Origin of the sequence: Huaxiibacter chinensis (genome assembly GCF_022171985.1) — a bacterium.
Lineage (GTDB): Bacteria > Pseudomonadota > Gammaproteobacteria > Enterobacterales > Enterobacteriaceae > Enterobacter > Enterobacter chinensis_A.
This window is the reverse complement of the sequence record NZ_JAJVHF010000015.1, coordinates 1-89026: the sequence shown is the minus strand read 5'-3', so window position 1 is coordinate 89026 and position 89026 is coordinate 1. Positions and strand designations below refer to the sequence as shown.

The window sequence follows — 89026 nt, the reverse complement described above, 5'->3', positions numbered from 1 at the left end:
TCCGGTGCATGGCCTTTTCCGATAATCACAAGGACGGACGGGTGATTATATCTGTGCATAGTATGTCTGAGCAGCATCAGAAGGCACTGTCAGCCACTGGCAGATTTAACCCCCTTAATCGCCAAACTGGCGTTCAGTCCTGATAGTGTCCTTCCGTCCTGGGCAGGGTTGCTAACACTTGCTCCCTTAATACGAAATGCGCCTGCTGATAAAGATTAAAGTCACATCACTGCATACCGGTCTGCCGACTCCGGTGCATGGCCTTTTCCGATAATCACAAGGACGGACGGGTGATTATATCTGTGCATAGTATGTCTGAGCAGCATCAGAAGGCACTGTCAGCCGCTGGCAGATTTAACCCCCTTAATCGCCAAACTGGGATCAGTCCTGATAGTGTCCTTCCGTCCTGGAGAGGGTTGCTAACACTTGTTCCCATGATACGAAATGCGCCAGCTGATACAGATTAACGTCTCATTGCCCATGCCGGTCTGCCGACACCGGTGCATGGCCTTTTCCGATATTCGCAAGCACAGATGCTTGATTTTTTCAGGGTGTAATATACCTGAGCAGCATCTGAAGGCACTTTCAGTCGCTGTCAGATTTAACACCCTTAATCGCCAATCTGGGATTTTATGATGTTAACCTCCAGTTCAAGACCCTTGCTCCCATGATGCGAACCTTGCCACCTGATAAAGATTTACGCCTCATTCCTGTATGCAGGTCTTACGACTCTAGTGCACGGACAATTTTCGGTCATAACAAGACCTGGCGGAAGATTTAATCAGGCGTGGTGTGACTGAGCAGAAGCTGGGGCAATGTCAGCCGCTGGCAGAAAAAACCCTTATTCGCCATCTCAAACCGTCATTATGGGTAGTCCTTTTAACTTTCTCAGGACCATTAAGCTTAAACTCCGTTTAGAGAATGACGTAAGATTTAGGCTAAGCAGGTTAAGTGATCCCTCTCCCGGGTTGAACACTATATTCATCGTACGAGCGGAAGATTGTCCTTCGGGAAATATTTCTTAAACACCGCTCGGGATCTTATTGCCACTGGCGGATTTAACCCCCTTAATCGCCATACTGGGGTTCTGTCCTGATGCTGGCCTTCAGTTCTGGGCTTGGGTTGCTATCGCTTGCTCCCATAATGCGAAATGTGCCTCCTGATACAGATTAACGTCATATTCCTGCGTGCCGGTCTGCCGACACCAGTGCACGGGCTTTTTTCGGTCATCACATTTCCGGGCAGGAGATTCTATCAGGGCGTGGTGTGACTGAGCAGCAACTGGGGCACTGTCAGCAGCTTGCAGATTTAACACCCTTAATCGCCAAACTGGGATTCTGTTCTGATGTTGACCTTCCGTTCTGGGCGGGCTTTGGTTTACTAACACTTACTTCCATAATACGAAATGTGCTTGATGATGCAGATTAAATTCACATTACTGCATACCGGTCTGCCGACACCGGTGCATGGGCGATTTCCGACGATCTCAAGAACATATGGGAGATTATATCAGGGAGAGTAGTATGCCTGAGCAGCATCTGAAGGCACTGTCAGCCGCTGTGAGATTTAACCCCCTTAATCGCCAAACTGGGGTTCTGTCCTCATGCTGGCCTTCAGTTCCGGGCTGGGTTGCTATCACTTGCTCACATAATGCGAAATGTACCTGCTGATACAGATTAACGTCATATTCCTATATGCCAGTCTGCCGACATCAGTGCTTGGGCTATTTTCGGTCAAAACAAGACCTGGCGAGAGATTTAATCAAGCGTGGTGTGACTGAGCAGCAGCTGGGGGCACTGTCATCCGCTTGCAAATTTAACCCCCTTAATCGCCAAACTTGGGTTCAGTCCTGATGTTGGCATTCCGTTCTGGGCGGCGTTGCTATCACTTGCTCCCATTATGCGAAAAGTGCCTGCTGATACAGATTAACGTCATATTCATGCATGCCGGTCTGCCGACACCAGTGCACGGGTTTTTTTCGGTCATTACAATACCGGGCAGGGGATTAAATCAGGGCGTGGTGTGACTGAGCAGCAGCTGGGACACTGTCAGCCGCTGGCAGATTTAACCCCCTTAATCTCCACACTGGGGTTGCCTCCTTAAGTTGGGTTTCATTTCGGGGTGAGGTTGCTAACTCTGCTCCCATAATTCGTAGTGTGCCTCCTCAAGAGATTAACACCTCATATCTTTAGACTGGACTGACGACAACGGTTCACAGTTAGGAAACGTATATCAGCACACCGGTGAGATAGATTTTAGGGTCTAAGCAAGAAATAGGGTAGGCGTGAAGATTCATTAATGGAGCTCTTAACTTCAAAGCGTAGAGAAGGAGACAAGAATCGTGGTTTAAACAGGTTGTGCATTAGGTATGGACTAGAGAGTCTGAGCTCACATCTGCAAGTTAAGCTCACAAAAAATCATAAAAAAGTAAACAAACATTAGCTTAAGATTGAAACTAAGGATAGAATTGTACGCATAACAAGGAAATGGACGCATTATACGTAAAGTTTACATATATGCGTAAAAGTCGGTTTTCAGTGCAAAAAGGTCATAACCATGAATTTACTTGAAAAGATCGCCCTCGTTGGTCAGCGCATGAAAAGCGAGCAGATTTCTCTAAAGGAATCTCTGATGGCTTCATCAAGAGTATCTGTTTCTGATGATAGTGTTGATGGTGTTGATAGACTGATCTATAACCACTGTTTGAATAAAAAAAATCTCTCTGATTTTTTTGGGAAGTCACGAGTAACGTTCAATAAAATACTTTCGGACTTAGAAGAAAAAGAACTTGTTGGTGCACCTATTTATCAAAACAAAAATCATCTTTACACCCGCTGGGATGTTCAAAAAATAATGGATGCCCTGGGTTATCCCAAGTACCGCGATCATTACTTTAGCAGAGCTATTGTTACTCAGAATCATAAAGGCGGTACAGGGAAAAGCACTACATCTGTAGCTTTAGCAGTAGCAGCTGCTTTAGATCTACAACTCAATGCACGTGTATTAATGATCGAATGGGACCCACAAGGTTCGATTGGAAGCAGCATGATTCAAAGTGTCTCAGAAGATGATGTCTTCCTTACAGCAATTGATGCAATCCTTGGAATTTATGAAGAAAATTCTGAGTATAAAAAATATTTAGATTCAGGATTCTCTGAAGAAGAAATCATCACTAATATGCCTTTTTCAACGCATCTGCCAAACTTGGACGTAATAACGGCTTTTCCGACAGATGCTCGTTTTAAAGATAAATACTGGCAATGTTCTAGAGAAGAACGTACGTCTTTGTTACTACGTTTCAAGGAAGTTATCTTACCGGTACTGAAGCAGAACTATGATTTGATTATTATAGACACTCCACCTGAAGATTCACCTTTGATCTGGGCTGCTGACGAAGCGGCCGATGGGATTCTTGTCGCAGTGTCACCACGTGAATATGATTACGCCTCTACTACAGACTTCATGCTTACAATAAGTGAAAGGTTTAAACAATCACCAAGTAAGGGCGACAATTTAAAATGGTTCAAAGTTCTTGCTGTCAATGTAGATGACAAAAGTCCATATGAAAGAATAGTTTTGGATAAATTAATCAGAACTGTTCAGGACCTTTTGATGTCCGCTAACATAAAAAATTCTGAAGCATTTAAGGCAGCTGCTTCCAAAGGGCGTACAGTGCTTGATATCAAAAAATCAGAGGAACTTTGTTCCGCAAAGCAGCTTGATGTCGCAGAAGAATCTGTATTACAGGTATATCAGCAATTTATAAATGAAATAAAAAGTTTTTCAGCTAAGCAAGGAGTTAACGCATGAGCGATGAGCAACATATCGGGAATGATAAATCTCGATATTTAAACGCACCAAAGCGGACAGAAGTCGGTCACCGTTCAGGTCTTGCGGGTTTGAAAACAGCACCTCGCATAAAAAAGTTATTCACTCTTCATAAGGGCCGGAGACTTGAAGCGGAACATGTGATTGTTCCAGCCCAGAGAGTGGAGAAGGAGACCTTAGTCCATCCAGCGAACCCACGAAATCAAGAAGCCCTTACAGATTATTCTGTTAGAGATATTCTTAAGCAGATTGAAGAAAGAGGGGTCGATACCGAAGGGATCGCTGTAAAAAGAGATGGGGTTTATTTATTAATAGAAGGAAGTCGCAGACGTTTCTGCTGTATAAAGGCAGAAAAGGATCTCCCCCTGTGGGTTCTTCCGGATGAACTAACCGAAGATGATATAAATTCAATTATATCCGCAGCACAAACATCTCGAAAATTTTCATATAGAGAAGTTGGGTTTCAATTTATCAAAAAAATGGAAGAAAAAGGATTTTCTACTAATGAAGAACTCGCAGCATATCTTGGGATTAGTCATGTATCGGTAGCCAAAAGAATCCAGGCGGCCCGTATTGACGAAACATTGATCTCTTTATTCCCGGATTATGAAGGAATCCCGAACTCCTATTATAGTCGCTTGTCTCGTTTACAGAAATATGTGCAAAAAAATCTATTTCCTTTAGATGAAGTAATAGATAATGTTAAAGAGGAAACAAAAGATTTAGACATTGGAGATCTCCAGGTTGCTCAAAAAGTTGTAATGGAAAAAATCACACAATCTGTGGAAAGTGTTTGTGAAAAAACTTATTCCACAAAATGGGAAACAAGTGATCTTATTACTTTTGATAACAAAGATAAGTATGCAAGAATCAGTAAAAACAATACTGGTAGAAAAATTCGCTTTGAATTCAATAGGATAAATGCGGGTTTTATTAAGGAACTAGAGGAGTTCATAAAAGAAAAATTAAAAGTATCAGAATAAATATTGAACTGCATCTTTATGATGCAGTTCATATGATTTATATTTTTAATTTCTTGTTATATTAATATGGGGTGTGCGCAGGTTCAGACATATAAGGTCTTAGTTCTATATGAACAGAAGCGCCATTCCCATCATTTACTACGTTTAAAGGTGCTTTTCCCGGCAATGACATAGTTGCAACGTCAGGTCCAGAAACAGCAAAATTATTTTCTGCTGAAGGCATTACTGTAAAAATCTTTATAGCAACATTTTCATGTCTAAATAATGAAATCCCAAAAGTAGAACCAGCTTCGGTATTGCTCACGTCCACAACCACAGGGGTTTTTCCTAGATATTCATTAGTTAGTATGTTTTTTACTAATGCCCCTTCCGGGACAGTATAGATACGGTATGGATATGCTAAAGCCGTGTGACAAAAACATATTAAAATAACAATTAATGTTTGTTTCATAGATTATCCTCATTCAAAAATAAAAGATATAACTCTTGAAAATCGTGGTTAGTAATTAGGTCCGCTTTTCCGGGAAAATCGTAACTAACAGAAAATAAAAGCGAAAGCGAATCTTTTCCTTTTGCTTTGGGAGAGATTCTGCTAAAAGCACGGTTAATAAACATAAGTTGATCTTCATTGTTGAAGCAAAGTCCAAGCATTCCAACCGTAGGAACTACGAATGTGCTTACGCTGCCTGGGGGCAAAAGTTGCTTACTACGGGCATTGTAAGCACAACGACTACCACCTAGCGTTAGGCCTGAAAGCTCAATAAAACTTCTGGTTCCATTCTTGGCGACAAGCCAAACATCAGTTCCTGAACTTTCGACACGTAAAGTAACTTTTCCGTCAGTAAAGGCCTCACTTTTATTGTATAGAATAGGGTCAAAACCAACTGTCGGGAGTTCTTCGATTTTACTTTCTACTGACTGACAACCAGTCAGTAATGCAAACAATAAAAGTGTGATAACTTTAATCATCCCGCTTCCTTAGATTGTTTTTGGCGCTCGTTATAAAAGATAATGATTCACCGGGGTAGAGAATTGTTTCTTTCGTCCAATAACCATAACCACCGAGGATATTTTTTCTTTTCTCAATATAAACGGGTTCAGAAAATACTAAATGTTGATATTTAGGAAGAGATAAGATTTCATATTTTCCTTGTCCAACTAAGAGGTAATTCTTCTCTTTAGGATTGATGGTTACTGGATTACCAACACTTTGAGGTATGTTAAGTTTTTTTATATTTAGGTCAGAATAGTCAGGAACGGACACTTGATCATTAGACGTATTTCCGGGAAGAGTAAACCCTTTACCCTGATCCGGTCCAAAGATGGCAATTATATCTTTGTTGTTTCTTGTGATCGAAACGATAGCCTGAAGGGGCGTATTAGCAAGGTCATTTATAAACGATATAGTTAGACTTGATTTTGGCTCGACCCAAACAATGCTTTTTCCGGATGTGCCTTCGCTTAATGCAATTTTTTCATTTAGTAAGATTTTATTTTTGGCAATGATATTATACTCAAGTTTTGGTATCACAATAAAAAGTGATTCTTTATTTGAAACATTCATGATTTCTAAGAAATTGGTTTTGGTCATGCTGGTCTTTAGAACAGGCCTATATTTACCATTTATAAACCACCTTCCGTTTATAAGCTCCGCTTTAGCAGATATAAGTGAATCACTTTTCTGTGCGGCAGAAGAAAAAGCATCTTTTCTATGCTCTTTCTCTTGATGTGGTGCAGCTGCTGCGTGAAGATGCAAAAGTAATGTTGAAATTGAGATAATCTTCCAATTTATCTTCATCTTGTTACCTCAATGTTGTTTTCAATCGAATCGAGTTCTAAAGGATAGGTTTTAAGTGAATAAAACTTGTTTGTTGTTTGTATTAGCTGATGACACAATAAAACTGGATTGTTCTTCATGATTATTTCTACTAATGTAAGTGCTGGTGAGTCAGTTTGCGGTATACCCGGAGCAACTATTACCTGGTCTTCTAATTTTGACATATAGAGTGATCCAGTATTTATATGCAAACAATTACCGATCAGTACTGGAAGATTGTTTTGAGTACGACCATGGGCTTTTCGAATGCTGTTTACAGGATTCCTACCTAGGACCATAAGGTTGACGTCATTTATCATCATTGGTATTACGGCATGGTCCATACCGAATAGAAACTGGCTCTGAAAAATATTCACATTGGCATAGTTGAATGCTTGAAGCGCATTATAAGTATCAGTGAATGATGTGCGGATAGGGGCGTAATCAGAAGGGCAAACCCCAATTTTTATATCGCCTTTTAGTAAAATCTGCATCATCGTACCAAGCTGGGTATTAAGAAGTTTTTTTACCTCTTCCTCTAAATAGTAACGATTCACAGCTTTATGCCACTTTCCGCCCATTACACACCATCTCTCATTGAGGTATGTGCTGGGGTAAAATGTTCTCCGGTCTTTGTTTAATGGTAACAATTTTTTTAACATTTCTTCTCCGGCTCCGGCAGCTGAGAAATGCCTCACAAAACGTCCATCGAAAAAGCCACTGTTTATCGCCTTCATCAATTCTATGGGTTCCGGCCCATAGTCAAACAAATTTCCAGTAGAGAAAATTACTATCTCTTCTTCTGGCTTTGTAACTGATTGGATCAAGTTGCACAGCGCAGAGTAATGTCCATGAGGATCTGCCAGAAAGAAAATCCTTCCGGAGAAGTTTGTAAGGTCTATAGTTTGGACGTGCTCAGCTGCCATAAATTCCTCTACGTATGTTTACATCGATGATACGGTATTTCGAACTATGATTTTTTTACAAAAAGGCGTCATTTTGGATTCTAAGCCTAAGGACCTTTGTTACTTACAGGTAAAGGCCCCAGTCCTGGCTCTCAAACAGTTCATACTTAGGATGCAAAGTAACTTTCTGATTATAATTGGCTCCTTTATAAACATGGTTAATACATGAATACAGGAAATTTAACGGTAAGGTATTTAAAATGGAAGGATGCTGAAATAACATAGACTTACGTATTTTTTTAATAGTGTTAATGTTGATAATAGGTCACCATTAATGTATAAAGTTAATATCTAATATGGTCCTATTAATAAAAGAGAGTTTTTATGGCTGAACTATTAAAATCTGAAAGTCCTGTTTCACCATCAGTGCAGGATATCACTGAAGCTTTAAAAATCGTTGTCGATGATGGAAGTAAAGCTGCAAAACTGGTTTGTCTTAATGAAAGAAACGAATTAGTTCCCTTGCTTACACAAAATAGTTTTGTTCCAGATTTCCGTGTTCGCCATGAGGGTCTCAATCCTTTTAACTATCTTATTGATGGGCTGGAAAGGTTTTCGCATCACAGCGAATCTAGTAACTCACTGGAATCGACTGATGTATCTCACCAATACGATGAAATTAGCCGGTTAAATGTTCACCATGCACTTCATGCTTCTGGTTTAGTTCCTCAGGATGTTCACCTCTTTGTTACTTTACCACTTAGCCAGTTCTATACTGCTTTAGGGGAAACGAATATTGAAAATATTCAGAGAAAAAAAGATAATCTGATGAAACCAGTAGAGCGTTATCTTGACGGTAAACGCTATTCTTTTAACGTTTTGTCTGTGACTGTTTTCCCTGAATCTTTACCAGCTGTGACCCGGGCAGATGAAATTGAGGATATTGCTTCATTTGAATCAAGTTTGGTAATTGATCTTGGTGGTACTACTCTTGATGTTGCAAGTATTACTGGGCAATTAGAACAGATTTCGAAAGTAAAAGGTTTTGACCGTATTGGTTGTTCTATTGTTTACGATGAGATCAGCAGGTATCTTGAATCTGAGAAACTGAATACGAGTAATGCTTACATTCATCATCTTGTTGATAATCGTCATGATAAATCAGCTTTGAAGGTTGCAGAGGACAAGCGTGACGGTGTTTTTGATGCGGTAAACTCTGCGGTACAGAAGTTGCAAAGTAAAGTAATCAGAGCGGTTACACAAGTCGAAGAGAGGCCTCATAATGTTTTCCTTGTTGGGGGAGGTTCATATCTCATCGAAACAGCTATTCGTAAACATTTTGAAACGGCTAAAGTTATCATGGTAGACAATCCGCAGTTCGCATTATCTTTGGCAATTGCTGATACTATTTATTCAGAATAATGAGCTAGAACATGGCTAAATACCCTATCTCAAATAAGGCAGATAACGACCGGATTCAGATCCGGTCTTTCTGGATATCCGAAAGAAAAGCACCCTATGTTTATAGTTTCTTGAAAAAAACAGAACTTTGTCATAGGGGTGACCAACTGGATTTAATTAGGTCGGCTATTAGTACCGGGTTGGTATTAAATAATTTATTTCCTGACTTGGCAAATTTTATAAATGGTTTAAACGAAAGATTAACACTTGCAGATCTTAATAGGTTTCTGAATGATGGAAATACTATAGATACTGAACCTAAGCCTCCTATTAATGTATTGCTAGAGAATGTCTTAGATCAAAAGTTTAAGGAGTATTTAACACCTCTACAATTAGATAATTCAAAGCAGGATTCTGTTTCTGTAAAAGAAACCTTCCTTGTACAAAAGGAACATGCCTGCTTTGGTGTGAAGATTGAAAATGAGGGAAGCGATACCTCTATACCATCTGAAAGCCCACTTTCTTCAGGTGCATCCAAAATTTCAAAAGAAAAGTCCATTTCCTCTGTGGTGCCAGTGCTAGAAAAAGTATCGGATGAAAATCAAACCGCCTCCATAAGCATAAAATCTAAAGCTAAGGCAAACAAGCGACTAGCGACTTTGGCAAGATAGGGCTTTGTTGAATAAATCAGATTTCGGGTAAGTCTCCCCCGTAGCGGGTTGTGTTTTCAGGCAATACGCACGCTTTCAGGCATACCTGCTTTCGTCATTTTGTTCAGCGCTCGTACCAGGGCCATAGCCTCCGCAACCTGACCATCGTAGTCACGCAGCGTCAGTGAACCCCCGAACAGCTGTTTTACCCGGTACATCGCCGTTTCCGCTATCGAGCGACGATTGTAATCTGTTGTCCATTTCCACCGCGCATTACTCCCGGTCATTCGCTGATTAGCCACTGCACGGTTACGGTCTGCATATTCACCGGGCCAGTAACCCGCACCTTTTCGGGGAGGGATAAGCGCGCTGATTTTCTTACGCCGCAGTTCATCGTGACATAGCCGGGTATCGTAAGCGCCATCGGCGGCGGCTGACCTGATTTTCCGGTGGGTTTGCCGGATTAACCCGGGGAAGGCCTCTGAGTCCGTAACGTTGTTCAGCGACAGGTCTGCACAGATGATTTCATGTGTGTTGCTGTCAACTGCCAGATGCAACTTTCGCCATATACGACGGCGTTCCTGGCCATGCTTTTTGACTTTCCACTCGCCTTCACCGAAGACCTTCAGCCCGGTGGAATCAATTACCAGGTGTGCGATTTCACCCCGGGTGGGCGTTTTGAAACTGACATTAACCGACTTTGCCCGCCTGCTGACACAGCTGTAATCCGGGCAGCGTAGCGGAACGTTCATCAGAGAAAAAATGGAATCAATAAAGCCCTGCGCAGCGCGCAGGGTCAGCCTGAATACGCGTTTAATGACCAGCACAGTCGTGATGGCAAGGTCAGAATAGCGCTGAGGTCTGCCTCGTGAAGAAGGTGTTGCTGACTCATACCAGGCCTGAATAGCTTCATCATCCAGCCAGAAAGTTATGGAGCCACGGTTGATGAGGGCTTTATTGTAGGTGGGCCAGTTGGTGATTTTGAACTTTTGCTTTGCCACGGAACGGTCTGCGTTGTCGGGAAGATGCGTGATCTGATCCTTCAACTCAGCAAAAGTTCGATTTATTCAACAAAGCCGCAAGATAGGTGAGAGACAGTACAATCGACTTCTGAGTTCAACTTGTCTTACCAGGAAAGCCAGCATACTTGCTGGCCTTTTTTTTGTTATAATAAACTCAGGCTTCAGCTGAATCTGTAAAATTACTGTTAATGAAACGGTATTTTAGGTTAATTTGGATGCTGTTACAGGAAGTGCGGATTTTTCCTAAATTTGTAAAAAACCTAAGAATTATCTTAATAAATCTGGTACTTAATTATTATTTTACGTAAAAAGTCTTTGTGGTTTAATGGTTATGTAAGGATTTTTTGATACCCTTATACCCGATGGACCTAAGGTCACTGACAACGATGTTCATGTAGAATCTTCGTTTCTGTAATCCCTTTTGTCCTTGTCCCAAATGATTGATTATTATAATAAAGGCTGATCGAATGCTATCTCGCAACTCACTAATACATGGTTTACGCCGAGACCAGTTAATCGGAGTTCTGACTATTTCAGAGTTTCCGGTAGTTATGGTAGAAAGCCACTTCATTCAGTCTGAGGTTATGGGAATAAAACCCGTAATTTTTAATATTGATGAGCTTCTTGTTTCTATATCCCCAATTTCCTCTCTTAAGTTCGATTGGGAGTGGGCCCCAGTTGATACAATACTCATTGAAGTTATCATTCCACCTGTAGAGTCAGACCTTGTAAGTGCAGAAAATGACTTCCTCCGTGATTCTGGTATTGGCCATATCCAGTGCGAGCCTGGCGGAGCATCAATACGACGTACAGTTACCTTCGTTGGTGGAATAACCGCTGATAACTTACTGTATCAGTTGAGGCTTATGTGCGTAAGCGCGTTAAAACTTTTAGGAGAGGAACTGGGGGATGAAGTCTAAGATTAGATATGTTTTATCTGGTTTTGTTGTGTTATGTGCATTTGCTGGAGTTTATAAAATCCTAAACAATGTTCCGGTTAAACCTGACCTTTTGGACTTCACTGGAAACACATTTAAAAAGACATCACTCTTCCTGCCATGTGATAAAAGCTCGCCTTCTTTAAACATTAAAATTGCTGATAACGAGAAAATCGTGATCAACGGCATCGCTTCAAAAGTAACTTTTGTTGAAAAGGCTGACCCCGTCAAAAGCCCTGGTTTTTGTGATGATCTTGATCTAAACAATTCTCGCCTTGTACATACGGCATCTTACAGCCTGGTGATTTCTGAAACCAAAACAGGATTTACACTATCAAATTTCAAGCATCTTGCCGATGATGAATCATTAGGCGGTATGTGGTTTTATCAAAAGTGACTTTTTATATGGCAACTTCAGACTTCGCTCTTAAAAACCATAATGTTAAAGCATTTGGTCAGGATGCAGCCCTTGTCATTGAGATGAACAATGAAGATGTTAGCTCATCAAAACCTTCACCTTTTTCAAATGAGATTGATAATTATTATCTTACATTGCACGTCGCTCCAAGGAACGCAAAAAAAGATTATGACTGGGGCTCAAACCGTTCTGTACTTCTAAAATTGTCGACGAATGAAGTTATGCAGATGGCATCTGTATTTCTTAGAATCATGCATACTTTAAAGATTGATAAGAGGAAAACCTCACATCATGGCCACGTCGTATACAAAAATATAAGCGTTACCCCAAACGAGAGGGGCGGTTTGTTGTTATCCGCAGGGATAGTTCCAGTCGATAAAGATGGCTTAAAACCCTTCATGCACATGGTCCCCGTCTCACAAATGGATTGCGTTAAAATTGGCCTCTACATACTTGGATATCTTGCTCAAAAAACGCCCTGGGTAAGCTCCGAGTCTATAATTACCGCGCTTCGCTTATCTGAAGCCAAGAATTCAAAATAGCGCATTAACATACGGAATATACGGAAAAATACAGGTTTTTTTAAATGTTATACGAACGGATATTTCTGTTTTTCATCGTAAAGTGAGTTTAATTTTGCTCAGAAAAACAGGTATTCGTCATGAGAAAATCAGGTTTAGGTTTAGCCCTGTTGTTTTCTTTAATTGCTCCGATTAAAGCGGTCTATGCTGAAGCGATTATGATTTCAGGAAAGCTACAGGCTGATTTGCCAGCCGTATCCTTTGACCCGGGGCCGGGCGACTTTGTTGCATACGTTAATTCTAACACTATCACTGCCTCAGGTGCAGGCACAGCCTGTAATGTAACGGTTGATGATCGAGCGACTTCCTCTGTTGATAACCTCGTTTGTTTTTTCGAGTGGTTACCCAATACCTTGGGATTAACTTCTAACGGCTTCACTCTTTCAGGCGTTCCCAACACCACCGGTGATTTAAAACTACCTTACAAGATTTCTTACTTCTCTGGTTCTGAACGGAAAAAAGTTGAAATAGTAAAAGGTGAATATTCAATCAAAAGTGTGGCACCGGTAAAACCAACTATCACCGGTCTTAAATCATCCCTGAACGGATTAGTCTATGACGGCTTTTCTTTCAAATCGTATTTAAAGGATGAAGCGATCAAAGATATCGCTGTTTCTGTTGAACCCCGCAATTATATTCAATACATCTCAATAGGTTCAGGCTCCGCCTGTGAAGTACCTATTGGCGGAACTTCCTGTACCATTGAAGTTGGAAGCATTAAGGCCAGTGATACAGATGAACTTTTGGGTTCACGTGATATCACAATTACAGCAAACTCTAAGAATAATTATTTCGCACCTCCTGAATCCAAAAAGCTTGTTGTTAACTGGGATTATCGGCCTCCTGTAGTAGACCATACACTTTGGAATTTTACCGATGAGGCTAAAACAATCAAAGTAGGTGGCCAGGACATCTATACCGGAGCCAAAACCGTTGCTGTGGCCGTTAAGGTACCCCAGCAAGAAACAGAAGGTGAATGGTGGCTCCCAACAGCTATGTCGCTCACTATGACTCCGGATGGCGTGTTTAAGCCGACGACTAAAGTGACTTTAGATGATGGCACTGAGATTGATTTCAAACAGTCCTGGGCAACCCCTTTACGTAGAACTTTACAGCCGGTAAGTGGACCTCAAAAAGTCGGTGATGAGTACCTCTATATCTTTGACTTAACGGATCTTATAAACGGGTCCTACGCAGCGACTTTTACAGTAGAAAATACGAGCAAAAACTCTTCTACGTACACTGAGCCTGAAAGCAAACTGATGCTGTCTGATAACCCAACGCTTATGGTTCTCAAAGATGGGCAGGTATTAACTAAACGAGCACCCGTATACTTCCTGAACGAGATTATCGTTGCAGCTTTCCAGGGGCAGGCTGGGGTTGCTGACATAAAATCAGTAACAATAGACAACAAAGTAGTTTCGTTAACACCTACAAATTATAAAGGTATTTACTACCTGCCGGTTGGAGACGATTTAGCAGTTAATTCGGATCACGAGATTACTGTGGTGGCTGAAAACCTTTATGGAAAAAACGTAAATTTCAGTACCGTGTTCACTTATCAACCTACTGGATTCACTCTTAAGAATCTGGAAAAAAACGTAACTCTTTACTCGCGCGTACGTCAGTATACGGACCTGCTTAGTCAAACAGCTGGTGATAAATGCACTCTGTTTACCACAGAGGAAAATGCGAATGCTTACCTCGCCTGGTATGGGGAAAAATCAGATGTTACAGCATGCTACCCTCAGTGGAACAATGTCCCTGATGGGTTGGAGTTCTATTTTAAAGGACGTACCCCGGGTCTAACTGGATTCTTTAATAAAACAGGTGAGAATCTGCTCGACTATCAAGTCTATATGATTAACGGGAAGGGCTCTAAAGCGGTTTCCGCAAGGAATCGCCGTACTCTGACCACACAATTACCATACAACCCGATCATCTCTTACAAAAAGAATAAAGTCATAGCAGGCATCAATCCGAACACTGCTCTGGCTTATACGACCGGGGGGGAGGCCGCTCGAATATTAGCGAAGGTGGTACCAGCTGACGTTACGATGATCGTCTCTCAAAACGGCTCTGAGGCTGTCAAAACGTCATTTAAAAATCGTTCCTCAAACAACGATGCAACGACCTTTGTACAAAGGGTCAAGGTTGCTGCTGCACCATTGTGGACAAAGAACGTCTTTGACATAGCTGTAGAATACTCAAAGGATCCAGAATTAAGAACTACAGACACCCTCAACGTATATACGGTGCCTGATTTCAATATTCGAGCATCGATGGAAGTGGATGACAAAAAAACAGCCACATCTCTTGAAGTGCCCTTAAAGGTAACAGTGGGGCGTTATAACAACTCCACACGTAAAAGTGCATTTGACCGTAAAACAATGGGAGAATGGGACGTCACGATATACTCTCAAAAAAGTGTATACGGCAAAGATCCAGAAACAGGCCGTTATAAAACTACATACGAAAGAACTGCGCTGACTGAAGCATTGCCGGTCAATGATGCGGGCATTGTCGAAACCAAGATTAAAATTGAAAATATGGATCTGGGTAATATGCGTCTGGTTGGTGTGGCTAAGGTCAGATCGCCATTCTCTGATTTTGAAATGAAACGTGAGACCAGTGCTGTAGGCATTCGAATCTATAAAGGTGAGGAACTGGAGGGTAACCTGTCGAAAAGCCTTATTATCGGAAGGATCCCACTTAGTACTCTGGTAAGCTTCAAATCTGCCAGTACGGCTAACTCTGATGCACTCGCCCCCACCGAATGGCAGCAGTCCTCTGATAATGGTCAAACCTGGACCATGCTTTCCGACATGACCGGAAAGAGAAGTGTAAGTATCAAAAAGACAGAAGTAGGAAAGTGGCTTTATAGGGCAAAAATGACTAATAAATTCACATCCAAGATTTCCTACACAGATGCCTTAACGGTAGTTACCTACAAGCAGCCTAAGCTCAGTATAGATGTTACAGACATTCTTCAGGGCTCAGATATACCTGTAACCCTGCTTGATAACGATGAACCTATACCAGCAGGCACCGCTGAGGTTCTCTGGTCAGAGGATAAAGTCAACTGGGTGCAGGGAGATACAACTTACACTGTGGCTTCAGCTGATACCCTACCGTCTACGATTTATGCCCGGATGCGTTACCTTGATTCCGATGAACTGGCAGAGGAGTCTTCATGGAAGGAAACGTCTGCTCGGTTGGCAGCCGCAAAACCCAAGCGCCTTTCTGTCTCGGTAACGGGGGTTTCAAAGGTAGAGGTTGGTCAAAAAGTTACTTTGGAAGGTAAGTTCACGAACCCTAACAGTAAGTACCAGAATGGTAATAACGTAGTTGAAGAATGGAAAACACCGGATGGCCAGACATTTAAGGGCTCTTCACTGTCTGTTACCCTTACTGAGCAAATGTTGGATAAACAGGGATATGCTGCTTTTGAATACAGTGCATGGTTAGCGGACAATAAGGAGAATACGGTTTCTACCCGTAGAGTTTCTGTCAAATCGTGGGTTTATAAATTTCCCGAGATGAAAATAAGCTCCAAACTTAAATACGACATGGCACCGACCACCCTACGCGTTGCGTTGAGCGGTATTAAGGATGGAGACTATCCTGGTGTTACTTATTCCCGTGAATGGATCTACGACAAAGAGAATCTGGTAATCACTAAAGATGAAGGTGACACCAAAGAATTTACAATTGAAAATCCTGGCAAATATACATTGATGGTTGTTTTCAAAGATAACCGAAACAATGAACAGCGTATCGAAAATACCTTTGTTGTCGATGAACAAACGCCAATGAACGTTGAGATGACACCCAAGTTCTCTAACAAATATATGAGAGCTCCACTCGATGTAACCTTAAGGTCAAACATCAAGCTATCTCATTCGGCGGACTCGATAGATACGGTCACATACAAGGTGAACGGTGAAGTAATACCCAGCGGCAAAAATTATTGGGCTCAACTGATCTCGGGTTTAAAAGAAAAGAAATACGAGATTACAATTGATGTTGTTAGTAAACTTGGACAGAGAGGTTCAGCATCTGTTGAGTTTGATGTCGTTAAAAACGCAGTGCCTAATTGTACATTGAGCTACACGGAAACCAACCTAAGCTGGAGCTTTACCAATAAATGTGATGATACTGATGGAAAAATGGTTAGATATGAATGGTTCATCAACGGCGAATTAAGGAACGTTTTCGGTAGTACGGCTACACTTTCTAAAAACCTTAACCGTGGTAAGCAGGACATAAAAGTAATTGCTTATGATGATAGTGGAGACTTTGCAACACAGCACGTGACAGTTTTCGGACCGGCTGAAGAGGCAAGTAAGTCTGAAAACACTGTATCAATACCAAGCAGTGAGTAGTTAATTTTTAAATATAAAGCCGGGACATTATGTCCCGGCTTTTTTATACCCAATAATTGGACCTTTGAAAAATTAATGTCGGAAAGTAACTTTGCTCCAAAGGCATCTTTCATGGCCGCTAACAAAGCTGCGTATACATGCTGAGGAATTAACATTCTTATAGGTGAATATTAGGTTGGTTTGCAGACTTCCGAGCGTTGAAAAACATGGATAATAATTACTTGGATAGAGGTGCATCTGCCTAGTAAAAATATTCTTCAGTGCCAGTGAGAAAAATATGAGCGACTACATACCTAAAAAGAGAGGGCTGCTTATACTGGATTGGTATGTCCCCCTTAATATTTTATTGCTGATTCTCGTTATGTGTGTCTTTTTCACCCGTTATACATTTGGATACGGTTTATTGAATGGGTGCCTGCCTGCTGATTTTTATATGATTGATCATTCGGATAAAAGTATTAAAACTGGTGAACTCATAGCATTTAACATGCCGAAATCGGTACGTTTTATCCCAGAAAATGAACGAGTCATAAAAATTGTTGCCGGTGTGGGCGGTGACAAACTTAAAGTAACAATGGATGGGGTTTATAACGGGGACAAATTTTTTGAAGCTAATGCACGTCGTATTTCGAAGAAATACAATATTCCGTCCATTTTGATTGAAAAAGAATTGATAATTCCTGAAGGCGAAGTTTTCCTAATTGGGCAAACCGATCACTCATGGGATTCCCGTTTTTGGGGAACAGTAAAGCTGAATTCAGTAATTGGGAAAACATATGCGATCTTTTAATGTAAATAAAAAATATTTACCAATACTTCCTGGACTTGCGTTATGTGCAGTTTTAAGTAATACAAATGCAAGCACTGAGTATCAACATGATGCTGACCTAATCGCTCAGCAAGCAAAAGGGCTTGGGGCACAGGCTAAAGGTGCACAGCAGCCAGATGGGGCTCTTAGCCTTGATGCTACGCTAAAATCACCAGATGTGCAGAAGTACATAGCGCAAGCTGAAGCACTCCAAAAAAACCAGGACCTGAGCAAGCAAATAAACCGTGGTTACGTCCCCGGTATGAATGCGGATAGTGTTCAAGCAGTTATAGACCATACCCAGGCTATCAGGGCCCAAAGTAATAACTCTGAAGCTGTCAACGATATAATTAGAAGACGTGATGAAATTCAAGAAAACGCCAGCCTTAATGAAGCGGCTCTGAAAGCTGTGGAAAATAAGCCGGAAGTCATGCGAGGACAATCTAAAAATATCGAAAAATTGTTTGGTTCCTCGGGCATCACAGCTGCTGACTTCGAAAGAAAAATGGATAGCACACGTGAAGAAGCACTATCAACTGAAAATGGAATAACGATCTTTGCTTCATTTAGCTTGCCGGATTATGTACTGGAAGACCTTCTACGTACGGCCTCAGAGCATAAAGCTCGTGTAGTTTTCAATGGTCTAAAGAAAGGAACTACTCGGCTACCAGAGACACAGGCAGCAATAAACCAAATGATTGTCAAAGGAAAATTTGAATCTCCTTTGATTACAATTGATCCTGATAGCTTCAGTCAGTATCAAGTAACTCAAGTACCGACAATTATTTCTAGGGAGCAAGCTCGTTTTGCAAAAATGGTAGGCTCCTTCAACGTTGAGTTTTTTCAGCGAGAACTTGCTAAAAAACCCGATCAGGATATTTTCCCGGTTGCTGGTACCACTTATCCCGTTGAAGAAAAGAGCATCATTAAAGAACTGGAAGAACGTGCACAAAAATATGACTGGGAAGGTGCAAAAAAAAGGGCCGTTTCTGACACATGGAAAAATCAATGGATGGTCGACCTCCCTCCTGCCCAGGAACACAAAGAATTTTTAATTGACCCTACAGTGAGGGTCACTCAGGACGTAAAAGATAAGCAGGGCCGTGTAATAGCTTCCGCCGGTGAGTTGATTAATCCACTTTCGAGATTTCCTCAAAACCTGACGATGATAATTTTCGATCCACTCAATCCGGGCCAGCTGGTATGGGCTGAGCAGCAGTATCGACAACGTCTGGGTAGTGGAAAAGTAATGCCAATGTTTACCCGTATCCAAAAAGATAATGGATGGGATCACCTAAATGATTTACGTGAAAAATTTAACGGTAAGGTGTTTAAAGTTAACGAACAGATCATCTCACGCTTTCAGATTAAAAACACACCTGCGCTTATAACTACTGACCAAGATAAATTCCGGATCACCCTGTTTAGCGAGGCAGAAGTCCGTGGTATCGGAGCCCCAAATCTTTCAGAGGAAAAATAAGATGAAACTCGGATTTATTATAGGCGCTCTCTTTGCAACATGGCTGACGCTAAATTATCCGGACCAGATGAGAAGTTATTTTACCAAAGCCGTCGACTATATCGAAAGTGTTGCAACATTTATTACATCCAAGTGAGCATGATGGTGAAAAAATTCAAAAAGTTACTTTTAGAGTTCATTGTAGCAGTTATGCTTTCGCTTTCTATACCGGGTATGGCTATGGCAGCAGATGCTGGAGTCCCTGGGGCTATGTGTCAGTCAGCTGGAGTGTGGCAGGGCTTGATTAAGAATATCTGTTGGAGCTGCATTTTTCCCATGAGGATAATGGGCATAGGGGCAGCTCCAGAAGGCGCTGCTCCTTCACGTCCGGGTTGCTACTGCACAGATCAGAACGGCGTACCGGAAATAGGTTGGCAATTGAGCTTCTTTCAGCCGGTGAAGATTGTAGAAGTTGTAAAGAGCCCCTGGTGCAGCCCCTTTCTTGAAGGCACGATGCTTCAAAAATCGCAGTTTGATATTGGTAAAAGCAACACAAATCAGCCAATGACAGCAACTGAAGCCGGATTTTACGATGTTCATCTTTGGGAGTTCCCAATCATGACAATGCTCAAATTACTGATTATTGGCGAGTGCACTGCTGAACCCTATATAGATGCCAGCCTGACCTATATAAGCGAAGTGGACCCTATGTGGGAAAGTGATCTGCTTACACTCGTCCTGAATCCAGAGGCAGTAGTTTTTGCAAACCCAATTGCCTCAATGGTGTGCGCTGCTGACTGTGTAGCAGTAACAGCAGGAAAGGATAATCTCGCTGCATACTTTTGTGCCGGATGCGATGGCAACCTTTATCCATTAACCGGCCACATTTACGCAAATGATGACGCTGTAAGGACGAGTTCACTGATAACCCAGCGTCTTCTGACTAAACTACATCGCCAGGGAATGCTGATGCGAACGATGGGAGCAGACGCAATGTGTGAGAAAACGTGGGAATACTTTACACCTCGTTCCCAGTATCGGCTTTCAATGCTTTTCCCAACTCCTGAGGCGAAAGGGCCGGATTGCTGTCATCGTCTTGGTGATTCGGTACATGACTGGTCAACCCTTAAAGGTGGGCGCAAAAAAATAGGCAATGATAATTATGTCTATATGTTGTGGCGTTACAATGACTGTTGCGTCAGATATATACCAGGCGCTTGATTTCTAAGGGTAAAAATAATGAAACTTAGAAAAACGATAGCTTCAACTATTATTGCATCAATGATTGCCAATACTATGAGTTGGGCTTTTTATATCTCTCTCATAAATATGGTAATGACTCCTCGTATTTATGCGGCAGACGCTATATTTGACCAGCTCGAAAGTAACTTTAATCTTGCTAATCCTAACGCAAATCGCAATGCGACAACCAGTGCTCAGGACATTGTTGAGAAGTACAAGAATGCGGATTCAGGCGAGAATGTCAGTGGGAAGATCACCGAGAAATACGTGGGTAAAGCCGAATCCGCTAATCTTAATCTCGGAAAGTATGGGGCAGGGAACTCAAATGAAAGTGTCATGAAAAATGCCGCATCCGATGGAAAGTCCATTGGTAGCGCCGTACAACTGCCGAGTATGTCTGGAGGGACAATCAATTCAAACTATACCAAGGAAGGGGCAAAGCTGCTCTCTCGGGATGCTAATGGCAACATTGGTATAAGCAGTAATCCCAATACTACTCCTGGAACCAAAACAAATACCGGAGAGATTTTCAGCTCAGAGCAAAAGCACAGCGATATTAAGTTCAATGCCGCAGATCGTTATGGGGATGAGGATGGCTTTGTAAACGATATAAAGAATCGGAAAAGCCAGTTATTTGATGCTCAAAGTTATGATGGCGTTGCCTACCGCACCCTCGTAAATGCTAACAAGGACAACCCGGCATCATCTATAAAGCCTAACGATCCCATGTTTACTGCGGGGAGAAATGAGATAACAAATGCTGTTGCTGGTACTGGAAACTGGCTTCAGAACTGTAATGTTGAGACCTCTAAAAAAACAGTAACCACACACTATCCTGATTACAAAGAGTTCTACTGTAACTCGCCTAAGCAAGATAACTTCAGCAGCTGCACGATAACCCGTGATTTTTCAGTCCCTGTTTACATTTCAGGCGGAAACGGAGACATGTCGATGTGCGGCGATAATTGTGTGCGTATATGGTTTGGTCGCCGTGATGACAACTACTGGAGTGACGGGGTATATGATAACGAACTGACATTAAAATTCCATCCGGATGCAAAATTGGCCTCAGCAAAGATTGTTAACGCGGAGTGGGATGACCACATGCGGGTAACACTTGATGGCACGCAGATTTTTGCTCACATAGATGGTGCATATCGAGAAAGTGACTATCCGGCTCCTAAGGGATCTTGGGAGTTAAAAAAATCGTGGAAACTCGACAAGGTTTACGATGTGACTGATAAGGTCAGAAAATCGGTGTATGAGGAGCCTGATCGAGAAGTGACAATGGCATCCAGAGTATGGGTTGGTGGGAAGGGTGAAGGGTATTTTGAGGTTGAGCTGACTTTTGAAAATATGAAGCTCGAAGATAAGCACGTCCAGGAACCAGCTGGTTGTTACGATGCTGTACAAGCTCCGAATACATTCTGCCGTTTCGATCGGTTTAAAGATATGGATGTTGGCACAAAACGGCTTCCGGAAAGCGTGCTTTCATTGGCAAAGCCTCTGTATGAAGGTGATAAAGGATTTCTTACCTGGAAGACAAACCTTGAAGGCTACTTTTGTGATCCATTGGCCAAAGACAAAATTTGCTCTTATGACGCTAGTGGAAAAATTATGAAAGACGCTAATGGAAAGGACCTCTGTTACAACTATGAAGAAATAAAGAGTATGCCTGATGCATGTAGTGCTTATAAAAATGATGCAGCATGTGTACTCGATAAACAAACATGTGCAGAGGGTTGGTTCGATGAGGGCACTAACAGTTGCTACATGTATGAACAGAAATACACCTGTGACAGAGGGAAGGATGTAGTTCGGGAGGTTGAATCTTCTACAAATGCCTGTGTTGGCATGATCCCATGTTCAGGTGGAACATGCGAAACTGGGCCAAAGGAAGAGAACAACGATTTTGGAAAAGTTGCGGCTTATTCAAACATGGTTCAGTACATGCAGGGCGAAGCCAAATGCGAAGACCCTAACGATGCCAATTCATGTTCCGTCTTTGAAGGAAAACCTGAATGGTGTGGTCGTTCAGTAGGCTTTGTAAATGGCCTGGCAAAGACGGACTGCTGCGAAGCACCACAGGGAACCGCAGGAGCACTTGAAGGTATCATGCTTGCCGGATCTATGATCAGAAACACAAACTGGACCAGAGTTAATGCTCAGCTAATAAAATGGACCGGCGGTGATACAGGTACATGGGCTTCTATGTCTAATGCGGTCGGAGAGTGGACTGCATCAGCTGGTAAAACAGTAGGGCAAATGTGGAACAACGTCACGAGCTCCTTAACGAGCGTATATGAAAACGTCGCTGGTAATCTAAGCAGGGCAGTTGGGTCTTCCGCAACTTCTGGAGGGGCAGGAGGTGCTGGCCAGTTGGCACAGGAAACAATGTCCAGCTTCGGTATAGGTCAGCTTAAGCAGATGGCAATGAAGAAAGCCTACGAATTGCTACCAGATACAGTTCGTGACTTTGTCTTTAAGAACGTTGCTACTACCGGAGGAGAGGTTGTCTTCTCGGCTGCGGTTCAAAACTTTATGCTTGCATTAAACGTGATCGGTTGGATTTATACAGCCTATCAGGTCACTAAAATGCTTTTAGAAATGTTGGTAGCATGCGACCAGAAAGAGATGGAAGCTTCTATTCATAAGAATCAAAAATCCTGTTTTACATTAGATACGGAACGATGCGTCAAATATCTGAATGTTGGTTTCACAAAGAAATGCGTTAAAAAAGCAACAGACATGTGCTGTTATAATTCCATGTTGTCACGCGTTATTATGCAACAAGCTTATCCGCAATTAGGAATAGACCCTGTCGCCTCTAATTGCGTGGGGCTATCAATAAAGCAAATACAGCAACTGGATTTCGATAAAATTGATCTGACGGAGTGGATTAATGATGCAGTTCAGGTAGGAGAAGTTCCTGATCAATATTCAAAATTCTCCGAAGAATCAATTGTGGAAAACTTACCATTCCAGAATGAGAACTATCAACTTCCATCAGAACGTACCAAGGAAGCAATGGGCGGTGAAGAAAATATGATAAAGGCCAGACAAGAAAATGCTCAGGCTATAAAAGAGGAAAATGTAGATTGTAGCTATTTACCTCGACCGGCCATATGTGAGGTAGGTTCAACTACGCTGGATCCGGTTACGGGCAAGCAGTTGCCGAAATATTGAAGAAGGGGCCGTTAGGCCCCTTTTTTAATTACTTGGCTTTCAATGTTTTTTCTGGGAAGCCTTTTTTACCGTATTCACCGGTAAAGAGGTAATAATCTTTTCCGTTGATGGAGGCTGCAACACCCCCTGGAGTTGTTGTATTTGGGCTATCAGAACGGAAAATGATACCCGAAAAATCAGCGCTTGTTTCGTTTCCTTTAAATGGGATGAACACATAACGAATTACAGCGTAATCACCAGCGGGAAGGTTTAGCTCAGGAATTTCGGTTCCTGTTGCGGGGCGAATCGCCTGAAAGCTGTACATTGAATCTGTAGGGAAAACATCAGCATCAGGCTTAGAGGGCAGATCACAGGTACTCCATTTATTGACGACTGCCATATCAATTTTACATGTGGCCAGAGCTGCTTTCTGTTTTTCAGGGTTGTATCCAAATGAGGCCTGAGTTGCTTTTGTATGCTCAAAAACATACTTAGCTCCCTCACGTACCAAACTTTCATCATTGTAAGGCAATTTTTTTGGATTGGGGACGAACACTAGGTATTGATTGACCTGGATGTATTCGGCGTCAGAAGAACTGTACAAAGAGCTGAGGCTCATGATCCCAAAACCTTTTAGACCGCCTGTTACGTAGCCCATCGAACTATTGATGAGATACTTAGAAAGAAAGTTGTCGGCATCCCCTCCAGGAGTAACCTCTTGCTCCTTAAAATTAACGTCGAAACCAGCAAACGAATAGGCATTCTTGGCGACAGAATCATTTGCATTAGCATGCCAGTACTGGCCGTGACTGTACGCATTCAGAGCGGTGCCTGGCGTAGTGCCGGTGTCACCGGCACAACCCGATAGGGAAAAACCAATGACGACAGAAGAGACCAGAGATACTAAACGTAAAAGTTTCATTTAAAGCCCTTTTTGTAATGTCTTTTGGAGATGGAACCATTATTCCATAGTCACGCGTTTCACAAACAACCTGATTGCATAAAAAAGGAAAAAAAGTGATTTCCAGTAGAACCAGCAGTACACAAGAAAAGCGCTTTTATAAAAATGTATAATTATTAAAACGAAGTAATGAGGTTGAAATGGGTAAGCCAACAGAAGAGCAAAGACCTGTTATCGAGAATGCTAGCGCAAACAATATGGTGATAGCAGCGCCTGGATCAGGCAAATCGTTCACCATGATAGAAGCGGTTATATCGATTCTCAAAAAGTATCCATATGCAAGAATCGGGATGGTGACCTTTACTCGCGCTGCAACAAACGCACTTGCAGCAAAGTTACAAAAGCGATTGAGCAAGAAGGATCTTGACCGGGTGCTGGTGGATACTTTTCACGGACTCGTTAAGAAGCAACTGGACATGATTCGCTGGCCGGGAAAGATGTTGATAGGGCCAGCACAGAGATCTGTCATTCACCGGGCTTTGAAAGAATCCGGTGTAACGATGAAGTTTGCTGAAGCTGAATTCGTTATTGATGCTATCGGCAGAGAAATGGATACGGATGTGATTTCAGTTCGGCATAACAGACAACAGATCCATTTGTTTAATACCTATCAGGCGTTATGCCAGAAAGACCATGTGGCGGACCTCAATGCTCTTTCAAAATTTGTTGTCGGTCAAATGCATTCGGGAAAAATGCGCACGTTAGATTTGACACATTTGATAGTAGACGAAGTTCAGGATACTGACTCTATACAATTCTCATGGATAGCATTGCATACAAGAGCTGGAGTCTATACGAGTATAGTTGGAGACGATGATCAGGCCATCTACTCCTTCAGATCCTCAGGAGGAGTCAAAATATTTCAACAGTTTGAAAAACACTTCAGACCTAACATATTTTACTTAAACACATGCTTTAGGTGTGAACCTGAAATTTTAGAGGTGGCCGGAGCACTGATAGGAAAGAATGTTTACCGTTATGCCAAAGAGTTACGCTCGGCAAAAAAGGGAGGGGGAAAGGTCACTTTTCGTTCATATGTAGATATGGAGGAACAGATACAGGGTATTTTAAGCCTTATAAATCAGGATCCACATGGATGGGCAATTCTAAGCCGCAATAATGCTCACTTGGATGAGCTAGAAAGTTTGATCGAACAGCCAGTAATTCGTTACGGAGGTAAATCATTCTGGGATGAAAAAGAAACAAGCGATGTGTTAAGCCTTATGGCCTTTTTCCGACAATCAAATGATCCTCGCTTAATGAAGAGAGTATTGGCATTGTTTGGAGAACAGGAATCAGTTTTGGATGAAGTGGCATTGAGTATGAGAGGAAGAAAAGTTACTTTTGGCGACCTTGCCATCCCGGAGGACAGTTCTCTCGAAACAAAAACATTACATTCAAACTTCGTGCGCTTTACCCAGGAAAGTTCTGATAAAGTTGAGATAGCAAAACGTTTCGCCAACCTTACGAAATGGATGGAATCGTCGTCAATCAAGATGAGGAGTAATAAAGGTACAGCAACCTTAACAAAAATTGCTTTAGACACTTGTAAACAGTGGGCAGAAAAGACTGGTTGGATGAATATGATAAATCGTGCTGCTGCAATGTCATTAGGCCCTAGGAAGAAGGACGAGGAATACAGCCCAGAGAAAGTAGTCCTATCAACCTTGCATGGTTCAAAGGGTCTTGAGTGGAATAAAGTAATAATAATGAGTTGTAATGCGGATCAGATACCAAGTAAAAGATCAGTTGGGGAGGAGGCAATAGAAGAAGAAAGACGTTTGCTTTATGTTGGATTTACGCGTGCAGAAAAGCAACTTTTTGTAATGTGGTATGGTGATCCTTCTTTCTTTTTAAGAGAATGCAGTGAAGAAAAGATAAAAGAAGCAGCTAATATTCGAATTTCTCCACTTTATACAGAATAATTCGATATGGGCATTTACTTATGCTTAAAGCTATAGTATAAAAACAATGAGCTTAAATATCAGCTCCCAAATTTGAGTAACTTTGCTTAAAGTTACTTTCGCGTTAAGCGTTGATTTAGCCGTGAAAAGCGGCCAGCTTAAACAAGCTGTAAGACACCACCGGCAAAATGTCACCTTTGTCGCTGGTGCACTTCCCATGCCTGCAAAAGGCAATCTGAATTTACCAAACCGTAACTAATTTAGCTCCTCCTGGGGCTATTTTTGTTGCGTACTTCTAATGCCAGATAGTATAAATCAGGCGGTTCATAGCTTACGGGAGATGAATGACAGGCTTTGCCTTCGTGTTGAAACAAAAATTTGTTTCTTCCTTCTTACTATATATAGGTGACCCCAAATGTCTAAAAATAAAGCTCGCAGTAAAGCCCTTCATCAAACCTTTAGTGAAATTATTCCAGAGATGGATAAGGCGCTAAACAAACAGCTCTTAGAAGTTCTGATGAAATATACAGAACGTGATAATGAACTGATTGTTATTTTGAATGAGGACGGCCCAAATATCATTGAACTTAAGTCTCTTAAGCCTGTGTCTTTGTTGGCCGAAAAGCTTTCTGCTTATTCAAGCTATTATCATGTGGATGTTGTGGAGCTCGTGGTCAAGAAAATTGATTTCGAAGGAGCTTATAAGCTTCTTAAAGCTTCCCCAGATGTACCACTTTTTAAAAGCTTAACTGAACTGGATAAATATCTTGTTGAGGAGTTTGAAAAATACGGATTAAATTCATTTCTTGACGTGGATAATCTGGATTACTCACTTGAAAAAGCCAGTGAACTCAAAAATGAGCAGTTAATAAATTGGGTTTCGGACATCATTTGCAAACGTGAAAAATTAACTTTACGTAAGCGTTTTGATGTCGCAGTAAAGGCCCACTACGAAAATGTAGAAAAAATGTATGATACCATTCGTCCGTTAATGAAAAAACTGGGTTTCCCAGAAGATCTCATGACGCACACCTTTAGTGAGTTAAGCGTTTTTGAAACTAAAGGATGGGACCATGCAATAAAATCGAAAATTGAGACTCTCGCTAAGCGTGAAACTCAATATTTAGATGATGCGGCTAAAGCAGAGAATCGACGTCTTGTAACAGAGAAGTTGGAGAACTCTTTAGCGATTGCACCAACTAAACCAACAAGAAATTGGTTACATATTGCCGGAATTGCCTGTTTGGTAGTCTGCACGTTCATGTATGTAACTAATAAATTTATTTAATCCTGTTAAGGGGGAACCCTAACGGGGCTTCTCTTTGAACAAATCGAGGAGCGGAAAATGTCATATCTTGAATATATCAATGAAGTAAAAGTGTCCGGGATAGTTATCAGTGCTGTGGAGAAAAAAATGACTGACCAGAGTATAGGTTTGTTAATAAAGCTCAAAAATAGGATGAAGACAGAAGTTGATGGTGAAATCACTGAGAGAGAATTTTCAGTTCAAATCAAGGTGTCGCCTGAAATGTATTCAACCTGTTTCACTGGTATAAATCAGGGTGATGAGTTGATGGTCTCCGGTTATATTGTTGTCGATACTATTATGATTGAAGGGAGAGAACATCCTCTTGACTACATGAGAGTGGTAGCAACAAGTAAGTTGGCTCACATACCTAAACCTCTAAAAGGTTTTGGACAAAGTAGCTTTAATCAGATCTGACATTAAACCCACCCTAAAGGGGAGAAATCCCTTCATGGGATTTCTCCTTTTGGAGTCCCCATGAAACAAAAATTTAGGGCTACTGCAATAAGTAGTAATCAACTTAGTTTTTTTTCTATATTCGATATAGATGAAGATGAAATAACGCAAATAGTTGATTCACCCAAAGAGCATTTAAATGATGCATACACGTCCGGATTAAACTTTAAATCAGATGAAAGTAACATTTCTGAGATAAATTATGATTCTGAAAGGCGTGAAAATCACCTTTATGAAAAATCCAAATTACTTAAAAATCAGATTTTGCATACAATTAATTTTGCAGCAGAAACAGATTATCTATATTCGGTTGAAGAATATAACCCAGATTTGGGTGGTCTGGTAATAGAATGGACCCCTGAGGATGTGTATGTTGTTTTTCTATCCGCTATGGAAGAGTCTTTGGAAATCATTAAAGAACTAGTGTTGAGGAGAAAGTTATTCTTCAAAGATGACAATGGTAATATCACAGTGAATCCACTTTTAGAAGCTGAAACACGGTGGTATATGTCAAAATCATTTGAATACACTTGTTTATCTCATGGACTTGATGCATGTGAATTTAGAGCGGAATTAAAATCATGGCTCTATTATCATTCGCATCGTTCGATTAGTGAAAACACGAAATTAGCTGAATGCAGGAATGATGATGAAATCATTTTGCATGATTGCAATGACGATATGGGCTGGGACATCTTCTTTGATCAGGATTATTTAATGTCAGAAAAAAAACTGGCTGTTAAATGGACTGACAGGGAAATTATGGATGTTTACATAAAAGCTTTTAAATCCACATTAGAGTTGTTTGACGAGCTTGTTTCATGTGATCTGTTAACTAAACGAAACGCTTTTGGCAAGTTAGAAATAAATCCAATATTCGAAAATCATTTTGAATGGATCATGTCTGAAGCTTTTGAAATAGTGGGAAATCATCTTGGTTATAATGTGCCTCAAATCAGGAAACTGATGGCAACTATTTGCCAAATGAATCTCAAATAAAATGCCACTGGCAAACATCTGCCAGAGGGCGGTGTTTGCATTTTACCGGAGTTAAAAATGTCTAATGCCGCTATGAAGTTAAATGAAACATCTTCTGATGCTTATGAAAAATTAGAAGCTCTTCTTTCCCCGGATGTTATAAAGTTAAAACATTATGTGGATAAAGGTGAGTATCTTTTAGTTCTAGCAAAGGACCTTTTTGGTATTCCAGAAATGGATCCAAAGATGGCTGTGCCTGTTTTCAAAACTAAAACCTCGTATCGAGCTCCGCTGAACAAAGACTACATACCAAATCCCCGAATACTTGAACAAGTGGTTAAACTGCTTATCAGTCCGGATATAGATTTAAGTGTGTGTCTTAAAGGTGAGTCCGGTTCTGGCAAGACTGAAATGGTAATGTACATTAGCCACATGATGAATTGGCCGCTGACAATTAAGCAGATCAACAGCAATATTCGAGTTGATGAGCTTGAAGGTGAGCGCAGTCTTAATGGTGGTAATACAGGTTTTGTACACAGCGATTTGGTAACGGGATTTCGTAATGGTCACCTCATTCTTCTGGATGAAGTGGACAAAATCGATCCTGATACGGCAGCAAAACTTCACATGCCCATTGAACGTAAGCCCTGGTCACTCAGTGCTAATGGTGGTGAGGTTATAACTGCTAATGGCTACACGCGATTTATTGGTACTGCAAACACAAACATGAGTGGAGGCGCTCGCCGGTTCGTTTCTTCTCAACGTCAAGATGCAGCTTTTATAAAGCGGTTCTTGATAGTTGAAATGGAGAAGCCCGACAAAGTTGCTTTAACCAATGTGCTTACTAAACGATATAGCTCTTTGCCTTTTCAGGTCATTGAGAAGTTCGTAAGAGTAGCGATTGCAGTAAATGACTCTGGTACAGAAGACAGTGTGATGGATATTCGTCAATTAGTAGCTTGGGTTGGCACGTCGATGACGTTAAAAACCTTTAGTCTTCTTGACACTTTCAAAATAGCTTTTGCTTCTGCTTTACCTTTACATGTGGTCGATCTTGTTCTTCAAGCTATAGATCTTTCTCTTGGCGAAGACAAGGATAAATCGCTGGAGTATTTCACAGCAAAAAAGTCGAGTTAGATGGGATTTGTTATGAAACCTCTGATATTTGTATCTCAGAGTTATCCCATCTTGAATTTAGTGCGTTTTTAAGTACGGATGGTGCTGCTACCATTGCTATAGCAAAAAACGGAACTAATTTTACTGGACTTATGCAACTGAATAACGACTATTCTTTATTGTTTTATCATGATGGTAAAATAAATATGGAAGGTCTAATTAAAGAAATGGAATTAAAAGGTTATATGTATCAGGGAGCAATGGGCAATGATGATGTTGCCGCTGAGTTTCCCGGTATTCTTTTAATTGCACCAGAGAAGCTTTAATATCAACCCTATCGGGAAATCTTTCCCGTTGGGGAGGGTTTCCCCTTTTTTTTGGAGAAACCCATGACTTTAAATACTTCAATGCTTAACAAAGTATCTGCAAAACAAATCTCTGAGAATTTTGCAAAATCATATCCAGATTTACTGGAAGGTGCAGTTATAACAAAAATTGAAATAAGTGGCTGTCAAGGATCGCGTCGAACCGATAAAATCGATTTGTCTTATGATGGAGATGATATTACGGATCAAAAAAGCGTATCTAAAAGCGAAGTACGTTGGATTGACATAAAAGCCCTTAGCTTCAAAAGTACGATTACCAGCAGAATATCAACCCTTTGCTCACGCTTGTGCATCCGCTATAGCAATATGTGGATTTTACCAGTTTCCAGTATGGAAGAGTTTCTGGAAGGGGCCCAAGAGATTGAACGAGAGTTTCAGGCAGGTATTCAAAACGTTGTAGACAATTATGAGATGCATATTGAGGCTGAAAAAAATAGAAGCCCAAGAATGTCTTCTTTGATTGATCAGTTGAAATTAACTAAAGATGATTTCATAAAATCCTTTAGATTTAATATTGCTCACTTTATTCCTTTTACGCCTATTAGCGTTGAAGGTGATGAAACCCAGGACTACTATCAGGAACAATTGATAACAGATCTGGCAGAAGAAGCAATGAGGGTTTATGAAAAAATTAGTAAAAATAATAATTTGCGCTCAAGTACTATTGACCGACTGAAGCAAATGCAAAATAAGATCATTAGCTTCATGTTTATACATAAAGAGGCGGCAGTACTTGCAGAAGCTATAAAACACATAATGAATAATTTACCTAAAGGTGCCATTTCTGAACCTCGCGACGTTGCGGTGTTACAGCAGTGGTTTTATTTCATGAGTGATGCTTCAATGTTAAAGCGTATTATTTCAGGAGAGCAAAAGGTTACTGACTGGTTGGAATCTATTACCAGATCATTTAATCAAAGCTCACAAACAGAACCGAACGCGCTACAGAACACAGGTATTGAAGCTATTTTAGATTCAACAAATGTGTTTCAGGTTGAACCTGTCGTAGAGAACGATATAAAAAACAGCACGTTTTCAAACACTGATTCTGTAGCTGAACCTGAGAAATCAGTTTCGCAACAGGAAGACAATGCTGAAAATGGTTTTGATATCGAGCTCAAAGGCTGGTAACTGTTTGCTTTATTAAAAACCCCAGATGGGTACTTCACCATCTGGGTGAGTACCCCTTTTTATAAAGAGGTATTCTATGAAATTAGATCTTAAATCATCGCCGCGCCATATTAAGCGTTTACAGAATATAGCAAAAGTCATTAGCGGCTTAGGCGATGTAAGAGTTGTAATAGACGACAATACCAAAGGACCGTATTTTGATCCTGTCAATAAAGTTTGTGTTTTACCAAACGGCGATTATAGCGATGATGACTTTGTCAGTCTGATTGAAGGTTTTACCTGTCATGAAGCTGGTCATGGTCGCTATACCGTCAGTGAGGTTTACAGTGACGCCTTTAATAGTGTTCTCATGTCATCTGAAGGGTTTACACGCTTCGATGACGGAATGAATGCAGAGTTTGAGAGCCTCGCTGAGAAACGTAAAGCTTATAGCAGGGCAAAACGTCTTACCGGGCTTATAAATCTGTTCGATGATGTACAGATGGAAGAGAAGGTTGGTAACGATTATCCGGATGCAAAGCGGCGGCTTGCAGCCACTTACGCACTGATGGTTAAAGCCGGAAGGATGACTCCTGATATATCTTCTCGTCCGGAAAATCCTGTCCTATTTATTGAGTGGTATCTGCTTAACTCATTGCGAGTAAAAGTCCTTCAGCAGGTAGGTCACAAAGAAACCCTCGATCCGTTTTTTGACTATGCCCAAAAGATACTTTCTCCAGTAATTTCTGATGTTGAGGAAATTTTTCATGATGCTCTTGGTTGTGAAAATACTCAGGGCTGTGAATCCCTTGCTCGTAAGACCCTGGCTCTTTTAGAGAGACTGCGGGATGAGGCAAAGGAACAACAGCAGCAGACAGAGCAGGAGGAGCAGGAGGCATATGATGAATCCGAGACCGATACCGATACCGAATCAGAAGATAAATCGCTTACGTCGACTGATAGTCGTGAGGATGATTCTGAGGACGATAGTGAAGGTCAGGCAGATACTTCCGATAACGCTGATCTTGCTCAAGAGGGATGTTCTGAGCCTTCAGAACTTGCTGAAGATAACGAGGGAAATAATGAACCCACCGGTGGCAATCCCACGGGTGATAACATTATTGAAGACGATACTGATGCGATTAACCCTTCCGAGAGTGAATCAGATGAAGCCAGTTCGACTAACGTTGAAGATGAAAGTAACTTTTCATCGGCTCAATGGGAGATACTGGCAGATTTGTTGGATGCCTTTCTTAGCAGTGATGAGGATAGCGAAGATTATCACGATGCTTTGGCTAAAGAGATTGAAGGTATTGCATCAAAAGTATCCGATGACGTGAAAGCCGAATTCGGTGCTTCTGAATGGGATATCCCTGATCTCCTTATCGATTTGAATGTTTACAATGAGGCTTTGTCTCTGAGTCATTCAATCGGTAGCGACTTGTCTGTTTTACAGCAGGTTAAAATGCGTGGCCGAAACAAAACTCATGAGCGTGGAATTACCTTCGATGGAAATCGATTAATTCTGTCACAAATGGGAGTTCGTGATGTCTTCAGAGCTCAAAGCGAATCTAAAAATAGAGGGCATGTTGGCCTCGTATTAGTTCGTGATATTTCAGCGTCAATGGCTAATGATGAAAGATATATTCATGCCATTAAGTCAGATCTTGCTTTATCGATGGCCGCTGAAAGTTTGTCAAAAATGCATGTCTCCAATATAGTTTTTCCCTTCAAGGAAAGTGAATTTGAGATTATCAAAACGTTTGATCAAAGCGTTGAGGAATCTCTATCGAAATTCACTCTTGGATGTAAGGGTTATTATACCCCTACGGGATCTGCTTTAATGGCAGCTGTTGATCTGTTACTTGACAGCCAATTCGATAGGAAAATAATTTTTCTTATAACTGATGGTTATCCGAATAAATCGGAATTTACTATCGTCGAAGTTATGGAAAAGGCTAAATGTAATGGAATAGAAATCGTTGGTGTTGGTATTAAGACTGATGAAATAATTGGTTTTGAAACGGACACTTTCGTAACAGTTGATGATACTTCTTTATTGTCTATTGAAGTCAGTAAGCTAGTTCATCAAATACTTTCTTAATAAACTCTACCCAATCGGGGCAAAAAGGCCCCGGTGGGTCTTTTTGCTCCATGAAGGAATAAGGAGCAAAATATGACTCAGATAAAAACTTACCGTGTAGAACATGAAAAAGTCGGTGCGATGCATAAAGTCCGTATTTTCGGACGTGTTGGTGAAGTTATAAGCAATGATAGCCCTCAGGAAAGAATCTTCCGCGAAGTCACTATAGCGGAGGGTAATAGCCAGCAGGCTGCGTTACTTGTAGATAACTACATACAGCGTCTTGAGAATAATGGCTTCACGACTGAAGCATAAATGTTGAGGGCCCCCGGGCCCTCTTTCTTAAATTCTGCGTTGTGGGTTTCTCCCTGTCTTCTGCACCGCAGAAGGCATTGAGAAACTCACAATGCCAGATAAGAGAGATCATCATGACTTATGCATCCCCGGCTCTTCGTCGTAAACCACAGGAAGTATCTGAACACTTTATTAAACTCGTTCATGCTCGAATTGCTGAAGTGTCTGGCTGGAAGTATATATTCGAAAGAATACCTGCTTTCAAAGACGCTTGTGCAAAAGCCCCGAGCCAGGTTCCTTGCCCGTTTACTGGCGCAGGGAAATCGAAGTTTCGTTTCCGACAAAAAGACCTTTATACCGGATGTGCGATCCATAATGACTTTCCGGTAAATGAGTTTTGCGACGGAATTGATGTTCTGGCGAAATATTATGAATTAAGTAAAACGCAGACTTGCAAAAAGATTCTCTCAGATTTTTTCGGGATGGATCTGCATGCTCCGTTAACTGACGCCGACATTGAAAATGAACGACGCTATAAATCAGCAGTTCGTGCCACAGAAACTCTTGACCGAGAGGAAGTGGCAAAGCGAATGCGAAAACTTGATGTGATGTATCACTATACCGGTGAAATAAAGCCTAATACTCCTGTTGCTTTGTACCTCCGTAATCGTGGGATCTCCCGCTTACTGAGTCACTTACCAAAGGATTTAGGCTTTAATAACCGGATCTACTATTGGGATAAAGATAAGCAGAAATCGATTATCTATCCGGGAATGATTGCAATCTATCGTGACACCCGAGGTCGGCCTCTGACTATCCATAGAACATACGTAGACAAAAACGGTGATAAGGCACCTGTAGAAAATCCAAAGCTGATGATGAAGCCTCCTGCCGATATGACAGGTGGCTCAATTCAGTTGTTTGACCCTCACTATGATTCAGGTAGTTCGACCTGGACACTGGGAGTGGCTGAAGGGATCGAGAATGCGCTTTCTGTTGTAGAAGCGACTTCAACACCATGCTGGGCAGCCAGCTCCGCATGGTGCCTTGAAAACGTTACTGTTCCTGATTTTTTACTGCCTCCGCCGGATGTAAAATATATAAACTTTTATATCTGGGCGGATAAGGATATTGCTAACTCACAAGGCACTCGTGCCGGTATCGAAGCTGCTCAGCGACTTCAAAGCCGCATGGTTGAGTTTTTGGCTAAACGATATCCCGCATCAAAGCTGACAATTGAAGTCTTCGAACCAGCACAAGATATTCCTGATGGGAAAAAGGGTATCGACTGGAACGATGTTCTCCAGTTAACAGGGCAGGATGGATTCCCGATTCACTGGGCTCCTGAATGTCTTAATCAGCTGTAACAACGATAACTCCCCCGCATTTTGCGGGGGGGGTTATCTTATCAATATTATTTTTTAAATTGTATTGATAAGATAACCGCTTTCCTTCGTGATAATTACCTGCCTTTAAGGTCTTTTCACGGCTGAGATGCTTGCTCAGTTAAATAAATGTGCGGTACTACTGGCTATGGTCGGTTGTATGACATGGTTATTCCATAAACTATTAAAACCCATAACGGGAGTATTACCGTTATGGTGATGCTCGTCGTTTTACATCGGAGAGCATTTTAATGAATTTTCAAACTAACGAAGTTTTTAATAAATTTGCTGCTGTTATAAAATCGCGCATCGTCAATGAACCATCGTCATGCTATTTGCTGCATGATAATGAGATAGATATAACGATTTTGAAACATGGCATATTAGAAAATGACAGAAACCTGTTGTACGTAGTTCGTCCTTCAGGAACGTGTTTGTTGCGTTGTGACAAATATTTCTATCCGAAATATTATCTTCGTTGCCGTGGAGATTATAAGTCATTCATATATGTCCATCTTGATCTACATAGTGGTGAAGCTAAAGAAATCACATGGGAGCAAGCAGACGATATGCTGTCTAGTCCAGGAAAACCCCCATTAAAAGGAAATCTTGGACGATTTGAGTATATAAAAGTTGTGGTTGAGGACCTTCGTATTCGAGGTTACGCTGATTATCTTCCTGCGTATAATCTTGATGACCTTCGCCGTTTTGCCTTACAGGACGACCGCCCATCCCTTGTCAGATACATTGACAATGTAATGGCAACGGTCTGATTGGTTGCTAATTGATTTACATATTTTCCCTGATGGCCAACCTGCATCAGGGAGGCCTCAATAACGACTGGAGGCTGTATGAAGTTAGCTACGGACCTGGTAAAAGCTATTTTGATTAGAAATGGTGTTGAACCAGTAAATATAAGCGAATCATCTAAATTATCTTTGAAACAACCACTGACAGAACTTAAATTCAGTTTATATTTGCGAACTGAGCATTTATCTCACTTCCTACCCGGTTATGTTTATTCTATAAAAGAATGTCCACTGTCATATGACATCGGGATCGAAATTCAGAAAATCTTCGAAAGTTTACATTTGTTAAACGAAGAATTTGAATCCCTCGGTTTTGTTTCTGTATGGATAGAAATGCATCAAAGCATTTTTGAACAAAGTCGGTTTAAGAAAAGTAACTTTACTTTTCGGGAGGAAGAGGTCGAGCTTGCTAAAGGGCTTGTTTGTTCTCACAATTCACAAATAAGTAATGCGGCTTATTTCTGGCTTCAGCACTTTGAGGAGTTTATGATTTATGTTCGTAATAAGCTTATCGACCTCTTTCGAGAGGCCTATGACCTGATCCTTGGAATGCAGCAAGTATTTTTCATTCGGGAAAAGGAAGAGCTGTTGAAAACTATAAGTTATGGGGATGACCTGTATGAGGTGAAATTAATGGCGGCTGAGCTTTACTCTATCGAACAGAACTTAAAGTGTTCTGAATCGATAAGTACAAAATCTCAAGCTTCGGCATATATTAACCGCATCCGTGAGTTTGTGCGTTCGGGGTGGAGGCAGGGCTATATAGTCTGCCATCATAAGCGAAGTAATCAAATCTCATCATTGTCATTACCGATGTACTTGAAAGATACGTCAGGCCGAAGTGCTCGAAAGCGAGTAAAACGTCTTATATCTTCTACAGTTTGTGGTAGAAATAAAGATTTAGGTCTTACAGATTTTTAATTAAATTATACCCATGTGGGGATCACACCCCATATGGGAGTGATCCCTTTTTTATTGAGAGAGGATCACATGAAAATTATCGAAAAAATCATTAATGCCTTTTTGGTTGTTCAACATAAAAAAATACAGGTTAAAAACATTACATTTTTAGACAATGGGCAGGGCATGTTCTCTGGTATGTCTTTTGATGCTGATGTTTCACTGGAGTTTATGTATGAATCAGCAAAAGCATATAGTTCTTGTTTCTGTGATATTCCCTTTCCAGGTTTTGAAGATGCAAATCTGGAGGAAATTACGAAATTTCAATTAGATGCTTTGAAGCAAAGAAAGAATCATTCTTTCATTGTTAACCATTTGAGGTTTCCTATAGTTTTAAGGGAAGGGTGCAAAATCGAAAGAGGAGAAGTCTATTCAATTTCGAATTGCACTTATAATAAAGAAAGATTGCAGTATCTTTTTTCTCAGGATATTTACGGTAAGTTGTATAATTCCTTAGAGAAAGAATTAAGCTCGTTTTTCTCATTTATCAATGTTGAGGTGCACGAGTTGTTAAAAGATGCTGTATGCTTTGCATTAAAAATCCTGAATAAGATATCTTTGGATACACCTGAAAGACTTATTAAAGCTTTTAATTATCGTGACTGGTATTGTAGTTACGATGTTGAGCTTTTTAGGAAAGGCTTACCTGGTCATATTCTGGAAGAGCTCATTGCTCCAGATATCTTACTTTCAGACCTTAACGGTTGTAGAAAAATACTTAGAAATGCAAAACGATTTCTAAATGGACATACAAAAACCAATTGTGTTTATATTAAATATGAATGGTGGTTGGGGCCTGTGGATACCTCACACTCAGCTAAGTTGATGTCTGACAAAGAAATTAACAACCGAAGTGACTTGAAGAATTTTTCAAAGGTCTTTTTCAAAGAGTGTTTAAGTTCTGGTAAGTCGGAATATGAAAACCATCTTAGTGAAAAAGAACATGCGCTTCGCTACAATTATTAATTAAAATTATTTTCTCCCATAGGGATTTCTCCCTTTGGGAGAAATCCCTCTATTAAGAGGGTATTTAAATGAATGCGATACAAAAGTTAGTTGAATCTATTCTTGTTAAAATGGGTTTTGTTGGCGCTGTAGTGGAAAATATATATTTGGATTCAAAACCATTTCGGCATATTCGATTTGTGGCTGATATTCCAGTAATATCTTTTCTACCTCATTTGGTGAAATATCTTAAGGGCGCAGACCATCTTTACTGTGGTAACGATGATTTGCATCCTCTTTTCATTTATTTTTCCGAAGCGGCTACATTAAAAGCAGGCCCTGTAAATCTCGCGAACTTTCGTTTTGAAGTTTCTATAGCTTCAACTCATTTACGACTGGTCTCAGAGCAGCCTGATTTGCTTATCAAAGGATTTAACCGGGATAATCTAGAATACGTTTATTACCGCTCAGATTTGGCCTCTAAGGATCTTATACTAGGCCTTGTTGAACACGGTTCTCCTTTCATAAAACATCTACATGGACTTATACAAAAGCGAATTTTAAACGAGTTCTCTCTGATTTTTTCTGTTCTTGAAAAGATTTTAGAAAGCGCGAAGCCACAAATTCTTGCTTGCTTCCATAGTGTTGATTATGAAATGAACGTAAAAATAATAGCCGAAGCTATACCTGAAACTGTATCTAATCAGATAGTCACATCTGATTATATAGTTAATTCTATATCAGATGCGGACAAGTTTATAAATCATGTTCGTCGCTATTTAGCAGGCAGGGTAATGAAGAGGCGGATATACGCTGAATTAGATGTTTGTGAAGAAACATCAAATATTTCACTAGTGAACTTAGGATGCTTTACGTCTCCTCTGCTCGTTACGGAATATCAAATGTTTAAGCCACACTCTTCAGGGTTATATCGAAAAGCTATAAACAACTCCTTAAAACAGTTCAAACCAGAAATGCATGTACCTTCTGAAGAACTCTTTTATAATTAATCTAACCCATCCGGGAACTTGCTTCCCGGTGGGAAGCACTTCCTTTTTAGTCATGAGGTAGTGTAAATGTTTAAAGAATCTGACCACGTGGAATTTGTTAGTGCCTTTCTTTATCAAAATTTAGGCCTTAATGTTCCCGCTGACGATATAACCGTTCAATTATCTGATACTTCGTTCGACAAAGTAACCTTTGATTACGATGTAGATATCGATAATTTAAATTGTATGTTGGATCTCTACATATCTGAACTAATAAAGCACAACGCATCTTACTCCGATTCTATTCTTTTGAAACAAAAAATAATTTATTTTCTTGGAGTATTTAAGAATTTCGGATTTTTTACGTTTGATATTCGCGGATATAGTAATACTTTAAGCCCAGTTAAAGTTATTGATATTGTTTCAATGATTATTAATGACTGTGAAGAGTTATCTAAAGCTAATTCTTCTACTGATGCTATAAGAAATCTTTATCTCGATAAAATGAAGGTGGATGGGAAAGTGTTAGTTGCGAAATTTGCACTTAAACAGTTTTTTCATTCCGACTTTGGTGACTTTATCTCATTTGTCGAGAAAAGAATTACAGATTGTCTTAATGAAACTTTAAGGATTATCAAAGCTGTTGAACATGGCTTTGTACGTGTTGGGCAGCATAAGATTAATCGCCGTATTAATGATGACTTAAAGTTATGCATTGATTTCAATACTGATGATTATCCGGCAAATATGCCAGATATATATATTAAGTTTAACGATACATTTGATGGGAACGGGGCGTTATATTGTGACAATGATGCCCTCATATCCCTCTATACCGATGTTGCTTCAATTATCAATGTGCCGGTGATGATGGAAGTAAGATTGATCAATAAAAGAGGGCGTGTTGTCTGTGATTCTTCGCATTCAACTTACGTATCTCTCGAAAGTAATGACCGATACAGAGTAACTGATCGCACATTACTAATAACTGAAGCTTTTGACGATTTTCGTAACGCGTCTCAATGATCCTTTTGCTTCAGTCCAAAAAAGTAACTTTGGTTGGCTGAAGACACTTGTCTATGACAATGTAAAATCTGTCGCTGGCATCTTCTTTTAGCTTAACCAAACTTTTATCTAACCCAGTGGGGAAGTCGCTTCCCTTCTGGGGCACTTCCTCTCAAATTTGAGGTAGTGTATATGACACATTCATCTGATGATAAAAACTATGTCCGAGCAGTTCTGAGCTATCTTGGCATAGATTTTGATGAGGCGGATATAGTATTAAGTGTTTGCCATTGTCAAAGTGACGAGCTTTCTTTTACCTGTAATATCAAAGCTATTGAACTCAAGAATGCTGTTGATTTATATGTCGATAGTATCTCTGAGAATGAAATAGAAGCTTTAAACAGAGAATCTTTAAAATCTCGACTCTGTTACTTTCTTGAGGTGTTTGACGCAGTCTCTGGTCAGTACCTTGAGATTTCAGGAAAACACTTTGCAACTAGCCGTTTTGAATATGATGATGTTTGTAGTGAAGTTCTTAGCATGTCTAATGATGTTTCTCAGTCGAAAGGTTATGACCGGGATGAATATAACAGACTGATGCAGGTTGATGGTCAGGTTATGATTGCCCGTTTTGCTTTGCAACAGTTCTGGGATACTCATTTTATTGGACTAATAACATTTGTATCTGAGTCTATAACATCGAGCCTCTATAAAGCTTATGAAACTTTTAGTGATATAAGTTTGGCTTGCTATAAACTGAGTGAATATTCTTATTCACGCTCTATCAACAGTGAATTGACCCTTAATATTTCACTTAAAGAAAATGACTTCTGTGAGGACCTATCTGATTGCTATATGGAAGATGAGGCTTTACCTTCTGGTAGGGTAATTTCTCGACGCAACAATGACTCCATAATAAGTATTTATGAGAGCTATGCTGCGGCTTCTTATATTCCGATGATTGCATCTTTGGAAGTCGTTGATGAATACGGCGAAGTGGTTACTGACCTCTGCCATACCGTTTATGTTTCAGAGTTAACCGGTGGGCGGATTAAAATCCACGACCGTAATGACTTAGTATCTGAAGTTTTCGATAACCTAAGAAATTTAAATCTTGCAGTTGGAGATTCAGTTTCACAAGCTGCTTGATTCTTTCCCTGATTTTGATTTTTTCTCACATACTCTTATGGCACGGTTTCCGTGCCTTTTTTTTGCCTCGCTTACAAGCGTCTACTCCTCTTCTACCTATCCCACCTTACATCACCACTTAAAATCTATCTTTCTAATTCCATTATCCTTTTCGTAGCCTCTAATGCTCTGGTATGAACATACTCTTTAAACTCAAAAAAGTGCTATTAACGAAAAAAAATCCCTAAAGAGATTTGTATACTGTTCTCAACCAAGGAGAGCTCATGAATGAACTAAAATCCAAAAACGAGAACAGTACCAAAAGCAACTTTCCCCCGGTTGATAATCAGTTTTGCTTTTACCATGTTGATTTCAGCATAGAACGACTACTTTCAACGGCCGAGGATCTCCAGTTTGAGTACATCTTCCAGAAACCTGGAAGTGAAGTAAGAAAGGATTTGGTTGAGCGATTCGAACGTGGAGAGCGCTTTGTTACAGCTTCACACTGTGACAATTTCTGTGAAATCCTTGGTTGTCAAGGCCATCAGGAAAATGCATAAACCCATAAACCTACATTTCCACTTTTAAGGATGTTCACTAAAGAATGATTGGAGAAAGTATTTTTGACTGGGTAATTTACGGAATATCCATTTTGATATTTGCCTCAGCACTAATTGAAGGAAAGACAACTCGCTACCCAGCACTTTTTTTCTATGGGAGTTTAATTTTAATGTTAATCCTGATAGTTGCTGGAGGCCTTAACTGGTGGTTCTACAGGTCAAAATATGGCGCAGTAATCGTTATCTTCACAGTGGTCTCTTTACTGATGACTCGATTCCGCCTGGTCATATATAAATTAAGATTAAGAAAGTTAGTTTCAGAAATCAGATTTCGTATAAAAACGGGTTTTCGTATAATTCTTGTTTTGTCGGATAATGAGGATGAGCGTAATGTTCTGCTGTCTATGCTTAGCAACGTATTGCCAGAGCAAACGCTTATTCACACGCGTGATGCTCTCGGACCTCATTCAGAGCCTATCCTAAAAGCTCTTGAGCTACATCATCAACAGGGAACAGGTTACATACTCGTCTGTGAACAACAAATCTCAGCGCGTACGTGGTTGAGTATCGTAGAAAATGGGAAACCTGATACATCTATAGCTGTTAATTTTCATTCGATCCCAGAAATGGAGTGATTTTTCAATGAGTAGAACCGTTTCACAAAGTGTCACAGAAGATTGTCTTTTTGATACCCGCACACAAGTCAGATTACAACTAAGTCGAAGCGTTCATAAAACGCTGGCATCTGCTAAAGAAATTTTACAGGGAAGGGGGGTTGATTCGGTCTCTATTGAAGATCTTGTGCGAGCCTGTCTTGAAGAGAACCAGCCAATTGATCTAGCCTCACTTTACCTTGAAAATCTCTTAAAACAGAAAGGTACCAGCATTTGCGATTTTTAGTGTTTTCAAACCTATTAGATAAAATGCCGGTTGTGTTTATATAACATCAATAATTTCATGCAACAGGTAAAACATGAGTACTCAAAAGCAACTTTCCAGAACTACCGGCACTGAACGTATGTTTAAGGAAGAGCTGGCGTTATCCTTAATTTGTTGGGTTTTCACCAGTCCTTTTACCAACTGGACCGATAAAGTCTTCAGTGGTATTGAAGTTCCGTCTGAAGGACCGTCATCATTACGGGGTGAGACAGAAAAATTCTTTCGTTTTGTCGTTAATGAAGAAGGCTACGACGCAGGAAGGGCTGCTATTGGTCTTGACCTATGTTGTTTTTCACTTCCGTTGTGTTTGTTCCCGGACGCTGCCCTGTCTGAGGAAGAGGTTATGAGTAAGTTAACCGGAGAAGTTATCCATGGAATTCTTCTTTCCTTACCTGAGTTTATTGATATGCCAGAAGTGCTCGCTTACCAGGTCAGGGATGAAATTCTTGCTTTTAACACTCGCTGTGGAGACGGGATCTTTCATGGTTGGAACACGGCTTCAGAATTGTGGAAGTTTGAAATCTTTCCCCGCACCACCATCATGATGCAGCATACTTCGGCAATACATTAAAATTAGGCGGGGCAGAATGCATAAAAAACTTTTTCTTCTCGAATGGAAACCCTGTCAGAGCCGCGTATGGGCCGGTTGGATGGCCCTGTGGTTGACTATCAGTTTTCTGATGTTATCTGCCTTGCTTATGACAGATCATCTCCTGAACAAAGTCATCCTGCCGCCAACATGGTTGTTGATCTGGTTTTCGCCAATGCTGGGGTTTTTGATAAAAGTTCGCGTCGTCGAAACTCAACATTTCCTGGAGCATGACCTCTGTGTTGCAGGTTTCTCTTTTTACCGCTGGAAGAGGTTAGTTTCTCCCGGGCTTTGGTCAGTTGACTGTATAAATGGTCGTTTTCGCCTCAATCGGATCACCCAGGTGGGTAAGACTATCCACTATCCATGGCGTCTCCATTATCATCCTTTGTTCATGAGCCCTATCGAACATAAATCGCATGCTGTGAAAGCTGTTTCAAAATGACTTCTTTAGAGGTTTACATGACATTTATGTTCTGCAAGGTCAGCCTGGGCAGCAAAATTGATTGGAAATAACATGAGCCTGGAGAAACGTATGAGTTATGACGATTTGCCCTATTTTCGTGACCAGATTCTGGAACGCATCGACTCGCTCAAGTGTTTTCTTTCGAACACCCCCCCGATGATGGCAAACCTGATGACTGTCTCCACCGTATCTAGAACAGAAGAGCGCTTGAAGCAGGTTAAACCCATCAGGGTTAGTATTAAAGACGATGCTTCGGTTGAGGAAATTATTCAGGCACTTACTGACATCTGTGTGGATGACATAGAGTCATTAAGTCATGATTCCACCAAAGTAACCACTAAATACCCGGGTCTAATCATTGTCCCCGAAAGAGCAGATCTTCTCGAAAGCTTGATCACTTCTATAAACGAAGCAAAAAATGATTTTGCTGCGGCAATGAGGCGTATCGATAATAAAAAAAATGTCCGTTTTGATAAAGTGCACAAGAAGCTCCCGGGCCTTGTCGCTATGCACTCAACAAGAAATATCCTTTTCATCAAGTCCCAGCTTAAAAAAGTTACTTTTTCATGGCGGCTAAACCGAAACCAGGAAGTTAAAACAGCAGAGCAACTTGTGAGTTTGTTGGAGCGCAGGAGAGCCTCAGAAGTAAAAAATGTAGCAACTACCAATTTGAATGTCGTGTCTAATATCGATAAGGCTTTACACCGTCTTGAATTTCACCCACTGAAGCAGGGCGAATCTTATCGCCTTTGTCGAACTAACTCTTTCCCTGTTCCGATTGCTCACATTTTTGCATTTAGGCCTGAAGGGCAGGAACGAAACGGGAATAAATATGCTGAGACTGATTATTCAGTAGTAAAAGCATCCTTGCCCATTTTCGCAGCAGGCAACATACCTCAATTAAAAACGCTCTCTGACTGGGCTCCTGAAAACAGCCAGGGTCCGTCCAACCAACGGAAGCTGAGCCTGAAATATACAGAACTCGTGCCGGGGGCTGAGCTGGGCATTTTCATTGTCAGCCCCGAAAATTAAGGAACAACAATGCAATGGATTTCCACAGCCAGCCAGAAAATCGATGAGCGTCTCTATCGTGTCTGCGTCTGGGTAAAAAAATATCACGCTGATGCGATTAACCGCGTTGTGCTAACCGTTGATCTAAGTAAAGCCCGACATGACCCTGACGAGGACCAGGTAAGAGCAGAGCTGCTGTGCGGCCATTATTTTTTGCTTCGTAAGGAAAACGCTTCGAACTCTGCGCCTGACGATCAAAAGTTTGCTTTCCTGCCTGACGGGCGCAATCTGTGTTGGCAGACCGCAACCCCGGTGCTTCAGCATCTCCTACTCAATAAAAACGTTCCTGAGTCGCTGAGGTTGCTTACGGACTACATACATATGCGTCTGGCCAGGCTGACAATGGTACCTATGTCCGGAACCATCATGAACGAGGCTCTGCTGGACAGCATCAGCTGGGTTAAGGTGGATTTGACCTACTTCTGGCAGTACGAACAGCTCAGCTCTCATCTGGGACCCATCCAGATAACCCACAAGGCACTTGTACGCTTCGGGCACCTGGCAAAGAATGATGAAAACTCCAGTGCCATAAGAATTCTGCGTCAGCGTCTGTCTTCAGAATTCTTACAAGAATTTCAGATGGCTGAGGATGAGCTAAAGCGCAAACAGTCGTTGATGGGCACCATGGACGTGAAAATGCTGTTTCATGCTCATTACCCCAGCCAGAAGATGCTGGTGGCTCGATATAAAAATGGTTGGGTAATGGTGGATTGTTTTCTGTTTCACCATACCAAACCTAAGAAAAAAGCAAAAAACAAAACTACTGTGGCTAAGCCTCAACTTAAACAGACTAAAAGAGAAGGGAGTGAAAATGGAACTGGGCATTATGGTGTGCATCGTGTTGTTACTCTCAGTGGCGGCGGCGTGGATCAGTAATAAGACAGTTGATTTGCTCGAAAGATTCTATTTCAAGCGTCCGCTGAGCATGGAGTACGCGGCATGGCTACGTGTAATGTGTGCAGGCTTGTTATTAGTTTTTATTCAGGTTGCTCCCCAATTTACACTCCTGTATACCCTTAAACTTGTCACGCTTATTAATCTTGGAATCCAGACAATGAAATTAAATGGCGTGTACAAATATAAAAGGACGGGAATTTTGCCTCCGGGAGGGGCACTCTCTAATCTCACCAGACTTAACCCGTTCAAGAAAAAATAAAGTTATGCGCCCGTGAGGGCGCTATTCATCAAAGGCATTTCGCATAAGCTTGATCATGGCTTTTTTACCAGCTTCAATATTGCGAATGTAGCGCATAACCATTTCTTCATTCGACCAGTTCCCCATTTCCATAATCTGTGGTAGCGAGTAACCTTCAATATCCAGCTGTATCGCACCGCCTACACGAACGCTGTGCCCTGTCCAGTAACGGGTTTTAGTCTCATTTGGATAAAGCTCATTCCACATTTCTTTAAATGCCCGTAAAAGGGAATTTTTGCTGAGCATACCGGCATCGTCCACAGTGTCTTCCTCATCTTCATCGTTCAGAAGACTTTGTTTAGCACGGTAGGGCAGGTTATGCCGTTTAAGAAGCTCAGATAGCTCATTCCCTTTACTCCGAAGCTTCCAGCCGGGTGGCATATAGCCTGTATCATGGAAATTTACGGCCTGGAAAAGGTATTCATCCGGATGACTGTGCTGATCCATTTTCACAAGGTTCATCAATCTCAAGAGGCAGTTAGTTAACTGACGTGTCAGCCGGTAGGTAAGAAGTGTACTGATGTTCGTTTTTGTACGGTATACCGTCAGGTTAAATTCACCGGTCATACTATCCAGAGACAGATCTTTCAGACGTATACGGCGAATTTCGGATGAACGGAGCAGTGTTTCAAAGCCTGTCCAGATCAGGCACAGGTCACGAAGCTTACGAACTGAGTTTGTAGTACTGCGTAACTTTATCAGAGCCTTGAGATCGCCAATAAGAAAGGGAGTTGCCTGTTTAGTCGTCTTTCGCTTCCGGGCTTCCGATTGTTTTAAGGCTTCCAGCATGTACCATGCTTCAGACGTAATAATCCCGGGCAGGTTAAGCCCTTTTTTATGGATACTGTTTAAGGCCTGAAGACAGCTGTTTATGCTGCTTCGTGACAATTTGCCTTCAAGATGCCCCATAAACGCCAGCAGAGCTTCCTCAGACACGGGGAGCGAACTTACTGGCCAGTCTGTATGCAACCGGGCATTCGCCTGATACCATTCGTTCCATACTCGTAGCCAGTGCAGATAGGTTTTAGCTGTGTTGTATCTCAGATGGGAAAAGTAACGGATCAAGCGTGAAAGCTGTTTATCATGGTTGCCGAACGTTTCCAGCTGCTGATGCAATTCGCTTTCCGAAAACTGTCTGATCACTGATTGATTCTTCATCCTGCTCACCGGGATACACTGGTTTTATTTACAGTCATTTTAGCACTCATGTACCTGGTTATGAACAGGGTGGAAACAACGAAAAAGGTTGTGAAATCGTTAGGCTTAAGTGAAAAATGATATTAAGATTATCCCTGGCCAGTTGAGGCCTGTCTAAAGAAGGTTGATTATGTCTGACACAAAGCAGTCTTATTTAATGAAATTCCGTAAGTGTAGTTCGTTCGAAACGCTCGAAAAAGTATTTGAAAGGTTATGTGAAAAAAACTCGGGTGTCGCCTCTCTTGAAATTTCTGGTGCTTATGATCATCGTAAAGCTGAACTGACAATGAAAAAGTTATATGACAAAGTTCCTGCGAGTGTGTGGACCTTTGTTCGCGAGTAATTATTGATATTGGCACAACAAAAAGACTGTGTCTGGATTTGAAAATAGTTTATGCCCCTTTCGGGGCTAAAGGCACTGTAATAGCCTGTCTTTTTAACTTTCTTATTAAGTTCGGAGAAAGACTTTAATCATAAGCCAAGCCCACTGCTAAATACATCCGATATTCTCCTTAATTTTAGAAGTTGTGATAAAAGTTACTTTACCTAAACTTCTCTCTCCATATTTGTAAGGCTCTCATTTGATTCTTGTCAAACATTAATCTGGAAAACTAAAAAATCATTTCTTTTAATTCGTTTTACAGAAATCCTCCTCCGTTATTTCGGATATAGTTTGAATAATTATCAAAAACGGGGTGCAGCCATGCGTAAGAGTTACACATTTGGTATTCCATTTGGACTCCAGAGAGAATCAGGACTCTTTTTAGATATTACAGAGGTCAGCCGGGGTATCGACTGTAACTGCATCTGCCCCGCTTGCAAAACTGATCTGTTAGCAAAGCAGGGGGAGGTCAAGCTTTGGCATTTCTCACACAGTACTGCTGTAGCCGGTGACTGTGATGGTCTGATGGAAGCCATCCGGGGAAAAATTATTGAAGTCATCAACGAGCACCAGGTTCTTGGTTTCCCAAATCTTCTCGCTGGCGACGATGGTGGGCCGGTTTCACTGAATGAGGTTATTGGAAGCGGCAGTATGTTCGGAGGCACAGCTGATCTGTTCGTAAAGGTTAATGATTTATGTGTGGCCGTCTTTCTGGACAGGGATCGTAGCATTTCTGCGAAGTTAACCTTTGACCACCTTCATCCTTCCGAAAGAGTTGCCGCATTGCGTATCGATCTTCCAGATATTGAATATGAAATCAGTCAGGTGCAGCTCGGGCGACGTAAAACAACATACAATGAGTGCATTGAAAGCCTGATCATTGATGAGACCAGTTCCCGGGAATGGCTATATCATCCATTAATGCATGAACTTGAATCTGAACCTCTTCAGGAGTATCGGGGACGGGAGCCTTCAGAGGAAGGGCCTCTTCTTCAGCGCCTTGCTGACTGTAAGATGAAATTGCCTGATATCCTTCCGGGCAGTCATAACGCGTTAGTCAGGTTACAGCAGGATACGATTGTATGTCTGTGTAGGTTAACGGTTCGGGCTTATGACATCGCTCAGACCGATGAATTTCCTTTGTTCCTTCGCTATTTCAGGTTGCACTGCCTGGAAAACAGCGAACATGTCAGTTACGAAAGACTGATCTGCTGGCAGGAAATGATTTCAAAAACCCAGGAAGGCCAGTCCTTGACACAAAACGAACTTGAATATCTTCATGAGATTGTCCGCATCGCCTTATACAATCACCGGCTTAACAATGTCAGTATTTCAGATGTTAAAAACCATGACACAGGAAAGGAGAGCGGCAGGGTAGAGCCACAAAACTATTCACTCTTATAAATAAATTGGGCTTTGCGCATTAAACCCTTGCCGCAGGAGGTGTACCGCATATCCGGCACAGACAGTCAGTTTTTCTGGCAGCTTAAATTTGACACAGCTTAATATAGTGATTCATTAAACAGGTTCAGTATGCTGCCAGAACGTTTTAGTCGTTATGGGCGTCCGTTAGTTTTCTACTAACTGAACGACGACCAGCCTGCCGCCTTCCTCCTTTGACAGAACAAACTGAGCGTTATTCGTCAGTTCAATTTTTTCCCCAATGGCAATCTGTCGTTTATCCGGTAATGACATAAGCCCATTTATGCCTTCATTTACTAACCACCACTGATCGTTATGGAAAACAAAATACCCAACTCGTTTCCTTTGCAAATCGGTTGTACGCTCATTTGGCGCAATGAGGCGATTCACATGCCACGCATAGATTGACTGCCCGCTCCACACCATCAACCGGTGGTCGTCAGGACGATAACTGCCTTCCTTTCGGGAAGAATATAAATTTAGAACCGGTAATTTACCCTTGTATGGCGTACCGCAGTAGGGACAAACCGGCTTTGTCTTACCCGAGAAAACGTACCATTTCTGTTCACACGCCTTGTTCTGGCAGGGCTGTATCAGATCGACTGTTTTAACCAGGGCGCTTTCCCACTCATCGGCGGTCGGGCGTTTAGTGGCATCGTGTAAGCCATCTATAAAGGCGCGCTCAAACAAAGGTGTCAGATAAGGGCCCATGATGGTGTAAGGAATTTTCTCCGGGTCAGCCCAGGGCAGTGAAAAGGACGATAGCTGACTGACTTTGACTGCATTGCTTTTGTCTGTCGGATGTTCAATGAAGAGTGCCTTCTCACCCATAGATAAGGTCTCATCACGTACTTCATCCGACATGTCATGTATTTTTCCGCCACGTAGCGGATGACGGAAGAACAGATACATGTAGATAAGCACCGACAGCGCATGACGGTCAGTAGTAATGCTTGGCAATACGCGGTTCGGATCCTCTTTGGAAAGATGACTGGTTTTCACCACTTCCGGAGCGATAAAATCCGGGGTGCCCACCACGTCGGGAGGATACTTTCCAGGGACAACCAGGCCGTCTACGTCAATGATGCAGGCATGTCCCATTTCTGGATCGATAAGCACGTTTTTATAGCTTAGATCGCTGTGACAGAGACCTGCCGCATGCATCCTTCTGACGGCTCTTGTCAGCAGCAGACAGACCTTGAGATAGGTAAGCGTATTGCCTCGTTCACGTGGGTCGAGAAATTTGTTCTGGTTGCTGGCGCTGGCAAACCATTTGCCTTCCTTTTCACGACCTTTTATGCCAAGAAAATCATCGTTTTTAGAGCCGTATTTAAAGAAAAAGTAGCTTTTGTAGGTTGGAACCACGATGCCGATTTTATGCCCATGCTCAACAACATGGGTCGGCCAGCAAAACAGGTCCTTCCAGTATTCACCTCCGGACTGGCCAAAAATGTTTTGCCTGTAGCGTCCGGTGATCATATCAATCCGATCCCGGGCCTGCTCGTTCTGCGGTTTATGATAAAAAGCGACGACGTATGATTTATCAGGCGAAAAGTAAACATCCTTCATCGAGCCCGAACCAATTACCTCGTCAACATACTGGACTGTTTCGCCGTCCTTTGTTTTGCACGTAACGATATTTGCCATATTGATCACCGAAAAAGCGTATCCCTTACCACAACACCGCAATAGTGCGGTCATCATGGTTCCCTGTGGAGAAAAAGTTAAGCCAGTCGCCTAACCTCTCAGGCGCAATACTGGCGTCTGTAAGGACAGGGTTGAGCTCATCAACGAGACGGGTCCATTTTTCGTCACTGCGAAGCCCATTATCCGTCTCAAACAGAGGGTCTGAGACGCCGTCTGTCATGAGGATCAAGTGAGATACATCATTCCATTTACCCACGCTGATGCGGCCGCTAAACGAGGGGTCTGCGATAATGCTCTGGTCAAGGAAACGGGTTTGTCCTGCGTATTCTCCGCTATCGGGATTTCCCAGTATCCTGACTTTACCGGAAGGGCTGTATGCACCTATCGCACCATCACCAAGCCAGAATGCAGCCGCAAACAGCTCGTTATCAGTTCGTAGCGCTACAGTTGCCAGAAGGGTTGTTGAATAGGATTTCACAGGTTGTTCTGCACAAATGGCTTCGTTCTGGATACTGTTGACCGCGAGCGTAGCTGCCTGTTTAAAATGATGAAGCATGGCGTTTATTGTTGCCTGCTGATCGCTCCCTTCCCACGCCGTGATGTGCTGCTTTAAATGGACGCCTTTCACACCACTGAGCTGATTTAAAAGGTAATCGCCAGCCGTTTTGACTGCAATCCGGGAGCCTTCCCGGGAATTTACCGCACTACCGGCTCCGTCTGCGACCAGCATGACAGACCATCCTGTTTCCTGGCAGTGGTTGATGTAGAAGTCGTCATCTCTGAAGCTTCCGGCATGCTCATGAGAGCGTCCCCGGCGACTGGCGGCAGCAATACGTATATCACCCCTGACCAGGCCAGCAGCGTCCAGATGGGACTTAGGGTAGGGAGCGTCTGCTGGTGGCTCTACCACCTTCCACAGGCTTCTCGGATCGGGATTTACTATAAAAAGCTGTTTTGTTTCACATTCGTCGTGCGACGCGCATGACCAGATTACTGAAAGCTCTATATCGCCGCTTTCGGTGGGTGTACCTGTCAGCAACTCCAGTTCTTTGTCAAAGGACAGGCCAATGTTCCGGGGAAAGACAACGTCCCTGACAGTAGCCTGCTGGCCCTCATCCAGTACGATAGCAACCGGCGAAGAGAAACGTTCGCCTGCGCGGGCGTTGGGGATCGTTATTTTAGCTCTCGGGGGAACGGCAGGTGGCACAGCTAAGCTGGCCCGCTGCTGGCCTGTCGGTATCTGCCCGGGTTTTAATACCAGGGAAGACAGGTTTTCGTCTTCCCTCTGTGCTGGTTTATCAAATTCGTAATAAGGCATCAGCTTCCAGAACGGAGGATGAGGCTCATTTTCTGGCAGGGGTTGCAGTGCTGATGTATCGGTAGCGTCAATGCCCGGGTTATCAGCAACACTTACGACCGTTTGTTGCTGATCGGAAAGACTGGATGCTGACGAGGCGGCAATCTCTGCGTCGTTATCACCTTCGCTAACCCGCGCAGATAAACCCTGTGCAAGGCTCTCAATCCGCTCTTTAAGCCGCATAATTTCTTCGGTAAGGGATGGGTCCTGCGATAGAAGTAAAAGCCGCTCACCTTCAACAGGGTGGCCCAGCTCAGACAGAACTAAGCGGATAATCTTCTCTTCAAGTAAAGCATTTTGCGACATCAACCTCTCCCTCTGTTTACGTCGAAGTTAGTGTTTCCGCCATCATTGCTGAATGACAGGCCTGTTTCACACCACGGGCAGATCACGTCATCCGGGCCGTCAATACACAGCAACTTTCCGCATGAGCACAGGGCAAACGCACTGGCATTACCGCAGTGGGGGCAACCCGGTACGCCATGCAGTTCGCTGGTATTTACCTGCAAACCGGTAGCGGTGGCATCTGACCACGCAAAATAGTCCTCATCGATGGGATAGCATCCGGCAATATTAAAGCTGTTCAGGTTCAGACTGAAATCGAGCCCGGAAACCCTTGCTGGTGGCCGTTCATACTTCATCAGGTACGGACGACGGGTCTTGCTGCAACGGCCGGTAAGCGTAACGCAGTTTTCGTCGTACGCTTTTACTGGCTCGTCCTTGGCCAGCCGGACTATGTATTCAGTCTGGCTGAGCTCAGGTTGTTTGTCGTCCCCGACGCTGCGGCTGTGCGCCGTAACCGAGGCCGTGATCCATTTGATGAAGCGGGTAAAGTCCCCTTCCTGAGATTCGGTGAACAGCATGACATTCTCTGTCAGTTGCCGCAGGATATTCAGGTCCGCTGACGGCCCCAGGCCAACGGCAATGAGATTCACTTTACTCGCGTAGTGATCCTTCCAGCGCTTCACTTCTGCGGTTGTGTCGTCAGTCGGACGTCCGTCGGTAAGGAGATACACGACGGGTTTCCAGTCGCCTTTAGCCTCATGAGTGGTTTTTCTGACCTGGGTATCAATTTGCACGGTCAGCTCACGCAATGCAGCTCCAAGGCTCGTACCGCCGCCAACGGGAAGGCGGGGAGGGTAGAACGAGGCAATTTCGTGAAGAGGTACAATCGTACGGGCTACACCGGCAAATGCGATTACCGAGACCCAGGCTGTTTCAAGTGCGTGTGGATCCTTTCTTAAATCTCCGACGATCATTTGCAGACCATCAGTCATTTTTTTCAGGTTTTCACCAATCATGGACTCTGAACAGTCCAGGACAAAAAACACGGGAAGGCGTCTCATAATTTTCCTCGTACGGCTGGTACGGCCAGCAGAAAACGTTGCTGTACAGAAAGGTGCTGCCCGGAAACAGCACCTTTCTGTCTGTCAGAGCACCAGCTGGATTTCTGGTGGAGGAGGGGGAAGGGTATCAGTTCCGTTATTAATCCCCGCGCTTGTGCTGCCGGAAGACACGCTGGCCGATACCCATTTAAAGAAACCTGCAAACGCGGTTGAATCTAGCGTCTCCAGAGACACAACCTTATCGGTGAGCTGTTTTAAGTGCTCATGGCCTGCTTTAGGACCAACGGCGCAGGCAATGATGGATCCGAATCCCCGGCCGCGAATCGCTTTTACCGCTTCACCGTACGCCAGGGCATCAGAAGGGGTTCCATCAGTCATCAGGAATACCAGAGGACGCCAGTCTCCTTTGGTATCACCATCTGAGCGACGTACATCCCGTTCAACACACTGCATCAGACATTCAAGGGCAGCACCGGTGAACGTCCCGCCTGCGCTTGGCACAACGATGTCAGAAAACTGGAAGTCTTCCAGCGGCGTGAGAGGAATGAACTCACGCGCCTCATTGTCATAGGTGATAATGGAGATATGAACGCTTTCGAGGGCGTAGGGATCCTGGCGAAGAGCGCTAAGCATCGCCTGAATTCCAACGTTAACGGAATGGATTGACTCACCGCGCATCGAGCCGGATGTGTCGATAACAAGGTAAACAGGCAGGCGGCGCATCACATGTAATTCCTCAGGTGCGAGACAAACGAATCTGATTCTGAAGGCTCACCAATTGCCCTGAGTTTCCAGCCTGTAGCCTCGCGTATCAGCTCGGCAAAGACCATGGAGCGCTGGCTGGCGAAGGCGGGTCCGCCAGAAAGATCGAATCGTGCCATTTCAATATTACGGGCATCTACTGCCCGGATGAAGGCATTCTGAACTTTACCAAAGTGCTGCTGGAGCTTTTCACCATTGTAGATCTGAACGATGAACACAATTTTCTCGTACTGAGCGTCAAGGGAATTCAGGCGCACAATAATTTGCTCATCGTCACCGTCACCGGCTCCGGTTCGGTTATCGCCCGTCAGCCAGATATTGCCTGACTTATGGCGAAGGCTGTTGAAAAAGATGATATCGCCATTCACAAGCGTTGGTTTACCATTTTCCACATTGCCGAGATCGGTCACCTTTCCGGCTGAATTACACAGGAAAGCGATCACATCAAGGTCGTATTCTTCTTCTTTTTTACCAAAGATCCCGCCGAGAAAACCTTTCTTTTCCTCATTAATATCCCAACCGAGGCCGATAGTAACGGACGAGAGATCGTATTCATTTTTTTTCAGGCTTACGCCCTGGCCTTTGCTCAGACTGACAGACATGATATCCCCTTAATCAATAAAATTATAAGACCACATTTACTTCTGGCGGCGGCGGTGGCAGGTCTTCAAGACCGATCACTTCTTTTTTGCTGGACTCCACTTTCTGACTGCCTACCGAAATGCTCGCACTGACCCATTTAAAGAAAGCTTTAATCGTCGAACTGTCAGCTGTATCGAGCTGAACCACGATTTCAGTGATTTCTTTGAGGACGCTGGTATCGGCATCATGCCCGGCTGCACATGCCACAACAACGCCGGTTCTGGCCGCTTTAAAGTCATTCAGGCCTTTACGCCAGTCATCATTCGGACTTCCATCCGTCATCAGGAATACAAGGGGACGCCAGTCACCTTTAGTGTCAGCCGTCGTTTTCTGTACTTCTTTGGCAATGGAGCTGGCCGTGAGGGAAAGCGCTTCGCCAAGAGACGTGGTGCCGCTGGCTGTTAGTGCTGGCATCTGGAAACTCAGGAGGTCTGTCAGGGGGACTGCCTGTCGGGCTGAAGAATCAAAGGTGATCACTGACACGTGAGCCGTTTCGAGTGCATACGGATCCTGTTTCAGCGTGGTAAGCAGCGTCTGAACGCCATTTTTAACCGCTTCGATAGGCTCTCCGTGCATAGAGCCGGACGTGTCGAGTAGCAGATATACGGGTAAGCGTCTCAAATGTAATTCCTTCTTAAGAGATCGGAAGAGGAGAGTAGTTTCAGGAAGAGGCCAGGGTTTGTTGATTTGATAAAACGGCACGACATCTGTCGGGTGGAGATTAAATACTCAGAAGCGGCATTAAAGAAATAAGTTAACCACCATAGAATTACCGACATGTGAATGGCCTCTTATCAACAGAAAAATAATTCAGACCGGACTGGAATATAAGATTTCTGAAAAAACTCGGACAAATAAACTGTCTTATGTATGAAATTCATCATACATCACAGATCTGCATGAATGGAGTGTAAAACGCCCAAAGATTGATGTGTAGCACAAGAGGATGTCAAGACACCAGGTTTTGTAGTCAGTAAGGCGCTGCTGGCATTGCGGGAGGAGAATAGATCAAAACTACGTCACGCCAATACAGAGGTAAAATATGACAAAACCGGGGTTTTCACCCCGGTCTGAGATTTAGCGTCAGGACTTTTTAGCGCTGTATTCTTTTATCAGTTCGTCAACGGAGTGCAGAGCCAGCTTCTCTACCGCTTCACTTCGGGTCGAGCCACTCAGCGCAGCCAGACGGTCAATTTTTCTTAAGATCCGCATGCGTAGCGATAAGGACACGGCTGTTTTTTTATCCTTATCGAGTACGACCTTCCCTGTAGACTCACCGGTTTTCAGTTCAGCATTCTGTGCGAGCGCTTCATTCATCCGGCGAAGGGTCTTTTTATCCAGCTGGCCCGGATTAACGAGATGGTAGGAATGACCTGCCTTGCTGTATTTGATCTCCGCAGAATATGACTCGCGTAGCTCTTTGAGGGCCCGGGTTAATGTCGGCTCTGAGCATTCCAGACTGGTTATAATGTCGGCAGCGGAAACGGGCTTGCCGGTGCCCAGTAAGTTGGCAAGCTTAAAAATCCGGGCCTGTCTGGTATTTAATTGCATCGTAAGATTTAGCCTGCTTAAAGGGTTAGTGGTTCAATAGGCTGAAAAATGAAGGTACTGCTCATCTTTCGAATAACCGGGTGATCGCCTAACGCTTCAACCGGATCAATGTGTTCTATGCCTGCAAAATTTACTGACGACATCTGGCTGCGAGTGCATTTGCAGGACAGGATATACTCATCCTCCAGATAGCCGGTCCGCTTACTGACCCGTTGCGTAAAGCCTGACACAATCACGTTGTCGAAAGGTAGCGTATGTAAAACGATACCGACCAGGCGGAACAAGCAGCCATGGACGTGGCGGGCATAGTTTTCGCGTACGGCTTTTTGCGTCATGGCTTTTTCCGTCAGCTCCGTGCCCCGGGCATTAACGCCGTAAATCTTATCAGGGAAATCTTCAATCTCAGCTAAATCAACGTCCAGCAGGACTGCTGATAGCTCCGGCTTTACTTCAAATGCAACAATCGTTTCACGCGGCCATTCAGTTTCTGCCAGCACACCCGCCAGGTATGATTCGAAAAACGCGGCGTCTGTCCGGAACTGCTGCCGGGCATCTGCCTGAGCCGTGGCGAGCCGTTTTTCATGTTCTTCTGCTTCAAACTTCCAGTTTGCATACTGTTCGGCCCAGGCCGTCCGTTGTTGCTGGTACCGGTGCTGTCGAAGGGTATTCTCACGCTCCACATCAATCAGCTCCTGCTGCCACCGGCGAAGATTTTCGGCGTGGCGCTCAGCTTTAGCTGATTCCGATTCAAACCATTTACCCAGAAAACTAATGCCTTCGCTCTCGGCAGGCTTTTCCGGCAATGCAAGGTAGTCTGGCTTTTCTGGACGCACCGGTGCCGGAACCTGAAAAGGCGACGTTCTGTTATGCAGGTATACTGCTTCCAGCTCTGCCCAGCTGATGCCTGTTTTTGGATCCGGCGTCAGCTCGTGAATATTACGGATTGCGGTTACCGCTGACATGAGTTCAGCGGCTTCCTGCTCAAGCGCCTGTCTGAGCCCCGGGTCGGTTGCCGTCCGGTTTCCACCTCCGGAACGCGCGGCCCGGTCAAGCCGGGTACGGTAACTCAGCCCGGTACCGGGCAAGCCCAGATTGGCATAGGTCCCCCGGCTACCAAAAGAAACGGAAGCACCTCTCGGCCCGACACTCAGGCTCGGTGCACCGTTACTCAGGTTGAGGCGAACGCCAGGAATAATGTTGATCGACTTTCTGAACCTGAACCCCATTATGATTTCCTTAATGATGCTGGGTCACGGTAAGTAATCTGATTCCATCAGCGCTTTGCTCGTTCTGTAACCCATAAAAACGAGCTCTGTCCAGAATGCCAGCCGCCCAGCGGCGATGTGTGGCGGGTTCACACATTGCTCCCTGCGACTTAAACACGGCCTGGGTAGAGTTCAGGATCCGCAGAGCGTCAGAATACTCACCCTGAGTGACCATCAGCGCGTTTTGAATGACCTCTATCTGACCCGGGTGAATGGCCGTTTTCCCAACAAGCCCATGTGCCATATCAAGAGCCAGCTCTCTGGCCATAACGGCATGATCGTCAATATGCTCACATACGGGCGCGGTCAGGGCAAAATCACGCGGGCCGAAGACTGAAACGAGCATTTTGATGACGTAGCCCATCGGGCTGTCATACAGCGTCAGGTCCCGGGGGCGGCGAAGCGACACAACGTTCATAAGATCGTTGCCGCCGATTCGAAGCGCAATAATGCGGTCGTGGCAGGGATGTTCCACCAGGCGAGTGGCCAGCTCGCGCATCTGAACCACGTCAAAGACGTCTTCTGTTTCCAGCGTTGGCATCATGCACAGGTGAGTCCCGCCCATGATATCCCACCATTCAGCTAACGAACTGAGGGTAAATTTCGGCAACACAAACCCATCGACAGCGGAAAGATCATAATGCGCTTTTAACCATCTGCCCATTTCGGCATGCCGAGGGCGAATGAACACCAGAGGCCAGTCATTTTTACCCAGGCTACGCATGCTGTTACTGAGCTCGTGCAGCAGGTGCTCCAGATTTTTGAGGGCGATGGGGATGTCTGCTTCACTGACAGCATCCTCCAGGCAAATCACCAGAGAGCGCAAACCCGGGATTTTCCCGTGCAGGACGGCATCAGCAATATCTTCCCGTGTTGCAGGCATGTATAGCGTGGCTCCCAGATTCCAGGGAGAAAGACGATTTTTCATCAGAGTACCTTCTTGATAATGGTTACAGCCCGATACTGGCCGAGGGTTCCCCCCATTTCTGTAACAACTATTCCCTTTTCACGAGCAAGCCCTACAAGCAAGGCAACGTCCGGGTCGTCAATAGAACGCACAAATACATGGTCCGGTACCCGACGTAATACAGCCCGGGTTGCTTCAGCAATACCGGGTTTAATACGATTGACGCTGTCCACTTTAAATTCATCGGCCAGGAACGCGATAACGTCGCGACTTGTCTGCCATAAGACCCGGGCTGACTCCATATTCCAGCTCAGGGTAGCGAGGGATGACGGGGTTAACTTCTTACGGAAATGGGCGACGGTATCGACAAGCATCCGGCTGCATTCGAATTCACTGAGATGCTCGCAAACCATGCACCCATGTAATCCTTCAGAGGACCATACTGACCGGGAGATCAGGCCTGATACCGGCGCACCCATGATGCCAAAAGGAATGAGCCAGTCATCATCACTGGCTGCAAGCCAGGAGCAGCCACAGGGATCGGCCAGGACAACCAGTCGCGGCTGCTCAGGATAGCCCGGGCGATCTTTCAGTGCGCGTACAAGCTCTCCGGTAATTGCGCCTTTACCTGTCCATCCGTCAACAAAGACAATACCGCTGGTACCATGGCGCTCTTCAATGACGTCGAGGGCTGCACCGTCAATTCCACGATCCCGGATAATGCTGATACCGTAATGCCATGAGGTTTTCCCCATGTCACGCAGGGCCTGGTGCAGCATAACGCCGAGCGGCACGCCAGCTCTGACGAGACTGGCCAGTACAATGGGCTCATCACCGAAGCGTTCGGCCAGAGCAATAGCGAGCTGTGTGACTTCTTTTGCAAGTCTCTCTGCGCCCCGATCCAGCGCCCGGTGAAACAAATCAAGATGCCATTGTGTTGGCGCTGGCTCCTGACTGAGCATGTCCGAATAATGTTTCTTCCCTGACTGAATCAGCTCTTCTTTTTGCTCAACCGGCGTCATCTCAATGACTACCGGCTTTAGCAGAAATTCCACGTCACCGGGCTGGTATGAGCCGGTAAATGTGTCATGTGGCTGCATTTTAATTTTCTCCAAAAATTCGCTGTGAAATGGCATCTGCAAACTGACTCTGACGCGGGATGCCAAACCAGCTGCACAGTTTCATAAAACGATGATCGCTCAGGCTGTCGCCCAGACCAATTACGGGGAAGACTCCGCGTTCAGCCCGAAGTTTTTCAAGAAGCCATCTGACTGCCAGCCCTTTCTCAACCGCGGTGGGAAGCCAGGCCACGTTATTACTGTTGCGGTGGATGTAGAAGCCCTCGGTCGGAAACACCGTTTCTATCTCATCTGCAATGGCATTGAGCTCGTCAAGGCGGGTGCTGTCGCGGTGCTTCATCACCATATAAACCGCCGTTTCACCGTATTCGAAGTTCAGCCTTGCCCAGGCATTGATCCCTTTTGCGTCCATCATTTCAGTGATCAGACGCTGCATCGATGTCAGCTTTTCCTGATAGGGAGCCAGCTGGCCGAGCATATGGGCCTTCCACTCCTCGTCGGGTTTGCCTTCTGGCGTGAGAATGACGGCCCCGTGAGTGGTGATTGCCCAGGAGTGGAAAGGGATCCGTACGCGGCTGATTTCTTCAGTTCCCCGTGCGGTAACGGGTATGAGTTCAGCCTGCTCCAGGAGCCAGTCCACCAACATGGACTGTTCTTCCGTCATAAAGCTTCGTGGATTCAGGGTGCGATCAACGGCACCGGTACGGAATGGCTCCAGGGCCAGCTCGTCCACCATTTTACGACGGGTCTGAAAGAGCGTGTCGTCAAGGTCGCTCAGAACAACGGGTTTATTCATAGGTAACAATCTCCACGACGGCCGCAACCTCAGCCAGCGCTTTAAGAAGCTGCGTGTCAATACTTTCTGCGGGTGTCTCAGTACACACAAGAATGCGGTCAAACTGCTGGTGGGCGACGTTATAGACAAAATTGGGGATGCCCAGCCCGTAGTTATCCGTAAAGGAAATGGCGGACTCAATGGCATAACCAACGGCGATAGGGGAGCGGGTGGTCGATCCATAAAATGCCTGTGCTCCGGCAGCTTCGAGCCGTTCAGCAAGCAGGAACGGCTCCCAGACGAATTCCCCGGTCCCGAGAACCAGAATACGTTCCCCCTTGTGGACGGAGACCTCATGGCCGAGATCGGCCGCAGGTGCGAGCATCCCCAGTCGGCCCCAGGACTGTTTTCCCTGGATGTCCCATTCTCCTCGTGAAGTTACGTTGACTTTCGGCATGTCCGGGACAGGTGCATCAGGTAATGGGGTCCATCCCCACTTACCGCTTACAAGAGAAACCGAAGTGACTGGTAAGGTGCTGCGCTCGGACAAGGCTTTGCCACTCCAGTCGGTAAGCGTAACGGCTATAACCTGTTCAATATGTTGAAGCTTGCCGGTATTACGCAGGGCTGAAAGCAGGTTAATAAAGGTATTACCGGTGGTTGCCTCGTCATCAATCAAAACCAGCGTTCGTGCGTTGGTAACACGACGTCTTTTCTCTTCATCATCTGGCAGATAGATCAGATGATCGGTGGCGTGGCTGTGTTCTTCCTTGAACTCGCAAAGCAACGTGCCATCAACCGGGTGACGGGTAGAGGTCAGATAGACAGATTCAGGATGCTGGTGGCGCACTTCATCAAATACACCGGCCCCAAGCCCAACGGCGGTTTCAGCCATACCGATAAACAGTACGGGTCCTGTCAGTGTCGAGGGGAACTGGCTGGCAAGCTGTCTGTAGGCCTGCCGCATGACTGAGGGTGGCACGGGAATGTGCCTGCCGAGTACTTTGCTGACAAACAGAAAGGCGCGTTTCGGGTTACGTCTTTCAGCGATGTCAAACAGGTCATCGAGCGAAACTTCACCCTGGTCGCGGGTTACCTGAATCGTACCGCATGAGAGGGTACGGCGATAAATCATATCTTCGAGGATATCAGACATAAATACGCCTTAATTCAGAAGGTTAGAGAGTGATTCCGGGTATGCAATTACATCCGTAATGGATCTCACCGCAACCGGAGAAAAGGTGTTTTTAGCGCTCTGGCGCACCATATCTTCAGACATCAGACCGAGCTTAAAGGCAGCAAATAACCCAGGAAGGTTCACCCCGCTGTGAAGGGTATAACCCACCCCCCCTGACGGACGCATGTTGGTTTCAAGCAGCACCGGGTTGCCATTCACATCGTTTCGCGTCTGAACATTCACCAGCCCGTCGGCCTTCATAACCCTGGCGCAGTCACACGCCAGTTCCCAGGCGCTTCCTTCGTTTACCAGATACTGGATAACCCCTTCCTTACGGCGTCCCACGGCTGCGAGTATTTCGCCCTTATCCGCGAGGATATCGACGGAAAATTCCGGGCCTGGCAGGTACGGCATCAAAACAAGGGGTTTAAACGACTCAGCAGCTGATGCTGCTGCAATATACTGTTGCGGACTGACCAGACGATGTTCGGGATGATTAAAGACGGCCATAGGCGAAGCACTGTCATCAAAGCGCCAGAATCCCATGCCATAGATACCCGTCACCGGCTTCACGCATACCGGGCTGTCAGTGAACGGCGGGGCCGCGAGGTGTGTTTTTAATTCTGCCAGCGTATTCACCCGCCAGGATGGTACGACCGGGAGACCCTTTTGCTCCATAAACTGAGCAAAAGTAACTTTTTCGTCAGCCAGAGTTAACCAGTCGACGCCCGTTGCACCGGTAGTAAGGGTGGCACCGGTCGATTCAATGGCTGAACGGTGTTCTTCAAACCACTGGCTGTTACGGCCAGTATGAATATGGTGGATGCCGTAGGACTGAATGGTTTCCTGGATAAACTGAAGACGTTTTTGAGGATCTTCAGGTTCAGTCAAAGAATAGTCGGCAACGGAAAGGATTTCATTTCTTTCGTTACGGTGGGAGGCAAAAACGGTAATGGCAAAATTATTTTTTTTTGCAAATGATTTTACCCCCTGAATAATATCTCGCTGGGAGGATAAACCTTCCATAAACCAAATTTTCTTGTTCATTTTTTTTAATTATCCGGAACGCCATGCAAATTTATGATTGAGAAGTGAGTCTATGAGTGTCTAAGCTACATGTCAATCATAATATGATTAATAACTCCTGTGGTTATGGAGTGCGTCAGGTTTTTTGGATTCCTGATAACACATTGATATTTAAATTAAACTTAGAAAATTAACACCCTGAAAAGGATTTCTTTTTGTGTTTTTACAGAAAACTACCAAAATTTCCCTTGTCAGAGAACTTCATCATGATATGATTTTCTTCGTCAGTTACTAAATATACCTTTGATTGTCTCGGTCATTACCATTTTAAGGAATAAAACATGGTTTCATTAGTTAAGAACCAGACGGTATCACTCAGCAAAGAATCATCTGCATTAAGCCAGCTTCATTTCGGTCTCGGTTGGGATCCGGTTAAGAAAAAAGGTCTTCTTGGAGGATTGTTTGGAGGCAACGACTCAATCGATCTCGATGCTGGCTGCGTATTAATGGACAGCACCGGTAAAACAATTGACACCATCTGGTTCCGCAAACTGGAATCCACCTGCGGCGCTGTTGTGCACAGTGGCGATAACCTGACCGGTGAAGGTGACGGTGACGATGAGGTGATTAATGTCAACCTCTCCCGACTGCCTGCAAACGTTGAATACCTGGCGTTTACGGTAAACAGCTTCCGTGGTCAGTCGTTCAATGACGTCGAAAACGCGTTCTGCCGCGTTGTCGATCAAACCGGCAAAGAGCTGGCTCGCTACAAGCTGACTGAGCAGGGCTCACATACCGGGATCGTTATTTCTTCGCTGCGCCGTAATAACGGCAACTGGGACTTTACCGCCCTTGGCCATGCCTGTCGCGGCCGCACAATTGACGATATGCACTCCGATATCGTTTCAGCGGTTATTCGCTAATGAACCTGACGCCGGGGGGCAATGCCCCCGTTCCAGCCCAGGAGTTGCGGGTCCGGATCACCTCGGGCGGCCAGGTGGATGCTTCGGCGTTTCGCCTGTATGCCGACGGGAAGGTGCAGGGTGATGCGGACATGGTGTTTTATGGTCAGCCACGTAACGATGATGGTACCGTCAGCCTGGTCAGTGAAGGCCAGTACTCAACCTTTACTGTCGCGCTCAACCGGCTGAAACCTGATGTCCAGAAAATTGCGTTCACCGTGACCTGTGACGGTGGGCAGACGGTGTCCGGTCTTCGTAATCTTTCCATCGACGTGGAGCAAGGGGCTACCGGCCTGGTTAGCGGCAGTGTCGAACTGAGCGGCCGTCAGGAAGCAGCCTTAATTCTGGGTGAATTTTACCGTCGTAATAATGACTGGAAATTCCGCTTCGTTGCGCAGGGGTTCAACGGTGGACTTAAACCGCTGGCAGAGCATTTCGGCGTAAATATTGCCGACGAACCGGCTCCCGCAGCCCCGACTCCTCCGGTTGTAACCCCTCCGCCAGTTGAGACAAAAATCAGCCTGAGCAAGGTATCGCTGACAAAAGAGAAGCCTGCAATCAGCCTGACCAAACGGGATAACTTCGGTGAAATCCGGATCAACCTGAACTGGCACCGGGGCAGCGGCAAATCAGGCTTTGCAGGCATGTTCGGCTCCAAAGGAATCGACCTGGATCTGGGGGCCTTTGTTGAGCTTCAGGACGGGTATAAATCGGTCATTCAGGCGCTCGGTAATGCATTCGGTGATTATCGCGATGAACCGTATGTTCAGCTCAAGGGCGATGACCGGACGGGTGATGTATCAGACGGCGAGTGGCTGCATATCAATGGACGTGAATGGAAGCATATCCGCGAAGTGCTGATTTACGCCTTTATTTATGAAGGTGTTCCCAGCTGGGACAAGACTGATGGTGTGGTCACCATTCATGTGCCGGATCAACCGCCCATTGAGACCCGCCTGACCGAAGGTGAAAACCGTCGCACATTGTGCGCCATTGCCAGACTCGTAAACGAAAACGGCGCAATTAAAGTCGAGCGAATTAACCAGTACTTCAAAGGCCAGGACGAAATGGACCGGGCATTTGGCTGGGGATTTCGCTGGAGCGCCGGTTCTAAATAACACAGCAACAAAGGAAACAGGTATGAGCTTTTTCGACAAAGTTAAAGGTGCCATTAACTCAGGCCGTGACGAACTGACCCGCCAGGTTGGCCGTTTCAAAAACAAAAAATTCATGCAGGGCACCGTTGCTGTATGTGCCCGTATTGCCGTATCGAGTGACGGCGTAAGTTCGGAAGAAAAGCAGAAAATGATGGGCTTTCTGCGCTCTTCAGAAGAGCTGAAGGTCTTCGATACCAATGAGGTGATTGAGTTCTTCAATAAACTGGTTTCAAGCTTCGATTTCGATGTTGAAATCGGCAAGGGCGAAACCATGAAATACATCCTGGCGCTGAAAGATCAGCCTGAGGCCGCTCAGCTGGCCTTACGTGTTGGTATTGCCGTTGCGAAAAGTGACGGTAACTTCGATCAGGACGAGAAACTGGCCTCCCGCGAGATCGCTATCGCGTTGGGCTTCGACCCGGCTGAATTTGGCCTCTGATCCACATCCCTAAGGGTAAAATATGGTTTCCACACACATCGGCTTCCCGACTGAAACGGTCATTGTTTTTATTGCGCTTTCAGTCGGTGCCATCTTTATTGACCTGTTTATGCACCGTGATGACAAGCCTATTTCGCTGAAGAGTGCGGCGCTCTGGTCCGTATTCTGGGTTGTGGTTGCGATGGCATTTGCCGGTTTCCTCTATATCCACCACGGTGCTGAGGTTGCCAGTCTGTTTGTCACGGGTTATGCGCTGGAGAAAGTGCTGTCGGTCGATAACCTGTTCGTCATGATGGCCATCTTCTCCTGGTTCGCCGTTCCGGATCGTTATCGCCACCGTGTTCTCTACTGGGGGATCATTGGTGCCATTGTCTTCAGGGGCATCTTTGTCGCCATCGGTACGAGCCTGCTGAGTCTGGGGCCGTATGTTGAAGTTGTCTTCGCTATTATCGTTGCCTGGACAGCGGTCATGATGCTTAAAAGCGGTGATGACGATGATGAAATTGAGGATTACTCCCAGCATCTGGCTTACCGCATGGTTAAACGCTTCTTCCCTATCTGGCCGAAGCTCAGAGGGCATGCCTTCCTGCTTAACCAGAAGGAAGTGGATGCTGAACTGGCGAAACCAGAAAACAGCGATGTCACCATTGGCCGTGGTAAAAAAGCGGCGCTGTATGCGACCCCGCTGTTCCTGTGTGTGGCTGTGGTTGAACTCTCGGACGTAATGTTCGCGTTTGACTCGGTACCGGCAATCATTGCCGTCAGTCGTGAACCGCTTATCGTCTATAGTGCCATGATGTTTGCTATCCTGGGCCTGCGTACTCTGTACTTTGTCCTTGAGGCACTGAAACAGTACCTGGTTCATCTGGAGAAGGCCGTTATCGTGCTGCTGTTCTTCATCGCGGCAAAACTCGGCCTGAATGCGACCGATCACATCTGGCATCATGGTTACAGCATCGCGGCAACAACCAGCCTGTATGTTGTACTGGGTGTACTGGCGCTGGGCATTCTCGCAAGCGTCATGTTCCCGGGCAAACCTGAATCTGAGGAAAAGGGGAGTTAATCCCCTTAAGTGTTAACCTGAACAATTACTAATCGAAGAGGTTATTTTATGAGTGTTTCTCTTTCCAAAGGCGGGAACGTCTCCCTAAGTAAAGCAGCTCCGTCAATGAAAAACGTCCTGGTGGGCCTTGGCTGGGATGCGCGTTCAACAGACGGTCAGGACTTTGACCTGGATGCTTCAGCATTCCTGCTGGCCTCAAACGGCAAAGTGCGCGGCGATTCAGATTTCATCTTCTATAACAACCTGACGTCATCCGACGGTTCCGTAACGCACACCGGCGATAACCGCACCGGTGAGGGCGATGGTGATGATGAATCGCTGAAAATTAAACTGGACGCCGTCCCGTCTGAAGTTGACAAGATCATCTTCGTTGTGACCATCCACGATGCTCAGGCTCGTCGCCAGAGCTTTGGTCAGGTATCCGGTGCGTTTATTCGTCTGGTTAATGACGATAACCAGACTGAAGTTGCTCGCTACGATCTGACCGAAGATGCGTCCACTGAGACTGCCATGCTGTTCGGCGAGCTGTATCGCCACAATGGTGAGTGGAAATTCCGCGCAGTAGGTCAGGGTTATGCTGGTGGTCTGGCATCTGTATGTGCTCAGTACGGCATTAACGCGTCCTGATCAAAAAGTAACTTTTCTACCCGGGGCTGTTAATGCAGCCCTCATTCAACTGTTTGCAGGAGCTAAAAATGGCAGTTTCTCTCGTAAAAGGCGGCAATGTATCTCTGACCAAAGAAGCACCAACCATGAATGTTGCTATGGTTGGCCTAGGCTGGGATGCCCGTGTAACCGATGGTCAGGGTTTTGACCTGGACGCTTCCGTGTTCGCAGTAGGCGAAGACGGTAAAGTGTTGTCAGATGCGCATTTCATTTTCTTCAATAACAAAACCAGCCCTGATGGCGCGGTAGAGCACCAGGGCGACAACCGTACCGGTGAAGGCGACGGCGACGATGAGCAGGTCAAAATCGATCTGACCAAAGTCTCAGCAGATATCAAAAAACTGGTGTTTGCCGTTACCATCTATGATGCAGAAGCGCGTAAACAAAACTTCGGCATGGTGAGCAACAGCTTCATGCGCGTTTACAACAACGACAACGGCACGGAAATTGCCCGTTTCGATCTGTCTGAAGATGCCTCAACCGAAACCGCTATGGTCTTCGGTGAACTGTATCGTCATGGCGCTGAGTGGAAGTTTAAAGCTGTCGGTCAGGGCTTTGCCGGTGGCCTGGCGGCTCTTGCCTCCCAGCACGGCGTTAACATCTAAAATAACGCTGAATCATACCCCGGCAATGCCGGGGTTTTTTTTGGTTGCGATCCGCTATCAGGAGGGGGGGGGCAGAAAGGGTTCGGGAATCTCAGAAAGCAGAGAGATGTTAATTCTGACGTGAGCCTTTTAAAGGCAGGAAACGGATTTTTCTCTGGTTGCTGGTTAAAGCCTGTATTCCGTGCCTTATATCAACAGCATGCCCCTCTGATATATGTTACGTTTGCGACTTATGAAGGCACGGGTTCTGGAAGATAAAATACCCGACCAATGGAAATTCCAATTCAACAGGTATAGAAACTTCAACGTGATGAAATATGGTGTCACACCATATATACGCCTCACCAGAAATCCAGCGTCCTGAACTAAGCCAGGGGAACCTATATAAACGCTGCGCTTTAAAATAATCAAAAATCAGGAGAGTTAATGTGAATCTACAATCCGGACAAAACATACCACTTCAGCAATCTGCGATCAGGCTGAATCTTCAGTACCCTACCAAATCCGGCTTTAAAGGCGAACCCGATACCTGCCTGTTCCTGCTTAATGCTCAGGGAAAGGTCAGCGGCGATTCTGACTTTATCTTTTACAATAATCTGTCTTCTCCTGAAGGGGCAGTAAAGCTCGTTACCGGTTCTCAGCAGTCCAGCATTGAGATAGCACTGGATCGTGTTCCTGCGAACATCAGTAAAATTGCAATCACAGTTGTCATTGATGGTGAAGATACCATCAGTGGGCTCAGTTCGTTGAGCATGCAGGCTCAAGGAATCGCTGAGTTCCAGGCTGAGACTCAGGGCCGCAGTGAGAAAGCAATTATCCTGGGTGAAGTATATCGGCACAATGGCGCCTGGAAGCTTCGTGCGCTCGGGCAGGGTTTCAACGGTGGTCTTGAGCCTCTGGCCATTAGCTATGGCGTTGATGTCGCACAGCCAGCTCCGCAGCCAGCAAAGCCTGCTCGTATCAGTCTGGAAAAGAAACTGGAAACCAGATCTCCGCGCCTTGTAAGCCTCGCTAAAAAAGCCTCGGTCAGTCTTACTAAAAATAAACTGGACACCCTTGAGGCAGCGGTTGCATTTGTACTTGACGCATCCGGCTCAATGAGTGGCCAGTTCAGTAAGGGTAACGTTCAGTCTGTGCTGGACCGCATCGCCGTTCTTGCCGCCCAGTTCGACGACGACGGTGAAATGGATGTCTGGGGATTTGGAGAGAAGCATAAGAAGTATCCAAACGTCACACTGGACAACCTGGACACATATATTCAGTCCATTCGCGGGGCTGGAAAGCGTTCAGCCTGGGAGAACCTGCCGGGCCTCGGAGGGACAAACAACGAGCCTCCTGTGATGGAAGAAATAGTCGACTACTTTAAGGACTCGAAAATCCCGGTGTATGTTGTATTTATTACCGATGGCGGGATCAGCAAGACCCGGGCGATTAAAGATGCAATCCGGCGTTCTGCCAACTACCCCATCTTCTGGAAGTTTGTCGGCCTGGGTGGTTCAAGCTACGGTATCCTCAAAAATCTGGATGACTTTACTGACCGCCGGGTTGATAACACCCACTTCTTTGCCATGGATGATTTCGGTTCGATTAGCGATGAAAAGTTATATGATAATCTACTGGAAGAATTCAGACCGTGGATCGATGAAACAAAAAGGTTAGGCATCCTTTAATACGCACAGTTTGAGCTTGGTTGAATGAGCTCTACAGCAGCTTAATACTGTAGAGCCTTTGTTCATTGGAAATCGTACAGGGAGGCGCATATGGACCGCATCAAGTACCTGAAATGGATAGCTGAAGAATCACCAAGTACGGCTCAGCAGCTGGTGGCCTGGTTAAACAGAGCAAGGCACTATACGCCCGACATGAAAGAGCATCAGGCAGGTGTACAGATTCAAGAAAAGGGGATTGTTGTAGGGCTTAGACAAAGTACTAATCGTTATCATGGAGATTGTCTGACCATACATGTGGTACGGCTTCCGGAAGAAATACAAAACAAGGGATGGTTTAAGTCTTTTCTGAAGCTTTGCTGTGAATCGAATCCCTGGTGCGATGTTGTAATAGAAGACGTGAAAAACCCATATTTATTAAGCTTTTGTAAGAAACTAAACTTTACTGTATTAGATGAATTTTACCCGAATACTTACATAGTAAACACAGATGCCATTATGAGTTTACCTATCCCACCCTTAGGGAGATACGAAACCTATCTTTATTAAACCTGCGAACCTTTACCGGTTGCGTGGGGAGCGGATGGACTTCGGCTAAAGAAAAATCACATCGTCTATTTTGACCAGAAAAAGCTAATCTGCTTGATGTAATGCAGAAACGCATTACATTAATATCTTCTCCCAACAATCACCTGAACAATTCCCTGATTGCTTTTCACCTCATACCAGTGCTGGCTCATAGTTAGTCCTTAAGCAAATTTGTTATCGGAATAAAGAACGAAGCCAGCCTCATCGAGGCGCATAACCTTCTTCCCTTAACGCCTGTTGTAATTTTTCAATTGCGCTTTTCATTACCCAGGCTTCTTCGTCACTCACAGCACAGCCACGAAGATCGCTCCAGCTCAGACGTTTAACTAATTGAGCAAGGGCCATAGTTTCATTCTCATCAAGCTGCAAACTCAGTGTCTCAATACCTTCCACTATCTAACCTCCCTTATACTGAAAAATGGCGCTTTATTTCTGACCAGATGCCGAAGCCTTGAATGCGGCCGGAACTGCCGTTGTTTCTACTTTACAGAAATGGAATTAAAAAGTGGTGGTGCTGGGCACGTTTCTTTTCCAGTCGGGGTTTAAGCCAGAGCCGAAACTCATTCAACTTCTCAGCAGCCAAAACCGCTTCAACGGGGAAAACTTTATATTTACCCTGCTGCTGAGGTTCACCCAACCATCGCCTGATGGCTCCGTCAGTCCATAAACGAGTCTCTTTGAGCCTGGTTACAGTGACCCATTTCCTGGACCATTCATCAAATTGTCGCTGGCGATCCCGATAACGTTGTTCTTCCTGCTGACGAAGCCAGTCACGATCAACAGCGAATTTTCGGTATCCAACAAAGAGCCCTTGTACTTTGGCCATGACAACATTCCGGTTTGCTTAGAACTGTTCAGACAGACATGTCAGGGATAAAGCTGAAGAAAAAGGTACAACGAAGAATAACCAAGACATAGGCCTGCCGGGTAAGTGGTGCGGTGCACAGGACTGTCGGAAAGTACGCTCAGAGAGGGTCGTTTAAGCATGATGCACCACCGCCAGCCAGCCTTAATAATGGTAATGTACCACTGGGTTACCAGACAGACCAGTAACGCATCAAACATAAAACTGTTTTTTAAAAAACGTCAGGAACGTAGCCTGACCTTTTAACCAGTGGTGTAAAAAACATACAGATTGCTCTGAGGTATGAGGTTCAGCAACTAGCCTTGTCGACGCAGAAACATTAAGTAATCAATAGCAGCTATCGCAAACAATGGTGAAAACCACCACGTGCTTTTCAACAAGCCAAGCGGCAGAAAGAGTACAGTTGCCATCGAATAAACAAAAACACGAACCATACCATCTGTAATAAACATAGGCTATTTGCAATCTGAGGTTGGATTGTAGATTTTAGTTAGAAATGGATCAAAGTCCGTTTTGTGCAAAACTTGGTTGACAACCCTCTTTTGGAAGATGTGCCGTTTCGTGCAAAAGTTGGTTGGAGGCCAAGATGGCAGAGTTCGTAGGTTCGGCTGCTTCGCAAGCTGATTTCATTTGGAAGAACGCGGAAGACCTGTGGGGGGGGATTTCAAGCATACCGACTTCGGCAAGATCATTTTGCCGTTTACTCTGCTGCGTCGATTGGAGTGCGCACTGGAGTCTACACGGGAAGCATCGCTCGATAGCCAACCAGCCACGATTGAGTTCTTAGAAGCAGAGTTCAGTGTTGATTTCGATGCGCTGCTATCTTGACCGCCAATCAGACCCGCATGGTTCAGGTTTGTGTATGAGAGTCCCCAAATGGCTGTAGTTCTAACCAAAGCCTTGATTGAAGCCGGCCGCGCCGGAAATAGTGGGTACAGAAAAGGCAGTTGCTTGCGCTGGGCGTAAGTTACCCGCCGAAAAGCGGCTGGATCGAACGACTGATCGGCACTGAGGTATCTGACGAGCAGTACGAACGCTTTCTGGGGCACAGCACGAGCAAGCAGGCTGAACAGATCCTACGCGGAGAGCAGCCAGCCAAGGGGCTTCAGTATGCAAAGCGAGCGAAGAAGCTCGCTTCTGAAAGAAAAGCCACAATTGATCTGGATAACGAGCACCTGTCTGAAATCGAAAAGTATCGGTAGCCCTAGACTTTTAGCCGCTGAAGATCTCTTAGATACCATTGGTGAAACTTGCTGAAGTCAGCCTTCTGTTTCTCTACCGTGCTGTTATAGATCGCATCACTGGTAACCGCACAAGCAGTCCAGCCAGCCTCATAGACGAAGCGAGTAGCTATCGGTGACTTCTTCGGGGTGCTATCCCAGCGGTTTTTGAGCCACCGCGCAAGCCCTTCATCAAGAGGGACCACCAGATTTAGCTGCTGTTTTGTGCGAGTGATACCGACATAAAACAGCCGACGTTCCTCCTCGATTTCCTCTTCGGCCGGAGGGGTGTTCATCGATGTGCGAACGCTGTAAACATCATCGGGTTTGCCGCCAGGAAATTCCTGCTCATTCAGCCCGATCAGTATTACGTTATCCCACTCCAGCCCCTTGGAACCATGCAGTGTGGAAAGGATGAAGGGATCGCAGTCAGTAGCAGCCTCGCCTGGATTCAAGATAAGGTTTAAAAACGTGCGGGAATCGATCTTACTGGAGTCAAGTAGCTCCCCGATCCTCACGACCCCTCGTTGCTGGTCGTTCGATCCAGTGCGAGTTACACCCTCAGAGCCAACACTATCAATGAAACCCTCCATACTCAGGCGTCGTAACACATCGATAGCAGGCGTTTCCTCTCCGTCTTTCTGGCAGATAGTGGCGAGCCTGCCCAGCCGATCTTTTTGGTATTGTGCGCCCTCGAATAACTGACCTAGAGCAGACCATAGGTCGGCGTGCGGAGCCATCAATCCACTGAGCGCCGCTTTGAATTGCCCTTTCTGCCATCTAAAACCAGCCTCCTTCAGAAAGCCGTAAACAATCGCTTGTTTGTTGGGATGGTTTTCCAGTAGCCGCAGATCGCCGTACACAGACAGCAAGACGCCAACTACCAGTATCCCGATTTCGGTGCGGGTGTGTAATGCGCTTGAACCATTGAGGTAGCGATAAGGTAGCCCACACAGGCGTAAAGCAATTTCCGCCTCAGCAAGGTTCGCCTTAGTGCGGGACAATATGGCTTGTGTTCCACTGCTCACCGAGAGGTTTGATAGCACCTTGGATAGGCAGTTATCAAAGTGCAATCTGACCTCTGTTTTGGGGGTGCTAGGATGACTGACACAAAGCTTGGTCAGCTTTGTAGAGTTGCGCCGAATTACCGAGTTAGCCATCAAGGAAAGCTCATGGCCAAATCTGAACGTGCATGACAGTTGAAACACCTTCGTATTCGGGTAGTGCCTTTCAAACAGTCCGCCGATAAAGTCTGGTCGAGCACCACGCCACTCATAAATACACTGGTTAACATCACCAACAGCCATAACCGACGTATCCGACTTAGATAGCAAGCGGGTCATGTCATGCTGTATCAGGTTAACGTCCTGATATTCATCAACAATGATGTGCTTGAAGTGGGCACCAAGGCTGCTGTCATTACGCAACAGTGCGACAGCCTCAATCAAACAGTCATCAAAGGTTCGCAGACTGTTTTCCTCCAGCAGCTCACAATAGCGGCCATAGGCGTGAATAAACTCCCGTTTGATGTTGCTGAACGTTGGATCATTGGCAGCATCAACAGGAGTTACGGCCGCCGCCCGGCAGCGAGCAATAAACAGCTCGAAGTTTTCAATTTCATTGGGGTCAATATAATTCGCCTCATGGTCAAAGCCATAGCGGTAGGCTTGCTTTACCAGTTGCTCATAGCGGTAGTCGCTTGGAGTAATGAGGTCTTTCTTCTTGATTATCTGTTGGCGTTCTCCGTAACCAACAATCTTTAAGGCCAAGCTGTGGAACGTGCGGATTTCTGGAATCACGCTCGACATCAGTGCCGTCTTCAAGTTCTCCGTGAAGCTCACCTGCGCCGACTTGTTGTACATCAGGATCAGAATGGAGCGAGGATCAGTTCCCGTCTTGACCAGCCGCTCAACGCGCTTTACAAGTGTGGTTGTTTTCCCGCTACCAGGTACGGCTTTTACCAACGCATGTCCGGTGTCATGGCTGACAATACTTTTCTGCTCCCAAGTCAGTCTTTTGGTCATGCCTTAACCTTGTAATTGGCGCACTGACGGGCCTCGGTGTAGGGAACGATCTTTGCCTTACTGTGACATTGCAGATAGCCATCCTCCCATCGGCCTGCTTGCTCGCACATAATGCAGTTGGGAAATAGTGAATGAGGATCGGCGTGACGGATAAAAGCTCGTAAGTTATCAGCCAGCTCAGCGGCCCCTAACGATCTAGGCCATGTGTTCACGTCAGAATTGATTGTTAAATCCACTTCAGCGAGCGGCATCGTTTGTTCGTTGAGTCGGCCGGAACCACTTAAACTCCAGACAGACATATCCACGTTACCTACTGAGCAGACGCCGCTACAGGTGTCCACAGATTGAAACGGGGGAAGCCAGTTGAATACTCTCAGGATCTTCTCCTTGATCGAGTAGGCCCCGGTAAGCAACATCTGAATATCAGAGGCAGATTGGACCTTAAACTCAAGAATCGGGATACCGGCTTCGATCTTGTCTTGAGAGCAGGGGTGTGTGACACAAATCTCTACGTAGCAACGCCTTTCGCCAGTCGTATCATACAACATCACGTCTGGTCGCAGCCCTGTGACCTTATCGTGTTTTTCCAGCTCTGCCTGATCGAAAAATTGAGTCAAGTTGTAGCGTGCAGGCACGGATTTTACGCACTGACGTGCTTCGTCTCTAACCAAGGCTAAACGAGAACCATTACAGGCAACCCGGCGCTCCAGCTCAAGGCTAATAGGCATTTCACGGCTGAGAGCTTGTTGGTAGCGATAGAAGAATGCTTCTTTGCCGCACTTGTGAAGATAGGTTTCAAGGGCACAGCATTCTTCCGAATGGCGAAAGTGCTTAGCGTTGAACTCGCCCATTACCGGGGTCAGGGGGCTCTTACAACCTGGGCAGGTGTAAGTATGTGAGCGCAGGGCAGCGCCAATGTGCGTGAGGGTGCCCTCGCCGTCTAGCGCGTAAGCGTATTGTATTGAGCTGGATTGAGTTGTCATGACTGCGTATCCTCCCAAAAAAATCCAGCTAAGAACAGACCTTACGGCAGGCAAATGGTAAGTAGTGCTTCTTGAAGCAGTCGAGTGTACAGCGGCTCAGTGAAAAAGCTAATCGCCCGCTCAACAACCTAGTGATACTGGTGCAGATTCGACAATGAGTTAATGCCCGGAGAGCATCTGCAAGACTTCTAGCTGGAAGGCATTCCAACCAGCCCTCGCTTCTGAAAAGCCGTCAGGAAACGGTAAAATCCAACCAAGTGAGCAACTTCACTTGATCAAAGATCTAAGGCTAGAATGATGGAATTCCAACCTTAGTTTGCAAATAGCCTAAACATATAACTTCCTCTGAGGATTTAAAAGAATTCTCAGATGTCTTGAAAGCTACTTTTTAAACTTTCTCATTCTGAGAAGCATATTTAATTTTGCTGCGTCTGCTCGTGCTGCTGCTACAGAAAGGGCTTTATGCAGTGAAACTACCACGACAAACAAACAGAACATCGACCAGAATCCATCCATTTCGTTTACCTAATCGTTGAGGTTTTTATTCGGGATATCTGGCTAAATAGGACTACACAGATACCCAGTTAAACCCCCCGCTTACATAACACTCCGGTTCCTCACCAGACGTTTTATTCTATCGCGGTCTGTGGTTATCAGAAGCTGCATAAACCGGTTATTTAGTCCGTTACGCGAAAATTATTGAGGATCCGGGCTGTTAAACTGTTCTTCCTCTTTCGCTTCCGGAGAAAAGGGGAGGTGTCACCCTGCGGCCGGGTAGTGAAAGGGATTTGACGTAATTCAGGCGAAGGGCGAACAAGACCGCAAAGGACGCCCGGGCGACCGGATACCTGCCGGGTTGTGCGAAGTAAAAACCGGAAGCAGTGATAACACAAACAGGCCCCTACAGCGTAAGGATTGTGATGGACGATAAAGAGCAATTTACGAATCTTGTGGCAAAGCATGCCTCCGGACTCACCGAAGAGCAGCTGGCCGGTTACGATGCCTGTTCCCTGGATGGTGAATGCGTCACGCCTTCATACGAGGTTTTCCGGGGGTATCGTACCCGCCATACCCTGGATGAATTTCTGGAGATGGCCATATCGCTGAATGCCATCCACCCGGATGAATATTTAACGGATATGCTGCTTAAGCCTCATGAGGTGATCGGCGCTCTGGCCGATGAAGGCGACCAGCTGAACAACGCCACCCCGGTTTATTTCTTCCCGGATACCGGCGTCTATGCAGCGGCCGTCAGTGAAACCCGGGTGCTCGATGCCTGGCTTTGCTGGCCATGCTACCCGGCGAACTGGTAACGCGGCCGTTGGAATTGCACCGGCAGGATACGAATTTAACCGACCCCGTGGCGGGAAGGTTATCACAATTGCATGTCCTCATCCCTCAAGCCCCCTGCCAGGCCCTAACGTGCTGTCAGGCTTCGCCTGATTCCCGATCTGCGCCGGTACTTCAGCCGATAACTTTTTGTTTTCTTTTTATTTTCTCCCCATTTCCTCAAAGTTCGCGGGCGGCGTGGACAGGGCACCATTGCCGCATGTGGGGTCTTAATAAGGGCAGGGTGGTCAGGTTTGCTCGATGCCGGGGGTAGGCCCTACCCTTTATGGGATGAGGACATGCAATTCACTAAATTAATCGACAGCACCGGTGGTGACTTATCTGTAACGGGTCAGTTTTGATACGGGGAATGTTTCAGGGTTAAGATCTGGAATCATAAAAATATACGCTCCCGTTCAGGACATACGACTTGAAATGGATAATGCCATTAAAGGAATTCCAGCCTTTCGTCGATAACAGTTTCTGACCATCGCCATAACCATGTCATGGAGGAGACTAACCGTGTTTCAGAGGTGAGCTGGTGCCTGGCAAAACATACAAACTCAAATATCAGGAAGCGAGTTTAGTTGTTTATAACATGCAGCCGTGTAACTGATTAGGTACCGGCAAAAGGAGGAAATAATGTTTGAAAACTACGTTTGTAAAATCTATGTAAGCAATGATCCTCATTTTAGTAGCCATCTCGAAGCAACTGCGTTTGGTTTCGATAATGGTCAGCAGCAAAAGATTCTCACCGCAGCCCATGTTGTTACCAATGCTCTTGGAAAAATTTATCCCGTCAGCAATACACTTAAACTTTACGTCAAATTTCTTAACCATCAAGGACTGGTGAACGAAGAGCCTGTTCTAGTCGATTTCATTCTCAATGAGGCTAATGACAGGGCAGACTTTAAAGACGGCATTCCGTTTGTTGACAGTGCAGAAATCGTATTACCAGCTGGAATACAACAGCCTGTAAGTAGTTACTTTAAGGTCCTGGCTCCCGCAGCTGGCATGGGTACATTGGGTGTCGGATATCCAATGAATGAGACAACAATTTCGACATTCCCTGGTGAAGTTTCAGGCATTTGGCCTTTAAATTGCTCAAATCATTCTCCCCAACATCTCACAACTCGCTTTGTAATAGCACATTTCAACACCGATGGTTGCTCTGGTGGACCCTATGTCGTCTCCGAGAATGACGAGCATTTTGTCATTGGAAGTCTGGTTGGAATAATGTCTGGAACCTGCCCAGATTCAAATCCACACATGTCTGTTCAGTCCGCTACTGATTTTTAGCAAAGTCAGTTCCAAAATGACGCTGGCACGATAGTTATTTTGGGTCTGCCCGATATGGCGTCTGCCCTTACTAACAGCAACAGCATTGAAACTGACAAACATGAACTCGAAAGTGCCACAATAGTAAGTCATGATTTCTTCATCACTTTTATGGTGCTCTTTTTCACCTATCACACAGCAAGTTATGAATACGAGGCCTGTAATGGACGCTACCGAAACTGAAGAGCTCGAAAAAATTCGCAAGAAGGCAATGGATGAAGTTACAAGTGCTCTTCAGGCGCTTGAAAATAAGTTCCCGGGTATTACTGAGGGCGCAGCAGCTTTGGCGGGGTCAGGCGTAGGCGCAGCGGCTTCCTTCGGTGCTCTCTATACGCTTGGTACAACGGGAGTGTCAGCAGCAGGCATAACCTCCGGGCTCGCTACAGCAGGGTCTATCGTCGGTGGCGGTATGGTTGCAGGCATTGCGGTATTGGCCGCACCTGTAGCTGTGTTAGGGATTGGCGGGTACGCGATAGTGAAACACAAAAAAAATGCGAAACTGACAGCCGCCCTTAGTCAGGCCATCCAAAAGCTCTACGAAGTTCAGGAAAGGTTGATGTCGAATGCGGAATATTTTAAGGCAGAAATTGCTGGCATCAAGGCAACAATCGACATGCTTACTAAGAAAGCTCCAAAAGGTAGCCTGGTCGCGGTGAGGTAAACACATGAGTCAGTCTCCTTATGATGATGAGTTCAGGGCCATCCGTTATATTCAGCTCCGTGGTCAGGATATCGCGAACGCTCACGAGACAATTAACAGTGATATAGAGAGCCTTAAGGCACAGTTGACCGGGCTAATCAGCGGCACTGAACTTGATGAAGCGGAGCATCTGGCGCTTAAAGAACATCATCTGCGAGAAATGACCCCTTCAGATACTGCCATGCATTCTACTGGTCTCAAGACTATATATAGCGAGGCTAACCAGCGTGTATGCGGTGATATTGGACTGGCCACAATACTCTCCACGGATGACTTGGCTGTTGTAGATGCCCGGATCCAGAATCATATTAAAGAATTTAATGATCGCTACGCACTCGACGCCTGGGATTATGCTATTGCCTGCGGATGCGGGCTCATAGCATCCATGCTGGATTTACTTTGCGTCAGAGCCCCGCCAAAACCTACGGTGAGCTTTACGGCAGAAGTGGATGGTATTTTCAATAAACAGGTGCAGAAAGCCTTCAATGCCATTTTGCCGGAGGACCTGAGTACAAAACTCTCAGATTTGTTCCCTATAGGGGCACCAGACAGTTCGATCAGCAGCGATTTAGTGGGTGCGGCCGGTGGCGTTTTGTCTCCCACAAATCACCGCTTAAGAGCTTTGTCACACGATCCCGTACTGGGCATTATTTTCGGTATAAAGGATATGCTGAACGGGACCTGTACGGTGGTTCAGAATGGACAGATCGTGGTTTATCCTTCCAGTAAAGGCGTTACAGACGAAACCAATATTTTCAGGCTCATCGCCAGAATGTTTGGACACCTGGCATCGGATGTTAATGCCCCCTCAGCAAAAGGAAACCGTGGCATGGGGTTACCGGCTCCTTTTATGGGGCTACTTCGTATGCTTGAGGGGATCCCTGTGGGGAGTTCTAACTTCGGCAAACAAATAGAGTACATGTATGTCAACGGGTATGACTTTCGTCAGTTTATCGTGACAAGTATTCCGATGAGCATAATGGAAGTTTTGATGCGGGTTTTCTATGTGGCGAAACAGGTATCGCTGGGAAAAGGAGCTTTTGGGGAGACCTTACTGGATACCATGCCGTTGCGGCTAAATCCACGCTTCCGGATGATGCTTGCCCTGGGTTATGGAACTTCCAGTGCTGTTAACGCAGGTAAAATGTATATCACCGGCAATATTCTCAATGCGAATTACGCCTCCTGGATGGGGTTGGCCTGGAATGGTTTTCACTCACTCAAGTGGTCCCTTTATCAGCGACACTTAAAGCTTTGGGCCGGTATTGAAAAGGCAGAACTGGAACGGCTTCAGAACAATATAGACAGCATCGAGGCATTGACCATCATAGCAGGAAACTTGCCAGTCAAGTAACATTCACCGGAGCACCTCCGGAACCCCATAGCCCACCAGCTGCTAAAAATGTCTGCCTTTGCTTTTAATACTCTCTCTGCCTCCTCCCCGAGGCAGAGAGTAGCTCGTAGTTATTTATACAGCTCACAACAGGGCCATAAGATACTCCGCTTCTCGTTTACCGATGATCCTGATCTGTCAGCTCTCTTACCGGATGCTGTACGAGCGTAACGGCTTATTATTGATAGTTCTCTCATATCAAACCTCATAAAGATTTATGCTGCCACTTAGTAACAGCCTAAAGGTTGTACTCTCTATTTAACAGCTTTTAGGCTGTTAATTTGATATTACAGCTTTTAGGGTGTATGTTTAGAAAACAGCGTACAAGGTGTATCAGAGGAACTACTGAGGCCAGCTTATGATCAATAATGATTACCCGTTAAACACGCTCAACCAGTTGCGTCCCTTGCTCATTGGTTTTCGCAAGGCGAATGGCCTGACGCAAAAAGACCTGTCCGAAAGGTTAGGGGTCACTCAACAGACATACTCACGTCTGGAAGCCAACCCTGCCAGTGCGAGCATTGAACGGCTATTCAAGGTGTTTTCTATCCTGGGCGTAAAAATCAGCTTCTCCTCGACAACCGCCTCTTCAGAGGGGAAGCAGACGGAAGAAATGCTTAAATCAAACTCACCTGCACGACAGGAGAAATGGTAACGATATGAGCCGGAAACAGCAGCGTCTGGCAATCTGGATGAACGGAATCAAAGTCGGATACTGGGAAAAAAGTAAAGGGGTAGACAGCTTACAATACCTTCCTGACTGGAGTGCAGACGAACAGGGAAGGCCGCTGTCATTGTCCCTTCCTTTTACTCCCGGGAACCAGGTCTGGCGTGGAAATGTGGTACGTGACTATTTTGATAATTTACTCCCGGACAGCGAAGGCATACGCAGACGTCTGGCAATGCGTTACAAGGCCGATAGCCTGGAGCCTTTTGATCTTCTGACGGAGCTGGGAAAAGACTGCGTGGGCGCGATACAGCTGCTTCATGACGGAGATGAACCCACAGATTTATATTCCGTGAAGTATCACCCGCTTACTGAATCAGAAATTGCGGCAACTTTGCGTAATACCACGGAGACATTGCTACCGGGCAGGCCAGAAGATAACGACGACTTACGTTTATCTATTGCCGGTGCTCAGGAGAAAACAGCCCTACTGTGGCATGAAGATCGGTGGTGTATGCCGGAGGGTAATACACCAACGACGCATATATTCAAGCTACCGCTCGGACTTGTGGGGAACATGAAAGCCGACATGCGCTCGTCGGTTGAAAATGAATGGCTCTGCTCGGTACTTCTCGAACAGTACGGGCTCCCCGTGGCAAGAACGCAGATTGCTCACTTTGAAGATCAGAAAGCGCTGGTGGTAGAACGTTTTGACCGAAAATGGTCAGGAAACGGACAATGGATCATTCGTTTACCCCAGGAGGATATGTGTCAGGCCCTGGGCATTTCGCCATTACGAAAATATCAGGCGGACGGCGGGCCAGGTATATCGGAAATTATGGAAGTTCTGAGTAATTCAGACCGTGCTGAGCGTGACAAAGCGCAGTTTTTTATGACGCAGATAGTTTTCTGGATGATGGCCGCAACAGATGGCCACGCTAAAAATTTCAGTATTTCTATTGGGCCACAGGGACGTTATCACCTTACACCACTCTATGATGTGTTGTCGGCATGGCCGGTGATCGGTCATGGGAACAATCAGATATCCTGGCAGAAGTGCAAACTGGCGATGGCCGTACGTGGCAGTAGCAACTATTACCAGATATATCGAATACAACGACGCCACTGGATCAGGCATGGTGAGATAACCGGCCTGAGTAAACAGCAGACAGAGGCGATGATAGAGGAAATCATCGCCAGAACCCCGGGTGTCATTGAACGTGTTAGCGGGCTTCTTCCGGACCAGTTCCCCCAGCAGCTTGCGGAAAGTATTTTTGATGGAATGAGGCAGCAATGCAGGCGCCTGGCTGAGAAATGACAGCCGCAATTTATAGTGTGCATGTTTTCAGAATAGCTGATGTAAGCGTGAGGATTCAGTATGACTGAAGAACAAAAAAGAATAGAGCGGGCTATTGAGTTGGCTTGTCGTTACGGCGGAACCGATGAAATGCATCATCTGCAATGGGTCGTGGATCAGATGGTAAGAGAACTTGCTGGAGAACGTTATGCACAGATTGTAGCAGATGCCACCAGCGGAGAAGATGGGCCTGATACTTACAAATGGAGTGTTGGGATCGCGCCTTAGCATCTGTCAGTCTGGGGATGAAAACGTACTTAACATCCAGCGAATTCCCAGACTTCACATTAAGACTAGAGTAACGGCCGCAATCACGTGAGAGAAAAAAATGGCAATTTTAGCAATCATTGCAGTTATCGCCCTGGGTGGGTACGCCTGCGGGTTTATTAAAGCCCGTGAGCTGAGCGCTTTGCGTAAAGAAATGAAACTATACGTGGATCGCATGGAAGCGGCGGAGCTGGACTTACACGCAATCAGAAGTGTAGCGGAGCACCGGTTGCACGGTGCAGGTAAACAGTTTGCCGACCTTTACAGCCGTATCGACGGTGCAACTGTGACGCTGACACCCGAAGATCAGCTGTTACTGGCAACGATGCCATTTAATATTCAGGATGTAGAAGACATCGTAAACGAGCGCGGTCCAAAGACAATTAGCGGCCGTCCATTCTGGGAAGTTGAGCCAGGCCCGCATGACTATGAATATGGCCCGCAATATCCGTATTTCCCAGACCAGCGCTAGGAAGAGATCAAGATGAGAGAGCCAAGACCCCGCCATACCTTGCAGGTCATTCGAGTGCCTTCTCTGGAGGTTCAGGATCTGGGGCTGACCAGCTTTGATAGCTGGCTTGACGAGAACGGTTATGACAAAACGAATGCCAGAAATAACCGTACCATCTGGGCGAGAGAAGGCGGATGGCATCTGAAACGTTGCAGAAATCTGGAAACTGGCACGGACGATTTCTGGTTTATCGCTTTCGATGGTAAAGGCGGAAAGATATACCCGCTGAAAACCCAAAGAGACTACCGGGCTGCATATCGTAAGCTGGAAGCAGAAGGTTATGCACCTGCGGTCATCGAGCAAATGACCACAGGCGCAGCATATAACCTGGCCTATCCACGTTCCACCCTAAAACAAGCTGAGACGGCCACCAGCGAACCAAAGCGGAAACCTGACGTAGATGGGGTCGTCTCAGAAAACGGAATCTATGGTCACTCCCGTTTTTGCAACACCGATTTTGACGACAAGTTGGCTTGCTTGAATCTATCCGGCGTCTGAATGGGATTTTATTCCCGCGCCTTGATGAGTTCCGCGCCTGATGAACCTCCAGAAAATATACGGCTTCAATGAGCCTTTCCGTTTTACAGGTTCCTCAACAGGCCGGTGGGCCGTTAGTATCATCAATATCAGTATTCGCAAAACCAGATCAGTAATTCTTTAAACCGGTGTATTTCTGCCGTTATGCTACATAAGTTTGCTGTCGTGCCGTTAGGGCCCAGGCTATTCTGGCCAGCTTGTTTGCCAGAGCACAAGTGACGACAAAGTTGCTTTTCCGGCACAGTAAATCCCTGACCCAATCGGCCAATTTGCCAGACTGGTGTTCCAGTTTTTGTATGAATACCCTGGCACATTGAACCAACAAAGTTCGGATCTTTTTATTACCTCGCTTACTAATTCCCAGCAATGTCGTCCTACCTCCCGTGCTGTACTGCCGAGGTACAAGCCCTGTTGCCGCCGCAAAGTCACGGCTGCTGGCGTACTGCTTCCCGTCGCCAATCTCAGTTGAAATAGTACTCGCTGTCAGTGTTCCGACGCAGGGAATGCTCAGCAAGCGCTGTCCAACCTCATCTTCGTCCAACTTTCGTTTCAACTGGGATTCCAAATCTTTAATCTGCTCAACAAGATAGTGATAATGCTGTTGTAATTTCAGCAATAACTGGCTGAGGTAAAGAGGCAAACTATTATCCTCAAGAAGGGTACTCAGTCGGCTAATAACGGCAGCTCCTCGGGGAACGCTAATGCCAAATTCCAGCAGAAAAGCATGCATTTGATTGGTTGTTTTTACCTTATCCTGAACCAGGGATTCACGGACACGATGCAGAGCCCGCATTGCCTGCTGAGATTCCGTTCTGGGCTGCACAAAACGCATAGACGGACGCGATGCAGCTTCACAAATAGCTTCGGCGTCGACAAAGTCGTTTTTATTGCTTTTAACGAACGGGCGGACAAATTGTGGTGATATCAGCTTTGGGGAATGCCCCAACTCTTCCAACTTGCGTGCCATAAAGTGAGAACCGCCACAGGCTTCCATTGCGATGGTTGTAGCGGGGCATGTCGCCAAAAATTCGATCAACTTTGGCCGGGTAAATTTTTTACGGTAAACAGCCTTCCCGCGACGATCCTGGCAATGAATATGGAAAGAGTTTTTACCCAGATCGATACCAATGAGCGCAATGTTTTCCATGATAGTTCTCCGAATGAAAGCCTGTCCTCAGCATAGTACCGGGAAGGAGGGAGTGACCATCTCATTAAATAAAGCACGTTAAGCCCATTGCAGACTCTAGATATTGACGAGTACGTCGGGTTTTCTCTTGTTTGAGTTGCCTCTTGTGGTAAGATAGTAATCAATTACTATCTTACCAGGAGTGCTCGTGGACACCCATCCAAAGCATCTGCCGGCCGATGAACGTCGTGCCGTAACTGTCGAGTCCGTCGTGGCGCTTGCCGGTTCGCAAAACCCAAGCGAGATAACCACTGCGGCTATCGCTAAACACATGAACTTGACCCAGGGTGCGCTGTTTCGGCACTTCCCGAACAAGGAAGCCATTTGGCAGGCGGTCATGGAGTGGGTAGCAGAGCGCCTATTAGCCAGAATCGATCGATCCGCACAAGGAATCGAGTCGCCCTTGGCAGCCATGGAGGCGATGTTCATGAGTCATATCGAATTCGTAGCTGAGCACCCAGGCGTGCCAAGAATGATGTTTGGTGAGCTTCAGCGTGCCGAATCGACACCGGCCAAGCGCATGGTGCAAACCTTGATTCAGCGCTACGGCGAACGTTTGCATCGTCTCATCGAGAAAGGCAAGGCCAGCGGCGAGTTGTCTCCCTCGCTTGACAACGAGGCGGCGGCAACGCTGTTCATTGGCACGATCCAGGGCTTGGTCATGCAATCGCTGTTAGCGGGTGATGTGGGACGTATGCACCGCGATGCGCCGCGCGTCTTTGCAATTTATCGGCGTGGCATAAGGAGTGCGCAATGAAAAAGTTACCCTTGCAAGGCCGCACCCTGGCACTGCTTGCCGTCATCATTCCTTTGCTGGTGCTTTTTATTTATGTCGGTCTGCGATCAGGGCCGCTCGCCCCGGTCGCTGTGACGGTGGCAAGCGTGGAATCACGGGCTATCACACCGGCGCTGTTCGGCATCGGCACGGTGGAGGCGCGCTACACCTACAAGATCGGGCCGACGTTTGCCGGGCGCGTCAAACGCCTGGAGGTGCATGTAGGCGGCCAGGTCAAGGCCGGACAGGTGCTCGGCGAGATGGAGCCGGTCGACCTTGATGATCGGGTGCGCTCACAGGAGTCTGTATTCAAGCGGGCGGAAGCGGCTTTGCGCGAGGCAGAAGCCCGGCAAGCCTACGCGCAAACCCAGGCGCGCCGCTATGAGCAATTGTTTGCGGTGCGCTCGACCAGCGAGGAAATCGTCACCACCAAGCGGCAGGAACTGCAGATCGCCGATGCCGCCCTATCCGCCGCTCGGGAAGATATTGCCCGGGCACGCTCCGACCGCGAAGCACTCGTCGCGCAGCGGAGCAATCTGCGCCTGATCGCGCCGGTCGACGGTGTAGTCGCCGTGCGCGATGCCGATCCCGGCACGACCATCGTCGCGGGCCAGGCCGTGGTGGAAGTGATCGACCCCAAGAGTTTGTGGATCAATGTGCGCTTCGACCAGATCAGCGCATCGGGGCTGGCTGGGGGGCTGCCGGCTCATATCGTCCTGCGTTCGCGTGGTGGCCAGACCTTGAAAGGTCGCGTGCTGCGGGTGGAACCCAAGGCCGACGCGGTAACCGAGGAAACGCTTGCCAAGGTGACATTCGATAACAAACCAGAACCTTTGCCACCAGTGGGTGAACTGGCCGAAGTCACGGTTGACTTGCCGGCGCTCCCGGCCGCTCCACTGATCCCCAACGCTGCCGTCCAGCGTGAAGGCGATAAAGTTGGTGTCTGGCAAATCGTGGATGGTGATCTGCATTTCTCCCCGGTCAAGCTCGGCACTTCCGACCTCAATGGTTACGTGCAGGTGCGCGAAGGGCTCAAGAATGGGGACCAGGTTGTGACCTATAGCGAAAAGGCACTGACGGCGCGCAGCCGCATCCATGTGGTCGAGCATATCCCGGGAGTTTCACGATGATCAGCCTGGCCGGCCGCGACATTCTCCATGCCTGGGGGAAATTCGTCTTCACCGGCATCGGTCTGGGTCTGCTGATCGGCGTCACCCTAGTCATGGCTGGGGTGTACCGAGGCATGGTGGACGACGGCAAGGCGTTGCTCGACAACAGTGGCGCTGACCTTTGGGTGGTGCAAAAGGATACTCTGGGTCCTTATGCGGAGTCGTCCAGCCTCAACGATGACGTGTATCGCGCCATTCTCGCCATGCCGGGAGTCTCACAGGCAGCGAACGCGACCTACCTGACCATGCAGGTACGCAAGGGCGAGAGTGATGTACGCACCATGGTGGTCGGCATCGCGCCCGGTGCGTTGGGGGCTACACCCGGATGGCCTCCTTATCTCGTCGCTGGACGCCAGATCACGCGCGGTCACTACGAGGCTGTGGCCGACATCGCCACCGGCTTCAAACTGGGAGATCGTCTTGCCATTCGCCGCAATCATTACACCGTCGTGGGGCTGACACGGCGCATGGTGTCGTCCAGCGGCGACCCGATGGTATTCATTCCGCTCAAAGATGCCCAGGAGGCCCAGTTCCTCAAGGACAACGATGCCATCTGGCAAAGCCGGCGTCGCACCGAAGCCAACCCGGTCTTCAATCGACCCGGTGATCCAGGTTTGCTGGATGCCGTGATTGCTTCACAGAGCAGCAACGCGTTCGTCAATGCCGTGCTGGTCACTCTGAAACCTGGTCATGCGCCGGACGAGGTTGCCGAATCCATCCAGCGCTGGAAGCGTTTGACGGTCTACACCCGGGCACAGATGGAAGACATCCTCGTCGGCAAGCTGATCGCCACCTCGGCCAAGCAGATCGGCATGTTCCTTGTGATTCTGGCCATCGTTAGCGCGGCCATCGTTGCCTTCATCATCTATTCGCTGACGATGGACAAAATCCGTGAGATCGCGGTGTTGAAGCTCATCGGCACACGCAACCGAACCATCGCCGCGATGATCATGCAGCAGGCGCTCGCCCTGGGCGTGATTGGCTTCGTGGTCGGCAAGATCACAGCCACCTTTTCAGCACCGGCTTTTCCAAAATATGTCCTGCTCACGCCAATGGATTCTGTCGCCGGTTTTTTTGCCGCGCTCGTGATCTGCGTTCTAGCTAGCCTCGTCGCCATTCGCATAGCACTCAAGGTCGATCCGGCCGAAGCCATTGGAGGTTGAGATGAGTGGCAAAGGGATACACATCGAAAGTTTAAGCAAGCGGTATGGCGATGGTGACACCGCTGTCTTTGCCTTGAGAGACGTGAATATGCATGTTGCGCCTGGTGAAGTGGTGGGACTGATCGGCCCTTCCGGGTCCGGCAAGAGCACGCTGCTCAAGTGTCTGGGTGCGGTGATCGAACCGACCGCCGGTCGCATGACGCTGGGCGATGAAGTGATCTACGCCGATGGCTGGAAAGTCCGCGACCTGCGCGCCTTACGGCGTGACAAGATCGGTTTCGTTTTCCAGGCGCCGTACCTGATTCCGTTTCTCGATGTCACCGACAACGTGGCGCTGCTGCCGATGCTTGCAGGCGTCGCGAATGGAGAGTCGCGCGCGAAGGCACTGGAATTGCTCACAGCGCTTGATGTGCAACACCGAGCTCGCGCAATGCCCTCGCAACTCTCCGGTGGCGAGCAGCAACGGGTCGCCATCGCGCGCGGACTGGTCAATCGTCCGCCGGTGATCCTGGCTGATGAACCCACTGCGCCGCTGGATTCCGAGCGCGCCATGGCTGTAATCCGCATCCTCAACGACATGGCCCGGAAGTTCGAGACCGCCATCATCGTCGTCACCCATGACGAAAAGATCATCCCCACATTCAAGCGCATCTACCACATCCGCGACGGCGTGACCCATGAGGAAGCTGGCGAAGGGCGGGAGTTCGAATGAGAGAACGATTGAATTACAGGAGAATTTCATGACCCACCGCAAACACAGCCACGCATTTGGAACTATCACCCTGACCGTTACGGCCTGCCTGCTTTTATGGGGTTTTCAGTTGCCAGCTTGGGCTGGTGACGCTACCCAGGTTGAGCCACTGGCGCTACGCAAGATCATGCAGGAACTCGGGCGCAACATGCAGGCTATTACCGGTGCGATTTCGCAGGAGGAATGGGTTCAGGTCGTTCAGCTCGCCCCAAAAGTTGCTGCACACCCCGAGCCACCGCTTACTGAAAAAATGCGCATCCTTGCTTACCTCGGCGCTGATGCGACCAAGTTCAGAAACTTTGACGCGCAGACTCACGAGGCGGCGCTGGCCATGAAGCTGGCTGCTGCGAGCAGCGACGGCAAGGCGGTGATCCAATCATTCGCCCTATCTGTCCCCGCTGGGGTGGGAGCATATCAACCTGACCGGCGATTACCTATGGCGCAGCAGTGCCAAGGTCGGTGCGGGGAAGTTCAGGCCATTGCGACCGCTGCCACCGGCTTAGCGTGCTTTATTTAATGAGATGGTCACTCCCTCCTTCCCAGTACTATGCTGAGGACAGGCTTTCATTCGGAGAACCATCATGGAAAACATTGCGCTTATTGGTATCGATCTGGGTAAGAACTCTTTCCATATTCATTGTCAGGATCATCGTGGGAAGGCCGTTTACCGTAAAAAATTCACCCGACCAAAGCTAATCGAATTTCTGGCGACATGCCCGGCAACAACCATCGCGATGGAAGCCTGTGGCGGTTCTCACTTTATGGCACGCAAGCTGGCAGAGTTAGGGCATTTTCCAAAGCTGATATCACCGCAATTTGTCCGCCCATTCGTTAAAAGCAACAAAAATGACTTCGTTGATGCTGAAGCTATCT

At 45.5% G+C, this 89026-nt stretch carries 88 protein-coding genes and 1 pseudogene; 64 read left to right on the top strand and 25 right to left on the bottom strand.

Features of this window, described 5'->3' with window-relative positions:
- Positions 1–1266 precede the first annotated feature (1266 nt).
- The 3 genes from LZP96_RS21340 (at position 1267) to LZP96_RS21330 (ending at position 4811) form a co-directional block, all read left to right on the top strand.
- Positions 1267–1428, top strand: coding sequence for a hypothetical protein (locus tag LZP96_RS21340; RefSeq protein WP_001371949.1), 162 nt, complete (start codon positions 1267–1269; stop codon positions 1426–1428).
- A gap of 1128 nt (positions 1429–2556) precedes the next feature.
- The gene (locus tag LZP96_RS21335; protein ID WP_001050364.1) at positions 2557–3810 is read left to right on the top strand and encodes a ParA family protein; all 1254 of its coding nucleotides are present in this window, start codon (positions 2557–2559) and stop codon (positions 3808–3810) included.
- Positions 3807–4811 (top strand): ParB family protein, encoded by a 1005-nt coding sequence (locus tag LZP96_RS21330; protein WP_001278838.1) that lies wholly within the window; start codon positions 3807–3809, stop codon positions 4809–4811. Before LZP96_RS21335 ends, LZP96_RS21330 begins: the two co-directional genes overlap by 4 nt.
- Positions 4812–4872: 61 nt before the next feature.
- Here the strand turns inward: LZP96_RS21330 and LZP96_RS21325 are convergent, their stop codons facing one another.
- Genes LZP96_RS21325 through LZP96_RS21310 form a run of 4 tightly spaced genes read right to left on the bottom strand, consistent with a single transcriptional unit; the run spans position 4873 to position 7553 of the window.
- Positions 4873–5262 carry a hypothetical protein gene (locus LZP96_RS21325; protein WP_000815011.1) on the bottom strand — a complete coding sequence of 130 codons (390 nt, stop codon included), beginning with the start codon at positions 5260–5262 and terminating at the stop codon, positions 4873–4875.
- Positions 5259–5780, bottom strand: a complete 522-nt coding sequence (locus LZP96_RS21320; RefSeq protein ID WP_000598517.1) for a hypothetical protein — start codon at positions 5778–5780, stop codon at positions 5259–5261. Before LZP96_RS21320 ends, LZP96_RS21325 begins: the two co-directional genes overlap by 4 nt.
- On the bottom strand, positions 5773–6609 hold the full coding sequence (locus LZP96_RS21315) for a hypothetical protein (RefSeq protein WP_000700976.1): 837 nt from the start codon (positions 6607–6609) through the stop codon (positions 5773–5775). Before LZP96_RS21315 ends, LZP96_RS21320 begins: the two co-directional genes overlap by 8 nt.
- Positions 6606–7553, bottom strand: coding sequence for a metallophosphoesterase (locus LZP96_RS21310; RefSeq protein ID WP_000718595.1), 948 nt, complete (start codon positions 7551–7553; stop codon positions 6606–6608). Before LZP96_RS21310 ends, LZP96_RS21315 begins: the two co-directional genes overlap by 4 nt.
- A 363-nt stretch (positions 7554–7916) precedes the next feature.
- Between LZP96_RS21310 and parM the strand changes: the two genes are divergently transcribed.
- The gene (parM, locus tag LZP96_RS21305) at positions 7917–8954 is read left to right on the top strand and encodes a plasmid segregation protein ParM domain-containing protein (RefSeq protein ID WP_000818954.1); all 1038 of its coding nucleotides are present in this window, start codon (positions 7917–7919) and stop codon (positions 8952–8954) included.
- An 11-nt stretch (positions 8955–8965) separates the two neighbouring features.
- Positions 8966–9604, top strand: a complete 639-nt coding sequence (locus LZP96_RS21300) for a hypothetical protein (RefSeq protein WP_012695436.1) — start codon at positions 8966–8968, stop codon at positions 9602–9604.
- A gap of 56 nt (positions 9605–9660) precedes the next feature.
- On the opposite strand, the gene LZP96_RS21295 is transcribed toward LZP96_RS21300, so the two are convergent.
- Entirely contained in the window at positions 9661–10629 is a 969-nt protein-coding gene (locus tag LZP96_RS21295; protein ID WP_072201439.1) for an IS5-like element IS903B family transposase, read from the bottom strand.
- Positions 10630–11072: 443 nt separating this feature from the next.
- On the opposite strand from LZP96_RS21295, the gene hdtA reads away from it, so the two are divergent.
- From hdtA to trhN, 8 genes are all read left to right on the top strand, one after another.
- The gene (gene hdtA, locus LZP96_RS21290; protein WP_000952689.1) at positions 11073–11525 is read left to right on the top strand and encodes a H transfer determinant A; all 453 of its coding nucleotides are present in this window, start codon (positions 11073–11075) and stop codon (positions 11523–11525) included.
- The gene (locus LZP96_RS21285; protein WP_000836981.1) at positions 11515–11940 is read left to right on the top strand and encodes a hypothetical protein; all 426 of its coding nucleotides are present in this window, start codon (positions 11515–11517) and stop codon (positions 11938–11940) included. Before hdtA ends, LZP96_RS21285 begins: the two co-directional genes overlap by 11 nt.
- 8 nt (positions 11941–11948) lie before the next feature.
- A complete protein-coding gene (locus LZP96_RS21280) occupies positions 11949–12503 on the top strand; it encodes a plasmid transfer protein (RefSeq protein ID WP_000235773.1) in 555 nt (184 codons plus the stop codon).
- A gap of 119 nt (positions 12504–12622) precedes the next feature.
- A complete protein-coding gene (gene rsp, locus LZP96_RS21275) occupies positions 12623–16927 on the top strand; it encodes an IncHI-type conjugal transfer protein RSP (protein ID WP_001232109.1) in 4305 nt (1434 codons plus the stop codon).
- 277 nt (positions 16928–17204) lie between these two features.
- Positions 17205–17717, top strand: a complete 513-nt coding sequence (gene trhF, locus LZP96_RS21270; protein ID WP_001286760.1) for an IncHI-type conjugal transfer protein TrhF — start codon at positions 17205–17207, stop codon at positions 17715–17717.
- Complete coding sequence (locus tag LZP96_RS21265; RefSeq protein WP_001256132.1) at positions 17704–19215, top strand: TrbC family F-type conjugative pilus assembly protein; 1512 nt, start codon at positions 17704–17706, stop codon at positions 19213–19215. The genes trhF and LZP96_RS21265 overlap by 14 nt, the downstream gene beginning before the upstream one ends.
- A gap of 144 nt (positions 19216–19359) precedes the next feature.
- Positions 19360–20415 (top strand): IncHI-type conjugal transfer protein TrhU, encoded by a 1056-nt coding sequence (gene trhU, locus LZP96_RS21260; protein ID WP_181231580.1) that lies wholly within the window; start codon positions 19360–19362, stop codon positions 20413–20415.
- Positions 20416–20433: 18 nt separating this feature from the next.
- Positions 20434–23622 (top strand): IncHI-type conjugal transfer protein TrhN, encoded by a 3189-nt coding sequence (gene trhN / locus LZP96_RS21255; protein ID WP_000776701.1) that lies wholly within the window; start codon positions 20434–20436, stop codon positions 23620–23622.
- A gap of 28 nt (positions 23623–23650) precedes the next feature.
- Here the strand turns inward: trhN and LZP96_RS21250 are convergent, their stop codons facing one another.
- Entirely contained in the window at positions 23651–24523 is an 873-nt protein-coding gene (locus LZP96_RS21250) for a hypothetical protein (RefSeq protein WP_000771834.1), read from the bottom strand.
- A 179-nt stretch (positions 24524–24702) separates the two neighbouring features.
- On the opposite strand from LZP96_RS21250, the gene trhI reads away from it, so the two are divergent.
- From trhI to LZP96_RS21130, 24 genes are all read left to right on the top strand, one after another.
- On the top strand, positions 24703–26487 hold the full coding sequence (trhI, locus tag LZP96_RS21245) for an IncHI-type conjugal transfer helicase TrhI (RefSeq protein WP_000517885.1): 1785 nt from the start codon (positions 24703–24705) through the stop codon (positions 26485–26487).
- Between the two features lie 394 nt (positions 26488–26881).
- Positions 26882–27754, top strand: coding sequence for a hypothetical protein (locus LZP96_RS21240; protein ID WP_000041927.1), 873 nt, complete (start codon positions 26882–26884; stop codon positions 27752–27754).
- Positions 27755–27811: 57 nt separating this feature from the next.
- A complete protein-coding gene (locus tag LZP96_RS21235; protein WP_000120822.1) occupies positions 27812–28189 on the top strand; it encodes a hypothetical protein in 378 nt (125 codons plus the stop codon).
- Positions 28190–28249: 60 nt separating this feature from the next.
- On the top strand, positions 28250–29227 hold the full coding sequence (locus LZP96_RS21230) for a hypothetical protein (RefSeq protein ID WP_000810361.1): 978 nt from the start codon (positions 28250–28252) through the stop codon (positions 29225–29227).
- 57 nt (positions 29228–29284) lie between these two features.
- Positions 29285–30343, top strand: a complete 1059-nt coding sequence (locus LZP96_RS21225) for an ATP-binding protein (protein WP_000063335.1) — start codon at positions 29285–29287, stop codon at positions 30341–30343.
- Between the two features lie 131 nt (positions 30344–30474).
- On the top strand, positions 30475–30648 hold the full coding sequence (locus LZP96_RS21220; protein WP_001176645.1) for a hypothetical protein: 174 nt from the start codon (positions 30475–30477) through the stop codon (positions 30646–30648).
- Positions 30649–30711: 63 nt separating this feature from the next.
- Positions 30712–31839 carry a DUF3150 domain-containing protein gene (locus LZP96_RS21215; RefSeq protein ID WP_000174396.1) on the top strand — a complete coding sequence of 376 codons (1128 nt, stop codon included), beginning with the start codon at positions 30712–30714 and terminating at the stop codon, positions 31837–31839.
- A gap of 76 nt (positions 31840–31915) precedes the next feature.
- A complete protein-coding gene (locus LZP96_RS21210) occupies positions 31916–33922 on the top strand; it encodes a VWA domain-containing protein (protein WP_000762700.1) in 2007 nt (668 codons plus the stop codon).
- Positions 33923–33994: 72 nt separating this feature from the next.
- Positions 33995–34216, top strand: coding sequence for a hypothetical protein (locus tag LZP96_RS21205; protein ID WP_000192120.1), 222 nt, complete (start codon positions 33995–33997; stop codon positions 34214–34216).
- A 113-nt stretch (positions 34217–34329) separates the two neighbouring features.
- Positions 34330–35562, top strand: coding sequence for a DUF7146 domain-containing protein (locus LZP96_RS21200; protein WP_000220379.1), 1233 nt, complete (start codon positions 34330–34332; stop codon positions 35560–35562).
- A 269-nt stretch (positions 35563–35831) separates the two neighbouring features.
- A complete protein-coding gene (locus LZP96_RS21195; RefSeq protein WP_001011130.1) occupies positions 35832–36353 on the top strand; it encodes a hypothetical protein in 522 nt (173 codons plus the stop codon).
- A 78-nt stretch (positions 36354–36431) separates the two neighbouring features.
- A complete protein-coding gene (locus LZP96_RS21190) occupies positions 36432–37310 on the top strand; it encodes a hypothetical protein (RefSeq protein ID WP_000762003.1) in 879 nt (292 codons plus the stop codon).
- 69 nt (positions 37311–37379) lie between these two features.
- Entirely contained in the window at positions 37380–38315 is a 936-nt protein-coding gene (locus LZP96_RS21185; protein ID WP_000691119.1) for a hypothetical protein, read from the top strand.
- A 68-nt stretch (positions 38316–38383) separates the two neighbouring features.
- Positions 38384–39304, top strand: a complete 921-nt coding sequence (locus tag LZP96_RS21180) for a hypothetical protein (RefSeq protein ID WP_000991697.1) — start codon at positions 38384–38386, stop codon at positions 39302–39304.
- A gap of 66 nt (positions 39305–39370) precedes the next feature.
- Complete coding sequence (locus tag LZP96_RS21175; RefSeq protein WP_000472041.1) at positions 39371–40309, top strand: hypothetical protein; 939 nt, start codon at positions 39371–39373, stop codon at positions 40307–40309.
- Between the two features lie 171 nt (positions 40310–40480).
- Positions 40481–41437, top strand: coding sequence for a hypothetical protein (locus LZP96_RS21170; RefSeq protein WP_000149830.1), 957 nt, complete (start codon positions 40481–40483; stop codon positions 41435–41437).
- Between the two features lie 263 nt (positions 41438–41700).
- Positions 41701–41976 (top strand): hypothetical protein, encoded by a 276-nt coding sequence (locus LZP96_RS21165; RefSeq protein ID WP_001004200.1) that lies wholly within the window; start codon positions 41701–41703, stop codon positions 41974–41976.
- A gap of 44 nt (positions 41977–42020) precedes the next feature.
- Positions 42021–42611, top strand: coding sequence for a hypothetical protein (locus LZP96_RS21160; RefSeq protein WP_000578891.1), 591 nt, complete (start codon positions 42021–42023; stop codon positions 42609–42611).
- Positions 42612–42618: 7 nt separating this feature from the next.
- Entirely contained in the window at positions 42619–42876 is a 258-nt protein-coding gene (locus tag LZP96_RS21155; protein ID WP_001371933.1) for a hypothetical protein, read from the top strand.
- 73 nt (positions 42877–42949) lie between these two features.
- Positions 42950–43486 (top strand): hypothetical protein, encoded by a 537-nt coding sequence (locus LZP96_RS21150; RefSeq protein ID WP_000107167.1) that lies wholly within the window; start codon positions 42950–42952, stop codon positions 43484–43486.
- A 16-nt stretch (positions 43487–43502) separates the two neighbouring features.
- Positions 43503–43949 carry a hypothetical protein gene (locus tag LZP96_RS21145; RefSeq protein ID WP_000549069.1) on the top strand — a complete coding sequence of 149 codons (447 nt, stop codon included), beginning with the start codon at positions 43503–43505 and terminating at the stop codon, positions 43947–43949.
- A 90-nt stretch (positions 43950–44039) separates the two neighbouring features.
- The gene (locus LZP96_RS21140; protein ID WP_000119428.1) at positions 44040–45002 is read left to right on the top strand and encodes a DNA replication terminus site-binding protein; all 963 of its coding nucleotides are present in this window, start codon (positions 44040–44042) and stop codon (positions 45000–45002) included.
- A 9-nt stretch (positions 45003–45011) separates the two neighbouring features.
- On the top strand, positions 45012–45917 hold the full coding sequence (locus LZP96_RS21135) for a hypothetical protein (protein WP_001198595.1): 906 nt from the start codon (positions 45012–45014) through the stop codon (positions 45915–45917).
- Positions 45853–46197, top strand: a complete 345-nt coding sequence (locus LZP96_RS21130; RefSeq protein WP_001805195.1) for a hypothetical protein — start codon at positions 45853–45855, stop codon at positions 46195–46197. Before LZP96_RS21135 ends, LZP96_RS21130 begins: the two co-directional genes overlap by 65 nt.
- Before the next feature lie 21 nt (positions 46198–46218).
- On the opposite strand, the gene LZP96_RS21125 is transcribed toward LZP96_RS21130, so the two are convergent.
- Positions 46219–47394: a tyrosine-type recombinase/integrase gene (locus tag LZP96_RS21125; protein ID WP_000795949.1), complete on the bottom strand. Its 1176-nt coding sequence runs from the start codon at positions 47392–47394 to the stop codon at positions 46219–46221.
- Positions 47395–47563: 169 nt separating this feature from the next.
- On the opposite strand from LZP96_RS21125, the gene LZP96_RS21120 reads away from it, so the two are divergent.
- Together LZP96_RS21120 and LZP96_RS21115 are read left to right on the top strand one after the other, a co-directional pair.
- Positions 47564–47776, top strand: a complete 213-nt coding sequence (locus LZP96_RS21120) for an Hha/YmoA family nucleoid-associated regulatory protein (protein WP_001285422.1) — start codon at positions 47564–47566, stop codon at positions 47774–47776.
- Positions 47777–48136: 360 nt separating this feature from the next.
- On the top strand, positions 48137–49219 hold the full coding sequence (locus LZP96_RS21115) for a competence protein CoiA family protein (RefSeq protein WP_258926337.1): 1083 nt from the start codon (positions 48137–48139) through the stop codon (positions 49217–49219).
- Positions 49220–49384: 165 nt separating this feature from the next.
- Here LZP96_RS21115 and LZP96_RS21110 read toward each other — a convergent pair whose 3' ends face one another.
- The 13 genes from LZP96_RS21110 to LZP96_RS21050 form a co-directional block, all read right to left on the bottom strand.
- On the bottom strand, positions 49385–50884 hold the full coding sequence (locus LZP96_RS21110) for a helix-hairpin-helix domain-containing protein (protein ID WP_001284318.1): 1500 nt from the start codon (positions 50882–50884) through the stop codon (positions 49385–49387).
- 25 nt (positions 50885–50909) lie between these two features.
- Positions 50910–52547: a PP2C family serine/threonine-protein phosphatase gene (locus tag LZP96_RS21105; RefSeq protein WP_126517212.1), complete on the bottom strand. Its 1638-nt coding sequence runs from the start codon at positions 52545–52547 to the stop codon at positions 50910–50912.
- On the bottom strand, positions 52547–53587 hold the full coding sequence (locus LZP96_RS21100) for a TerY-C metal binding domain-containing protein (RefSeq protein ID WP_001253656.1): 1041 nt from the start codon (positions 53585–53587) through the stop codon (positions 52547–52549). The genes LZP96_RS21105 and LZP96_RS21100 overlap by 1 nt, the downstream gene beginning before the upstream one ends.
- A gap of 84 nt (positions 53588–53671) precedes the next feature.
- Positions 53672–54310, bottom strand: a complete 639-nt coding sequence (locus LZP96_RS21095; protein ID WP_001253658.1) for a vWA domain-containing protein — start codon at positions 54308–54310, stop codon at positions 53672–53674.
- Positions 54310–54951 (bottom strand): TerD family protein, encoded by a 642-nt coding sequence (locus LZP96_RS21090; RefSeq protein ID WP_000116681.1) that lies wholly within the window; start codon positions 54949–54951, stop codon positions 54310–54312. Before LZP96_RS21090 ends, LZP96_RS21095 begins: the two co-directional genes overlap by 1 nt.
- Positions 54952–54973: 22 nt before the next feature.
- On the bottom strand, positions 54974–55612 hold the full coding sequence (locus LZP96_RS21085; RefSeq protein ID WP_001253657.1) for a vWA domain-containing protein: 639 nt from the start codon (positions 55610–55612) through the stop codon (positions 54974–54976).
- A 462-nt stretch (positions 55613–56074) separates the two neighbouring features.
- Positions 56075–56542, bottom strand: coding sequence for a tellurium resistance protein TerW (gene terW, locus LZP96_RS21080; RefSeq protein WP_001176767.1), 468 nt, complete (start codon positions 56540–56542; stop codon positions 56075–56077).
- Between the two features lie 17 nt (positions 56543–56559).
- The gene (locus tag LZP96_RS21075) at positions 56560–57768 is read right to left on the bottom strand and encodes a DUF4236 domain-containing protein (RefSeq protein ID WP_011152964.1); all 1209 of its coding nucleotides are present in this window, start codon (positions 57766–57768) and stop codon (positions 56560–56562) included.
- A 10-nt stretch (positions 57769–57778) separates the two neighbouring features.
- The gene (locus LZP96_RS21070) at positions 57779–58735 is read right to left on the bottom strand and encodes an HpcH/HpaI aldolase/citrate lyase family protein (RefSeq protein ID WP_011152965.1); all 957 of its coding nucleotides are present in this window, start codon (positions 58733–58735) and stop codon (positions 57779–57781) included.
- On the bottom strand, positions 58735–59814 hold the full coding sequence (locus LZP96_RS21065; protein ID WP_001585166.1) for a cysteine protease StiP family protein: 1080 nt from the start codon (positions 59812–59814) through the stop codon (positions 58735–58737). The genes LZP96_RS21070 and LZP96_RS21065 overlap by 1 nt, the downstream gene beginning before the upstream one ends.
- Position 59815: 1 nt before the next feature.
- Positions 59816–60589 carry an HAD family hydrolase gene (locus tag LZP96_RS21060; RefSeq protein WP_001040058.1) on the bottom strand — a complete coding sequence of 258 codons (774 nt, stop codon included), beginning with the start codon at positions 60587–60589 and terminating at the stop codon, positions 59816–59818.
- Positions 60582–61724 (bottom strand): phosphoribosyltransferase domain-containing protein, encoded by a 1143-nt coding sequence (locus LZP96_RS21055; RefSeq protein WP_001280115.1) that lies wholly within the window; start codon positions 61722–61724, stop codon positions 60582–60584. The genes LZP96_RS21060 and LZP96_RS21055 overlap by 8 nt, the downstream gene beginning before the upstream one ends.
- 9 nt (positions 61725–61733) lie before the next feature.
- Positions 61734–62792, bottom strand: coding sequence for an ATP-grasp domain-containing protein (locus tag LZP96_RS21050; RefSeq protein ID WP_012695441.1), 1059 nt, complete (start codon positions 62790–62792; stop codon positions 61734–61736).
- A 320-nt stretch (positions 62793–63112) separates the two neighbouring features.
- Between LZP96_RS21050 and LZP96_RS21045 the strand changes: the two genes are divergently transcribed.
- The 8 genes from LZP96_RS21045 (at position 63113) to LZP96_RS21010 (ending at position 69879) form a co-directional block, all read left to right on the top strand.
- Positions 63113–63694 carry a tellurium resistance-associated protein TerZ gene (locus LZP96_RS21045; RefSeq protein WP_000254137.1) on the top strand — a complete coding sequence of 194 codons (582 nt, stop codon included), beginning with the start codon at positions 63113–63115 and terminating at the stop codon, positions 63692–63694.
- Positions 63694–64851, top strand: a complete 1158-nt coding sequence (locus LZP96_RS21040; RefSeq protein WP_001054786.1) for a TerD family protein — start codon at positions 63694–63696, stop codon at positions 64849–64851. The genes LZP96_RS21045 and LZP96_RS21040 overlap by 1 nt, the downstream gene beginning before the upstream one ends.
- A gap of 22 nt (positions 64852–64873) precedes the next feature.
- Positions 64874–65329, top strand: a complete 456-nt coding sequence (locus tag LZP96_RS21035; RefSeq protein ID WP_000007449.1) for a tellurite resistance TerB family protein — start codon at positions 64874–64876, stop codon at positions 65327–65329.
- 22 nt (positions 65330–65351) lie between these two features.
- Positions 65352–66392 carry a tellurium resistance membrane protein TerC gene (terC, locus tag LZP96_RS21030; protein ID WP_000255079.1) on the top strand — a complete coding sequence of 347 codons (1041 nt, stop codon included), beginning with the start codon at positions 65352–65354 and terminating at the stop codon, positions 66390–66392.
- A gap of 48 nt (positions 66393–66440) precedes the next feature.
- Entirely contained in the window at positions 66441–67019 is a 579-nt protein-coding gene (gene terD, locus LZP96_RS21025; RefSeq protein ID WP_000116680.1) for a tellurium resistance membrane protein TerD, read from the top strand.
- A 68-nt stretch (positions 67020–67087) separates the two neighbouring features.
- Positions 67088–67663, top strand: coding sequence for a TerD family protein (locus tag LZP96_RS21020; protein ID WP_000301247.1), 576 nt, complete (start codon positions 67088–67090; stop codon positions 67661–67663).
- Positions 67664–68091: 428 nt separating this feature from the next.
- Positions 68092–69333, top strand: a complete 1242-nt coding sequence (locus LZP96_RS21015; protein ID WP_001053340.1) for a vWA domain-containing protein — start codon at positions 68092–68094, stop codon at positions 69331–69333.
- Between the two features lie 90 nt (positions 69334–69423).
- Entirely contained in the window at positions 69424–69879 is a 456-nt protein-coding gene (locus tag LZP96_RS21010; RefSeq protein ID WP_000374058.1) for a hypothetical protein, read from the top strand.
- A gap of 240 nt (positions 69880–70119) precedes the next feature.
- On the opposite strand, the gene LZP96_RS21005 is transcribed toward LZP96_RS21010, so the two are convergent.
- Both LZP96_RS21005 and LZP96_RS21000 read right to left on the bottom strand, forming a co-directional pair.
- Positions 70120–70311 (bottom strand): DUF7706 family protein, encoded by a 192-nt coding sequence (locus tag LZP96_RS21005; RefSeq protein WP_000398479.1) that lies wholly within the window; start codon positions 70309–70311, stop codon positions 70120–70122.
- Positions 70312–70402: 91 nt separating this feature from the next.
- Entirely contained in the window at positions 70403–70744 is a 342-nt protein-coding gene (locus LZP96_RS21000) for a hypothetical protein (protein ID WP_001151572.1), read from the bottom strand.
- Positions 70745–71369: 625 nt separating this feature from the next.
- Here LZP96_RS21000 and LZP96_RS20995 point away from each other — a divergent pair.
- Positions 71370–71590 (top strand): annotated as a pseudogene (locus LZP96_RS20995) (type I restriction-modification system subunit M N-terminal domain-containing protein); the annotation flags it as partial.
- Between the two features lie 140 nt (positions 71591–71730).
- Complete coding sequence (locus tag LZP96_RS20990; protein ID WP_000880375.1) at positions 71731–71985, top strand: hypothetical protein; 255 nt, start codon at positions 71731–71733, stop codon at positions 71983–71985.
- Positions 71986–71987: 2 nt separating this feature from the next.
- On the opposite strand, the gene LZP96_RS20985 is transcribed toward LZP96_RS20990, so the two are convergent.
- On the bottom strand, positions 71988–74027 hold the full coding sequence (locus LZP96_RS20985; RefSeq protein WP_000166877.1) for an ATP-dependent helicase: 2040 nt from the start codon (positions 74025–74027) through the stop codon (positions 71988–71990).
- Entirely contained in the window at positions 74024–75010 is a 987-nt protein-coding gene (locus LZP96_RS20980) for a competence protein CoiA family protein (protein WP_000211823.1), read from the bottom strand. Before LZP96_RS20980 ends, LZP96_RS20985 begins: the two co-directional genes overlap by 4 nt.
- Positions 75011–75930: 920 nt before the next feature.
- On the opposite strand from LZP96_RS20980, the gene LZP96_RS20975 reads away from it, so the two are divergent.
- The 9 genes from LZP96_RS20975 (at position 75931) to LZP96_RS20935 (ending at position 83070) form a co-directional block, all read left to right on the top strand.
- Entirely contained in the window at positions 75931–76323 is a 393-nt protein-coding gene (locus LZP96_RS20975) for a hypothetical protein (RefSeq protein WP_000341066.1), read from the top strand.
- Positions 76324–76981: 658 nt separating this feature from the next.
- The gene (locus LZP96_RS20970) at positions 76982–77638 is read left to right on the top strand and encodes a trypsin-like serine protease (protein ID WP_000462754.1); all 657 of its coding nucleotides are present in this window, start codon (positions 76982–76984) and stop codon (positions 77636–77638) included.
- Positions 77639–77840: 202 nt separating this feature from the next.
- A complete protein-coding gene (locus LZP96_RS20965) occupies positions 77841–78338 on the top strand; it encodes a membrane protein (RefSeq protein WP_000340139.1) in 498 nt (165 codons plus the stop codon).
- 4 nt (positions 78339–78342) lie between these two features.
- Positions 78343–79731 (top strand): hypothetical protein, encoded by a 1389-nt coding sequence (locus LZP96_RS20960; protein WP_012695445.1) that lies wholly within the window; start codon positions 78343–78345, stop codon positions 79729–79731.
- A gap of 400 nt (positions 79732–80131) precedes the next feature.
- Positions 80132–80425 carry a helix-turn-helix transcriptional regulator gene (locus LZP96_RS20955; RefSeq protein WP_012477377.1) on the top strand — a complete coding sequence of 98 codons (294 nt, stop codon included), beginning with the start codon at positions 80132–80134 and terminating at the stop codon, positions 80423–80425.
- A 4-nt stretch (positions 80426–80429) separates the two neighbouring features.
- On the top strand, positions 80430–81755 hold the full coding sequence (locus tag LZP96_RS20950) for a type II toxin-antitoxin system HipA family toxin (protein ID WP_000088044.1): 1326 nt from the start codon (positions 80430–80432) through the stop codon (positions 81753–81755).
- Between the two features lie 60 nt (positions 81756–81815).
- A complete protein-coding gene (locus tag LZP96_RS20945) occupies positions 81816–82022 on the top strand; it encodes a hypothetical protein (protein WP_000134171.1) in 207 nt (68 codons plus the stop codon).
- 100 nt (positions 82023–82122) lie between these two features.
- Positions 82123–82533: a hypothetical protein gene (locus tag LZP96_RS20940; protein WP_000985909.1), complete on the top strand. Its 411-nt coding sequence runs from the start codon at positions 82123–82125 to the stop codon at positions 82531–82533.
- Between the two features lie 12 nt (positions 82534–82545).
- Positions 82546–83070, top strand: a complete 525-nt coding sequence (locus LZP96_RS20935; protein WP_001805097.1) for a hypothetical protein — start codon at positions 82546–82548, stop codon at positions 83068–83070.
- 181 nt (positions 83071–83251) lie between these two features.
- Here the strand turns inward: LZP96_RS20935 and LZP96_RS20930 are convergent, their stop codons facing one another.
- Positions 83252–84256, bottom strand: coding sequence for an IS110-like element IS4321 family transposase (locus LZP96_RS20930; protein WP_022542389.1), 1005 nt, complete (start codon positions 84254–84256; stop codon positions 83252–83254).
- A 187-nt stretch (positions 84257–84443) separates the two neighbouring features.
- Here LZP96_RS20930 and LZP96_RS20925 point away from each other — a divergent pair, with 187 nt between their 5' ends.
- From LZP96_RS20925 to LZP96_RS20900, 6 genes are all read left to right on the top strand, one after another.
- The gene (locus LZP96_RS20925) at positions 84444–85052 is read left to right on the top strand and encodes a TetR/AcrR family transcriptional regulator (RefSeq protein ID WP_004393990.1); all 609 of its coding nucleotides are present in this window, start codon (positions 84444–84446) and stop codon (positions 85050–85052) included.
- Positions 85049–86200 carry an efflux RND transporter periplasmic adaptor subunit gene (locus tag LZP96_RS20920; RefSeq protein ID WP_032430843.1) on the top strand — a complete coding sequence of 384 codons (1152 nt, stop codon included), beginning with the start codon at positions 85049–85051 and terminating at the stop codon, positions 86198–86200. The genes LZP96_RS20925 and LZP96_RS20920 overlap by 4 nt, the downstream gene beginning before the upstream one ends.
- Positions 86197–87402, top strand: coding sequence for an ABC transporter permease (locus tag LZP96_RS20915; protein ID WP_040115262.1), 1206 nt, complete (start codon positions 86197–86199; stop codon positions 87400–87402). The genes LZP96_RS20920 and LZP96_RS20915 overlap by 4 nt, the downstream gene beginning before the upstream one ends.
- Position 87403: 1 nt before the next feature.
- Positions 87404–88114: an ABC transporter ATP-binding protein gene (locus tag LZP96_RS20910; protein ID WP_004393997.1), complete on the top strand. Its 711-nt coding sequence runs from the start codon at positions 87404–87406 to the stop codon at positions 88112–88114.
- 28 nt (positions 88115–88142) lie between these two features.
- The gene (locus LZP96_RS20905) at positions 88143–88670 is read left to right on the top strand and encodes a hypothetical protein (RefSeq protein ID WP_044258217.1); all 528 of its coding nucleotides are present in this window, start codon (positions 88143–88145) and stop codon (positions 88668–88670) included.
- Between the two features lie 64 nt (positions 88671–88734).
- The coding region (locus LZP96_RS20900) for an IS110 family transposase (protein WP_214517590.1) at positions 88735–89026 on the top strand (292 nt) is incomplete at its 3' end.

Bases quoted from the DNA above. Each gene is read 5' to 3' on its own strand.
- LZP96_RS21220 (WP_001176645.1), top strand. From the start codon at position 30,475: ATGCAACTGAATAACGACTATTCTTTATTGTTTTATCATGATGGTAAA.
- LZP96_RS21200 (WP_000220379.1), top strand. From the start codon at position 34,330: ATGACTTATGCATCCCCGGCTCTTCGTCGTAAACCACAGGAAGTATCT.
- LZP96_RS20945 (WP_000134171.1), top strand. From the start codon at position 81,816: ATGACTGAAGAACAAAAAAGAATAGAGCGGGCTATTGAGTTGGCTTGT.
- LZP96_RS21325 (WP_000815011.1), bottom strand. From the start codon at position 5,262: ATGAAACAAACATTAATTGTTATTTTAATATGTTTTTGTCACACGGCT.
- LZP96_RS21060 (WP_001040058.1), bottom strand. From the start codon at position 60,589: ATGAATAAACCCGTTGTTCTGAGCGACCTTGACGACACGCTCTTTCAG.
- trhN (WP_000776701.1), top strand. From the start codon at position 20,434: ATGAAACTTAGAAAAACGATAGCTTCAACTATTATTGCATCAATGATT.
- LZP96_RS21050 (WP_012695441.1), bottom strand. From the start codon at position 62,792: ATGAACAAGAAAATTTGGTTTATGGAAGGTTTATCCTCCCAGCGAGAT.
- LZP96_RS21165 (WP_001004200.1), top strand. From the start codon at position 41,701: ATGAATGAACTAAAATCCAAAAACGAGAACAGTACCAAAAGCAACTTT.
- LZP96_RS21020 (WP_000301247.1), top strand. From the start codon at position 67,088: ATGGCAGTTTCTCTCGTAAAAGGCGGCAATGTATCTCTGACCAAAGAA.
- LZP96_RS21125 (WP_000795949.1), bottom strand. From the start codon at position 47,394: ATGAAGAATCAATCAGTGATCAGACAGTTTTCGGAAAGCGAATTGCAT.
- LZP96_RS21095 (WP_001253658.1), bottom strand. From the start codon at position 54,310: ATGCGCCGCCTGCCTGTTTACCTTGTTATCGACACATCCGGCTCGATG.
- terC (WP_000255079.1), top strand. From the start codon at position 65,352: ATGGTTTCCACACACATCGGCTTCCCGACTGAAACGGTCATTGTTTTT.
- LZP96_RS21280 (WP_000235773.1), top strand. From the start codon at position 11,949: ATGGCAACTTCAGACTTCGCTCTTAAAAACCATAATGTTAAAGCATTT.
- LZP96_RS20950 (WP_000088044.1), top strand. From the start codon at position 80,430: ATGAGCCGGAAACAGCAGCGTCTGGCAATCTGGATGAACGGAATCAAA.
- LZP96_RS20930 (WP_022542389.1), bottom strand. From the start codon at position 84,256: ATGGAAAACATTGCGCTCATTGGTATCGATCTGGGTAAAAACTCTTTC.
- LZP96_RS21055 (WP_001280115.1), bottom strand. From the start codon at position 61,724: ATGTCTGATATCCTCGAAGATATGATTTATCGCCGTACCCTCTCATGC.
- LZP96_RS21175 (WP_000472041.1), top strand. From the start codon at position 39,371: ATGTTTAAAGAATCTGACCACGTGGAATTTGTTAGTGCCTTTCTTTAT.
- LZP96_RS21000 (WP_001151572.1), bottom strand. From the start codon at position 70,744: ATGGCCAAAGTACAAGGGCTCTTTGTTGGATACCGAAAATTCGCTGTT.
- LZP96_RS21110 (WP_001284318.1), bottom strand. From the start codon at position 50,884: ATGGCAAATATCGTTACGTGCAAAACAAAGGACGGCGAAACAGTCCAG.
- LZP96_RS20915 (WP_040115262.1), top strand. From the start codon at position 86,197: ATGATCAGCCTGGCCGGCCGCGACATTCTCCATGCCTGGGGGAAATTC.
- LZP96_RS20940 (WP_000985909.1), top strand. From the start codon at position 82,123: ATGGCAATTTTAGCAATCATTGCAGTTATCGCCCTGGGTGGGTACGCC.
- LZP96_RS21170 (WP_000149830.1), top strand. From the start codon at position 40,481: ATGACACATTCATCTGATGATAAAAACTATGTCCGAGCAGTTCTGAGC.
- LZP96_RS21065 (WP_001585166.1), bottom strand. From the start codon at position 59,814: ATGCAGCCACATGACACATTTACCGGCTCATACCAGCCCGGTGACGTG.
- LZP96_RS21300 (WP_012695436.1), top strand. From the start codon at position 8,966: ATGGCTAAATACCCTATCTCAAATAAGGCAGATAACGACCGGATTCAG.
- LZP96_RS21120 (WP_001285422.1), top strand. From the start codon at position 47,564: ATGTCTGACACAAAGCAGTCTTATTTAATGAAATTCCGTAAGTGTAGT.
- LZP96_RS21205 (WP_000192120.1), top strand. From the start codon at position 33,995: ATGACTCAGATAAAAACTTACCGTGTAGAACATGAAAAAGTCGGTGCG.
- LZP96_RS20985 (WP_000166877.1), bottom strand. From the start codon at position 74,027: ATGACCAAAAGACTGACTTGGGAGCAGAAAAGTATTGTCAGCCATGAC.
- LZP96_RS21105 (WP_126517212.1), bottom strand. From the start codon at position 52,547: ATGTCGCAAAATGCTTTACTTGAAGAGAAGATTATCCGCTTAGTTCTG.
- LZP96_RS21070 (WP_011152965.1), bottom strand. From the start codon at position 58,735: ATGAAAAATCGTCTTTCTCCCTGGAATCTGGGAGCCACGCTATACATG.
- LZP96_RS21310 (WP_000718595.1), bottom strand. From the start codon at position 7,553: ATGGCAGCTGAGCACGTCCAAACTATAGACCTTACAAACTTCTCCGGA.
- LZP96_RS21285 (WP_000836981.1), top strand. From the start codon at position 11,515: ATGAAGTCTAAGATTAGATATGTTTTATCTGGTTTTGTTGTGTTATGT.
- LZP96_RS21185 (WP_000691119.1), top strand. From the start codon at position 37,380: ATGAAAATTATCGAAAAAATCATTAATGCCTTTTTGGTTGTTCAACAT.
- trhF (WP_001286760.1), top strand. From the start codon at position 17,205: ATGAGCGACTACATACCTAAAAAGAGAGGGCTGCTTATACTGGATTGG.
- LZP96_RS20960 (WP_012695445.1), top strand. From the start codon at position 78,343: ATGAGTCAGTCTCCTTATGATGATGAGTTCAGGGCCATCCGTTATATT.
- LZP96_RS20935 (WP_001805097.1), top strand. From the start codon at position 82,546: ATGAGAGAGCCAAGACCCCGCCATACCTTGCAGGTCATTCGAGTGCCT.
- LZP96_RS21150 (WP_000107167.1), top strand. From the start codon at position 42,950: ATGAGTACTCAAAAGCAACTTTCCAGAACTACCGGCACTGAACGTATG.
- LZP96_RS21190 (WP_000762003.1), top strand. From the start codon at position 36,432: ATGAAGTTAGCTACGGACCTGGTAAAAGCTATTTTGATTAGAAATGGT.
- terD (WP_000116680.1), top strand. From the start codon at position 66,441: ATGAGTGTTTCTCTTTCCAAAGGCGGGAACGTCTCCCTAAGTAAAGCA.
- LZP96_RS21075 (WP_011152964.1), bottom strand. From the start codon at position 57,768: ATGGGGTTCAGGTTCAGAAAGTCGATCAACATTATTCCTGGCGTTCGC.
- LZP96_RS21315 (WP_000700976.1), bottom strand. From the start codon at position 6,609: ATGAAGATAAATTGGAAGATTATCTCAATTTCAACATTACTTTTGCAT.
- parM (WP_000818954.1), top strand. From the start codon at position 7,917: ATGGCTGAACTATTAAAATCTGAAAGTCCTGTTTCACCATCAGTGCAG.
- LZP96_RS21145 (WP_000549069.1), top strand. From the start codon at position 43,503: ATGCATAAAAAACTTTTTCTTCTCGAATGGAAACCCTGTCAGAGCCGC.
- LZP96_RS21045 (WP_000254137.1), top strand. From the start codon at position 63,113: ATGGTTTCATTAGTTAAGAACCAGACGGTATCACTCAGCAAAGAATCA.
- LZP96_RS21250 (WP_000771834.1), bottom strand. From the start codon at position 24,523: ATGAAACTTTTACGTTTAGTATCTCTGGTCTCTTCTGTCGTCATTGGT.
- LZP96_RS21040 (WP_001054786.1), top strand. From the start codon at position 63,694: ATGAACCTGACGCCGGGGGGCAATGCCCCCGTTCCAGCCCAGGAGTTG.
- LZP96_RS21155 (WP_001371933.1), top strand. From the start codon at position 42,619: ATGAGTAGAACCGTTTCACAAAGTGTCACAGAAGATTGTCTTTTTGAT.
- LZP96_RS21265 (WP_001256132.1), top strand. From the start codon at position 17,704: ATGCGATCTTTTAATGTAAATAAAAAATATTTACCAATACTTCCTGGA.
- LZP96_RS20980 (WP_000211823.1), bottom strand. From the start codon at position 75,010: ATGACAACTCAATCCAGCTCAATACAATACGCTTACGCGCTAGACGGC.
- LZP96_RS21215 (WP_000174396.1), top strand. From the start codon at position 30,712: ATGACTTTAAATACTTCAATGCTTAACAAAGTATCTGCAAAACAAATC.
- LZP96_RS21235 (WP_000120822.1), top strand. From the start codon at position 27,812: ATGTCATATCTTGAATATATCAATGAAGTAAAAGTGTCCGGGATAGTT.
- LZP96_RS21010 (WP_000374058.1), top strand. From the start codon at position 69,424: ATGGACCGCATCAAGTACCTGAAATGGATAGCTGAAGAATCACCAAGT.
- LZP96_RS21115 (WP_258926337.1), top strand. From the start codon at position 48,137: ATGCGTAAGAGTTACACATTTGGTATTCCATTTGGACTCCAGAGAGAA.
- LZP96_RS20965 (WP_000340139.1), top strand. From the start codon at position 77,841: ATGGACGCTACCGAAACTGAAGAGCTCGAAAAAATTCGCAAGAAGGCA.
- LZP96_RS21320 (WP_000598517.1), bottom strand. From the start codon at position 5,780: ATGATTAAAGTTATCACACTTTTATTGTTTGCATTACTGACTGGTTGT.
- LZP96_RS20975 (WP_000341066.1), top strand. From the start codon at position 75,931: ATGGACGATAAAGAGCAATTTACGAATCTTGTGGCAAAGCATGCCTCC.
- terW (WP_001176767.1), bottom strand. From the start codon at position 56,542: ATGCAATTAAATACCAGACAGGCCCGGATTTTTAAGCTTGCCAACTTA.
- LZP96_RS21160 (WP_000578891.1), top strand. From the start codon at position 42,021: ATGATTGGAGAAAGTATTTTTGACTGGGTAATTTACGGAATATCCATT.
- LZP96_RS21090 (WP_000116681.1), bottom strand. From the start codon at position 54,951: ATGTCTGTCAGTCTGAGCAAAGGCCAGGGCGTAAGCCTGAAAAAAAAT.
- LZP96_RS21335 (WP_001050364.1), top strand. From the start codon at position 2,557: ATGAATTTACTTGAAAAGATCGCCCTCGTTGGTCAGCGCATGAAAAGC.
- LZP96_RS20970 (WP_000462754.1), top strand. From the start codon at position 76,982: ATGTTTGAAAACTACGTTTGTAAAATCTATGTAAGCAATGATCCTCAT.
- LZP96_RS21100 (WP_001253656.1), bottom strand. From the start codon at position 53,587: ATGAGACGCCTTCCCGTGTTTTTTGTCCTGGACTGTTCAGAGTCCATG.
- LZP96_RS21240 (WP_000041927.1), top strand. From the start codon at position 26,882: ATGTCTAAAAATAAAGCTCGCAGTAAAGCCCTTCATCAAACCTTTAGT.
- LZP96_RS21035 (WP_000007449.1), top strand. From the start codon at position 64,874: ATGAGCTTTTTCGACAAAGTTAAAGGTGCCATTAACTCAGGCCGTGAC.
- LZP96_RS21180 (WP_000991697.1), top strand. From the start codon at position 38,384: ATGAATGCGATACAAAAGTTAGTTGAATCTATTCTTGTTAAAATGGGT.
- hdtA (WP_000952689.1), top strand. From the start codon at position 11,073: ATGCTATCTCGCAACTCACTAATACATGGTTTACGCCGAGACCAGTTA.
- LZP96_RS21210 (WP_000762700.1), top strand. From the start codon at position 31,916: ATGAAATTAGATCTTAAATCATCGCCGCGCCATATTAAGCGTTTACAG.
- LZP96_RS21140 (WP_000119428.1), top strand. From the start codon at position 44,040: ATGAGTTATGACGATTTGCCCTATTTTCGTGACCAGATTCTGGAACGC.
- rsp (WP_001232109.1), top strand. From the start codon at position 12,623: ATGAGAAAATCAGGTTTAGGTTTAGCCCTGTTGTTTTCTTTAATTGCT.
- LZP96_RS21225 (WP_000063335.1), top strand. From the start codon at position 29,285: ATGTCTAATGCCGCTATGAAGTTAAATGAAACATCTTCTGATGCTTAT.
- LZP96_RS21330 (WP_001278838.1), top strand. From the start codon at position 3,807: ATGAGCGATGAGCAACATATCGGGAATGATAAATCTCGATATTTAAAC.
- LZP96_RS21230 (WP_000810361.1), top strand. From the start codon at position 28,250: ATGAAACAAAAATTTAGGGCTACTGCAATAAGTAGTAATCAACTTAGT.
- LZP96_RS20910 (WP_004393997.1), top strand. From the start codon at position 87,404: ATGAGTGGCAAAGGGATACACATCGAAAGTTTAAGCAAGCGGTATGGC.
- LZP96_RS21130 (WP_001805195.1), top strand. From the start codon at position 45,853: ATGGAACTGGGCATTATGGTGTGCATCGTGTTGTTACTCTCAGTGGCG.
- LZP96_RS21195 (WP_001011130.1), top strand. From the start codon at position 35,832: ATGAATTTTCAAACTAACGAAGTTTTTAATAAATTTGCTGCTGTTATA.
- LZP96_RS21135 (WP_001198595.1), top strand. From the start codon at position 45,012: ATGCAATGGATTTCCACAGCCAGCCAGAAAATCGATGAGCGTCTCTAT.
- trhI (WP_000517885.1), top strand. From the start codon at position 24,703: ATGGGTAAGCCAACAGAAGAGCAAAGACCTGTTATCGAGAATGCTAGC.
- LZP96_RS20920 (WP_032430843.1), top strand. From the start codon at position 85,049: ATGAAAAAGTTACCCTTGCAAGGCCGCACCCTGGCACTGCTTGCCGTC.
- LZP96_RS20905 (WP_044258217.1), top strand. From the start codon at position 88,143: ATGACCCACCGCAAACACAGCCACGCATTTGGAACTATCACCCTGACC.